Annotated in this window: 120 protein-coding genes and 1 tRNA gene (2 of these 121 running past the window's edge); 71 read left to right on the forward strand and 50 right to left on the reverse strand. The window is 31.8% G+C overall.

The features are described from left to right. The 4 genes from ilvB to acs all read left to right on the forward strand — a co-directional run. Positions 1–622, forward strand: partial view of a biosynthetic-type acetolactate synthase large subunit gene (ilvB, locus tag AC4FQ3_RS02890; RefSeq protein ID WP_042567222.1) — the end only. 1067 nt of this gene lie to the left of the window's left edge; 622 of the gene's 1689 nt are visible here — the last part of the coding sequence; the start codon falls outside the window, past its left edge; it ends in the stop codon at positions 620–622. A gap of 87 nt (positions 623–709) precedes the next feature. Continuing rightward, complete coding sequence (gene ilvN / locus AC4FQ3_RS02895; protein ID WP_042567004.1) at positions 710–1231, forward strand: acetolactate synthase small subunit; 522 nt, start codon at positions 710–712, stop codon at positions 1229–1231. Between the two features lie 40 nt (positions 1232–1271). Continuing rightward, a complete protein-coding gene (ilvC, locus tag AC4FQ3_RS02900; RefSeq protein ID WP_491180792.1) occupies positions 1272–2741 on the forward strand; it encodes a ketol-acid reductoisomerase in 1470 nt (489 codons plus the stop codon). A 492-nt stretch (positions 2742–3233) separates the two neighbouring features. Then, positions 3234–5144 (forward strand): acetate--CoA ligase, encoded by a 1911-nt coding sequence (gene acs, locus AC4FQ3_RS02905; protein ID WP_042567002.1) that lies wholly within the window; start codon positions 3234–3236, stop codon positions 5142–5144. 293 nt (positions 5145–5437) lie between these two features. Here acs and AC4FQ3_RS02910 read toward each other — a convergent pair whose 3' ends face one another. The 4 genes from AC4FQ3_RS02910 to AC4FQ3_RS02925 all read right to left on the reverse strand — a co-directional run bounded on the left by AC4FQ3_RS02910 (position 5438) and on the right by AC4FQ3_RS02925 (position 9278). Further along, on the reverse strand, positions 5438–6034 hold the full coding sequence (locus tag AC4FQ3_RS02910; RefSeq protein ID WP_042567001.1) for a 3'-5' exonuclease: 597 nt from the start codon (positions 6032–6034) through the stop codon (positions 5438–5440). A 3-nt stretch (positions 6035–6037) separates the two neighbouring features. Continuing rightward, positions 6038–7954, reverse strand: a complete 1917-nt coding sequence (locus tag AC4FQ3_RS02915; protein WP_042567000.1) for a DUF294 nucleotidyltransferase-like domain-containing protein — start codon at positions 7952–7954, stop codon at positions 6038–6040. A 431-nt stretch (positions 7955–8385) separates the two neighbouring features. After that, entirely contained in the window at positions 8386–8769 is a 384-nt protein-coding gene (locus AC4FQ3_RS02920) for a hypothetical protein (protein WP_491180793.1), read from the reverse strand. Between the two features lie 89 nt (positions 8770–8858). Then, positions 8859–9278: a hypothetical protein gene (locus AC4FQ3_RS02925; protein ID WP_491180794.1), complete on the reverse strand. Its 420-nt coding sequence runs from the start codon at positions 9276–9278 to the stop codon at positions 8859–8861. A 144-nt stretch (positions 9279–9422) separates the two neighbouring features. Between AC4FQ3_RS02925 and AC4FQ3_RS02930 the strand changes: the two genes are divergently transcribed. Next, positions 9423–10652: a multidrug effflux MFS transporter gene (locus tag AC4FQ3_RS02930; RefSeq protein ID WP_463461048.1), complete on the forward strand. Its 1230-nt coding sequence runs from the start codon at positions 9423–9425 to the stop codon at positions 10650–10652. A gap of 149 nt (positions 10653–10801) precedes the next feature. On the opposite strand, the gene AC4FQ3_RS02935 is transcribed toward AC4FQ3_RS02930, so the two are convergent. The 5 genes from AC4FQ3_RS02935 to AC4FQ3_RS02955 form a co-directional block, all read right to left on the reverse strand. Next, a complete protein-coding gene (locus tag AC4FQ3_RS02935) occupies positions 10802–12061 on the reverse strand; it encodes an NAD(P)/FAD-dependent oxidoreductase (protein ID WP_491180795.1) in 1260 nt (419 codons plus the stop codon). 126 nt (positions 12062–12187) lie between these two features. Then, a complete protein-coding gene (locus tag AC4FQ3_RS02940) occupies positions 12188–12715 on the reverse strand; it encodes a GNAT family N-acetyltransferase (protein WP_491180796.1) in 528 nt (175 codons plus the stop codon). Positions 12716–12796: 81 nt separating this feature from the next. Continuing rightward, the gene (locus AC4FQ3_RS02945) at positions 12797–14131 is read right to left on the reverse strand and encodes a DEAD/DEAH box helicase (RefSeq protein WP_491180797.1); all 1335 of its coding nucleotides are present in this window, start codon (positions 14129–14131) and stop codon (positions 12797–12799) included. A 115-nt stretch (positions 14132–14246) separates the two neighbouring features. Continuing rightward, complete coding sequence (locus tag AC4FQ3_RS02950; RefSeq protein WP_042566993.1) at positions 14247–15785, reverse strand: DEAD/DEAH box helicase; 1539 nt, start codon at positions 15783–15785, stop codon at positions 14247–14249. A 108-nt stretch (positions 15786–15893) separates the two neighbouring features. Further along, positions 15894–16427: a DUF6155 family protein gene (locus AC4FQ3_RS02955; RefSeq protein WP_042566992.1), complete on the reverse strand. Its 534-nt coding sequence runs from the start codon at positions 16425–16427 to the stop codon at positions 15894–15896. A gap of 103 nt (positions 16428–16530) precedes the next feature. On the opposite strand from AC4FQ3_RS02955, the gene AC4FQ3_RS02960 reads away from it, so the two are divergent. Together AC4FQ3_RS02960 and AC4FQ3_RS02965 are read left to right on the forward strand one after the other, a co-directional pair. Then, entirely contained in the window at positions 16531–16818 is a 288-nt protein-coding gene (locus AC4FQ3_RS02960) for a DUF3817 domain-containing protein (RefSeq protein ID WP_042566991.1), read from the forward strand. After that, positions 16811–18067, forward strand: a complete 1257-nt coding sequence (locus tag AC4FQ3_RS02965) for a mechanosensitive ion channel family protein (RefSeq protein WP_491180798.1) — start codon at positions 16811–16813, stop codon at positions 18065–18067. The genes AC4FQ3_RS02960 and AC4FQ3_RS02965 overlap by 8 nt, the downstream gene beginning before the upstream one ends. A 178-nt stretch (positions 18068–18245) precedes the next feature. Here the strand turns inward: AC4FQ3_RS02965 and AC4FQ3_RS02970 are convergent, their stop codons facing one another. Continuing rightward, positions 18246–18671, reverse strand: a complete 426-nt coding sequence (locus tag AC4FQ3_RS02970; RefSeq protein ID WP_491180799.1) for a hypothetical protein — start codon at positions 18669–18671, stop codon at positions 18246–18248. Positions 18672–18806: 135 nt separating this feature from the next. On the opposite strand from AC4FQ3_RS02970, the gene AC4FQ3_RS02975 reads away from it, so the two are divergent. The 4 genes from AC4FQ3_RS02975 (at position 18807) to AC4FQ3_RS02990 (ending at position 21385) form a co-directional block, all read left to right on the forward strand. Beyond that, entirely contained in the window at positions 18807–19214 is a 408-nt protein-coding gene (locus tag AC4FQ3_RS02975) for a hypothetical protein (RefSeq protein ID WP_042566988.1), read from the forward strand. 8 nt (positions 19215–19222) lie between these two features. Further along, positions 19223–19648 (forward strand): hypothetical protein, encoded by a 426-nt coding sequence (locus AC4FQ3_RS02980; protein ID WP_073394200.1) that lies wholly within the window; start codon positions 19223–19225, stop codon positions 19646–19648. Positions 19649–19671: 23 nt separating this feature from the next. After that, positions 19672–20247, forward strand: a complete 576-nt coding sequence (locus AC4FQ3_RS02985) for a Crp/Fnr family transcriptional regulator (protein ID WP_491180800.1) — start codon at positions 19672–19674, stop codon at positions 20245–20247. Between the two features lie 166 nt (positions 20248–20413). Continuing rightward, a complete protein-coding gene (locus AC4FQ3_RS02990) occupies positions 20414–21385 on the forward strand; it encodes a quinone oxidoreductase family protein (protein WP_491180801.1) in 972 nt (323 codons plus the stop codon). A 64-nt stretch (positions 21386–21449) separates the two neighbouring features. Here the strand turns inward: AC4FQ3_RS02990 and AC4FQ3_RS02995 are convergent, their stop codons facing one another. The 4 genes from AC4FQ3_RS02995 to AC4FQ3_RS03010 form a co-directional block, all read right to left on the reverse strand. Then, positions 21450–22235 (reverse strand): toxin-antitoxin system YwqK family antitoxin, encoded by a 786-nt coding sequence (locus AC4FQ3_RS02995; protein ID WP_491180802.1) that lies wholly within the window; start codon positions 22233–22235, stop codon positions 21450–21452. After that, entirely contained in the window at positions 22232–23077 is an 846-nt protein-coding gene (locus AC4FQ3_RS03000) for a hypothetical protein (RefSeq protein ID WP_491180803.1), read from the reverse strand. Before AC4FQ3_RS03000 ends, AC4FQ3_RS02995 begins: the two co-directional genes overlap by 4 nt. Positions 23078–23229: 152 nt before the next feature. Beyond that, entirely contained in the window at positions 23230–25206 is a 1977-nt protein-coding gene (locus AC4FQ3_RS03005; protein WP_491180804.1) for an alpha-ketoacid dehydrogenase subunit alpha/beta, read from the reverse strand. Positions 25207–25358: 152 nt separating this feature from the next. Continuing rightward, positions 25359–26108 (reverse strand): 4-hydroxy-tetrahydrodipicolinate reductase, encoded by a 750-nt coding sequence (locus AC4FQ3_RS03010; protein WP_073394204.1) that lies wholly within the window; start codon positions 26106–26108, stop codon positions 25359–25361. Positions 26109–26363: 255 nt separating this feature from the next. Here AC4FQ3_RS03010 and AC4FQ3_RS03015 point away from each other — a divergent pair, with 255 nt between their 5' ends. From AC4FQ3_RS03015 to AC4FQ3_RS03070, 12 genes are all read left to right on the forward strand, one after another. Beyond that, the gene (locus AC4FQ3_RS03015; RefSeq protein ID WP_491180805.1) at positions 26364–27314 is read left to right on the forward strand and encodes an isopenicillin N synthase family dioxygenase; all 951 of its coding nucleotides are present in this window, start codon (positions 26364–26366) and stop codon (positions 27312–27314) included. A gap of 115 nt (positions 27315–27429) precedes the next feature. Next, on the forward strand, positions 27430–27762 hold the full coding sequence (locus AC4FQ3_RS03020) for a translation initiation factor (RefSeq protein ID WP_042566981.1): 333 nt from the start codon (positions 27430–27432) through the stop codon (positions 27760–27762). A 222-nt stretch (positions 27763–27984) separates the two neighbouring features. Further along, positions 27985–28854: a nucleoside phosphorylase gene (locus AC4FQ3_RS03025; protein WP_491180806.1), complete on the forward strand. Its 870-nt coding sequence runs from the start codon at positions 27985–27987 to the stop codon at positions 28852–28854. 11 nt (positions 28855–28865) lie between these two features. Then, positions 28866–29306 (forward strand): DinB family protein, encoded by a 441-nt coding sequence (locus AC4FQ3_RS03030; protein ID WP_491180807.1) that lies wholly within the window; start codon positions 28866–28868, stop codon positions 29304–29306. A gap of 59 nt (positions 29307–29365) precedes the next feature. Next, positions 29366–29752 (forward strand): VOC family protein, encoded by a 387-nt coding sequence (locus AC4FQ3_RS03035; protein WP_491180808.1) that lies wholly within the window; start codon positions 29366–29368, stop codon positions 29750–29752. A 3-nt stretch (positions 29753–29755) separates the two neighbouring features. Continuing rightward, on the forward strand, positions 29756–30229 hold the full coding sequence (locus AC4FQ3_RS03040; RefSeq protein WP_491180809.1) for a DUF4265 domain-containing protein: 474 nt from the start codon (positions 29756–29758) through the stop codon (positions 30227–30229). Positions 30230–30283: 54 nt separating this feature from the next. Next, positions 30284–31135 (forward strand): substrate-binding domain-containing protein, encoded by an 852-nt coding sequence (locus AC4FQ3_RS03045; protein ID WP_042567220.1) that lies wholly within the window; start codon positions 30284–30286, stop codon positions 31133–31135. An 18-nt stretch (positions 31136–31153) separates the two neighbouring features. Continuing rightward, positions 31154–32086, forward strand: a complete 933-nt coding sequence (locus AC4FQ3_RS03050) for a transglutaminase (RefSeq protein ID WP_491180810.1) — start codon at positions 31154–31156, stop codon at positions 32084–32086. 220 nt (positions 32087–32306) lie between these two features. Beyond that, positions 32307–32672 carry a hypothetical protein gene (locus AC4FQ3_RS03055; protein WP_042566977.1) on the forward strand — a complete coding sequence of 122 codons (366 nt, stop codon included), beginning with the start codon at positions 32307–32309 and terminating at the stop codon, positions 32670–32672. A gap of 223 nt (positions 32673–32895) precedes the next feature. Then, entirely contained in the window at positions 32896–33324 is a 429-nt protein-coding gene (locus AC4FQ3_RS03060; RefSeq protein WP_052483770.1) for a GNAT family N-acetyltransferase, read from the forward strand. Positions 33325–33399: 75 nt separating this feature from the next. Then, positions 33400–34038 carry a YdeI/OmpD-associated family protein gene (locus tag AC4FQ3_RS03065; protein ID WP_491180811.1) on the forward strand — a complete coding sequence of 213 codons (639 nt, stop codon included), beginning with the start codon at positions 33400–33402 and terminating at the stop codon, positions 34036–34038. A 69-nt stretch (positions 34039–34107) separates the two neighbouring features. Beyond that, positions 34108–35256, forward strand: a complete 1149-nt coding sequence (locus AC4FQ3_RS03070) for a Gfo/Idh/MocA family protein (protein WP_491180812.1) — start codon at positions 34108–34110, stop codon at positions 35254–35256. A gap of 141 nt (positions 35257–35397) precedes the next feature. On the opposite strand, the gene AC4FQ3_RS03075 is transcribed toward AC4FQ3_RS03070, so the two are convergent. Together AC4FQ3_RS03075 and AC4FQ3_RS03080 are read right to left on the reverse strand one after the other, a co-directional pair. Next, on the reverse strand, positions 35398–35598 hold the full coding sequence (locus AC4FQ3_RS03075; RefSeq protein ID WP_491180813.1) for a hypothetical protein: 201 nt from the start codon (positions 35596–35598) through the stop codon (positions 35398–35400). A gap of 35 nt (positions 35599–35633) precedes the next feature. Continuing rightward, entirely contained in the window at positions 35634–35828 is a 195-nt protein-coding gene (locus AC4FQ3_RS03080) for a hypothetical protein (RefSeq protein WP_042566974.1), read from the reverse strand. An 87-nt stretch (positions 35829–35915) separates the two neighbouring features. Here AC4FQ3_RS03080 and AC4FQ3_RS03085 point away from each other — a divergent pair, with 87 nt between their 5' ends. The 8 genes from AC4FQ3_RS03085 to AC4FQ3_RS03120 all read left to right on the forward strand — a co-directional run bounded on the left by AC4FQ3_RS03085 (position 35916) and on the right by AC4FQ3_RS03120 (position 40402). Continuing rightward, on the forward strand, positions 35916–36617 hold the full coding sequence (locus AC4FQ3_RS03085) for a S24 family peptidase (RefSeq protein ID WP_491180814.1): 702 nt from the start codon (positions 35916–35918) through the stop codon (positions 36615–36617). Positions 36618–36742: 125 nt separating this feature from the next. Further along, on the forward strand, positions 36743–37066 hold the full coding sequence (locus AC4FQ3_RS03090; RefSeq protein WP_042566972.1) for an ArsR/SmtB family transcription factor: 324 nt from the start codon (positions 36743–36745) through the stop codon (positions 37064–37066). A 6-nt stretch (positions 37067–37072) separates the two neighbouring features. Next, on the forward strand, positions 37073–37540 hold the full coding sequence (locus tag AC4FQ3_RS03095; RefSeq protein ID WP_491180815.1) for an SRPBCC domain-containing protein: 468 nt from the start codon (positions 37073–37075) through the stop codon (positions 37538–37540). Between the two features lie 120 nt (positions 37541–37660). Further along, entirely contained in the window at positions 37661–38038 is a 378-nt protein-coding gene (locus tag AC4FQ3_RS03100; protein WP_491180816.1) for a DoxX family protein, read from the forward strand. Positions 38039–38054: 16 nt separating this feature from the next. Next, complete coding sequence (locus tag AC4FQ3_RS03105; protein WP_491180817.1) at positions 38055–38633, forward strand: YdeI/OmpD-associated family protein; 579 nt, start codon at positions 38055–38057, stop codon at positions 38631–38633. A gap of 29 nt (positions 38634–38662) precedes the next feature. Next, the gene (locus AC4FQ3_RS03110) at positions 38663–39328 is read left to right on the forward strand and encodes a DNA alkylation repair protein (protein WP_491180818.1); all 666 of its coding nucleotides are present in this window, start codon (positions 38663–38665) and stop codon (positions 39326–39328) included. Between the two features lie 46 nt (positions 39329–39374). Beyond that, positions 39375–39833 (forward strand): SRPBCC domain-containing protein, encoded by a 459-nt coding sequence (locus AC4FQ3_RS03115; protein WP_491180819.1) that lies wholly within the window; start codon positions 39375–39377, stop codon positions 39831–39833. Positions 39834–39844: 11 nt separating this feature from the next. Beyond that, entirely contained in the window at positions 39845–40402 is a 558-nt protein-coding gene (locus tag AC4FQ3_RS03120) for a DUF4256 domain-containing protein (protein WP_491180820.1), read from the forward strand. 42 nt (positions 40403–40444) lie between these two features. Here AC4FQ3_RS03120 and AC4FQ3_RS03125 read toward each other — a convergent pair whose 3' ends face one another. Beyond that, entirely contained in the window at positions 40445–40879 is a 435-nt protein-coding gene (locus AC4FQ3_RS03125) for a PepSY-like domain-containing protein (protein ID WP_491180821.1), read from the reverse strand. 274 nt (positions 40880–41153) lie between these two features. Between AC4FQ3_RS03125 and AC4FQ3_RS03130 the strand changes: the two genes are divergently transcribed. The 7 genes from AC4FQ3_RS03130 to AC4FQ3_RS03160 all read left to right on the forward strand — a co-directional run bounded on the left by AC4FQ3_RS03130 (position 41154) and on the right by AC4FQ3_RS03160 (position 47095). Continuing rightward, positions 41154–41723 carry a Crp/Fnr family transcriptional regulator gene (locus tag AC4FQ3_RS03130; protein WP_491180822.1) on the forward strand — a complete coding sequence of 190 codons (570 nt, stop codon included), beginning with the start codon at positions 41154–41156 and terminating at the stop codon, positions 41721–41723. 78 nt (positions 41724–41801) lie between these two features. Further along, complete coding sequence (locus AC4FQ3_RS03135; protein WP_491180823.1) at positions 41802–42539, forward strand: SDR family NAD(P)-dependent oxidoreductase; 738 nt, start codon at positions 41802–41804, stop codon at positions 42537–42539. Between the two features lie 132 nt (positions 42540–42671). Next, a complete protein-coding gene (locus AC4FQ3_RS03140; RefSeq protein WP_491180824.1) occupies positions 42672–43073 on the forward strand; it encodes a VOC family protein in 402 nt (133 codons plus the stop codon). Positions 43074–43284: 211 nt separating this feature from the next. Then, positions 43285–44376 carry an acyltransferase family protein gene (locus AC4FQ3_RS03145; protein ID WP_491180825.1) on the forward strand — a complete coding sequence of 364 codons (1092 nt, stop codon included), beginning with the start codon at positions 43285–43287 and terminating at the stop codon, positions 44374–44376. A 149-nt stretch (positions 44377–44525) separates the two neighbouring features. Continuing rightward, positions 44526–45275: an SDR family oxidoreductase gene (locus tag AC4FQ3_RS03150; protein WP_491180826.1), complete on the forward strand. Its 750-nt coding sequence runs from the start codon at positions 44526–44528 to the stop codon at positions 45273–45275. Between the two features lie 47 nt (positions 45276–45322). Then, positions 45323–46240, forward strand: coding sequence for a helix-turn-helix domain-containing protein (locus AC4FQ3_RS03155; protein ID WP_491180827.1), 918 nt, complete (start codon positions 45323–45325; stop codon positions 46238–46240). A gap of 141 nt (positions 46241–46381) precedes the next feature. After that, positions 46382–47095, forward strand: a complete 714-nt coding sequence (locus AC4FQ3_RS03160; RefSeq protein ID WP_491180828.1) for a hypothetical protein — start codon at positions 46382–46384, stop codon at positions 47093–47095. A 95-nt stretch (positions 47096–47190) separates the two neighbouring features. Here AC4FQ3_RS03160 and AC4FQ3_RS03165 read toward each other — a convergent pair whose 3' ends face one another. The 4 genes from AC4FQ3_RS03165 to AC4FQ3_RS03180 form a co-directional block, all read right to left on the reverse strand. After that, a complete protein-coding gene (locus AC4FQ3_RS03165) occupies positions 47191–48360 on the reverse strand; it encodes an outer membrane protein assembly factor BamB family protein (protein WP_491180829.1) in 1170 nt (389 codons plus the stop codon). A 233-nt stretch (positions 48361–48593) separates the two neighbouring features. Beyond that, a complete protein-coding gene (locus tag AC4FQ3_RS03170) occupies positions 48594–48740 on the reverse strand; it encodes a two-component regulator propeller domain-containing protein (RefSeq protein ID WP_491180830.1) in 147 nt (48 codons plus the stop codon). Positions 48741–48758: 18 nt separating this feature from the next. Continuing rightward, a complete protein-coding gene (locus AC4FQ3_RS03175) occupies positions 48759–49706 on the reverse strand; it encodes a ligand-binding sensor domain-containing protein (protein ID WP_491180831.1) in 948 nt (315 codons plus the stop codon). A 396-nt stretch (positions 49707–50102) separates the two neighbouring features. After that, entirely contained in the window at positions 50103–50459 is a 357-nt protein-coding gene (locus AC4FQ3_RS03180; RefSeq protein WP_310281044.1) for a winged helix-turn-helix transcriptional regulator, read from the reverse strand. Positions 50460–50595: 136 nt separating this feature from the next. Between AC4FQ3_RS03180 and AC4FQ3_RS03185 the strand changes: the two genes are divergently transcribed. Beyond that, a complete protein-coding gene (locus tag AC4FQ3_RS03185; RefSeq protein ID WP_491180832.1) occupies positions 50596–51378 on the forward strand; it encodes an SDR family oxidoreductase in 783 nt (260 codons plus the stop codon). A 21-nt stretch (positions 51379–51399) separates the two neighbouring features. Continuing rightward, on the forward strand, positions 51400–51723 hold the full coding sequence (locus AC4FQ3_RS03190) for a nuclear transport factor 2 family protein (protein WP_491180833.1): 324 nt from the start codon (positions 51400–51402) through the stop codon (positions 51721–51723). A gap of 204 nt (positions 51724–51927) precedes the next feature. On the opposite strand, the gene AC4FQ3_RS03195 is transcribed toward AC4FQ3_RS03190, so the two are convergent. The 6 genes from AC4FQ3_RS03195 to AC4FQ3_RS03220 all read right to left on the reverse strand — a co-directional run bounded on the left by AC4FQ3_RS03195 (position 51928) and on the right by AC4FQ3_RS03220 (position 55984). After that, complete coding sequence (locus AC4FQ3_RS03195; protein ID WP_491180834.1) at positions 51928–52725, reverse strand: S1 family peptidase; 798 nt, start codon at positions 52723–52725, stop codon at positions 51928–51930. 213 nt (positions 52726–52938) lie between these two features. Beyond that, positions 52939–53187, reverse strand: coding sequence for a hypothetical protein (locus AC4FQ3_RS03200; RefSeq protein WP_491180835.1), 249 nt, complete (start codon positions 53185–53187; stop codon positions 52939–52941). Further along, positions 53180–53470, reverse strand: a complete 291-nt coding sequence (locus AC4FQ3_RS03205) for a hypothetical protein (protein WP_491180836.1) — start codon at positions 53468–53470, stop codon at positions 53180–53182. Before AC4FQ3_RS03205 ends, AC4FQ3_RS03200 begins: the two co-directional genes overlap by 8 nt. A gap of 723 nt (positions 53471–54193) precedes the next feature. Then, positions 54194–54352, reverse strand: a complete 159-nt coding sequence (locus AC4FQ3_RS03210) for a hypothetical protein (RefSeq protein WP_491180837.1) — start codon at positions 54350–54352, stop codon at positions 54194–54196. 6 nt (positions 54353–54358) lie between these two features. After that, positions 54359–55630: a hypothetical protein gene (locus AC4FQ3_RS03215; protein ID WP_491180838.1), complete on the reverse strand. Its 1272-nt coding sequence runs from the start codon at positions 55628–55630 to the stop codon at positions 54359–54361. Between the two features lie 279 nt (positions 55631–55909). Next, positions 55910–55984: transfer RNA gene (locus AC4FQ3_RS03220), tRNA-Val, on the reverse strand. Between the two features lie 263 nt (positions 55985–56247). Here AC4FQ3_RS03220 and AC4FQ3_RS03225 point away from each other — a divergent pair. Further along, complete coding sequence (locus tag AC4FQ3_RS03225; protein ID WP_491180839.1) at positions 56248–58038, forward strand: ABC transporter ATP-binding protein; 1791 nt, start codon at positions 56248–56250, stop codon at positions 58036–58038. Positions 58039–58182: 144 nt separating this feature from the next. Here the strand turns inward: AC4FQ3_RS03225 and AC4FQ3_RS03230 are convergent, their stop codons facing one another. Continuing rightward, positions 58183–59352, reverse strand: a complete 1170-nt coding sequence (locus AC4FQ3_RS03230) for a proline dehydrogenase family protein (protein WP_491180840.1) — start codon at positions 59350–59352, stop codon at positions 58183–58185. Between the two features lie 253 nt (positions 59353–59605). Between AC4FQ3_RS03230 and AC4FQ3_RS03235 the strand changes: the two genes are divergently transcribed. From AC4FQ3_RS03235 to recQ, 6 genes are all read left to right on the forward strand, one after another. Continuing rightward, a complete protein-coding gene (locus tag AC4FQ3_RS03235) occupies positions 59606–61915 on the forward strand; it encodes an O-antigen ligase family protein (protein WP_491180841.1) in 2310 nt (769 codons plus the stop codon). A 154-nt stretch (positions 61916–62069) separates the two neighbouring features. After that, positions 62070–63137: a 3-dehydroquinate synthase gene (gene aroB / locus AC4FQ3_RS03240; protein WP_491180842.1), complete on the forward strand. Its 1068-nt coding sequence runs from the start codon at positions 62070–62072 to the stop codon at positions 63135–63137. Positions 63138–63435: 298 nt separating this feature from the next. After that, positions 63436–64839, forward strand: a complete 1404-nt coding sequence (locus AC4FQ3_RS03245; RefSeq protein WP_042566950.1) for a type III PLP-dependent enzyme domain-containing protein — start codon at positions 63436–63438, stop codon at positions 64837–64839. 107 nt (positions 64840–64946) lie between these two features. Then, positions 64947–65915 (forward strand): deoxyhypusine synthase family protein, encoded by a 969-nt coding sequence (locus AC4FQ3_RS03250; RefSeq protein WP_007811609.1) that lies wholly within the window; start codon positions 64947–64949, stop codon positions 65913–65915. Positions 65916–65922: 7 nt separating this feature from the next. Continuing rightward, on the forward strand, positions 65923–66330 hold the full coding sequence (locus tag AC4FQ3_RS03255) for a DNA primase (protein ID WP_463461005.1): 408 nt from the start codon (positions 65923–65925) through the stop codon (positions 66328–66330). Between the two features lie 143 nt (positions 66331–66473). Then, complete coding sequence (gene recQ / locus AC4FQ3_RS03260) at positions 66474–68582, forward strand: DNA helicase RecQ (RefSeq protein WP_491180843.1); 2109 nt, start codon at positions 66474–66476, stop codon at positions 68580–68582. Between the two features lie 69 nt (positions 68583–68651). Here recQ and AC4FQ3_RS03265 read toward each other — a convergent pair whose 3' ends face one another. The 4 genes from AC4FQ3_RS03265 to AC4FQ3_RS03280 form a co-directional block, all read right to left on the reverse strand. Beyond that, the gene (locus AC4FQ3_RS03265) at positions 68652–69167 is read right to left on the reverse strand and encodes a DinB family protein (RefSeq protein ID WP_042566947.1); all 516 of its coding nucleotides are present in this window, start codon (positions 69165–69167) and stop codon (positions 68652–68654) included. A gap of 41 nt (positions 69168–69208) precedes the next feature. After that, positions 69209–71794 (reverse strand): phosphoenolpyruvate carboxylase, encoded by a 2586-nt coding sequence (locus tag AC4FQ3_RS03270; RefSeq protein WP_491180844.1) that lies wholly within the window; start codon positions 71792–71794, stop codon positions 69209–69211. Between the two features lie 90 nt (positions 71795–71884). Further along, a complete protein-coding gene (locus tag AC4FQ3_RS03275) occupies positions 71885–72364 on the reverse strand; it encodes an Lrp/AsnC family transcriptional regulator (protein ID WP_007805990.1) in 480 nt (159 codons plus the stop codon). Between the two features lie 77 nt (positions 72365–72441). Then, positions 72442–73596, reverse strand: a complete 1155-nt coding sequence (locus AC4FQ3_RS03280; protein WP_491180845.1) for a M14 family metallopeptidase — start codon at positions 73594–73596, stop codon at positions 72442–72444. A 312-nt stretch (positions 73597–73908) separates the two neighbouring features. Here AC4FQ3_RS03280 and AC4FQ3_RS03285 point away from each other — a divergent pair, with 312 nt between their 5' ends. After that, a complete protein-coding gene (locus AC4FQ3_RS03285) occupies positions 73909–74382 on the forward strand; it encodes a helix-turn-helix transcriptional regulator (RefSeq protein WP_491180846.1) in 474 nt (157 codons plus the stop codon). Between the two features lie 82 nt (positions 74383–74464). On the opposite strand, the gene AC4FQ3_RS03290 is transcribed toward AC4FQ3_RS03285, so the two are convergent. Continuing rightward, positions 74465–75016 (reverse strand): 1-acyl-sn-glycerol-3-phosphate acyltransferase, encoded by a 552-nt coding sequence (locus AC4FQ3_RS03290; protein ID WP_491180847.1) that lies wholly within the window; start codon positions 75014–75016, stop codon positions 74465–74467. Positions 75017–75081: 65 nt separating this feature from the next. Between AC4FQ3_RS03290 and AC4FQ3_RS03295 the strand changes: the two genes are divergently transcribed. Genes AC4FQ3_RS03295 through AC4FQ3_RS03315 form a run of 5 tightly spaced genes read left to right on the forward strand, consistent with a single transcriptional unit; the run spans position 75082 to position 77972 of the window. Beyond that, on the forward strand, positions 75082–75747 hold the full coding sequence (locus AC4FQ3_RS03295) for a spermidine synthase (RefSeq protein ID WP_491180848.1): 666 nt from the start codon (positions 75082–75084) through the stop codon (positions 75745–75747). An 11-nt stretch (positions 75748–75758) separates the two neighbouring features. Further along, the gene (locus tag AC4FQ3_RS03300; protein WP_491180849.1) at positions 75759–76436 is read left to right on the forward strand and encodes a peptidoglycan DD-metalloendopeptidase family protein; all 678 of its coding nucleotides are present in this window, start codon (positions 75759–75761) and stop codon (positions 76434–76436) included. A gap of 6 nt (positions 76437–76442) precedes the next feature. Beyond that, positions 76443–76916 carry a hypothetical protein gene (locus tag AC4FQ3_RS03305; protein WP_491180850.1) on the forward strand — a complete coding sequence of 158 codons (474 nt, stop codon included), beginning with the start codon at positions 76443–76445 and terminating at the stop codon, positions 76914–76916. A gap of 12 nt (positions 76917–76928) precedes the next feature. Further along, positions 76929–77453, forward strand: coding sequence for a hypothetical protein (locus tag AC4FQ3_RS03310; protein WP_491180851.1), 525 nt, complete (start codon positions 76929–76931; stop codon positions 77451–77453). A 48-nt stretch (positions 77454–77501) separates the two neighbouring features. Beyond that, positions 77502–77972, forward strand: coding sequence for a nuclear transport factor 2 family protein (locus tag AC4FQ3_RS03315; RefSeq protein ID WP_491180852.1), 471 nt, complete (start codon positions 77502–77504; stop codon positions 77970–77972). Positions 77973–78368: 396 nt separating this feature from the next. Here the strand turns inward: AC4FQ3_RS03315 and AC4FQ3_RS03320 are convergent, their stop codons facing one another. Next, positions 78369–79856 (reverse strand): aminotransferase class V-fold PLP-dependent enzyme, encoded by a 1488-nt coding sequence (locus tag AC4FQ3_RS03320; protein WP_491180853.1) that lies wholly within the window; start codon positions 79854–79856, stop codon positions 78369–78371. Between the two features lie 181 nt (positions 79857–80037). On the opposite strand from AC4FQ3_RS03320, the gene msrA reads away from it, so the two are divergent. Together msrA and AC4FQ3_RS03330 are read left to right on the forward strand one after the other, a co-directional pair. Beyond that, positions 80038–80568, forward strand: a complete 531-nt coding sequence (gene msrA / locus AC4FQ3_RS03325; protein ID WP_491180854.1) for a peptide-methionine (S)-S-oxide reductase MsrA — start codon at positions 80038–80040, stop codon at positions 80566–80568. 158 nt (positions 80569–80726) lie between these two features. Continuing rightward, a complete protein-coding gene (locus AC4FQ3_RS03330; RefSeq protein ID WP_491180855.1) occupies positions 80727–82295 on the forward strand; it encodes a protein adenylyltransferase SelO in 1569 nt (522 codons plus the stop codon). A 142-nt stretch (positions 82296–82437) separates the two neighbouring features. On the opposite strand, the gene AC4FQ3_RS03335 is transcribed toward AC4FQ3_RS03330, so the two are convergent. Both AC4FQ3_RS03335 and AC4FQ3_RS03340 read right to left on the reverse strand, forming a co-directional pair. Next, positions 82438–83403: a YpdA family putative bacillithiol disulfide reductase gene (locus AC4FQ3_RS03335; protein WP_491180856.1), complete on the reverse strand. Its 966-nt coding sequence runs from the start codon at positions 83401–83403 to the stop codon at positions 82438–82440. A gap of 7 nt (positions 83404–83410) precedes the next feature. Next, a complete protein-coding gene (locus AC4FQ3_RS03340) occupies positions 83411–83884 on the reverse strand; it encodes a CYTH domain-containing protein (protein WP_491180857.1) in 474 nt (157 codons plus the stop codon). A 195-nt stretch (positions 83885–84079) separates the two neighbouring features. Here AC4FQ3_RS03340 and AC4FQ3_RS03345 point away from each other — a divergent pair, with 195 nt between their 5' ends. Continuing rightward, the gene (locus AC4FQ3_RS03345; protein WP_491180858.1) at positions 84080–84988 is read left to right on the forward strand and encodes an OmpA family protein; all 909 of its coding nucleotides are present in this window, start codon (positions 84080–84082) and stop codon (positions 84986–84988) included. Between the two features lie 19 nt (positions 84989–85007). After that, positions 85008–85559 (forward strand): helix-hairpin-helix domain-containing protein, encoded by a 552-nt coding sequence (locus tag AC4FQ3_RS03350; RefSeq protein ID WP_042566932.1) that lies wholly within the window; start codon positions 85008–85010, stop codon positions 85557–85559. Positions 85560–85607: 48 nt separating this feature from the next. Here the strand turns inward: AC4FQ3_RS03350 and AC4FQ3_RS03355 are convergent, their stop codons facing one another. The 9 genes from AC4FQ3_RS03355 to menD form a co-directional block, all read right to left on the reverse strand. Further along, on the reverse strand, positions 85608–86654 hold the full coding sequence (locus tag AC4FQ3_RS03355; RefSeq protein ID WP_491180859.1) for an o-succinylbenzoate synthase: 1047 nt from the start codon (positions 86652–86654) through the stop codon (positions 85608–85610). Between the two features lie 102 nt (positions 86655–86756). Then, complete coding sequence (locus AC4FQ3_RS03360) at positions 86757–87959, reverse strand: tetratricopeptide repeat protein (RefSeq protein ID WP_042566930.1); 1203 nt, start codon at positions 87957–87959, stop codon at positions 86757–86759. Positions 87960–88000: 41 nt separating this feature from the next. After that, positions 88001–88510: a DUF2199 domain-containing protein gene (locus AC4FQ3_RS03365; RefSeq protein WP_491180860.1), complete on the reverse strand. Its 510-nt coding sequence runs from the start codon at positions 88508–88510 to the stop codon at positions 88001–88003. Between the two features lie 115 nt (positions 88511–88625). Next, complete coding sequence (locus AC4FQ3_RS03370; RefSeq protein ID WP_491180861.1) at positions 88626–89303, reverse strand: metal-dependent hydrolase; 678 nt, start codon at positions 89301–89303, stop codon at positions 88626–88628. 29 nt (positions 89304–89332) lie between these two features. Beyond that, positions 89333–90295, reverse strand: a complete 963-nt coding sequence (gene menA / locus AC4FQ3_RS03375; RefSeq protein ID WP_491180862.1) for a 1,4-dihydroxy-2-naphthoate octaprenyltransferase — start codon at positions 90293–90295, stop codon at positions 89333–89335. Positions 90296–90400: 105 nt separating this feature from the next. After that, a complete protein-coding gene (locus tag AC4FQ3_RS03380) occupies positions 90401–91234 on the reverse strand; it encodes a 1,4-dihydroxy-2-naphthoyl-CoA synthase (RefSeq protein WP_035681238.1) in 834 nt (277 codons plus the stop codon). A gap of 903 nt (positions 91235–92137) precedes the next feature. Beyond that, a complete protein-coding gene (locus tag AC4FQ3_RS03385) occupies positions 92138–92992 on the reverse strand; it encodes a CvfB family protein (RefSeq protein WP_491180863.1) in 855 nt (284 codons plus the stop codon). Positions 92993–93175: 183 nt separating this feature from the next. Next, the gene (locus tag AC4FQ3_RS03390) at positions 93176–93517 is read right to left on the reverse strand and encodes a DUF2853 family protein (RefSeq protein ID WP_491180864.1); all 342 of its coding nucleotides are present in this window, start codon (positions 93515–93517) and stop codon (positions 93176–93178) included. Positions 93518–93616: 99 nt separating this feature from the next. After that, complete coding sequence (gene menD, locus AC4FQ3_RS03395) at positions 93617–95278, reverse strand: 2-succinyl-5-enolpyruvyl-6-hydroxy-3-cyclohexene-1-carboxylic-acid synthase (RefSeq protein WP_491180865.1); 1662 nt, start codon at positions 95276–95278, stop codon at positions 93617–93619. 172 nt (positions 95279–95450) lie between these two features. Between menD and AC4FQ3_RS03400 the strand changes: the two genes are divergently transcribed. Both AC4FQ3_RS03400 and AC4FQ3_RS03405 read left to right on the forward strand, forming a co-directional pair. Next, positions 95451–96626, forward strand: a complete 1176-nt coding sequence (locus AC4FQ3_RS03400) for a thioredoxin family protein (protein WP_491180866.1) — start codon at positions 95451–95453, stop codon at positions 96624–96626. Positions 96627–96666: 40 nt separating this feature from the next. Beyond that, positions 96667–97164 (forward strand): GNAT family N-acetyltransferase, encoded by a 498-nt coding sequence (locus AC4FQ3_RS03405; RefSeq protein ID WP_491180867.1) that lies wholly within the window; start codon positions 96667–96669, stop codon positions 97162–97164. A 424-nt stretch (positions 97165–97588) separates the two neighbouring features. Here AC4FQ3_RS03405 and AC4FQ3_RS03410 read toward each other — a convergent pair whose 3' ends face one another. Continuing rightward, the gene (locus AC4FQ3_RS03410; protein ID WP_042566922.1) at positions 97589–98176 is read right to left on the reverse strand and encodes a glutathione peroxidase; all 588 of its coding nucleotides are present in this window, start codon (positions 98174–98176) and stop codon (positions 97589–97591) included. A gap of 870 nt (positions 98177–99046) precedes the next feature. On the opposite strand from AC4FQ3_RS03410, the gene AC4FQ3_RS03415 reads away from it, so the two are divergent. The 4 genes from AC4FQ3_RS03415 (at position 99047) to AC4FQ3_RS03430 (ending at position 101592) form a co-directional block, all read left to right on the forward strand. Then, entirely contained in the window at positions 99047–99577 is a 531-nt protein-coding gene (locus AC4FQ3_RS03415; protein WP_491180868.1) for an RNA polymerase sigma factor, read from the forward strand. Further along, positions 99577–100365 carry an anti-sigma factor gene (locus AC4FQ3_RS03420; protein ID WP_491180869.1) on the forward strand — a complete coding sequence of 263 codons (789 nt, stop codon included), beginning with the start codon at positions 99577–99579 and terminating at the stop codon, positions 100363–100365. Before AC4FQ3_RS03415 ends, AC4FQ3_RS03420 begins: the two co-directional genes overlap by 1 nt. A 94-nt stretch (positions 100366–100459) precedes the next feature. Further along, positions 100460–100837 carry a DoxX family protein gene (locus AC4FQ3_RS03425; RefSeq protein ID WP_463460982.1) on the forward strand — a complete coding sequence of 126 codons (378 nt, stop codon included), beginning with the start codon at positions 100460–100462 and terminating at the stop codon, positions 100835–100837. 20 nt (positions 100838–100857) lie between these two features. Then, positions 100858–101592 carry a DUF3667 domain-containing protein gene (locus AC4FQ3_RS03430; protein WP_052483767.1) on the forward strand — a complete coding sequence of 245 codons (735 nt, stop codon included), beginning with the start codon at positions 100858–100860 and terminating at the stop codon, positions 101590–101592. Positions 101593–101812: 220 nt separating this feature from the next. Here AC4FQ3_RS03430 and AC4FQ3_RS03435 read toward each other — a convergent pair whose 3' ends face one another. Continuing rightward, positions 101813–105028, reverse strand: coding sequence for a cytochrome c biogenesis protein (locus AC4FQ3_RS03435; protein ID WP_491180870.1), 3216 nt, complete (start codon positions 105026–105028; stop codon positions 101813–101815). 310 nt (positions 105029–105338) lie between these two features. On the opposite strand from AC4FQ3_RS03435, the gene AC4FQ3_RS03440 reads away from it, so the two are divergent. Continuing rightward, positions 105339–107027, forward strand: coding sequence for a glycoside hydrolase family 28 protein (locus AC4FQ3_RS03440; RefSeq protein ID WP_491180871.1), 1689 nt, complete (start codon positions 105339–105341; stop codon positions 107025–107027). Between the two features lie 61 nt (positions 107028–107088). Here the strand turns inward: AC4FQ3_RS03440 and AC4FQ3_RS03445 are convergent, their stop codons facing one another. Genes AC4FQ3_RS03445 through AC4FQ3_RS03455 form a run of 3 tightly spaced genes read right to left on the reverse strand, consistent with a single transcriptional unit; the run spans position 107089 to position 110048 of the window. Continuing rightward, on the reverse strand, positions 107089–108120 hold the full coding sequence (locus AC4FQ3_RS03445) for a hypothetical protein (protein WP_491180872.1): 1032 nt from the start codon (positions 108118–108120) through the stop codon (positions 107089–107091). A gap of 24 nt (positions 108121–108144) precedes the next feature. Continuing rightward, positions 108145–109095 (reverse strand): hypothetical protein, encoded by a 951-nt coding sequence (locus AC4FQ3_RS03450; protein ID WP_491180873.1) that lies wholly within the window; start codon positions 109093–109095, stop codon positions 108145–108147. Further along, entirely contained in the window at positions 109095–110048 is a 954-nt protein-coding gene (locus tag AC4FQ3_RS03455; RefSeq protein ID WP_491180874.1) for a hypothetical protein, read from the reverse strand. The genes AC4FQ3_RS03450 and AC4FQ3_RS03455 overlap by 1 nt, the downstream gene beginning before the upstream one ends. A 171-nt stretch (positions 110049–110219) precedes the next feature. On the opposite strand from AC4FQ3_RS03455, the gene AC4FQ3_RS03460 reads away from it, so the two are divergent. The 7 genes from AC4FQ3_RS03460 to AC4FQ3_RS03490 form a co-directional block, all read left to right on the forward strand. Next, complete coding sequence (locus tag AC4FQ3_RS03460) at positions 110220–110981, forward strand: Rossmann-like and DUF2520 domain-containing protein (protein WP_491180875.1); 762 nt, start codon at positions 110220–110222, stop codon at positions 110979–110981. Further along, complete coding sequence (locus AC4FQ3_RS03465; RefSeq protein WP_042566914.1) at positions 110965–111492, forward strand: KdsC family phosphatase; 528 nt, start codon at positions 110965–110967, stop codon at positions 111490–111492. Before AC4FQ3_RS03460 ends, AC4FQ3_RS03465 begins: the two co-directional genes overlap by 17 nt. 98 nt (positions 111493–111590) lie before the next feature. Continuing rightward, positions 111591–112517 carry a geranylgeranylglycerol-phosphate geranylgeranyltransferase gene (locus AC4FQ3_RS03470; protein ID WP_491180876.1) on the forward strand — a complete coding sequence of 309 codons (927 nt, stop codon included), beginning with the start codon at positions 111591–111593 and terminating at the stop codon, positions 112515–112517. Next, the gene (locus AC4FQ3_RS03475) at positions 112510–113094 is read left to right on the forward strand and encodes a Maf-like protein (protein WP_491180877.1); all 585 of its coding nucleotides are present in this window, start codon (positions 112510–112512) and stop codon (positions 113092–113094) included. Before AC4FQ3_RS03470 ends, AC4FQ3_RS03475 begins: the two co-directional genes overlap by 8 nt. Before the next feature lie 10 nt (positions 113095–113104). Beyond that, positions 113105–113635 carry a mechanosensitive ion channel domain-containing protein gene (locus AC4FQ3_RS03480; protein WP_491180878.1) on the forward strand — a complete coding sequence of 177 codons (531 nt, stop codon included), beginning with the start codon at positions 113105–113107 and terminating at the stop codon, positions 113633–113635. A 116-nt stretch (positions 113636–113751) separates the two neighbouring features. Beyond that, positions 113752–114855 carry an AI-2E family transporter gene (locus AC4FQ3_RS03485; protein WP_491180879.1) on the forward strand — a complete coding sequence of 368 codons (1104 nt, stop codon included), beginning with the start codon at positions 113752–113754 and terminating at the stop codon, positions 114853–114855. A 196-nt stretch (positions 114856–115051) separates the two neighbouring features. Beyond that, positions 115052–115343: the 5' portion of a hypothetical protein gene (locus tag AC4FQ3_RS03490; protein WP_371198254.1), read on the forward strand. It continues 1430 nt past the right edge of the window; only the first 292 of its 1722 coding nucleotides appear in the window; the start codon lies at positions 115052–115054; its stop codon lies beyond the right edge, outside the window.

The following is a 115343-nucleotide window of genomic DNA, read 5'->3' on the forward strand; positions in this document are numbered from 1 at the left end:
TATAAACGAAGAATTAAATCCAACGAATAACAAAGGAATTTCTATGGGAGAAGCCATGGAAATGATCAATAAACACTCAAAAGGTGACGCAATTATCGTTTCAGATGTTGGTCAGCACCAGATGTTTGCCTGTCGTTATGCTAAATTTAATACTACTAAAAGTAATATTACTTCAGGCGGATTAGGTACAATGGGATTTGCACTTCCGGCTGCAATTGGAGCCAAAATGGGAAGACCGGATCGCGAAGTTGTCGCAATTATTGGAGATGGAGGGTTTCAGATGACAATTCAGGAACTAGGAACTATTTTCCAGACAAAAGTTCCGGTAAAAATTGTGGTTCTAAACAACGAGTTTTTAGGAATGGTACGTCAATGGCAGGAATTATTTTTTGATAACCGATATGCATCAACAAATATGATTAATCCAAATTTTGTTGCTATTGCTGAAGGATATTATATCAAATCTAAAAAAGTAACCCAAAGAGAAGATCTTGACGCAGCCGTTGCAGAAATGCTGGCATCAAAAGATTCTTATTTCCTTGAAGTCATGGTGGAAAAAGAAAACAATGTTTTCCCAATGATTCCTACAGGAGCTTGTGTTTCAGAAATTAGATTAAGCTAGGAAAAAGTTTCAGGTTTCAGGTTTTTTTTGTTTCAGGTTGTAGAACTTGAAACCTGAAACCTGAAACAAAAAAAACTAAAAAACAACATGGAAGATAAAACATTTACCATATCGGTATATTCAGAAAATAACGTGGGTTTGTTGAATAGAATATCAGGAATATTCTTAAAGCGTCACATTAACATATTAAGTTTAAACGTTTCAGAATCAGAAATAGAGAATGTTTCACGATTTATCATTGTAGTAAATACAACAGAAAAATGGGTTCAGAATATTGTTGGACAAATTGAAAAACAAATTGAGGTTATAAAAGCATTTTATCATACAGATGAAGAGACTATTTATTTAGAAAATGCTTTATTTAAAATCGCTTCAAGTTTGTTGTTTGATGAAAAACAAATTCAGAATATAATTAAAGACAGTCAGTCTACAATTGTAACAGTTTCACGTGATTTCTTCGTGATTTCAAAATCCGGAAGACGTTCTGAAATTGAAGAATTATACGAAAAATTCAAACCTTACGGCATTATGCAATTTGTGCGTTCGGGAAGAATATCTGTTTCGAAAGAAAAAATGGAAATTTCAACATTATTAGAAGCCCTAAAATAGTATCAATTATAAATTACACTTATTAAATATTTAAAAGAAAATGGCAAATTATTTCAACACACTACCACTTAGATTACAATTAGAACAATTAGGCGTTTGCGAATTTATGGAGCAATCAGAATTTGCAGACGGAATTGCTGCATTAGCCGGAAAAAAAGTTGTTATTGTAGGTTGTGGTGCACAAGGTTTGAACCAGGGATTGAACATGAGAGACTCTGGTTTGGATATTTCATATGCATTACGTGCAGATGCAATTGCTGAAAAAAGAGCATCTTACAAAAACGCTACAGAAAACGGATTTAAAGTAGGTACTTATGAAGAATTAATTCCAACTGCTGATTTAGTTTGTAACTTAACTCCTGATAAACAACATACTGCAGTTGTTACTGCAATTATGCCATTAATGAAAAACGGTTCGACTTTAGCATATTCTCACGGATTTAATATTGTTGAAGAAGGAATGCAGATTCGTAAAGATATTACTGTAATTATGTGTGCTCCTAAATGCCCTGGTTCTGAAGTTCGTGAAGAATACAAAAGAGGATTTGGTGTACCAACTTTAATTGCAGTTCACCCGGAAAATGATCCAAATGGTGCTGGTTTAGATCAGGCAAAAGCGTATGCTGTTGCAACTGGTGGACATAAAGCCGGAGTTTTAAAATCATCTTTCGTAGCAGAAGTAAAATCAGATTTAATGGGTGAGCAAACTATCCTTTGCGGATTGTTGCAAACTGGATCTATTTTATGTTTTGATAAAATGGTAGAAAAAGGAATCGAACCTGGATATGCTTCAAAATTAATTCAATACGGATGGGAAACTATCACAGAAGCTTTGAAACATGGTGGTATTACAAATATGATGGATCGTTTGTCTAATCCTGCAAAAATCGAAGCTTACGAAATTGCTGAGGAATTAAAAGACATCATGCGTCCGTTATTTCAAAAACACCAGGATGATATCATTTCTGGAGAATTCTCAAGAACAATGATGATTGATTGGGCTAATGACGATAAAAATTTATTGACGTGGAGAGCTGCAACAGGAGAAACTAACTTCGAAAAAACACCTCCAACTGATGCTCGAATATCTGAACAAGAATATTTTGATAACGGAGTATTAATGATTGCAATGGTTAAAGCCGGAGTTGAGTTGGCTTTTGAAACAATGACAGAAGCTGGAATTATCGAAGAGTCAGCTTATTATGAATCATTACACGAATTACCTTTGATTGCTAACACAATTGCAAGAAAGAAATTATTTGAAATGAACCGCGTAATTTCGGATACAGCTGAGTACGGATGTTATTTGTTTGATCACGCTTGTAAACCGTTATTGGCTGAATACATGAAAAATGTTGAAACAAACATAATTGGAAAACCATTTTCAACTTCAAACGGAGTAGATAATGCTATTTTAATTGCTGTAAACAAAGAAATCCGTCAACACCCTATTGAAGAAGTAGGAGCATGGTTGAGAGAATCTATGACAGCAATGAAAAAAATTGGATAATAAATTGGGAATTACCACACAGTCGAATGTGATGGGATTTGCACTGTATCATTATTTTATGTAATATTTTGAATTAGTAAGCACTTATTAAGAAAATTAGATATAGATGCATATTGCATTCACTTAACTTCGGTGAGAAAGTTAAGTGAGGCTAATCCCTAAAAAGGGGCATGTTTAAAACTAAATATGCTTGTTGAAATTTCTGTTTTAATTAATAAAGCTGCTGCTATTTTCAAAATGAAGCAGAGTATTGTAATACAGAATTACAAAATTAATTGTTATTGAAATTGTTAAAATCAAAAGGCATGATATTTATTTATCGTGCCTTTTTTGTAAAATGCATTTTTAGTTCAAAACACATATTTTTATATTAAACACATAAAAAAGCTCTATTTTTTTTAATATGTGTTTTTAATTGATAAAATTTATGAATTAAATAATTTTAAGAATACGTCGATATTTAATACATTTATAAAAAAATTCCAAAAACATATGAGTTATTATAAAATTGAAAATTTAGAACAATATTTTAAACATTACAATAAGTCAATAAGGGAACCAAGGAAGTTTTGGGGGAAAATAGCTGAAGAAAATTTTACCTGGTACCAACAATGGGATAAAGTAGTAGATTTTAATATGGCCGAAGCCGAAGTAAAGTGGTTTACTGAAGCTAAAGTTAACATTACCAAAAACTGTATTGACAGACATTTAAGCAAAAGAGGAGAAAAAACGGCAATTATATTTGAACCAAATGATCCCTCAGAAACTGCTTTACATATAACGTATAACGAATTATACGAAAGAGTATCAAGAATGGCGAATGTTTTGCGCGAGCAAGGTGTTCGTAAAGGAGATCGTGTTTGTATTTACTTACCAATGATTCCTGAATTGGCAGTTGCGGTATTGGCTTGTGCCAGAATTGGAGCAATTCACTCTGTTATTTTTGCAGGTTTTTCAGCATCTGCTGTTACAGCAAGAATTAACGATTGTGAATGTAAAATGGTAATTACTTCTGACGGTGGATACAGAGGAAACAAAACAATTGATCTTAAAGGGATTGTAGATGAAGCATTAGATACTTGTCCAACGGTTGAAAAAGTTTTGGTTGTAAAAAGAACCCAGACCGAAGTTAAAATGAAAGACGGTCGTGATGTTTGGTTACAGCCATTATTGGATGCAGCTATTGACAATAGTGTTGCAGAAATTATGGATGCCGAAGATCCTTTATTTATTTTGTATACTTCAGGATCTACAGGAAAACCAAAAGGAATGGTGCATACCACAGCAGGTTATATGGTTTACACGGCATATACCTTTAAAAACGTATTTAGCCACGAAGAAAATGATATTTTCTGGTGTACTGCAGATATCGGATGGATCACAGGTCACTCATACATTTTGTACGGACCTCTATTAAACGGAGGAACAACCGTAATTTTTGAAGGAGTGCCATCTTACCCTGATTTCAGCCGTTTTTGGGATATTATCGAAAAACATAAAATCACACAATTCTATACAGCGCCAACTGCAATCCGTTCATTAGCAAAAGAAAGCTTAGATTATATTCAAAAATATCCTTTAAAATCACTTAAAGTTATTGGATCTGTTGGAGAACCAATTAACGAAGAAGCCTGGCACTGGTTCAATGACCACGTTGGAGATAAAAGATGTCCGGTGGTTGATACCTGGTGGCAAACTGAAACCGGTGGAATCATGATTTCGCCAATTGCTTTTGTAACACCAACAAAACCAACATACGCAACTTTGCCATTACCGGGAATTCAGCCTGTTTTGATGGATGAAAAGCGCAACGAAATTGAAGGAAATCAGGTTGTTGGTAGTTTATGTATTAAATTTCCGTGGCCGGGAATCGCCAGAACAATCTGGGGAGATCACCAGCGATACAAAGACACTTATTTCTCTTCTTTCCCTGGAAAATATTTTACAGGAGACGGAGCATTAAGAGACGAAGTTGGATATTACAGAATTACAGGTAGAGTTGATGATGTAGTAATTGTTTCAGGTCATAATTTAGGAACAGCTCCTATCGAAGATGCAATCAACGAGCATCCTGCAGTTGCCGAATCTGCAATTGTTGGTTTCCCTCACGATATAAAAGGAAATGCGTTGTATGGTTATGTAATTTTGAAAGAAACCGGAGAAGTTAGAAATAAAGAGAATCTGTCTAGAGAAATCAACCAATATATTTCAGACCATATTGGACCAATTGCGAAGCTAGATAAAATTCAGTTTGTTTCTGGTTTACCAAAAACACGTTCAGGAAAAATTATGCGTAGAATTTTACGTAAAATTGCAGAAGGAGATTTCTCTAATTTCGGAGATACTTCAACATTATTGAATCCTGAAATTGTAGAAGAAATTTCAAAAGAAAGAATTTCTTAATTCTGATCTTACTATAAAATAAAAAATGCCTCTTAAATTTAAGAGGCATTTTTTATGTGTATATTTTTTGTTAGACTGAGTAAAGTCGATGTTCAAAACTTTGATAAAGATTAAAGTAAAAAAAGTAAACTATACCTTTTTTGTCAGACTGAGCGGAGTCGAAGTCCCGCAAAGTGATTCTGCATGACAGGCTTCGACTCCGCTCAGGCTGACAATCTTATAAGAGCTAATTTTGTATTTTTAAAACTTAATTTTTCTTATATAAACTTATATTATATGGTTCAAAAAAAAACCTACTTAATTCCCAATCGAGATTTAAGCTTCAAAAACAAAAGTGCAATTCGATAAGCATCTTCAGAAGAAGAATTTCTATCGCTTTTCGGAATTTTAAAAATTTCTCCTAAATCGTCTAAAGAAAATTGTTTGTCATTAATGTCCGTTAATTTACGATACATCATATCAACATCCAGTGCTTCATTTTTTAATCTTCCACAATCCAAACGTTCAAGAGCGCTGTTAAGCATTTCGATATCAAAATTAATATGATGGCCAACTAAAACAGCATTGCCTATAAAATTAATAAAAGCTTCGAGAGCAGCAGGCTCTTCCATTTTTATCATTTTACTGTCAATAATAAACTCATTAGAAAGCCCATTATCATGCAGGAATTTATATTGCAGCAAAACAGATTCAAAACTGTCCTTGATGACAACGCCGTCGTCAACAACCGCAAAAGCTCCCAAAGACAGAATTACATCCTTATTCGGATTTAAGCCTGAGGTTTCAGTAGATAAAACTACAAAACGGTTAGGCTTTGTTTCGAATTTGGTTAAGTAATCCTTCCAAAAATCAGGATATTCTTTATTAATATTTTTAATCCAGTCTAACATACTTTATGAAAATTGCGTAAGTTGAAATTTGCTCTTGATTAATTCTTCAAGATCTTTCATTGGTGTTAGAGCATTTTTTAATTTCTCTCTATCTGTTTTTGACATTTCTTTTATATTAATATATTGCCCGGAATCATCATTTTTTAATCCTTCAACAGTTCTAAATTTTGATAAAGTTAGAAAAGCTTCGGCACAGCTTAAATATATTTCTGCATTTTTAGAATCTGTGATTGCTAATTGCTTGAATCTTAAATAAGTATTCTGAATTCCTTTTATGTTAGAATTTAAAATTAGTAAACGCGCGCCATCAATTAAAGGCATTAGAGCACGGGTTTTAATATCAAATTTTCCTTTTTGTGGACCTTCTTCTTCAACAATAAATTTTTTGAAAAAGCTCAAAGGAGAATTTCTTTTTAAAGCGTCATTTCCTAAGAAATCAAAGAATAAAGTATTGTTAACTGCATTTTTGAAAATTACACCTTCAATGGCTTCTTCAATTTTTGGTTCACCAAAAACGATCTCATAATCAAAGAAAATACTACTTAAATCATTACTATTTTCACCTGGAGTATTCATCCAACTGTTGTATTGTTTTGTCCAGTCAGTCAATGATTTACACCATAACATGTTGCTTCCCATATGTCCATTAGGGCAAAGTTCATAACCTACTTTTTCAAGTATCGCAGTTGTTCTTTTTGCCAGTCTCAAAAAGTAATCTTTTACATCTCTGTATTTCTCCGGCGTAACATCTTCAAAAACTAAAATACTATCCTGGTCTGTCAATAAAAGCTGTTCTTTACGTCCTTGGCTACCAATACTTAACCACGCAAATCGAGCAGGAGGTGAGCCTAAATCTAAAATAGACAATTCTACCGCACGTTTAATTATTGCTAAATTAATTTCGCTGGCAATATTGCTGACATGTGAAAGCGGAATATTTTTTTGAATCGAATTCTGAATCAAATCAGATAAACGATCACGAATTTGTTTTAAATCTTTTGGAAGCTGCGAACGTTTTATTTCTTTAATCAAAACCCCGGGATTACTGGCTTGAGCTACAATTAAATCATGTTCAGAAATAATTCCCTTAACGGCAGATTTACTCGTTCCGTCTTTGGTAACGCATAAATGGGTTACATTATGTTTTAGCATAAGTAATTGTGCCTCAGCAAGAGAGACATTTTCTAAAACGGTTACAACCGGCGACGACATGATTTTGTCGATAGTTTCAGTAATAGGATATCGGCCTGTAGCAATTTTCGAAGACAAATCGGCATCAGTAACAATACCAATTGGGTTATTTTTTTCAGTAACTACAATATTATCTACCATAGATTCGGTCATTAAAATAGCCACATCTTTTACAATGCGGTTTGCTTCTGTTTTTAATGGCGAATTATTATAGGTAAGTGTCTGCAAATATTGCATTTCTGATTGCTGATCAACATAAAATGAAGTTTCAGAAGTCATTTTTCCGTTAGAACCCGAACTTTCTTTTGTATGTCTGGAATTTACAGCAAAATTTTCAAGTAAGAAATTTAGAACATCAGAATTATTAGCCACAAAAGGTCTGAAAACAGCAATAGGAATAGCATAAATAATGCTTTCTTCACGTGCTTTTGCAGTCATCATGTAGTTATTTTTGGCAAAAAACGGACGTAATCCAAAAATATTTCCTTCATGACATTTATTAATAATAGTTTCCTCGGCATCTGCAATTGTAGTCAGATTTATAACGCCCGAAGCCACAACATAAAAACTATCATGCAGAGGATCGTTATTTTCAAACAATACTGCGTGTTTCTCTAAATTGATAACGCGAATATTACTTGCAATATCAGCTAATTCCTGAAAAGTTAAGTTGTTAAATGGCGGGTATTCTTTTAAAAAATCTGCAATATGCTCAGCAATTGTATTCATATGTTTGATAATTTTTTTAAAGTATCGAATGTAAAAATAATAAAATAAAACCTTACAATGAAAGCATCTGGATTAGAATATATTAAATATTAAAAATATGTTAATTTTTATTGATTTAAAGGGTTTTAAACGGTATTTTTTGTTTTTAATCGATAAAATTTAATGAGATTTTTGAGCAGAATTAAAAAGAAAAGAATGCGCCAAAATTTAAATTGTAATTTTTGAAGTTTTAAAACCTTGAAGAGGTTTATGTAATTTCTGATTTGTTTTAAATCTAATTTTAAAAACTTACATTATTGTGAAGTTACAAGAAGCAGAGTTTAATTATGCAAAGAAGTTTCTATAATAATTTGATATAGAGTGGTTCTTGAAAAAGTCTATTTTACATAATATAAATTATAGGTCAAAATGGATTAAAGTAATAATAGCCTTTAATCGTATAATTTGCTTAAAATCAATTCTTTTGGAACTAAGTCAGATCCGCCTCTTTTTTCGAATTGAATACGTTCTTCACTCACAAAAAGAACTGCACTGGCCGATGAACCATTTTTAGTTTTCATACTAATTTGAGCTTTTTCCCCAAGCACATAAACATATCCGGTAACTTCCATAACGCCGCTACTCAAATTTGCATCATCACTAATCACTTCGGCAGTTCCATAAATCTTGTTATTAGATTGCGCCATATTAATTTTAAAAATATATTTTTTGCTGCAGTCTTTGCAATTTTCAGTACTCCAGGTTCCGGTGAATTGATTTGATTGTGAAAATGCTGAAAAAGAAATAAATAATATAAAAAGGATAATTTTTTTCATAAGAATAAAAACTTTTAAATAATCATTTTCAAATATATAAAAAAAGCATCCACGGTTGTGGATGCTTTAGATTGTTGTGAAGAAAAATTTTATTTAAGCTTTTTCAAATAAACTGATTTTCCGTTTAAAGAAACTTCAATTTGATTCGTTTTTTCAGAAAAAGTTGTTCTTAAAGCATTTCCTTTAAAAATTTGAACATCACCATATACTTTTCCGGTTTCATCAGAAACGTATTCAAATAATAATTTTTTATTATCTGGCTCAATTCCTAATCTGTAGCTTGAAAATTTAGATGTTGTTAAATTGAATTCTTGTTGTGTATCAATAATCTTTCCATCAGCATAAAAATTGGTAACTGATTTATTTAAAGTGATATCAGGATAATATTTATTTACTTGTTCAAGTAATGCATACTGCGCTGGATTTGCATCTTCAATTTTTGTTGTAATAGATTGTGCAAATGACATTGTTGTAAAAATTAAAGCAAATAATAAGGAGATTTTTTTCATAATTTTAGTTTTTAATAGTTATTGTTTCAAAACAATTTTGAAACATTACATAATAACCACTTTTTTCATAAAAAGTAATTAATATCTATAACAAGGTAGTAAATATTTATCTTTGCACGAAATTAAAAGCAACATTTTAAGAAAATGACAACAAAAAAATATATTAAGCTCATTCTGATTTTAGGTTCTCTAACTGCACTTGGTCCTTTTTCGATCGATATGTATTTACCTGGATTTTCAGGTATTGCAAAAGACTTACATACAACTGTAGCTAAAGTTTCAATGAGTTTATCCAGTTATTTTATTGGAATTTCAGCCGGACAATTGCTTTACGGACCCTTATTGGATCGTTTTGGGCGTAAAAAGCCTTTATTTATTGGTTTACTCGTTTATATTATAGCTTCTTTAGGATGCGTTTATGTAACAGATATTGATGCTTTTATATTTTTACGTTTTATTCAGGCAATTGGTAGTTGTGCTGCAACTGTGGCTTCAGTTGCTATGGTGCGCGATTTGTTTCCTGTAAAAGACATTCCAAAGGTTTTTTCATTATTAATGTTAGTTCTCGGGCTTTCGCCGATGCTAGCGCCAACAATTGGAGGTTATGTTACCGAAGATTATGGCTGGCATACTGTATTTTTTATCCTAATGTGTATGGGAATTGCTATTTTAATAGCTGCACAAGTTGGTTTACCAAATAGTTTTAAACCAGATACTTCGATTTCATTAAAACCTAAACCAATTATAAATAACTTTTTAAAAGTGCTAAAAGAACCGCAATTTTATACTTACGCATTTACAGGTTCCATCGCTTTTTCGGGCTTATTTACTTATGTAGCGGCCTCTCCTATAATTTTTATGGATATTTATCATGTGGACGCTAAAACATACGGATGGATTTTTGCTTTTATGTCAGTAAGTTTTATTGGTTCAAGTCAATTGAATTCTGTTTTATTAAAGAGATTTTCGAGCGAGCAAATGATTTTTGGAGCTTTAATTGCTCAATCTGTAATAAGTATTGTTTTCCTGATATTGGCATTAAATAATCTTTTAGGTCTTTATGAAACTAGTATAATGTTATTTTTATTCTTGGGTTGTCTGGGAATTTCAAACCCAAATACTGCCGGACTTACAATGGCGCCGTTTGCCAAAAATGCCGGAAGTGCTTCGGCTTTAATGGGCGCAATTCAGTTAGGATTGGGAGCTTTAGCTTCTTTTGCAGTTGGTGTTTTTGTAAAAAATTCTGTTGCACCAATGGTTATTATTATGACTGCAACTACAATTATAGCCTTTATCGTTTTAAATATAGGAAAACGTTTTATAAAAGAAAAAGTAGAAATTTCTGGTGACGATGATATTGTTGTTGGACATTAAATTTTTTAAAATTCCAATTTTAAAATTCCAAATTCCAATTGTAGGTGTGATAAAAACGACAAACTTAAACTAAATAAAAAGGCCAGAATCTTAGATTCTGGCCTTTTTATTGGGATTTGGAATTTCAAAAATTTGGAATTTATTCAATCTTATTGTCTTTTCTCTGGTCTGATAATCATTCTAAGAGATTGATCTCTTGCAAAATAAGCTACCATCCAATTCCAAAATGTATTAATTCTGTTTCTGTAAGTTATCAAAGAAATTAAATGGATAAACAACCAAATAACCCAGGCAAAAAAACCATTGAAATGCCATTTCGGACTTGGTAAATCTACTACGGCTTTGTTTTTTCCAATAATTGCCATTGAGCCTTTATCATTGTAAACAAACGGTTTAAGCGGTTTATTTTTAACTGTTGCTTTAAAATTATTGGCTAAATTTAAACCTTGCTGAATCGCAACCTGAGCCACTTGCGGATGTCCGTCAGGGAAATTTTTATCTCCGGCCAAAATCGCTGTATCGCCAATAGCGTATATATTTTCGAGTCCGTTGACTTTATTATATTGATCTGTTGCCATACGACGACCGCGTCCATAACTTTCTTTCGGAATTCCGTCAAAAATTTTAGCCGAAACTCCCGCAGCCCAAATTAAATTCTTGGTTTTGATGGTATCTCCGTTTTCAAAATGAACGGTATCATCTACATAATCAACAACTCTGGTGTTTAGTTTTACTACAACACCTAGATTTGTAAGTGCTTCTAGCGTATCTTTTTGAGACTCTTTACTCATTGGAGCCAACAACGCATCTCCTCCATCAACTAAATAAACATTACTGGCAGAAGTCTCTAATTCAGGGTATTCCTTAAGCAGGATGTTTTTTCGCATTTCGGCAAACATTCCCGAAACCTCTACTCCTGTTGGTCCTCCTCCGGCAACCACAATTGTCAATAATTTACGACGCTTGCGAATATCTTTGGTAATAGCTGCTTTTTCAAGATTTTTAAGCAGTGCATTTCGCATTTCGATGGCATCGTTTAAGGTTTTCATCGGAATGGCATTTTTCATTACATTTTCCATACCAAAATAACTTGTTTCGGCGCCTGTGGCAAAAACCAGATAATCGTATGTTAATTCGCCATTATTTAAAATTATTTTATTTTCGGCAGGAACTACAGAAAGCAGTTCTCCCAAACGAAATTGTAGATTTTTTTTACCGGCAAAAAACTTTCTGAAAGGATAACTAATACTTGATGGTTCTAAAAAAGCAGTAGCAACCTGATATATTAATGGTGGAAAAAAATTATAGTTATTTTTATCTACAAGCGTTACTTGTATTTCAGGCTGATTAACAAGTTCTTTTGCAAGATTTATCCCTGCAAAACCGCCTCCTATTATGACTATATTCATATGTATTTTTTATTTAAGTAGGATTTATGAGTACAACTGTTTCTGCTTATAGCAGTTCTATAAATTTAACATTATAATTCCAAATACAAAAACCAATTTTGAGTTTTCTGTTAAAAAATTATGGAATTAATTGGTCAATTTAAGTTTCATCATAAGGTCGGTTTGCTCATCATCACCTAATTTAAAAATGTGTTTGTCAAATTCTGTAAAACCATTTTTTTGGTAAAAATTTAGGGCTCTCCCATTTTCCTCCCAAACACCAAGCCACACATATTCAGCATTTTTTTCTTTTGCAATTTCAATGGCTTTGTCGTAAAGTAGTTGTCCGACTTTTTTTCCGTGAAATTCTTTTGAAACATATATTCTCTCAATTTCAAGAGCTTTATTATCTTTCAATTCTGTTTGAGAATCTCCAAAGTTGACTTTTAAATAGCCAATTACTTCATTTTCAAGAATAGCGAAGTAAAATTCAGAATCTTCATTGGTAAGTTCGGCAGTTAGTTTTTCATATGAAAATCCTTCATCCAAATAAGCTTCTAAGTTTTCTTTAGAATTATGTTCAGAAAATGTTTCTTCAAAAGTTTGTCGGCCAATCTTTTGTAAATCATCAACTTCGCTAATCGAAATTTTTTTTATAATAATATTTGCTGCCATTTCCAGTCGTATTTTATAGTTCAAATTGTCATTTGCTCATAAAAATACAACATAAATTGGCTAAATCAAGTTATCGAAATATTACTTTTTGAATTTTTTAACAGGTTTTTCTACGACTTCAACTTTGTTCTGTAAAACGTAATTTGCCATTAGTTTTTCAATTAATTCATCCTTAGTAAGATGGTGAAAAACTGTTTTTACATTCGTTTTCAAATCTGCTGAAAGATCGTGATTTGGTTTGGTTTTGAAGATTTGTTTTGCCCATAAAAGCATATTATTTTCTTCTAAACTTACTGCTGAAGGTTTTTGGAATTTAGTAAATTTAATTCCTAATTCTTTTTCAAATTCCGGAATTTCAACTGTTTCTTCCTCTTGTAAAACGGTTAAAGAAAGTCCCTTTGCTCCTGCCCTTGCGGTTCTTCCACTTCTATGAACGTAATTTTCATAAGTGTCAGGCAAGTGGTAATTTACCACATAAGAGATTTCTTTTACATCTATTCCTCTCGCAGCCAAATCGGTAGCAACCAAAATATTGATATGTCCTTCACGAAATTGTTCCATAATCCTATCACGAATTCCCTGAGATAAACTACCGTGAAGCGCTCCGGATGAAAAACGATTTATAGCCAGATTTTTAGCTAATTTATTTACTGCAGCTTTGGTTTTACAGAAAATGATTCCGCGTTCACCATCTTTTGAGTTTAGAAAATGCATTAAAACATCCAGTTTTTCAATCGGGTCAACCACAATATATTCGTGATCAATTCCTTGGTTACCAACAGTTTCCATGTTGGCGCTAACCTGAACTACATTTTTATTTAAGTAATTCTGAATCAATTGTTTGATTGTTCCCGGCAAAGTTGCTGAAAACAATAAAGTGCGGTGTTTTTTAGGAAGTTCAGCAACAATTTCGTCTAAACTTTCTTTTAAGATTGAAACCATTTCATCGGCTTCATCCAAAACTAAATATTCTGTTTGTTTTAAATCAATTGCTTTACGCTGAATCAAATCGATTAAACGTCCCGGTGTTGCAACAACAATATGTGTTGGCTGTGTAAGGCGTTCAATTTGTGGCTTAATGGGGATTCCACCACAAGTTGAAGCTATAGAGATATTCGGAATATGTTTTCCGAAATCTTCTAAATTTCTAAAAATCTGTTGTCCAAGTTCTCTGGTTGGCACCAAAATAACAGCCTGAACAATTGGTAATTCTGTATTAACTAATTGCAATAAAGGCAATCCGAAAGCGGCTGTTTTTCCCGTTCCGGTTTTGGCTAAACCTACAACATCGTGAATTTCATTTAAAAGAAGCGGAATTGTTTTTTGTTGAATTTCTGTTGGTTCAACAATGTTCAACTCGTTTAGAGCTTTTAAAATTGGTGCTGAAACTCCTAATGATGAGAATTGTTTAGACATTTTTTAGTTTTGTTTTTATTTTTTTTTTTGTTTCAGGTTTCAGGTTGTTTTTCTTTGAGTATAATTTAACCGCAAAGCAAACTTGAAACCTGAAACTTTTTTAATCTTCTTCCTATCAATCCGGTTCGTTCATGATTTTTTCACGGTATTTTTTACCGATTAATAAAGTCATATTCTTTTTGTAATCTTCAACCAACCATTCGCGGTAGTTTTTACTGCATTGGCTTAAGCATTTTGCATAACGTTTGATACGGCATTCAATATCATCATCCAATTCTTTTCCTAAAGATTTTGCTTCTTGTAAAGTTTCGGTATTATCAACACACATTGCTGCATGTTGTTCTAATGACTTGTCTAGTACTACTTTAGAACGTAAATTTTGTTTGATAATAAGTTTATGTTCTTCATCAACATCAAAAGTAACTTCAGCAGTTTTACTGAATTTAGCTCTTAATTCAGGAGGCATTGTATATTTAAAATACAATTCAATTTCTGTATCGTCACGTAAATTCTCCAAATAAAATTCAGGTGATTTAAAGATATGCTGCCAGTTTACAGGCTCGCTCCACAAACCAAAACGCGCTGCATTATTTCCCAGATCAATAACCGTAAATTCATCTTTACCAGGTAATTTACGAGATCCACGACCAATCATCTGGTAGTATAAAGTCAACGATTTTGTTGCTCTGTTTAATATAATAGTTTCTACGGTTGGCTCATCAAAACCAGTTGTTAAAATTCCAACCGAAGTTAAAATTGCATCCGGAGTTTTCTTAAACCAGGCCAAAATATCTTTACGTTCTTCAGAACTGCTTGTATTATCAAGGTGTCTGATGTCGTAGCCCGCTTCTCTAAAAGTTTCATATACATATAATGAAGTATGAATACCATTGTTGAAAATCAGGGTTTTTTTACCTAATGAACGTTCTGTATAAGCATGCAGTAATTTCTCCTGCATGATTGTATTGGTATACAAATCATCAGAAGATTTTACGGTATAATCTCCATTAATACCTACTTTTAATGATGTTAATCCCACATCATAACTATAGGTTGTAGCACGCGCCAAAAATCCTTTATCAATTAATGAGCTAATTGTGTCTCCCACAATAAGTTCATCATAACTCTGGTGCATTGGTAATTTTATATTCGAACTCAAAGGTGTTGCTGTTACTCCAAGAATAAAAGCATTTTTGAATGAGTTTAATAATTTTCTAAATGAATTGTAATGTGCCTCGTCAATAATAACCAAACCAATATTGTCAAGATGTAATTTCTCGTCATTGATACGGTTTTTTAAAGTTTCAACCATCGCCACAAAACATGAATAATCGTTTTGATCAGGCAGTTCTTTTACTTTACTATTGATGATTTTATTAGAAACACCAAAGCCTTTCAACATTTTTGAAGTTTGCTTACAAAGTTCTATACGGTGCGTTAAAACAACTACTTTTTTATCATTATTCGCTAAATAACGACGAACGATTTCAGAAAAAATTACAGTTTTTCCTCCACCTGTTGGTAGTTGATACAATAAATGATGTTGAGCTGGAGCATTGTCTAAACGTTCAAAAATGGCGTCGATATCGCCTTTTTGGTATGCATAAAGTTCTTTTTTCTCTTCTCTTTCTATTTCTAAAGTGTTTTGAGACATTGTTTATTTTTGGATTTTTGCAAAAATACATCTAAAAAACAGTTATCCATCCTATTTTAATTTAAAATAAATGATTTTTTTTAATAAGATTTTTTATGAGAAGTGTTTTTATAAGTCGATTTTGTCTAAAATTATCTCAAAATCGTATTTGTTTTTCCATTTTTGTTGAATAGTTTGCTGTTGGATCGCAATTATTCTCGTTTTAAATTCATTCAAAATTCCATTCGAAATAACAAAATTTAACGCTTGCTCAAAAGAATTAAACATACTTTTGTAAAATAATTCCTGCTTAATAAAATTATTAGATGAGAAAGTTTGCGCTATTTCGATATTATACAACATCAAATCGGCAATAATAAACGAATCAACACCTAATGAAATAAAATGTTTGATAATTTTTTGCGCAACAGATCGCCTCATTTTTGCTTTAGGACGCCATTTTGCATTTGGCTTTTTTACAGGGAAATATTCGTGCGAAATTTTGACTTTGCTTTCCTGCAATAATTTGTCTTCTTTTGGATTAAAAGCAAAATCATAATACACTTTTACCGGACTAAATTTCTCGTACAATTCGATGATTTGTTCCTCAAGTTGTTCTTTATTTAAATCTGCTAAATATTTTTTTAAATCGCGCTTGCTCATTATCAAAGTTTAAGGTTACAAAGTTAAATTACTTTTAGCATTCATACTCTAATAATCAACCATAATACTTAATTTTGCCGGATTAAATTTAAAAACCAAATGTATGCTCAAGATTTTTAAGGTTACCGCAATTTTAGAAGGAATTTCCTATTTAGTTTTATTCGCCAATATGCTTATCATTAAAACAAACAATCCTGAACTTTATCATACATTATTACGTCCTTTAGGAATGACTCACGGCGTATTATTTATCGGATATATAGTGTTGGCTTTTTTACTGAAAAAATCTCAAAACTGGGATTTAAAAACTTTCGGAATTATATTGATTGCTTCACTTATTCCGTTTGGAACTTTCTATATCGAGAAAAAATATTTAGCAAATAATGCATAAACCTTTGGATAAAATATTCAACTTTTTATATCCGCTTTTTCGAGATTGGGGAATGAGCCGCAATTTTGCGTCCTACACTAGTCTTGTTTTTAATATTGCCATTATGGTGGCTTTGGCGTATGCCATATATTATCTTGCCAAGTTCGTTTTGGTTACGCTTACGGCGGTTTTTGCCCAGCGTACCAAAACGAAGTTTGATGATTATTTGGTTCACAATAAAACCACAAAATATACCGCTTATTTAATTCCGTTTTTCTTTATTTATAAAGCTGTTCCGATTATTTTAGATAAATACGATTATTGGGAAGGACTTTTTGGAAAAATAGTTGGCGTTTATATTGTTTTGATCACTTTATGGATCATCAGAACGATTTTTAATTCGTTACGGGATTATTTAAAACAAAAACCGGAATACAGCGATAAACCTATCGACAGTTTTGTACAGGTTATCATGATTGTGCTCTGGATTTTTGGTGTTGCGCTTATTATTTCGACTTTATTCGGAATTAAAAAAGGCGAATTGCTGACTATTTTAGGGACACTTTCGGCAATTATTATCTTGATTTTCAGAGATACTATTTTAGGATTTGTTTCCAGTGTTCAGGTTGCTATAAACGACATGGTTCGTATTGGCGACTGGATTACAATGGATAAATTTGGTGCCGATGGCGATGTTATCGAAATCAATTTAACTACTGTAAAAGTTCGAAATTTTGATAATACCATTACCACGATTCCAACATATGCCTTGAGTTCAGATTCGTTTCAGAATTGGCGAGGCATGCAAAAATCTGACGGAAGGCGTATTAAAAGGCATGTTTTGATAAAAAGCAGCAGCATTCGTTTTCTTCATAATGAAGATTTGAATCAGATGAAAAAAGTACAGCTCATTTCATCTTATATAGAAACCAGACAGGCCGAAATTGAGAAATACAATGCATTGCATGGTGTTGATAAAAGCCTTGCACTAAACGGTAGAAACATGACTAATTTAGGTTTGTTCCGAAAATACATCATGCAATATCTGGTAACACATCCTGGTTTGAATAAAGATATGCATATTATGTGTCGTCAATTACAATCGAGTGAGCATGGAGTTCCGTTAGAGATTTATGCTTTTTCGAGTGACAAACGCTGGGCAAATTACGAATATATTATGGCCGATATTTTTGATCATGTAATGGCTTCGGTTATTTATTTTGATTTAGAAATTTTCGAATTGCCATCGCAGATTGGACCTTTAGATTAAATAAAAGTTTCAGGTTTTCTTTGTTTCAAGTTTCAAGTTTTACTTTGAACATAATTTAACCGCAAAGTCCGCAAAGTTTTTTCGCAAAGCACGCAAGGATTAACTTTGCGCTCCTAGCGTAAACCATTGCGGACTTTGCGGTTAAATACAGCACAGCTCAAACCTAAAACAAAAAATACTACTTTTTCACTTCTTCAAAAACAAATTTTGGATCGTTAAAACTCAGCGTTCCCTGAATAAAGCAAGGAAGATTCATGAAAGTGCCAATGACACCATTTCCAAGTAGTAATTTGTTTTCTTTTTTAAGCAAAGCTAATGGAACTCTTTTCCAGCTTCCTCCGTTAGAAATATAATGAAAATCACCGGTTAAGGTATTTCCTTTTATATCTCCCCTTACATCGCCGGAATCTTTCCCTGTTTTGTAATATGATATTTCATAACGTCCGTAAAAACGTTTATCACTTATATTAACGTCTAAAATTGCCGTATCCTTGTTGTTGACAGCGCGATAAATAAGATGATTGTATTTGTCCTTTTGTTCTTTAGAATTACAGGAAATTAGAAAAGCGAACAATAAGAAAACAATTAAAAGTTTTTGAAACATTTTTGAGTATTTTTTTTCGGTTAAATCCTATAATAAATTAAAGTTAAGCTTAAATAAACTTATGTGTTTTAGTTGGTAAAAAATTAATTATAATGAGTTTCGTGTTTTATTTTTTTCTAAATTTAAAGAAAAAACATGGCAGATAGAGACACTTTTTTAAAAGAATTAAGAGGCGAAACTTTAGGAACTGTAAGTGCTCAATCTTCAGCAGATGAGTTGTTTCAAAATCAAACGATTAGGCCTATTTTAAAACTTCAAAACGATTTGTTTGTAGCCGTTTTTATCAACTACGTAAACAAAAACAAAGCCGATTTTTATTCGTACACAGTCGAAAAGAAATTGCAAACAATTGAAAACTCCATTCAAAAGGATATTAAATTCCGTAATTCTTTAAAAGGAATTGTTATGGCACTTTTTACCATTGAAGAATATGATACTTATATTCAAAATTCATCAAGTTTAAACAAAAGAATGATGAACTTATTAATTGACCGATTGAAAAGTCAGGTGCAGTTGTTTGAATTGGAATCGAATTCGAAGTAACCTATAAAATGATTAAAACAGCTTACCATTACTTATTTTATAGAACTTACGAAGTTATTTTAAAAACCAATCAATCTTCTTCTGAATCATCTTCAGCAAGATTGTTATCTATATTATTTTTTATAAATATTTTCACAGTATACTTCTTTCTTTTTAATAGTTACCGCACAATTTCTTTTTATGTTTTTATCATAATTGGAGTTGGTTTATCGATCTTAAATTTATGGTATTTTAATAATGTTCGGCACAATGATATTATTTCTGAATTTAAAAATTATAAAGTAAAATTAGCATACAAATATTTAGCCGATAGTTATCCTTATCTATCAGGTTTGGTTTTTTTAATTTCTATCAGGGTTAATTTTAGTACAATTCTTTATTATTCCGGAATAATTGTTTTGATAAAACTAATTTCCTATTTCTGGAAAGCTTAATTTTATATGATAAATATATATAAATGTTTACCAAATTCAGAAATAAATTCCCGATAAGCGACGAACGCTGGATCGAATATACAAGCTATTTCAATCGCCTTGAAGTTCCTGCAAAAACAACACTTTTAGAAGAAGGCGAAGTTTCAAAAAAGCTATTTATTATAGAAAAAGGCTGTATTAGAGTTTGGTTTAACAATAACGGAAAAGATCTTACGACGCAATTTTTCTTCGAAAATCAAAGCGTGGCTTCTATTGAAAGTTTTATAAAAAAGTTTCCAAGTCCGGTGTTTATTGAAACCATTGAGCCATCTGTAATTTGGTGGATTTCTAAAAACGATATGGATAAAATTTTGGAAGAAATTAAAGAGATTCCGGAGTTAAGGGATCGTTTCATCGACATGCTTTTTCAGCGTACATTTGATTATATGAGGCATTTTGTTTCATTTATAAAAGACTCCCCTACTCAGCGTTACCTTAATTTAATTGAAGAAAAACCTCAAATCATACAACGTGTTCCTCAACATTATATAGCTTCTTATCTTGGTGTAACTACGGTTCATTTAAGCCGAATAAAAAGCAAATTGGTTCATAAAAAATAGAGAATTTCAACATACCATTTTACCATATAAGTTTATAAGTTCATTTAAGCTTGACTTATAATTACTTATATGGTTTAAAAACATAGCACTTGTATTTATTTGATAACAAATGTTATCGTTGGCGCGTAAACCGCAATCTAACTTTGCATCATAAAATTAAATAATTATGAAAGCAGCAGTAGTTTATAAAAAAGGCGAAATGCCAAAATATGCAGAAATTGCAGAACCAATTGTACAAAATGAAAATCAAATTCTAATGTCGGTTAAAGCCGTTGCAATTACCAATCTTGATAAAGGAAAAGCCAGCGGGGCACATTATTCATCTGAAAAGGAAAATCAAAACGGTTTTGTAGTGGGCAGTGACGCAATTGGTTTACTGGAAGACGGAACAAGAGTTTATGCCCGCGGAATTAGCGGTACAATGGCTGAAAAAGCGATTATCGATAAAAATCTATCTGTTCCTTTACCGGACGGAATTAGTAATGCAATTGCGGCTTCAATGCCTAATGCGGTTGCTGGATCAGCGATGGCTTTAAAATTCAGAGCTCAAATTAAACCAGGAGAAACGGTTTTGATAAACGGCGCAACTGGTTTTACTGGTCAAATGGCAATTCAGATTGCGAAACATTATGGAGCAAAAAAAATTATTGTTACAGGAAGAAATGAAAAAACACTTCAAAGTCTTTTAGAATTAGGCGCTGACGAAGTTATTTCACTTAAACAAAACGATGAAGATTTTATTGCTCAGCTAAAAGCCATTCACTTAAATACGCCTATAGATATCATTCTGGATTATTTGTGGGGACATCCGGCAGAATTAATTCTTTCTATTTTAAAAGGAAATGGAGCATTCACAAACAAAGTAAGATATGTAACTATTGGAGGAATGGCCGGTGATACAATTCAATTGTCATCAGGAATTTTAAGAAGCGTCGATCTACAGTTATCAGGTTCAGGCTTAGGAAGCTGGGCAAAAGAAGAAATCAAATTATTGTTTTCAGAAATTCTTCCGGAAATGTTTCTTCTGGCAGCTCAAAATAAACTTAAAGTAAATATTGAAGAAGTAAGTTTGGTTGATATTGAGAAAATATGGAATGCAGAAAATATTGATGGCCAGCGATTTGTAGTAATCGTCTAAAAGAAAAAGGTTTGATGAAAGTAATTTTATCAAACCTTTTTTAATTAAGTTTTAGAGTATCCCTTTAATTTACATTTACTTCAAAAGAAACTGTATCATTTATTACTGTTTTTCCTTTATCATTAAACTCATATTTAACAATTGCTCTTATATTATTAATTCCTTTTTTAGTTAGAACTTCTTTCACATCAATAGCAGTTGGTGGAATTTCTGTAATTATTCTTTTAATCTTTGCATTGTCAATATCAAGATTTTCTATCTTCAAACTGCGTTTGGCATTGGGTATGTTTGCTACTAAATAATTATGTTTTAGAGTGTCTCCAACTCTTAAAACTTGATTAATTTTTATTTTAAATCGCTCTTTGTGTGCTATTTTATATTGATATGTTTCCATTAATGGATAACCTTCGTAACTTTTTACATTACTTTGCTCATCAAAACGAACAATAAAGGCCGATTTTCCAAAATCATCGTATGATGTATACCGCTCAATTTTTCCATTTCTATAATTAAAAATTGTCTCAATCGATTTGTTATTATTTCTCTTATCTATACTCTCTATATTTCCATTATCAAAATAAAAAATAACAGGGCCTATTGATTTCCCATTTTTATATACGCCGGACTTTATTTTTTCTCCATTATATTTACGAACTATATATTTTCCATCTAAAAGAGTATCTTCATTTTTAATTAAATATTCTGAAAAAACAATTTCTTTATCTTTTGGAAAATATGTTTTCAGTACACCTCTTTTTTCATTTTCTTTTTTACAGGAATAAAGTAAAAATCCAAATAGCACAAATAAAATAAAGAATTTACGAACGTTTTTCTTTTCTATTTTAATCATTTTTTTTCTCTTTTAATAATTATCCCATTAACTGATTTTTCTGTCTTTTGAAGAGTATTATTTGTACCTCCATAATAAAGAGTTGTTGTAGTGTCATTTTTTACTTGTTTAAATTCCTCCTTTTGTTCTTTTACCTCTCCATATATAGTTTTAGTAGCATTTGCACCATTATCAACAGCATTTATTCCATCATCCACTTTATTTTCATAGGTTGGTCTTCCTCCATTGGTTCCTTTTCCTTTTGACGTACTTCTATTTACCTCAAAACCTAGTATTGCAATAAGAGCTTCAAATGCTCCTCCAAAATCAATCCATTGTACATTTCTTCCTCCTGTGCGCAATGAACTTGGGTCTTGATTATTTCCTCCATCAGAAAATGCGATTCCGTTACCTTTGGGAAATGAGTTTCTTTTGCTAAAATCATAACGTATTTCTCCGTTGTAAGTTATTTGTTTAGTATCTCCATCGAGTAATAATCTATCACCATTAGTAAACGTTTTTCCCCAAGTATGTCCTAAATTAGAATAGCCATCAATTTCAGCATGCCCATCAAGCCAAATTATTTGTCCTGTTATTTTATTTCGATACCAGTCAAATGGGCATTCTCCATAAAGATTAGCCAATCGCAATAAATCATTATTACTATATTCCTCTGTATTATAGCTTTCAGTTTCTTTCAATGATCTGTTAGAAAACAAATTTTGATTAAAATCACTAGTTTTTCTGGCATCTAGCATTTTCTCCAACACGCTTTTTGTTTCCCATATATCGTTTTTCAAAAAATCTTCTCTATCAAATGGGTTTCTTTGTTTTTTGCCTCCGGATTTAAAATTTCTAAACATGTATATTTTTGTAAGTTATTACTTAATTTTTTACAAGTTTAGAAATAAAATATTTGATAATACTAATATTAGGTGATTTTATGTATTTTCAAAATTAGAAAGGGTGCACGAAAATTTTTCATACCCCCTAATTTATATAATGATTAATATTTTTAATATTCTAATAATTCTTTTAGAACTACCTCAAAACGATTTTTGGGTAAAAATTGATCTTCAAGTGCTTTTGTAAACGGAATTGGAGAATCTAAACTTGCTACTCTTTTTACCGGAGCGTCAAGATATTCAAAACATTCTTCCATGATTAAGGCCGAAATATCGCTGGCAATTCCACCAAACAAGGTATCTTCCTGATATATAATTACTTTTCCGGTCTTTTTAACCGATGCAAAAATAGTTTCTGTGTCCAAAGGCTGTAAAGTTCTTAAATCAATTAAATCAGCTTCAATTTCAGGATTATTTGCCAGAGTTTCCAAAGCCCAGTGTACAGGTGCTCCAAAAGAGATAATCGTAACTGATTTTCCTTCTTTTAAAAGAGCCGCTTTTCCTAACGGAATTGTATAATAATCTATTGGAACATCTTGATAAACACTTCGGTATAATTGTTTGTGTTCAAAAAATAATACCGGATTCGGATCGTTAATAGAAGTATTTAATAATCCTTTTGCATCATACGGAAAAGCTGGATAAACCACTTTTAACCCCGGAGTTTTTGTAAACCAGGCTTCGTTTGTCTGCGAATGAAAAGGTCCCGCCTGAGTACCGCCGCCGCAAGGCATACGAATTACAACATCGGCTTTTTCGCCCCAGCGATAATGTGATTTTGCCAATAAGTTTACAATTGGATTAAATCCTGTTGAAACGAAATCAGCAAACTGCATCTCGACAACAGCTTTATAGCCATTAATTGACAATCCCATTCCGGCAGAAACTACTGCGCTTTCGCAAATTGGAGTGTTGCGTATTCTGTCTTTTCCAAAAAGATCAACAAAACCTTTTGTTATTTTAAATGCACCACCATATTCTGCAATATCCTGACCCATTAAAATAAGACGATAATGTTGTTGTAATGATTGTTCAAGACTGTTTCTGATGGCATCTATAAAACGAATATTTCTGGTTTCAGATTTTGATTTAACTTCTTCATATTCAAATGGTGCGTAAACATCATTTAATTCTCCGCTGTAAGTAGGCACAATCTCAGGTTCAGCATTTGCAATAGCTAATTGCTCATCAATTTCCTGCTTAATTTCGGCTCTCAATGTGTTATCATATTCTTCCGTTAGAACTCCTTCATCCAATAAAAACATTCTGTAATTATCTACAGGATCTTTTGTAGCCCATTCCTTCATCATTTCTTCAGGCACATATTTAGTTCCGCTTGCCTCTTCATGACCACGCATTCTAAAGGTTTTAAACTCTAATAAAACTGGATGCGGATCTTCCTGCATTTCTTTTTTTAACTGTGTTATTTTATTATAAACTTCAATAATATTATTTCCGTCAATAATATGGCTTTCTATACCATAACCAACACCTTTATCTGCGAGATTTTCGCATAAATACTGCTCATTTGTTGGAGTCGAAAGTCCGTAGCCATTATTTTCGATAACAAACATTACAGGCAATTTCCAGACAGCGGCAATATTCAGCGCTTCGTGAAAATCACCTTCACTTGTTGCGCCTTCACCGGTAAATACAGCTGTTACTTTTTTATTTTTTTGAAGTTTATCTGCAAGGGCAATTCCATCTGCAATTCCTAACTGCGGCCCCAAATGCGAAATCATTCCTATTATATTATATTCCTGGGTTCCAAAATGAAAACTACGATCCCTTCCTTTTGTAAAACCATTTGCTTTTCCCTGCCATTGGGAAAAAAGTCTGTGCAACGGAATATTTCTTGTAGTAAAAACTCCAAGATTCCTGTGCATTGGTAATACATATTCTGTTTCATCCAAAGCTGCAGTAATCCCTACAGAGATTGCTTCCTGCCCTATTCCTGAAAACCATTTGGATACTTTTCCCTGTCGAATTAAGATTAGCATCTTCTCCTCGATTAATCTGGGTTTTAGTATTTTTTTGTATAAATCAAGTAATTGAGGATTGGTGAGATTTTGTCTGTAAAAAATCATTTAGGTTTTGTTTTTGTAGTTGCTTTTGAATTTATAAAAATATAAAAAAATTAACATTATTAGTTAAATAATTAAATGCTATGAAATGTAATTTTTTAACTGGTCAAAAGTAGGAAAATTATTCATAATAATTATTCGCATTAAAATAAAATTTAAAGGGCAAAATAAGGCGCTAATATATCTTCAAAATTAAATAAACCTTCTTTTTTGTCGGTTAGATTTTCGGCAACAAAGACAACCCCGCTTCCAAAAGCTTCGCGTGAAATACTTTCATGAATAAGCCTGACGGTTTGAAAAGGAAATCCAAAAACCACTTCATGTTTACCCACAATTCCGCCGGCTCTTACAGAGTTTATATCTTCTTTTTCCAGATCCAGAGTTTCTGCAATTTTAAGGGCCGTTCCTGAAATTCCGTCTTTGCCTTTAAAATGTTCTTCAATGATTTCAATATCAACCCAGGGAGCAATTTTCTTTAGAAATTTAGAAGCAAATAAGAGATAATTTACGCCAAGGGTAATGTTCGGACTCCAGAATACGGTTGTAAGTTTTGAAAGCGATTTTAAAAAATCCTTCTCTTTATTACTATAATGAGAAATAGCTGAAATTATTTTGATTTTTCGCTCACTTGCCGCTTCTCCGTAAGTATAAATTCCTGATGCAGATGAAAAGTCAATTATGACATCAACAGGCTGATTATCCAAAAGTTCTGGTATTGAAGTTGTAGAACTCGAATATATTTTTCCTGCTTGATCAGAATCAATTCCGAGATATTCAGCTGTATTGCGATTTTCTAAAGTGGCATTTCTTTTTAAAACCCATTCGAGAGAAAATTTTTTGTTTTGCAATAATACTGATGCCACTGCTTTTCCTGTTTTTCCAAATCCTATTAATCCTATTTTCATAATATTATTTTTTATAAAAATAGATTTTTTAATTAGAAAACTCAGGTATTATCTCTATTATTAACATGTTTTTATCGTCTAAAGACGGTTAAAATGCATTATAATCAAAAATAGATTTTACTGTTTAATGGTTAAATTATTACGTTTAAATTCAATTTTATATTAATTTTTAAAATTCAAATCTAAAATATTATCTACCTTTGTTATTGTAAGGAATTACCGTTCCTTATTCTTTTTAAATAAAAAATGTAAAGTATGCAAAACATTCCTAGTGTAGACTTACGTGATTTCCTTTCGGACGACCCGAAACGTAAACAAAAATTTGTAAATGAAATCGGCAGTGCATTTGAAAACATTGGCTTCGTAGCCCTAAAAGGTCATTTCTTAGATGATCAGTTGGTAGACGAACTTTATGGCGAGATTAGAAAATTTTTCGCTTTGCCAATAGAAACTAAGCATAATTATGAAATTCCCGGAATTGGCGGACAAAGAGGTTATGTTTCTTTTGGAAAAGAACATGCTAAAGGACGTAAAGAGGGAGATTTAAAAGAGTTTTGGCATTTTGGTCAGTATGTTGATAAAGACTCAAAATACGCTGCAGAATACCCTGATAATGTTGAAGTTAAAGAATTACCACGTTTTAATGCAGTTGGTAAAGAAGCTTATAAAATGCTTGAAAAAACGGGCGTTTATGTATTAAGAGCCCTTGCCTTGCATTTAGGTTTAGATGAGTTTTATTTTGATCAATATGCAAAAGAAGGAAACTCTATTTTAAGACCAATACATTATCCACCAATTACTTCTGAGCCAGAAAACGCAATTCGTGCGGCAGCTCACGGAGATATTAACCTGATTACGCTTTTAATGGGAGCTCAGGGAAAAGGATTACAGGTTCAAAATCATGATGGCGAATGGATTGATGCCATTGCACAAGATGATGAATTAGTGATTAATGTGGGTGATATGTTGTCAAGACATACCAATAATAAATTAAAATCAACGATACATCAAGTAGTTAATCCGCCAAGAGAATTATGGGGAACTTCTCGTTATTCTATTCCGTTTTTTATGCATCCCGTAAGCGATATGCGTTTAGATTGTTTAGAAAACTGTATTGATGCTGAGAATCCTAAGAAATTTGAGGATATCACTGCAGGAGATTATTTATACGAACGTTTAGTAGACTTAGGTTTAATTAAAAAATAAACGTAAATTAAATCCCAATATTAAAATTCCAAATTCCAAACTTAATTATTGGAATTTGGAATTTAATTTTTAAAAACCAAAACTATTGTAATTTATTTTTTAGAATTAAAAAATTATGGACTTACAAGACCAATTAAAAAATTTATTTCCCGATCACGTACAATCAAATGAGCCTGAAGAAGTTCAGCAGGAAGATCATGTTCTTTACGTTCAGAAAGAACCAATGATTTGTAAATTTGAAAAACGAAAAGGAAAAGCAACTACCATAATTGAAGGCTACGAAGGAAGCGATGAAGATTTTAAAATCCTGGCCAAGGAAATTAAAACAAAGCTTAGCGTAGGCGGAACTTTTAAAGACGATTCAATCATCATTCAAGGCGATTATCGGGATAAAATTATGGCAATTTTAAAAGAAAAAGGATTTAAAACAAAAAGAGTTGGAGGGTAATAAAAATCCCAATTTTTTAAATCCCAAATTCCAATGTTTAACCGTGAAAATTTAACCGCAAAGTTCGCTAGAAATATTTCTAAGCTTTGTAAAAAGGCAAAGATCGCAAAGCTTTGTCATGAATATTTAGATTTTTAAAAATTGGAATTTGGAATTTGAAAATTGGTATTTTAGAAAACCCCTAGAACCTTAGCCACTCAGAACCTTAGTACCTCAAAAAAAATGATAAAATCATCAGAATTAATACTTAATCCAGACGGAAGTGTTTATCACTTAAACCTTCTTCCTGAACATATTGCACACGATATAATATTTGTTGGAGACCAAAACAGAGTAGAAAAAATCACTCAGTTTTTTGATTCGATTGAATATTCAACCCAAAAAAGAGAATTTAAAACCCAAACTGGAATTTATAAAGGAAAAAGAATCTCAGTAATATCAACAGGAATCGGCCCTGACAATATTGATATTGTTTTAAACGAATTGGATGCTTTGGTAAACATCGATTTAAAAACGCGTTTGCCAAAAGAAAATCTAACTTCTTTAAATATCATCAGAATTGGAACTTCGGGTTCGCTGCAGGCTGATATTCCGGTGGATAGTTTTGTAATGTCAAAATTTGCACTTGGATTAGACAACATGCTTCGCTCCTATTTAATTGATGATGTTTCAAACATCGCTCTTGAAGATGCTTTTGTAACGCATACCAATTGGGACATTCGTAAAGGAAAACCATATGCGATTGCCTGTTCAGAAAAACTGGAAAAAGTAATTGAATCTGATGAAATTTTTAAAGGAATTACAGCAACTGCCGGAGGATTTTACGGTCCGCAAGGGCGTGTTTTACGTTTGAATATTCAGGATGAAGAATTAAATAATAAAATGGATAATTTTACTTTTAATGACGAAAGAATCACTAATTTAGAGATGGAAACTGCGGCTATTTACGGGCTTTCGGCTCTTTTAGGTCATAATGCTTTGTCATTGAATGCTATTATTGCCAATCGTGCGTCGGGAACTTTTAGTGAAGATCCGTATAAAGCTGTTGACGAGCTAATTACTTATACATTAAACAAATTAGCTCAGAAATAATTAGATAATTTATGGAAGAAGCTATTTCTAGATTTGAGAAATTATTGGACGAAAATACACCTTATTTTCCAACAATTGATCGGGGTATTTTAGAAGAAAAAAAAACCGGAAAATGGTCTAAAAAAGAAATATTAGGGCATTTGGTTGATTCTGCAATTCATAATTTGGTTCGTTTTACAGAGATTAATTATGTAGAAAAACCTTATCGACACAGACCATATAAGCAGATAGATTTAGTAAATTTAAATCAATATCAAATAATGGATATTCATGATTTAACAGAGCTCTGGCTTTCAATAAATAAACAAATTCTAAGGCTTATGAAATCTGTTGATGAAAAGGCTTTAGATTATAAAATTATTTTAAGTGATGAATCTGTAATTGATCTAAGGTTTTTAATGACAGATTATGTCGATCATTTAGAGCATCATATCAGGCAATTACGATCTTAAAAATTAGATAATCAGAGAATTTGAGAATTAGATAATTCTAGTAAAAACGAAATTTAAATATGGTTTTAAGGGTTGCGCGTCATACAGATGATTTAAAGAAAATTGAAGATTTTTATATCAATATTCTTGGATTTGAGCTATTGGGCAGTTTTGAAAAACATAATAATTACAATGGTGTTTTTATTGGAAAATCTGGTTTAGACTGGCATTTTGAATTCACACAATCTGAAACAAAAGCGAATCATACGTTTGATGAAGACGATGTTATTGTGCTTTATCCGAAGACAATTGAAGAGTACAATATATTGCTAAGTCGATTTTATGATAATAATATTCCTGAGACAATTGCTTTAAATCCGTATTGGAATGAAAATGGACACGTGTTTCAGGATCCTGACGGTTATCGCATTGTAATATCGCCTTTAAAGGCAACAAAATTAAATTAGAGAATGACAGATACACATAAAAAAATCCTATTTAGATATTATAGTGATTTATTAGAAGACACAGTTGTAGAGACTATGTGGGCAGAGATTATTGATTTAGAAAAAGGGTATTACAAATTAGATAATATTCCATTCTTTGGACCTCTAATTGCAACAGATGATATTTTTTATGCCGAATATGATGAAGATGAAGAGCGTTTGGTATATAAAAAGACTATAGAAACTTCTGGAAATTCAATTGTTCAGGTTATAATTCTGGAAAAAGGTTTTGACAAAGAAATAATAAGAGAAAAACTTAAAGTAGTTAATTGTGAATCAGAAGGAATGAATGAAACTCTTTTTGCAGTTGAAGTAATCAGAGAAGTTGATTATTCTGTTGTTAAAAGTATATTGAATGAATATGTAGATCTTTCTATAATAGATTTTGGGGAACCATGTCTTTCTGAAAAACACAGAGCAGATTTAATAAAAAACTAATAAACGACAAACAAACTTATAATACGCATACCAAACAACTTAAACTTAAACCTAATGAAAACTGTAAAAATTGTAGGTGTTCCTGAACACTTCAATTTGCCATGGCGTATATGCATCGAAAATGGCGAATTTGAAGCTGAAAACATTGATTTGCAATGGACAAATATTCCCGAAGGAACCGGTAAAATGTGTCAGATGCTTCGTGACGGAGAAGCTGATATTGCGGTTATTTTAACAGAAGGAATTGTAAAAGACATTATTGCAGGAAACCCAAGCAAAATTGTTCAGATCTATGTGCAATCGCCTTTAATTTGGGGGATTCACGTTGGCGCAAAATCTGATTTCCACACTATAAAAGATCTTGAAAATAAAAAAGTTGCTATTTCCAGAAAAGGTTCCGGATCAGAATTAATGGCGTATGTAAATGCCAATAATCAAGGCTGGGAAACCGATAACTTACAATTTGAAATCGTAAATACTATTGATGGCGCTGTTGAAGCTTTGACAAACGGAACTGCCGATTATTTTATGTGGGAACATTTTATGACAAAACCTCTTGTAGATCAGGGAGTTTTTAGACGTGTTGGTGACTGCCCTACTCCATGGCCTTCTTTTGTAATTACGGTTCGTGACGAATTTTTGAAGAAAAATTCAAAAGCGGTCGAAAAAATTCTGGAAGTAATTAATAAAACTACACACGATTTTGCGCAGATTCCGGATATTGATAAAACTCTGGCCGAACTTTTTAACCAACAACTTGAAGATATTCAGGAATGGTTAAAGCTAACACAATGGTCGCAAAAACATTTAAATGAAAAAGCATTCGATAAAATTCAAAATCAATTATTTGATCTCGGAATTATTGATAAAAAAAGTACTTTTGTTGAAACTGTAAAAGCGCTGTAAATACTGCTTTTGATTCTTATGATAAAATTTCCTAAAATTGACTTTCCGCAATTAAAATCCAAATTACAGGTTAAATCACCCTGGGACAGGATTATTATTAGCGTTTTGAGTCTTTTGATAACGATACCCATTTTTATCATTCTGCATCAAAACCTGATCGATTTAGAATGGGCCTTTAATCTGGATCGTGTTTTTATGTTTGTGTTTGTGTTTGCAGGTATATTTTTTCTTTTGATGTATTTGCGAACAATTATAATTGCCTGTATTGCAATATATTTATTAGTATTGGTTTATGGTTCGATAATAGGAAATTACGGTTTCAATGAGATTTCAGAAGATTATAATTCAATGATTTATACAATGTCAGACAATCCGTATCCTCAGGATATTATTGTCGCAAAGCTACTTCCCTTTCCAAACAAATCATTGATTCTTAGTGCGATCGAATACCAAAATCCGAAAGTTCGAAACTTTGCCATTATGGCTACTACAAAGCATTTTAAAGGCATAAGAGGCTATTCTGATTATAGAACAACGATTCAGTGCTTTGCTGTTTTTAAAGAAATAAACAGCCGCTGGAATTACGTAAACGACCCAAAAGAAGGCGATTATATTGCAACGGCCAGCGAATCGTTAGAATATTTTTCGGGAGATTGTGATGATCATTCTATTTTAATGGCAGCGGCGATTCGGTCAATTGGCGGAACTCCAAGATTAATACATACTAAAGGACATATTTACCCTGAAATACTAATTGGTTCTTCGATCGATTTAGAAAAGGTCAATTATTTGATAAAAAATGTACTTTTCCCCAAAGAAAGTTACAAGCAAAAACTACATTACCATATCGATGAGCGTGGCCAGGTTTGGCTAAATCTTGATTATACTGCCAAATACCCGGGCGGACCATTTATGTATGAGGAAATTTTGGGAGCTTTAACGCTTAATTAAGGCGCTAAGTGGCTAAGTTACTAAGGTTCTGAGCTTTTCTTCTGATTCGAAACTACAAAGGTTTTCATAGAAGCATGTTTCTGTATGTCTTTCTTCTGCTAATATGATTTTATTAATTGTAAGTTTAATCTTTTGATTGTTCTTATAAATATTTGATTTTTAGATTTTTAATTGAAATTATTTTTGTAATTTCATATTATCTAACTTTAATCACAAAATCATGAAAAAATCTAACTTATTTATCTTTGGGATTGCATTATTAACTATTATAATGGTTTCATGCAAAGGGCGAAACAAACTGGTAAATTCCTGGAAAATTACCGCTGTTGAAGCAAAAATGCCTCTTTCTGATTCTCTGAAAAATGTAATTTTAACTAACGGAACTTTAACGTTTACAAAAGACGGACATGTGACGGGGTTTTTACAGGGAGAAATAAATAATGGTACTTACGCACTAACAAATGGGGGTAAAAAACTCGTAATTAAAGACGAAACCGGAACCCCATATCCTTGTGAAAGTATCATTACAGATGATAAATTGATTTTGGATAGTAAGGAAATGAAATTAACACTGGACAAAATTTAAGCAAAAGAAATACTTTACTAGACCATACAAAATCTCCTTAACATCATTGTGTTAAGGAGATTTTTTTTTAAATAGTTTTTAAAAATATTCTTTGTTATCCGCACTAATATAAAATTCGATACTTCAAATTTTTCGATGACGGAATGTAATAATGATTTAATGTATTTGTAAATTATTGAATTGAAAAAAAGAGTAATTTGTTGCCTTAAATAATAAACCACAAATGATTCAAATTTTTGAAAAGAACAAAAATCATATTCCCGATTTAAAAAGGATATTTCTTGAAGTTCGTCAAAAAACATTTTATTGGCTAGAGGATATTATCGAGTACAATCTTGATGATTTTGATCGTGAAACTGCAGGAGAATTTGTTTTAGTTGCTGTATTAAATAATAAAGCCGTTGGATTTATTTCGTTATGGCTTCCCGATAATTTCGTTCATCATTTATATATTGATGAAGAACATCAGCATAAAAATATTGGAACAATTTTACTCAACGAAGCCATTAAAACTATGAATTCGCCTGTTACATTAAAATGCCTGATACAAAATACCAAAGCCGTCGAGTTTTATAAAAAGAAAGGATTTATCGAGAAAGAAAAAGGTTTTTCTAATCATGGCGAATATATTTTGTTTTTGCTTGAAAAATAAAAGCAGGGATCATTTTTACTGTTGACATAGGGTTGTCATTCAGCCCTTTTAGTTTTGTAGTATAAGCTTTTAAAAATGATAAAATCAATCAATTACCAAATTACGATTAATCATAATGCGATAAATAAAAACAAAATGGAACAGAATGATTTAGAAACTTTTTGTCCGGCCAGCCAAAAAGACTGGAGAGAATGGCTGATTGAAAACCATAACTCAAAACAATCTATTTGGCTAGTTTGTTATAAAAAACAAGCCAATAAACCCACGATTAACTGGAGCGATGCCGTAGACGTAGCGCTTTGTTTTGGCTGGATTGACAGCACGAGAAAATCTATTGGAAATGATACTTTTATCCAGTTTTTTACCCGAAGAAAACCCAATAGCGCATGGTCTAAAATAAATAAAGCAAAAGTAGAACGCCTTATTGAAGACGGATTAATGCAAAAAGCAGGTTACGAAAGCATTGAAAGAGCAAAAGAAAATGGTTCGTGGAATATTCTTGATGAAGTTGAAGAATTATTGATTCCTGAAGAACTGGAAATCGCATTTGAAGAAAATCCGGGTTCAAAAGATTTTTTTATGAGTTTAAGTAAATCAGTAAAAAAAATGATTTTACAATGGGTCACTGTCGCTAAAAGACCCGAAACCAAACAAAACAGGATTAATGAAGTTGCAACGCTTGCTGCTAAAAATTTAAAACCAAAACAGTTCTAAAGATTATTATGTAACATTTTATGAAATTAGTTACTAATACTAAAATGTTTCACTAAAACAGTAATCTTTATGGAAAAAATATCAAGACGTTCTTTTGTGAATAAATTTGGCGTTGGCGTTGGAGCTTCGGTTGTATTGACTACGCTTCCCTCCTTTTTAGAATTGCCTGAAAATCAGCAGGAAATTTATACAGGCAAAAAAATCAACATAGCCCTTTGCGGATTAGGAAATTACGCTGGTTTGCTGGCTCAGGGAATTCAGGTTTCTGAATATTGCACTCTTGCAGGAATTGTTACCGGAACGCCTTCGAAAGCTGAAAAATGGAAAAAACAATATAATATTCCTGAAAAGAACATTTACAACTATCAAAATTTTGATGAAATAATTAATAACAAAGACATTGATTTAGTGTATGTTGTTTTACCAAATGGTTTGCATAAAGAATTTGTTATTCGTGCTGCAAAAGCCGGTAAACATGTCATTACCGAAAAACCAATGGCGGTAACGGTAAAAGATTGCGACGAAATGATTAAAGCCTGTAATGATGCAAATGTTCAGCTAGCCATGGGTTATCGCTTGCATTATGAGCCTTATCATTTAGAAATTAAACGATTAGGACAAAATAAGATATTCGGACAAGTTCGTTTTATTGAAGCTTCACTGGGTTATAAAACTTACGATACAACTAGTAAGGCCAAAGTGGATAAAAAAGACCGTAACGAATGGCGATTGACGAAAGCACTTGGCGGCGGCCCATTGATGGATTTGGGAATTTATTGTATTCAAAGTGCGCGTTATGTTCTGGGCGAAGAACCAATTGCTGTAACGGCCCAATTTGGAACTGTAAATGATAAAGACAGATTTTCTGAAACTGAAGAAAGCATCAGCTGGCAAATGGAATTTCCGAGTGGCGCGGTTGCCAATTGTAATACTTCCTGCGGTTTTTATGTAGACAGATTTTACGCTTCTGCAGATGAAGGTTTCTTCGAAATGAGTCCTGCGCTTAGTTATGGTCCGTTTGTAGGGAAAACTTCAGAAAAAGAATTAAAATTTCCTGTAATAAACCAACAAAAAACGCAGTTGGATGGAATCTGTAAGGTATTAGCAGAAAATAAAAAATTACCGGATCATATTACGGGCGAAGAAGGCAAGAAAGACATCAAAGTCATTAATGCGATATATAAAGCTGCCCAGGAAGGAAAGAAAATATTTTTATAATTCGGAAATAGAATAATAAAGAAATAATTGTAGCTAAAAATAAATAACCTCCAGAGTAATCAGTTCTGGAGGTTAAAGAATGGGCGCAAATAAAAATAAATAAGGAAAACACCCATTCGACAAAAATGAACCAACTAAAAATTAATGGATCTTATGAGCTTCACCATTAAACCCTTCCCTATTATTATCTTCCCATGATTTTGCAAACTTTTTAAAAGCTTCTTTTTCTGTTCTTGAAAGTTCGCATTCACATTGCCAATTACCGGATTTATCCTTATAGACTAGTTTTTCGTTAATCTCGTATTTTTCCTGATGTTCTATTTCTTTTATTTCAACAATCATTTTACTGCGATTTATAGTTTTGGCTTATAATAGAATTACATTGTTTTTAAAAGCTCTGTAATAGCAATTTCCATTTTTTTATAATCTTTTCTAATTTTATCAGTCATTTCACTTTTTCGGTCGCCAGAAAGACTCATTGTGATGAATCTTTTTGATATACCATATTTTTCTTTGATACGATTAAGGATTTCTTTATTGTAAGTATTTTTCTTTTTCGTTTCTTTGTCCATTGCTTTGTTTGTTCCCGTTGTAAGAACAAATATATAGACAATTGTTTATTAAAGCAAATAAAAAAGTAAACTATTTCCTATATTTTTATGAAAGCCATTGAAAGATTTTATCAATACCTTGAATATAAAGGTATTAAACCAACCAGATTTGAAAAAGATTGCGGACTCTCTAATGGTTATTTAGGGACGCAATTAAAACGGAACGGCACTTTGGGCGAAGATGTTCTGAATAAAATAATAGACAATTGTCGAGATATTAACCCTGTTTGGCTACTTTCGGGGCAGGAAACTATGCTAAAAAACATACCTTATGAAACAAATTCTGATATAAATTTTGTAAGTGAAGAGCCTGCAGAATACAATAAACAGCTTCTACCTCTTTATGATATAAAAACGTTATCATCTGCAGAAACATTATTTAAAGATAATAACAAGGAAACACCACTTGGACATATAACAATTCCGAACTTACCGAAATGTGATGGCGCAATTTATGCCAGCAGCGACAGTATGTATCCCCTTCTAAAATCGGGCGATATAATTTTGTATAAAAAAATAGCAGCCACAATCGAAAACATTTATTGGGGCGAAATGTATCTTGTTTCTTTAATCAATGATGATCAGGATGAATTTATAATGCTAAAATGGATTCATAAATCTGAAAAAGGAGATGAATTCATTACCCTTTCTTCAGAAAATAAGCATCATCAGCCAAAAGATTTCAACATTAATGCTATTAAAGGCCTCGCATTGGTAAAAGCAAGTATTAGAATAAATGAGGTCTATTGATTTATTTAAACATTTAGTTTTCATGTCCTTAAATAAACGAGTTTAAATATTTTTTTAAACATTTTGAGTAAAATATTTTGCGCAGTTAAATAACTGCATTATATTTGCAGTCAAATAACTGCACAATGGAAATCCGAAGAGATGTATTTCAGGCAATTGCCGATCCCACACGTAGGGCAATATTAAGTCTGGTCGCCATACAAGCGATGACGCCGGGCGCTATTGCCGAGAACTTTGAATCGTCAAGACAAACGATTTCAAAGCACATTCAGATATTAAGTGAATGCGAATTGTTAAGCCAGACTCAAACAGGCCGGGAAATTTATTATCATTTAAATCCTGAAAAAATGAAAGAAATAGACCAATTTATTGAACCATTCCGCAAAATGTGGGACGACCGATTTAATAAACTCGAAGCTATCATGAAAAACTACCAACCTAAAAAGTAGCATAATATGGAACAAAAAACAAAAATTGCAGCAGAAGAAGACAAACAGGAGTTGGTAATTACCAGAGAATTTGATTTGCCATTAGAATTGCTTTTTAAAGCGTATGAAGAACCGAAAATTGTAGCACAATGGATGGGAACAAAAGTAATTAAACTGGAAAATAAAAAACATGGCGGTTATCAGTTTGAAACTTCTGACCCCAACGGAAATGTGGTTTTTAAAGCAAATGGAACCATTCATGAGTTTAGTGTCAACGAAAGAATTATTAGAACTTTTGAAATGGAAAACTCTCCTTTTGCGGTTCAGCTTGAATTTTTGGAATTCGAAAAAATTACGGAGCAAACCAGTAAACTTACCATGCAAATTGTTTACAAAAGTGTAGAATTGAGAAATCAAATGTTGAAATTACCATTTGCACAAGGATTAAATATGGCACATAGCCGTTTGCAGGATGTGGTGAACAAATTAAAATAAAAAGTAAACATTTGATATTTAAAGATTTAAATTATTTTTTAAGCTAATTTAAAACCTCCATTTACATTTGTAAATTTTGATGTTTAAAACAGTAAACTTAACCGATAAAAATAAAATATTATGACAAAAAGAAATAAAATTATCTATTGGATTGCAACAATTTGGCTTGCTCTGGGAATGACATCAACAGGAATTGTACAAATAATAAAACTAAAAGAAGAAGTTGATATGATGACACATTTGGGTTATCCGCTTTATTTTTTGACGCTTCTTGGTGTGTGGAAAATTTTGGGTGTTATTGCAATTCTAATCCCTAAATTTCCGTTATTGAAAGAATGGACTTATGCAGGTTTCTTTTTTGCAATGTCTGGTGCTATTTTTTCTCATTTAGCTGTAGGCGATGATGCTATTGCGCTTTTTGGCCCTACACTATTAATTGTTTTGACAATAATATCCTGGTATTTCAGACCTGCAGACAGAAAAGTTATTTCGGCTTAATTTAAAAACAGTTAAAATGAATCCTAAAGTTGATTTTTATTTTGATCAGGAAAAAAAATGGCAAAAAGAACAAGAACAATTAAGAGAAATTGTTCTTGAATGCGGTCTTGCAGAAGAATTAAAATGGGGCGTTCCCTGTTATATGCATCAAAAAAGCAATATTGTTTTAATTCATTCCTTTAAAGAATATTGTGCGCTTTTGTTTTTTAAAGGAGCGTTATTGAAGGATACCGACGATATTTTAATTCAGCAATCTGCAAATGTTCAGGCAGCACGCCAGATCAGGTTTACAAATCTGCAGGAAATAATTGATTTAAAATCAGTTCTTAAAACTTATATTTTTGAAGCTGTTGAAATTGAAAAAGCAGGTTTGAAAGTGAATTTGAAAAAGACAGCAGAATTTCCGGTTTCTGATGAATTTCAACAGAAATTAGATGAAAACCCAGACTTTAAAAAAGCTTTTGAAGCTTTAACTCCCGGAAGACAAAGAGCTTATTTACTTCATTTTTCACAGCCTAAACAAGCAAAAACCAGAGAATCGAGAGTAGAAAAATACATACCTGCAATTTTTGAAGGAAAAGGATTAAATGATTAATATTTCTTACTTTTAATTAAAAAAAGAATATGAAAATTCAGGAAATACTTGAACAGCTTAAAATGCTGAGCAACGAAAAAATGATTGCTCATAATAAAAAGTTTGGTGCCGGCGATAATCAGTTTGGTGTTAAAATGGGTGATATTCGTGCATTGGCAAAAAAAATAAAAACCAATCATGAACTTGCTCTCCAACTTTGGGATACTGAAAACGTTGATGCCCGATTTTTGGCAACTTTGCTTATTGATCCAAAAAAAATAGCAAAAGGAGAGATAAACAGACTGGTAAAATCTGAAAAATTCCCTCATGTTGCCGATTGGCTCTATACCAATGTAATTAAACCATATCCGGATAATGAAGCTTTAAGAATCGAATGGATGCAGACTAAAGATACCATGCAATCCCGCGCAGGCTGGAGTCTTACGAGTGGAGCTGTGGTTAGAAACCCTGATGTTCTGGACTTGCCTGCCCTTCTTGACCGCATAGAATCTGAAATGCCAAAAGCGGCTCCCGAAGTACAATGGACGATGAACAATACTTTGGCAAATATCGGAATCAATCATCCTCAATATCGGGAACGTGCGCTTAGTATTGGTGAAAAATTAGGTATTTATAAAGATTATCCTGTTTCTAAAGGTTGTACTTCGCCTTTTGCACCTATTTGGATAAACGAAATGGTGAGCAGACAAAAGTAAAAATTGTCCACTCACCTATTTATCATAACTTTTAAGGAAAAGTAAAATGGAAAAAACGAATCATACAGAAAATAAAGAACTCCGAAGTACAAAAATATTTAATGCTCCAGCAGATATAGTTTGGGAAGTCTGGACAAATCCTAAACATATAACAAATTGGTGGGGACCAAATGGTTTTACCAATACGATTCATAAAATGGATTTTGAAGAAAATGGCGAATGGAATTTAACCATGCATGGTCCGGAAGGTACTAATTACCCAAACAGAAGTATTTTTAAAGAAATTATTCCGTTTAAGAAAATCGTTTTTGAGCATTTCAATCCGCATTTTATCACAACCGTTTTATTTGAATCCAAAGGCAAAGAAACCTTATTAGACTGGTCGCTTTTATTTGATTCTGAAGAAATGTATAACATTATCGTAAAAGCGCATAAAGCTGATGAAGGACAAAAACAAAATTTAGAAAAACTCGAAAAATATTTAGCAGAAATGCTTAATAAATAAAATATAACATCATGAAAAACAAACTACCAGAGACAGCAACTGAAGAATTACTTAAAGTACTTAAAAAACGTTTTGAAGATAATATGAACCGCCATCAAGATTTGGTTTGGGATAAAATTCAATTAAAATTAGAAGCAAATCCTGAAAAATTGTGGTCACTTGACGAAATGGAAAGAACTGAAGGTGAACCGGATGTTGTGGGGTATGATAAAAAAACAGACGAATACATTTTTTATGATTGTTCAGCAGAAAGTCCAAAAGGTCGCAGAAGCTTTTGTTACGATCACGAAGCTCTCGAAAAAAGAAAAGAAAACAAGCCCAACGACAGCGCATTAAATATGGCTGAAAACATGGGAATAGAACTTTTGACCGAAGAACAATATCGCGAACTTCAAAAACTGGGAAAGTTTGATACTAAAACATCAAGCTGGATTGTTACGCCTTCAAATATTAGAAAGCTTGGTGGGGCTTTATTTTCAGATTTTCGTTATGATACTGTCTTTGTGTATCATAACGGTGCAGAATCGTATTATGCAGCCAGAGGATTTCGTGGTTCTTTACGAGTTTAAAAAAAACGGCTTCATGTTTAATGAAGCCGTTCTTATAATGATCTAATCTTTTTTATCTTTTAGAATTTTACCATCTTTTGTAAATTCCAAATCAATTTTATTGGTTAAATCGACATCCAGATCTTTGTGGCCGTAATCTATATGGGTAATTTTTTCGTTTGGATGATTTTTTGCCACATAGTCTTTTACAGCTTGCGGAATAAAATCGGTTGGAATTGGTTTATCATCTCCATCAACTTCGCGATACGAACCATCTTTCCAGAACTCTACCTCTGTTCCGTCTTTTAGTTTTACTTCATAGCCTTTTTCGCCGTGTTCAGCATCTTTTTTAGCTATATCAACAGTTGTATTGCTAAAATGCTTTTTTAAAAACTCTTGTGCCGGTTGTGGCAGTTCAGAAACTTCTATTTTCTTTTGGGCGTTTGCCGATATTATAAAGCCAAATAATAATGCGGTCAGTATGATTTTATTTTTCATGATTTGTGTGTTAAAATTATAGTAATCACTAATTTACAATAAGAAAAAATGCATTCAAATCACTTTAAGAAATTTTTAGATTTTTTTTTAACGATTATTTATTCCGATTTCCTGCAAGGTTTTCAAAACCTTGTAGGTATTTGAATTTCGATCATATTATTTTGCAGTTCTAAAATTATACCTACAAGGTTTTGAAAACCTTGCAGGATTAAAAAAGCTTTTATTTTTTGCCAAATGACAAATTCAGAAAAAATAACTTTGATTATCTTGCAGTATGAAAGAATTTATAGATTATATATTGCAGTTTGGTACATTAAATCAACAGCAAATTGATTTAATTTTAAAGAAAATCACAACATTAGAACTTCAAAAAGACGATTATTTTTCTGAAGCCGGAAAAATTTCCAATCAGGTTGGTTTTGTTTTAGATGGAATTGTTCGGGTTTGCTATTACAATAACAAAGGCGAAGAAATTACCAAATATTTCATTGACGAGAATAATCTTGTAGTCGATTTAGAAAGTTTTGAAACCGAAACCCCTTCATCTGCCTACGTTCAGGCTGTAAATGATTGCAAAATCCTTATTTTTTCAAGAAAAGACTGGAGAGAACTTTCGGATACTATTGTGGGCTGGGATGCGATTGTACACAAGCTTATTTCGAAAGCATTGCGACAAAAAGTAGAAAGACGAAGCCCGCTAATTTCTGAAGATGCTACAACGCGTTATTTAATGTTTTTAGAAATTTACCCTAATATCGTAAATCGTGTTCCGCTTTCGTATGTTGCTTCGTATCTTGGAATTACGCAATCTTCTTTAAGCCGAATTAGAAAAAACATACGTTAAATTTGCTTTTTGTCATTTGGCAAATGATTCTATTTTTAAACGATTGAAATTTGCCTTATTAATTTTAAAATAAGAAAAATGAAAACAGCATTAATTACAGGAGCCAATAGAAGCATCGGATTAGAAATGACCAAACAGCTTTCAAAAAAAGGATTATTTGTTTATTTAGGATCCCGCGACCTGGCAAAAGGGAAAGCAGTTGTAGCCGAATTAAATCAAAACGGATTTGAGAACATCAAAGCCATCGAAATTGATGTCACAAAACCGGAATCGATTTTAGCTGCTCAAAAAATAGTTGAAAACGAGAAAGGAAAACTGGACATTTTGATAAACAATGCCGGAATTAGCGGTGAGTTTCCTCAAAGTGCTTTAGATACTTCTATAAATGATATTCAGAAGGTATTTGATACCAACTTTTTTGGTGTAATAAGTGTTACGCAGGCATTTTTAGAATTGTTGAAAAAATCAGAAAGTCCAAGAATCAGCAATATCACTTCGGGGCTTGGATCCTTGACTTTACATAGCGATCCGAATTGGAAATATTACAATTTTAAAGCCACGAGTTATATTACTTCAAAAGCCGCTTTAAACGCTTACACGATTACATTGGCTTACGAACTAAAGGATTTACCGTTTAAAGTTAATGCAATTGATCCGGGTTATACGGCCACAGATTTTAACCACCATTCTGGTCCCGGAACTGTAGAAAGTGCAGCAACTTTTATCATCAAACACACTTTGACAGACGAAAATGCGCCAACAGGGAAATTTTTCAGCAATGATATTGAGGATAGTTCAGAAATGAGTCCGTGGTAAAAAATAGCTCTATTGTTTTAAATAAGAAAAACTTCATTATTTTTAATGGAGTTTTTTTGTGGGCTGATGTCTGCGAATTAATTTTATGTTTTATAAGTTTTACATTTTCAATGGAATATAAAATCAGATAATATGGAAGATAAAAATAATCAAACAGACACTACTCCAAAAGTAACCGGGATTGGCGGTATTTTCTTTTTTACAGAAAACCCAAAAGAAACCAGAGAATGGTATGCGCAAAATTTAGGACTTGACGTTAATGATTGGGGTTCGACCTTTGAATCCAGAAATTTTAATAATCCTGACGTGATAGATTCTCTGCAGTGGAGTCCTTTCAAAAAAGATGATGCATATTTTTCTCCATCAAAAAAAGAATTTATGATCAATTATCGTGTTCAGAATATTGAAGGTCTTGTCGCTAAACTTAAACAAAATGGTGTCACTGTTTTGGATGATATTGCAAGTTATGACTACGGAAAATTTGTTCATATTATGGACACCGAAGGCAACAAAATAGAGCTTTGGGAACCTTAAATTACAAAAATTAAAGCTCCATTAGAAATAATGGAGCTTTTTTTATTCTTTAAACCAGCTTTTTAATGACTTTTTTTAGAATTGGAAATCATACATTTAATTGAATTATCTATTCGAATTTTGATATGATTATTAATTTATATAATTTGCGATGGCTTGAAATCAGGCACTATCGCCGTATTTCACTTAATCTGAAAGGATATATAAAAGAATGAATTCCAACAATACTTTCGCAGTAATTCTGCCAACAAAACAACATTTTGAAATTCTTGACGGATTAAGAGGTATTGCCGCTTTTGCTGTTGTACTATTTCATTTTATGGAATGGATTTACACTGATCCTACTAAAAACTTTATCGGACATGGTTTTCTGGCTGTGGATTTTTTCTTTTGTCTTTCCGGTTTTGTAATTGGATATGCTTATGACGATCGTATAGCACAAATGGGACTTCGTAAGTTCTTTATTTCAAGAATAATCAGACTGCATCCGTTGGTTGTAGCAGGATCAATTTTAGGATTGCTGGCTTTTTTGTTTGATCCTTTTGGAGGTCATTCTGAATTGTACAGCAACGGAAAAATTATTTTGACATTTATTTGCTCATTATTCATGATTCCATTACCGATAATAGCCGATCGTGGTTTTAATCTTTTTAGTTTTAATGCGCCTGCATGGTCATTATTTTGGGAATATATTGCCAATATTGTTTACGCATTTGTGCTTTATCGAATAAGCCGTAATTATTTGCTGTTGCTAACAATAATAGCTGCTATTGCCATTTGTTATGTAAGTTATAGTTCCGGCAATTTGTTAGGCGGCTGGAGCGGCCCTACTTTTTGGGACGGCTGTGCCAGAATATCTTATTCTTTTTTAGCAGGATTACTTATTTATCGTTCTAATTGGATCATCAAAAATAAACTTGGATTTACGGGTTTGTCAATATTATTATTGCTGGCTTTTATAATTCCATTTTCAAACTGGAACTGGTTATCTGAGACTATAGTTGTCCTGTTTTATTTTCCTTTATTGATAGCTTTGGGCGCAGGAGCAACATTATCGCCTCAATTCAAAAAGGTTTGTGTATTTTCAGGAAATATCTCCTACCCTTTGTACATGACGCATTATGCCGCTTTATGGATGTTTGGTAATTATTACACAAATTATAAACCTAATCATACGCAACTTACACTAATAGTTATTTCCGGACTTATTTTGTTAGTTGGATTTGCTTATTTGGTAATGACAATTTATGACATTTCCGTAAGGAAATATTTAAATGAAAGGTTTGTGAAACGAAAAATTTAAAATATTTAAAAATACATTTTGCTAACAACTCCATTAGAAATAGTGGAGTTTTTTTGTTTCTTACCAATTCAACTACAAGATTCTCCAATCTAACTACATAAGACAATAAAGGGCAACCGAATTTTGTAATTCATTATAAAAAGAAAAAAATGAATAGTACAGAAAAAAATCTTAACGGAAAAGTTGTCGTTATTACCGGAGCAAGCAGTGGAATTGGTAAAGCGATTGCATTGAAACTTGCAGAAAATGGTGCCAATGTTGTATTGGGCGCCCGAAGAAATGAAAAGCTTTCAGCATTAGCAAATCAAATAAAAAAGGCAAATGGAAAAGTAGAATATGCTGTAACTGATGTTAAGAAAAAAGAAGATTTGATTAATCTGGTTCAAACCGCAATCAAAGCCTATGGTAAATTGGATGTAATAATAAATAATGCCGGTATTAGCGAACTTAGCCGAATTGATGATTTGGATATTGAAGGCTGGGATGAAATGATTGATGTAAATATTAAAGGTGTTTTATATGGAATTGCTGCTGCCATCCCATTTTTTAAACAGCAAAAATCCGGACATATTATCAATATAATCTCTACTTCGGGAATAAAAATTGTACCAATGCAAGGTGTTTATGCAGGAACTAAAAATGCAATACGCACTATTGCAGAAGCATTTAGACAAGAGTCGAATGGAGAAATACGCATTACAGGAATTTCTCCCGGAGTCGTGAATACAGAATTTGTAGATAATATTAAAAACAATACAATGAAATCTGTAGTAAAAGAAAACATGAAAAAAATGGCAATTAGCCCCGATGCGATTGCAAGTGCTGTTTTATACGCTATTGAACAGCCTTTGGACGTTGAAATTGGAGATATTGTTATTCGTCCTTCGGTACAAAATTAGCTTTCGCTAGTGTATATTAAAGTATTATTGTAAATTTATTTTTTAAGATGAAACAAGATAATTCAAACATACAGACTTTTAAAAGTATCTCTCAGTTGCTGTCTTATCTTCAACTGCCGGGACCAATGCACCCTCTTATTGCTCTGGTCAATTATGATGATGTAGTGTTGAGTTCGTTTGAAAAAAATCAAAAGATTTGTCTGGATTTTTATAAAATTTCATTCAAAACCAATTTTAAAGGACAAATAAAGTACGGACACGGATATTATGATTTTGAAGAAGGAGGTTTAGCATTTTTAAAACCAAACCAAATTGTAGTTTCTTCAGAAAATTTAGAAAGCTACGAAGGATATTCATTATACTTTCACCCCGATTTTATTAGAAATTACCCTTTAGGAACGGCTATAAATCAATATGGTTTTTTTTCGTATGCAGTTTCAGAAGGATTGTTTTTATCTGTAAAAGAAAAGAAAATCATTCGAAATTTATTCAATACAATAGCAGACGAATTAGAGAATAGTATTGATCAATTCAGTCAGGATGTTCTGGTTTCTCAAATAGAATTATTATTAAATTACAGTAATCGTTTTTACAATCGGCAATTCATTACCCGAAAAACAGTAAATCACGAAATTGTAATTGCTTTGGATAACCTTTTGCAGGATTATTTTATAAAAGAAAGCAGTTTAGAAAAAGGTTTGCCATCTGTACAATTTGTTAGTAATCATCTCAATTTATCGCCTCGTTATTTAAGCGACATGCTGCGCTCGCTCACAGGTCAAAACACGCAACAATACATTCAAAATAAGTTAATCGAGCAATCTAAAGATTTACTAAGTTCAACTTCATTGTCTGTAACAGAGATTGCCTACAAACTGGGTTTTGAACATCCACAATCATTCAGCAAACTTTTCAAGATAAAAACAAACCAATCTCCTTTGCAATTTAGGCAGTCCTTTAACTGAAATATTTTAAATATAAAACTTTTACCAAATAAGTAAACACCAAAAAACAAGACGATACTCCAGATGAAACTAACCTTTGTAATAGTAATAACTTTTCTTTTTAATTGCAGTAATATTATTTACTCACAAAGAAAACATGTAATGGAAAGAAAAGAGAATGATGTCATTATTAGCGAATATATAAAAACAGGAAAATATATTTTAAAAGATAAGAATGGACAAGTTTTATTACAAGATTTAAGAGGGATGCAAAACTTAGGTGGCGGATATCAGGCGATTAACTCAAATAACGAATTAATTTATTTTTCTATAAATAAAGGCACTATAGAGTTAAAATCAGGTGTTAATGAAATTAAATATATTGATTTCACTTGTGGCACAGTTCCTAATTATCAAGTCTCTGTAAAAGAAACTTTAAATCACTTTGAAATTATATTAAAGACTGATAATGCTATGGTTAACCAAGAAGATACAGTGGACATAATAGGTCAAATATCAAAAAATGATGCAGATGATTGTTTCTTTATAAATTATGAAAAAGTATCTTCTTACGAGAATTATCCGGAAACAAATAGACTTTTAAATATTAAAAATGAGAATGCGAATTCTGTTATATTCAAGAAAAATAATCTTTATGGAATTTTTCAAAAAACAGAAGCAATATACAGTGAAATAAAAATTGTTAATCTTATTACTAAAATCAAGAAAGACAATTTATATTCCTATTACGAAATAAATAACACTCCAAAATACAAGGAATTAGGTAATTTTGTGGGTGTATATGCGCGATTTGAATTGCCTAATGGCAAAAAAGGATACTTGACAGGATCCGGTTATGAGTATATGGATGAATAATACTGTCCTAAATTTGTAATTCACAGTTTCTTAAGTCTGTGAAAACAACCAAAATATAAAAAAATAAGCCGTCTAATGGACAGCTTATTTGTATGTTATCGAATTATTTTTAGATAGGCACTATAAGGGTCATCTTTAATAGTAGTTCGCAGATAAACTTCGTTTTCGTCCTTTGTTTTTAAGTCAAATTGAATTAAAGCTGCATCCGAATAATAAAACAGGGAATCATCAACAGGAAATTCAAAGTTTGAAATAGGATTGGTTGTTAATTTTGCTTCGGATGCAATTTCCCCGTTTGATAAATCTATCTGAAAAAGTTTTTTCTTGCGGGTATATCCCCAAAGATTATCACTTTCCTCAGTGATGTATTCAACATTGTCACCTTTAAAATCAGTTTTCCATAACTGCGTTCCTGTTTTTGAATCAACAGCATATATAGAAGAAACCTCCTCGCCTTGTGCTGCCAAATATATTTTTTTGTCTTTGCAAACTATACGTTCTTTGACACTGTGTTGATTTTCATCTAATTTAAATTCCCATAAAATATCAAGTTTATCAGGACTTAAGGCAAAAAGGATATTTTTTTCGTTTGTTATAAATATATTTTCACCATCTGTTACAGGTTTTCCGTAAATAGCTTCCTGAAAGGTTTTTTGATTAAGAAGTTTTCCTGTATTTGCATCAAAACTGTAGAAACTAGTTCCGCTTTGTGTAAAAATTTTATTGTCAAAAAACAGAACCGGAATATCATTATTAGGAGAATCTAACTTGTAGCTCCATAGTAAACTGCCATTTTTTATATTAAGAGCATAAATATTATTATTTTGAGCCGTTATATAAAGCTTTCCATTATTTATAGTTGGAATTTGATTTTTTAGTACAATTTGATCTGTAATAGTACCTATTCTTGATTTCCAAAAAACATCACCGCTTTGGTTATCCACTGCAAAAATCTCACCGTTAATAAACGGAATATAAACAACTCCATCTTGCAGTGTTATTTTATTAGCGCACATTTCAGTATAAGCATCTGTAGCTTTTACAGTCCAGTTGATACGTTCGGCTTCTAAATCAAATGATATAAGAGAGCCGTCGTAATCATAAATTAGGATTGATGTTTCGTCTAATGGAACTTTTGCAAGCGGATTTATGACTTTATTAGTAACCACATCATTAGGTTTTTCAGGTGCTGAGATGGTTGGCGTTTGCCCAAATATATTTATAAGACTAAATACAAATAAAAGAGTTATTAGTGTTTTTTTCATTTTAAAATTTGGCGTTTATGATTTGATTTCTTTCTCAGCAATAAATTTGCCAAATAAATAATATCTCTGTCAAATGTAGTAAAAAAATATTATAGCATTTTAGAAGATATATGCCTTTGAATTGTGCGTTGTAGTTAAAAATCTACGATCTAAACGTGTGATACGGATCGTAAAAGAATATTTGTTTCAAAAGTATAAAATGAAATATTGATAAAATTGAGTTTGTGATTGATCTAAAACTTTCTTTCGAAAGAAATACCATTGAATACATATACACCACTTGGACTTGCTCCTCCAAACCACAATTCTCCTTGTTTACTTCTGTATATAGTCCAAATATGTTTACTGTCAAGTCCGTCATCTTTGGCAAAATTTTTCACGGAAGTGCCATTATATTTTCATACACCAGATCCTACAGTCCCAAACCAAATATTTCCTGAAATATCTTCTCCAATGGAGAAAACTCTCTCAAGAGAATTGCCTTTGGTGCCCTCCTTTTTTAATTTTTGTTGTGCTGTAAAATTGATTGTTTCTTTTCCATCATACTTAAGAACGCCAATTCCATTATTAGCAATCCAAAGATTCCCTTTACTGTCTTCCATTATACTACGTATATGCAAAGAACCAATTTGTCCGTTTAGTCCCAGATATTGATTGTCAATTATTTTAAAATTGGAGCGATTATAACCAATTACGGCACCGTACATTCCAAACCAAATTGTTCCATTTTTACCTTTCACGAAAGGCGTTGACATGTAATATTTAAAGCCATCCCCAGGTTTGGGCTTCACAGGAAACAAGCGATAGGAAAGCTTTTGTCCTTCATATTGATACACCCCGGGATTCTTTTCGAGTTTATTGTAGCTCTCAATTTCATCCCCTTTAAACCAAAGGTCACTTTCATTTAATTGCCATTCGTTTTTTGAATTGTAATTTCGTTGTTTGTATATAGTTAATTTTTTTCCATTATAAGTACTCAACCCTCTACCACATTCAAACCAAATTATGCCATTTTTATCTTCATAAATATTCCTGACCTGATTGTGACTTAATCCGTTTTCTGTCGTGAAATATTGGAGCTTGCCATTTTTAAGTAAACATACTCCTTCGTTGTAACTGCCAAACCAAATATTTCCTTTGCTATCTTCTAATATTGAACGGACTCCCGAGGTATATTTCAATCTTATATCACTGATTTTACTTTCAATTGGTTGAGTGTTATTTTTAGCCTTATTTGATTGACTTTGATTATTACAAGAAATTGTTACAATAATCAAAAATGTATAGTAAATGTTAAGTATGTATTTCCTGTTTAATTTTACTTTCATCTTAGGGATATTTTTCATAATTCACAATTTGTATATACCAGATAAGGCATATCATACTTATTATATTCAGTATGCAATGTACCATAAAGTTTTAAAAAAGAATATTTGGGATTTATATATTTTTTGAGCTAACAAAAATATAATCTAATGAGGTTTGGAAGAGATATAAATAAAAAACGCCACTGTCTTCCAATGGCGTTGCTTGTCTTTATGTGGGTTTTCAGGGATTACATTCGAACACTTAATTGTAATTCTGACGTTTTTTAAAGGCTTAAAGTGATTAGCAGATTACGTTTTTGCCACAAATTTAAATATTCATAAATTGCTGATCTAAAGAATGATAAGCTCTGTGCAGATCGAAAAAGTGAACTGAGGGTAAAACAAAATGAGTATCAGTTTTTCTACATCTTAATTTTAACCTAAACGTTTTAAAATAAGTGATCGCAAACGTTCTTCATGCTCCTCTCCCCAATTCCCAATAGCTGCAATTACAGGAATTAGTGTTTTTCCAAAATCTGTCAGGCTATATTCGACTTTAGGAGGCACAACAGGGTAAATAATTTTTGAAACAAGTTCATGTTCCTCTAACTCCTTCAGCTGAATATTTAAAACTCTGCGTGAAGCATCTGGTATTTTACGCTGCAATTCACTTGGCCTTTTATGGCCTTCATTAATAAACCAAAGCAAACGTATCTTCCATTTACCGTAAAGTACTTCACCTATTAGGTCAAGCCCGCAGTTTAAGTTCGGTATTATTTTTCTTTCATACATATTACAAAAGTAATCCTATGTTCCTATATGTGCAATAGGGGAATAATTTATCCCTATATGAATCGTAACTCCTTACTTGTGAGGAAGTAACATACTTCCGAGATTTGTACAATAGAAATTTAAAATACAAAATAATATGGATTATCAAAATGAATTATCAGGGAAGATTGCCTTAGTAACAGGTGGCACAAAAGGAGCTGGAAGAGCAATTGCGGAAAGACTGCTACAAGCTGGGGCAACGGTTATTATCACTGCAAGAAACGCACCGGAAAAAGAAAACAGCAAGCTGCATTTCATTCCGTCCGACTTGAGTAAAGCAGAAGGAACACAAAAAGTTGTCAGCGAAGTGCTGTCGGCTTACGGAAGGCTTGACATTTTGGTGAACAATCTTGGTTCTTCAACAACACCTGCCGGCGGCTTTACTGCATTAACTGATGAAGATTGGGAATCAACCCTACAGGCTAATTTGCTTGCTCCGGTTCGACTGGACAGAGGGTTTTTACCTCAAATGATAAATCGAAAAAATGGAGTTATTATTCATATAGCTTCTATTCAAGGAATACTACCGCTATATGACTCCACTTTGCCTTATGCAGCTGCAAAAGCAGGATTGAGAAACTATAGTAAAAGTTTATCGAATGAAGTTTCACCTAAAGGTGTTCGGGTGCTGACTGTTTCTCCTGGATGGATTAATACAGGAGCATCGAAAGCTTGGTTGGCTGAGATTGCAAGAAACGCCAATAGCACTGTAGAAGAAGCACAGCAAGGCGTAATGGATGCATTGGGAGGAATACCATACGGCAGACCTGCTGAGCCGGAAGAAGTAGCTGAATTGGTTGGCTTTCTTGTCTCTCCGAGAGCCAGTTATTTATCAGGAACTGAATATGTAATCGATGGTGGAACTGTACCAACAATTTAATAATCTTTAAAAATAATAACAATGAACTTACCAAAAGTATTAACTGACTTGATTAAAGCACAGAACGAATTTGACGCCGTGACTTATGCCAATTTGTTTTCAGAAACTGCCGTAGTGTTTGACGAAGGTAAAACGCATAACGGAAGACTTGAAATAGAGCGTTGGATCGATCACTCAAACAAGAACTACCAAGCAGTGATGAAACCACTGGAATATACCGAAAACGGTACAACAAGCATCATAACTGCAACATGTTCAGGAACATTTCCAGGAAGTCCTATCACGCTAAAATTTCACTTTGATATTGTTGATGGGCAAATTCAGCATCTAAAAGTAACAGATTAAACATAGAAGAGAGTGAGACTGTTTACTATAAGTTATTTAAACGACAAATCCATTGGAATCCAATGGATTTGTTTGTCTTTCTGTGGTCCTTAAGAACCTGTTTACGAACCATTTTTTGCAGGATTTGAAGAAAATTTCAATTATATGATAATGAAAAAAAAATCAGATACTTAAAGACGAAAACAATGGTTAAGGCTTGAACTTCTAATCTAGTTCTTTCATAGTCTTATCAAATGCTAATTCAAGTAGTTCCTTAACAGCTGTAGCTTTTATTACTAACCCTAATCCTAAAAATTGTTGAACTCCTAATGTTGTAAATTGATTAGATGGAATTGATTGCAATTTTCCATGCTTGATCATGCTTTCAGTAATTACACCTATTAGTTTATATTTACTATTTAAAATAGTATAAACAGGACTTCCACTTGAGCCTTGGAAAACTTGAGCATCAATTACAAACTTCCTATCTCCATTAAAATCAATTTTCGGCAAACTACTTATATGACCTCTTCTTAGTAGAGGTAGATTGTTTTTGGTATCAAATCTGTTTTCGGGATAACCTATAAACCACACTTCCATACCAGGAACTAAATCATCTTCTTGAAAATCTGCAATCATTTCAATATTAAGATTAGTAAAAGAAGTATTGTAAACATCTGATTTAATTATTGAAACATCAATACAGGCTAAATCAATTTTTTGATCTGGATGCTCACTGTATAAGTTTGTAAAATCAGAAACGCTAAATTTTTGTAAATTACCAAAATCAGGAATAATTCGACTAGTAGTTCCTTTATTAAAACTTAATTCAATTTCATTTTTAGGATTCATGAAAACATGCTTATTAGAAATTAAATATAATGCAGATCTATTGGTATTATCATTAAAGGGAATGTTAAGCAAAAATCCTGTGCCAATTGAAGATCCACCATTGTTTGAAGATTTGATAGAAATACGAGTAGAGGCTAAAAATACTTGTTCTGAAAATTTATTTAAAGTCATGTTTTATATTGTTGATTATGAATTTTATCTGTTAATCACGTAGCTAATTATATATGTATTTTGGTAGATATTACGCTGTTATTTTTTTGTATAGTATTTTCTTTAAGTTTTTACAATTATATTTATAAAAGAAGATTCTAAGATTTTTTCATGAATTTCGATTACTAGAATACTTCCCCATTGTTTTTAAAAACGACAATGAAATTTTATTTATTATGATGCGTGAATTCCATTTTCTGTAAAACATTTAGCAATTTCAGTTCTTAATTTTGAGCAATGGGTTTCGATATTTAGATTCCTATCAATTGTAAATAATTTATCGCCAATATCATTTGTAATTGTAAGTCTTTCCAAAACTCCGTTTACATTAGTTACTATTACATTAAAGTTATCTTGATTTTGATATAAACAATAATAAACTCTATTTAAGATATCCCATTCAATCAGATTTAATTTATTCATTTAAAATTTCTTTTATTGTTTCACTTCGATTTAATTCATCATTCATTTTCATGAATCTACTTAATGTTTTTTTGTAATCATTACTATGGGTATCGTTAATTATTAATTTCTTATTTAAAGAATCGACAAGTTCCAGTAATTTAATTAAAGTATTTTCGTTTAGGTAAGCTTCTTTAATTTCAATGTATTTATCTATAATTTCATCTAAATCTTTTTTGGGAGGTTTAAATTTATAAATATTTAATAAAAATTTTTCTATTCTTTGTATTAGTTCATTTTTCATATTCATCTTTATAGTAAACCGAAAGCAGAAGTTATTTAATTATGTTTCTGAATAGTCTATATGTCATTATATCGCAAATAGATTTAAAATTTAGTTTTATTTTGCGATTTACTATAAATTGGATAAAAAATAATTTTTAAATTATAATTTTGATATAATTGCGAGAGTTTTTTAACATGATATTCTTTTCAAACTATCTTATAACAATTGGTATATCGAAACTAGACTTACTTGCCCTAATTAAAATGTATAAATCTGAAAAACGTTAGGTTATTTCTTAACTAATATAGAAACAATTTTTTATAATCAATTAAAGAGTTTTTTAATTTGCATGACACTCTTGGTATTTCTATAAATTATGAATGTTTGATGACAGTAATATTGATATAATCCTTAAGAACTAAGAATCATTTATTTCAATAATAATAGTACTTCGCAAACGAACGCAGAAAAATATACTTTTCTTGACCCCAAAAAAACCTCTAAAATCAAAAGACTATAGAGGTTGTTTAAAAATGGTGGGCTGTCAGGGACAGCAGTCGAACACTTAATCCCTATTTTGACTTTTTTTGAAAATATAAAATGAAGCGCTTTGTAAACGTCTTGGCGTTTGCCGAGGTTGGGTACTTTTGAAACCGAGTATTTTCGGCTTAACATAAATGTAGTGAAAAAACGATAATTCCACTAAATCCCCAATCTTGATAAACGGCCGTTAGTAGACGTTTATTTATTCAAAACAATTTTAATTTTATTAGCCAAAATTTGGCTTATTCGTTCAACAGCTTCAGTTTGATTTTTGGTGTCATTATTTTTTTGGCTTAACATTTTTGAGTTATCCATATTTCGCGATTCTTGTTTTATTATTTTAATTGCTGTTTTCATTTTTAATTATTTAAAATAATTACGCATAAAATGCTTATTTAACTCTTCTTGAAAATAATGTTTTCTCTTTTTCCATATGAATCCATCTCCTTTTGAAATTATTGCAACATCAATTGGTCCTCCAACACTTTCATCATCAGAAGATATTCTTCTTTTTAAATATGTTAAATATACCAAACTTTCTGCCATTTCTGCAAGATCCTCTTTTGACAGAATTGATATTGTATCTATTGTTGGGTTTATTTGTTTTTCTCGTTTTATATCGTTCATTTCATCTCGGAAATTTGAAACCAATTCTTCAATATTTATATCCCGAATTTGTTGTGCCAAATCTGGAGAATCTTTATCCAAAATATCTGTGAGAATAGTGTTGTATTTTTCAATAAATTTTTGATAGATATTCATATATGCATAATCAATATCAGGGCTTACTCCTGTTAAAAACATATCGATTACATCCGTTTGAGCAAAAGGTAAAATTTGCCCATCATTTGTATCACTCACTGAACGAGTTTTTATTTCAAAATATCGTAAATGATTATCGAATGCTTCGGCAATTTGGATTGAGGTAACAGAAGGATAAATTTCTTTATCGCCAAAACCTGCAAAGACTAACCCTGTGCTCTCAAATAAAAAGGTATCGCTTTTTATGTGTAAATAAAATTGGTTAATTAACAACGAAATTATCTGTTCACTGACAACTCTTTCTTCAAAAATCATTTTGACTAATTTTCTTAACTCTTTATCAGCAAAAGCTGTAAATTGTTCTAAAGTATAATCAGCAAAATCATCTGTTATTATATTACTATCAACTAATGCTTGAATATTAGTATTTAAAGTTTCTTCAATATAGTTAAAAAACAAAATGTCTTGTTGATCAGCAGGAGTTGCATCAGGTATATTTTTTAAAGCCTCATTTTTTAAAAGATTTAGATTCCAATAAATAAACTTCCCTAGTTCAAACTCTTGACTTTCTAATGATGTATAATAATTTTGATCTTTTAAAAATTTGAGGAAGTCATTTTTATAATCTACCAAAAAATCAAAACTGTTCTCATTTATATTTTTTCTATAAAGCTTAATTATCGTTTCCCAAGGAATTGACATAAAACTTGCGCTACTGAATATCATTATTCCTACAGGATGATATTTAGATAAAGTAAAAATCTTGTTGGCGGTATTATATATTTTTTTTTGATTATTTCCTGTTACGGTAACTGCACTGTCAGCTGCAAGTGCAATTCCTGTTTTATTCATTAATCCAATTACTGCTGTCATATATTAAATTTGTTTTGTTTCTCCGATTTTGTGCGTAAATATCTGCTAACTTATATATTCACGCTACTTTATGTCGCATATATAACTCATTCGGGATGTATATACACTAAATAATTAATCAAAAGTTTTTACAATAGTACATAAAAACAAAATACTGAGGTTGATAATTTTTAATAAACAGGAATTTAATTTGCTACGAGAAAATTAAACGGGGTAATTTATGAATATTACAACAAAAAACAACGCCATTGGAATCCAATGGCGTTGTTTGTCTTTGTGTGGGCGATGAGGGGTTCGAACCCCCGACCCCCTCGGTGTAAACGAGGTGCTCTGAACCAGCTGAGCTAATCGCCCTATTTTACTAGGCTGCTATCATTTCGTGATTGCGAGTGCAAATATACAGCTAGAATTTGTATTTGCAAGCATATTTATAAAAAAAATGAAATATTTTTTCACATTAGTGTTTATCAATCTGTTATTCAGTTTTTTAAAAAGTAAAGAGAATTTATCTTTTTCTTGTTTATTTAGTTAAAAAACAAAATCTTAAACGGAATCGATAATATTCTTTTGTATTCATTTGCCAGAGTCATACATTTGCATACCTTAATTGTATTCAAATGGCAAGATTTCAAGAAAATGATTTACCGAAAGCTAAATTAGACTCTAATTCAATTCAAAAAGCACTTAAAATTTTTAAATACGGTAAAAATCACAAATGGAAATTTTTTCTGGGTTTGATTTTTTTATTATTAACCAGCGCCACTGCCCTAGCCTTTCCAAAATTAATGGGAATGTTAGTCGATTGTGTTACCAATAAAAACCTTGCGAGAGCTAATGAAATAGCTGTTGGTCTTATGGGGATTTTGGTTTTGCAAGCTGTTTTTTCTTTTTTCAGAATTTCTCTTTTTGTAAATTTTACTGAAAACTCATTATCCAATATTCGTTTTGCATTGTATGAGAATCTGGTAAAACTTCCAATGTCTTTTTATTCTCAAAAACGCGTTGGAGAACTTAATAGCAGAATCAGTGCTGATATCTCTCAGTTACAAGACACTTTTACAACTACAATTGCCGAGTTTTTGCGTCAGTTAATTTTAATTATTGGAGGTTTTGTGATTTTAGGAAACATTAGTCCAAAATTAACCTTAATGATGTTGGCTATTGTGCCGATTGTGGCTGTTGCTGCAGTAGTTTTTGGAAGATTTATTCGTAAATACGGAAAAAAAACACAAGATAAAGTAGCCGAAAGCCAGGTAATTGTTGAAGAAACATTACAAGGAATCAGTAATGTAAAAGCTTTTGCCAATGAATGGTACGAAATTCAGCGTTATAAAAATAAGATTAAGGAAATAGTAAAAATTGCAATTAAAGGCGGTCAATACCGTGGTTATTTTGCTTCGTTTATTATTCTTTGTCTTTTTGGATGTGTTGTAGCCGTTGTTTGGTACGGAATTACCCTTACGATTAAAGGTGAAGTTGAAGGCGTTGGAGATTTAATTTCTTTTGTTCTCTATACTACTTTTATTGGGGCTTCTTTTGGAGGAATCGCCGAAATGTATGCTCAAATTCAAAAAGCGGTTGGAGCAACAGAACGTGTTTTTGAATTATTGGAAGAAACTCCGGAAGATATTAAAGCAAGTCCCAAAGCTTCTTCTTTAGAAAAAATAAAAGGAAATGTAAGCTTCAACAATGTAGCTTTCAGTTATCCTTCCCGTAAGGAAGTTCAGGTATTGAAAGAGGTAAATTTTAAAGCCGAATTTGGTCAAAAGATCGCAATCGTTGGCCCTAGTGGAGCAGGAAAATCAACTATATCTTCTCTTTTACTTCGCTTTTACGATATTACATCGGGAGAAATCCTTGTAGACGGAAAAAATATCTACGATTATGATTTGGAGAACCTTAGAGGTAATATGAGTATTGTTCCGCAAGATGTAATTTTATTTGGTGGAACCATTAGAGAAAATATTGCCTACGGAAAACCGGATGCAACAAATGAAGAAATCATGCTGGCAGCAAAACAAGCCAATGCCTTAAATTTTGTGGAAGGTTTTCCTGAAAAATTCGAAACTTTAGTGGGAGAACGTGGCGTAAAATTATCTGGAGGTCAACGTCAGCGTATTGCAATTGCACGTGCGCTGCTTAAAAACCCAAGTATTTTGATTCTGGACGAAGCGACGTCATCATTAGACAGTGAGAGCGAAAAACTAGTTCAGGAAGCTTTAGAAGTTTTAATGGAAGGAAGAACAAGTATTATTATTGCGCATCGTCTTTCGACCATTAGAAATGCGGATAAAATTTTAGTTCTCGATAACGGAAAAATTACGGAAGAAGGAACGCACCAGGAATTAATAAATCTTGAAAACGGAATCTACAAAAACTTAAGCAATCTTCAGTTTAGTAATTCTTAAAAAGGAAATTCCAATTTTTTATCCCGAAGCTTCGGGACCAAATTCCAATACAAAAAAAATCCATTTGCAAAGCAAATGGATTTTTTTTGTAAAATCTAAAATCTATCCCGAAGCTTCGGGACTAAAATCTAAAATTCAGAAATATTATTTTCCTTTTCTTCTATTACGTTCTGCTTTAATCATAGATAATTCGCGGCTTGTTTGCCCAGCAACTGAAGTGTTTTCTTCAGCACGACGAATTAAATAGGGCATAACATCTTTTACAGGTCCAAACGGAAGATATTTTGCTACGTTATAACCATTTTCGGCCAAATTATAGCTGATATTATCACTCATTCCGTACAATTGCCCAAACCAGATTCTGTTATCGTTTTTGGCAACACCTTTTTCCTGCATCATTTCCATCAATTTATAAGAACTCAATTCGTTGTGAGTTCCTGCAAAAATTGACATTGTTTCTAAATGGTCTAACATATAATGCACAGCAGCATCATAATTAACATCTGTTGCTTCTTTCGAAATACAAATTGGAGAAACATAATTTTTCTCTTCAGCTCTTTTGTTTTCTTTTTCCATGTAAGCACCGCGAACCAATTTCATTCCAATAAAAAATCCTTCGTTTTTGGCAACTTCATGTAATTTTTTCAAATAATCCAAACGATCCCAACGGTACATTTGTAAGGTATTAAAAACGATTGCTTTGTCTTTATTATATTTACGCATCATATCGGTAACCAAATCATCGGCAGCATCCTGCATCCAGCTTTCTTCACCATCAATCAATAAAGCAACATCTTTTTTATGTGCTTCGCTGCAAACATGATCAAAACGCGCTACTACTCTATCCCATTCCGCTTGTTCTGCAGTAGTTAGTGTTTGTTTTTCTCCTAATTTTTCATACAATTCAAAACGACCAAAACCTGTTGGTTTAAAAACTGCAAACGGAATTGCTAAACGTTCTTTAGCAAATTCAATAGTTTTTAAAGTCATTTGCAAAGCAGCATCAAATTGCTCTTCTTCTTCTTTTCCTTCAACTGAATAATCTAAAACAGACGAAACGCCTTTTGTAAACATTTTGTCTACCACTGTAATACAATCGTTTTCGTTTACACCACCACAAAAATGGTCAAAAACAGTTGCACGGATTAATCCTTCTACCGGAAGATTTGCTTTTATAGCAAAATTGGTAACAGCAGTTCCTATCCTAACTAAAGGCTGACTGTCAATCATTTTAAAAAGAAAATAAGCTCTATCGAGTTCTGTATCACTTTTCAACGAAAATGCAACTTGGGTGTTGTCGAATATTTTTTCCATTAAGTTTATTTTTTGTGCAAATATAGATAGAGTTTTGATTATTGTTCAGTTATAGAGGTGTTTTTTTGGTTTTAGTTATGTTAAAACTCAATTAAAACTTAGATAATTAATTTAATGCAAATTTTCAATGCATTGAGCATGATTAATAAATTGATTACTTCAAATTATTATTATTTTATTGTTGTAAGATATTTTTTAGAAAATAAAATGTAAGTTTTTATTTATAAATGTATCTTTGTGAAAATTTATTACGATGGAAAAAAGTATCAATCTAAAATCAATTCTAAACAAAGGTTCATTAGTTCCAAATTATATTGTGTTACTCTTTATAGGAGCAATTTTATTAATTGATTTTTTACCCCATTCTAAAACTATAGATATACTTTATCCTCAATTTTTATATCTGTCGATATTAAATTTCGTAATGTCTGTTTATTTGTATTTCAATGTAAAAGAAATAACAACAGATGTTATTTCTTCCATTAAAAGATCTTATTTGTTTTGGGCCTATTTTACATTTATAATTCTTTGCGGATTATCAGTTCTTGCAGCAAAAAACACGACTTTGGTAATAGAAAAATTCATAGAATTGATAATTGCCTTTTGTCTCCTTATAAATTTGACAATCCTTTTAAAAAATAAACGAGAACTACTCCCTAAAATCATCCTCATAATTGGCATTGCCGCTTTTTTTCAATCTGTTTTAGAGCTTTATTACTTAAAGCAAAAAGCAAATCAAACCACGATAGTAACTGCACTTGGCTTAATGGCTGAAAGAGCAGGAAATATCAATATTTTGGCAGCAAGTTTAATGATTAAGCTACCCTTCTTGCTAATTGGGATAACACATTTTTTGGGGCTTAAAAGAATCTTTTTAGTAATTACCCTTTTATTTGCAACAACTACTATATTTTTAACGGGCGCAAGAACAGCACTTCTTAGTATTATTTTAATTTATATTCTGTATGTCATTTATTATTTTAAAACATATTCTTTTAATAAATCATCATTTTACAGTTGTCTTACATTTATAATTCCGGTTATATTCTCTATCGGAATAACAAATGCTATTTTTAAAAAATCTGAAAATAATGATCGTTATACTTCTATAAATAACAGAATAAAACAAATTAATACTTCAGATGCTTCAGCAAACCTTAGGCTATTGTTTTGGAATAATACGCTGCAATTAATTGAAAAACACCCAATAAACGGCGTTGGTTTAGGAAATTATAAAGTAGAATCTATTCCTTATGAGAAAACTCAAATGGATGATTCGTCTATCTCCCTTCATTCTCATAATGATTTTTTAGAAATCACTTCTGAAACAGGAATTATTAATGGGTTGCTTTATATTTCCATTTTTGCATTTATTTTTTTTGTAAACGCAAAACGAATTTTAAAAGCAGAGGATATCGAGACAAAAACAATTGCCATTTTAGTATTGATGCTAACCGTAGTGTATGTAATGGACTCGCTTTTGAATTTTCCAATGTTTAGACCTACAATGCTGATTTTTCTATGCTTATTATTGGTTTTAACACTAGTAAACACACCAGAAATAAAGAACTTCGAATATCATTCAGGCAAAAATAAAATTTATTTGGCTTTGCTTCTGATTAGTGTTGTTACAACTTATTTCACATTTTTAGGATATAAAGCGTCAAACTTAGAATATGTAATACAAAAGGACAATAAAAATTCTTTTATAAATAGTGATCTTACCGGAGATGAATTAATTAAAGAATTACCTAAATTCAAAACAACACTTAGTACTGCTGAATCATTTTATGAATATGCCGGGATTTATTATATGAATGAAAAAAAATATGACGAGGCTTTGAAGTATCTCTCTAAAGCAGATAAAATAAACCCGCATTTTGGGCGTATAGATTTTTATAAAATGCTTATTTCTAATGCAAAAGAAAACAGAGACAGCGCCTATATTTATGCCAAAGAAGCATTTTATTTGCGTCCAAGAAATTTAAACTTCTTTAAAATGTCAGCACAATTTGCCCGTTCAAAAAAGGATACACAGGAAATATTAAAAGAGCATAAATTGATTACTCAATACAGAAAAATTCCTCAAGCCTGGCAAATAGCGGCAGAAGAGCTTCAAAAAGCAAATTATGACAGTAATAAAATACTAAATTTTATAGACCTTGGACTAAAAGAATTTCCTGGAGATAGTATTTTGACAAAGCAAAAAAATGGCATTTTGGTTAGTAATTATATTAAAGAAGGACGAGCTCTTGTAGATAAAGATAATTCGGATAAAGAATTAAGTTTTTATATGAAAGCTCTTAAGCTAGATCCTCAAAATGCTGAAGTAATGCAAAATATGGCTTTCTATTATTATAATAAAGCAAATTATAAACAATCACTATCTTATTTTCTGAATGCATTAAAACACAAAAAATTTAATTCAGGAAGAACAGAATTTTTTATAGGGAATTGTTACTTAAAGCTTAATGACAAAGAAAATGCCTGTCAGTATTTTAATTTGTCCAATTCTAAAAACTTTCCCGATGCAAAACAGCTAATAGTTCAAAATTGTAAATGATAAACTTAATCTGTACTAATACACGTGCAAATTCAAGTTTTATGCTATCTATATTGATTCTTTTTAGAGATTATTTTGTTTAAATTATAGAAAAAGTTTGGACATTATTTAGTTAAAAATGCCTTATTTTGTGGTTTCAATTAACCAAAGAAATATGCAATCTATTCAAGCCAATAATTATTTAGTGCATTTCAACCAAAATGCATATAAAGCTTTAAATACACATTTAAAAGACAATAAATATTCAAATTTGTTTATTATAGTTGATAATGAGACAAATGAACATTGTTTGCCGAAATTTTTGCCTTTACTTGAAACCGATTTAACGATCGAAATAATTGAATTTGAATCTGGCGAGGTTAATAAAAATATTGAAACTTGTATTGAAATCTGGAACGTTTTAACTGAGCTTGGTGCTGATAGAAAATCTCTTGTAATTAATCTTGGCGGCGGCGTTGTCACAGATTTAGGCGGATTTGTAGCTTCGACTTTTAAACGCGGAGTTGATTTTATTAATATCCCTACTACCTTATTATCAATGGTTGATGCTTCTGTTGGAGGAAAAACAGGCGTTGACTTAGGAAATCTTAAAAACCAAATTGGAGTTATTAATGTACCTCAAATGGTTTTGATTGATACAAATTACCTTGAAACTTTATCGCAAAGTGAAATGCGCTCTGGTTTGGCAGAAATGCTCAAACACGGTTTAATCTACGATGCACCATACTGGAAACAATTTTTAGATTTAAAATCTATTGATTATGCTGATTTTGATGAATTAATTTATCGTTCTGTAGAAATCAAAAATGAAATTGTAATACAGGATCCAACAGAAAAAAACATCCGTAAAGCCTTAAATTTTGGGCATACTTTAGGTCATGCCATAGAAAGTTATTTTCTGGAAAGTGAAACTAAAAAAACATTATTACACGGTGAAGCAATTGCTGTTGGAATGATTCTGGAAAGTTATATTTCATGGCAGAAAAATTTAATTACAGAAGCAGAATATACTGAAATCAAAAACGCAATTAAAAACATTTATGATCATGTAGTGTTTGAAGAAAATGACATCGATCCTATCTTAGAATTACTTATTCATGATAAAAAAAATGAGTACGGATTGATTCAATTTGCACTTATTGAAGGAATCGGAAAAATAAAAATTAACCAATCCGTTGAAAATAAATTGATTCTGAATGCGTTTCAAGATTATAAATCTTAAACTTTTTTTAATTAAAACCATTGCATTAGGTATATATTATTTTTTACATTTGCCACGATGAAAACAAACAATAAACAGAGAAATTTTAGTTCTTATAGAAACCGACTCAATAGTTCTTTACTAAGGATGTTGAACCGTTTTTATAATAGTAAAAGTCCGTTTTGTTTTGATGTTTTCTCATGCTCAAAAGCAGAACACGAAAAACTGCAAATTATATTTGCCAATATCAGGGTTTGAATTTAAGATTATTATCGTATCTTAAATTAAAAAATTACAATCCTAAAATATTGAAAAATAAATGAATACAAAATATTCTGACCTAATAAATCAAACTTACTATTTTCCACAAGAGGAATTCAAACTAAACAAAGACAACTTACAATTTCACAATATCGATTTGATGAAATTAGTTGAGCAGTATGGTACGCCATTAAAGTTTACTTATTTACCTCAAATTTCTGAAAATATCAATAAGGCAAAAGCCTGGTTCAGAAAATCAATGGAAAAAAATAAGTACGAAGCAAAATATTACTATTGTTATTGTACAAAAAGCTCTCATTTTGAATACATTATGAATGAAGCTTTTAAAAACAATATTCATATTGAAACATCATCAGCATTTGATGTTAATATTGTTGAGAATTTGTTAGAAAATGGTAAAATCAACAAAAGTACTTATGTTATTTGCAATGGTTTTAAAAGAGATGAATATATCAGTAATATTGCAAGATTAATCAATAACGGACATAAAAATACTATTCCGATCATTGACAACTATGAAGAACTTGATTTGCTTCAGGGAGAAATCAAAGGAAAATTCAAAATTGGAATTCGTATTGCAGCTGAAGAAGAGCCTAAATTTGAGTTTTATACTTCAAGATTAGGAATTGGATATAAAAACATTGTCTCATTTTACAAGAAACAAATTCAGGAAAATGAAAAGTTAGAGCTTAAAATGCTTCACTTTTTTATTAATACCGGAATAAATGATACAGCATATTACTGGAATGAGTTAGTAAAATGTATTAAAGTATACATTGCGCTTAAAAAGGAATGCCCTACTCTGGACGGATTAAACATTGGAGGCGGTTTCCCAATTAAAAATTCACTTGCATTTGAATATGATTATCAATATATGATTGATGAAATTATCAATCAAATTAAAATCGCTTGTGATGAAGCTGAAGTTGATGTTCCAAATATTTTTACAGAATTTGGTTCGTTTACTGTAGGTGAAAGCGGTGGTGCTATCTATCAGATTTTGTATCAAAAACAACAAAATGATAGAGAAAAATGGAATATGATTGATTCGTCATTCATTACTACTTTGCCGGATACTTGGGCTATAAACAAACGTTTTATCATGCTGGCGGTTAATCGTTGGAATGATACTTACGAGCGGGTTTTATTAGGAGGATTGACTTGTGATAGTGACGATTATTACAATTCAGAACAAAATATGAACGCTATTTATTTGCCTAAATACAACAAAGAAAAACCATTATATATTGGTTTCTTTAATACTGGTGCGTATCAGGAAACTATTGGAGGATATGGAGGTTTACACCACTGTTTGATTCCGCAGCCTAAACATATTTTAATAGATCGTGACGAAAACGGAATTTTAGCTACCGAAGTTTTCTCAGAACAACAAACTTCTGACGATGTATTGAAAATTTTAGGATACACAAAAAAAATATAAAAAAAAACCTGCAAATTAAATGTTAATATGTATAAAATTGTTAATTTGCAGTATCATGTAAAAGGTCAAACTTTTAATTCAAAAAAAAAACAAAAAAACAAAAAAAAATGAAAGGACCTATCAGTCAGTTTATTGAAAAACATTATTTACACTTTAACTCTGCTTCTCTTGTGGATGCTGCAAAAGCATACGAACAACAATTAGCAAACGGTGCTAAAATGATGGTAAGTATGGCTGGCGCTATGAGTACAGCAGAAATTGGTAAAATTTTTGCCGAAATAATTAGACAAGATAAAGTACAGATTATTTCTTGTACCGGAGCCAATCTAGAAGAAGACATCATGAATTTGGTGGCACACTCTCATTACGAAAGAGTGCCTAACTATCGTGATTTGACACCAGAAGACGAATGGGCTTTGCTTGAAAGAGGATTAAATCGTGTTACAGACACTTGTATCCCTGAGCATGAAGCGTTTCGTCGTTTGCAAAAACACATTTATAAAATCTGGAAAGATGCTGATGATAAAGGTGAACGCTATTTTCCGCATGAATTCATGTATAAAATGCTATTATCAGGTGTTTTAGAAGAATATTACGAAATAGATTTAAAAGATAGCTGGATGTACGCAGCGGCTGAGAAAAATTTACCTATTATTGTTCCGGGTTGGGAAGATAGTACAATGGGAAATATCTTCGCTTCTTACGTAATCAAAGGAGATTTGAAAGCTTCTACCATGAAATCCGGAATTGAATATATGACATTCCTTGCTGATTGGTATCCAAAAAATAGTACTAACGGAATTGGATTTTTTCAAATTGGTGGTGGTATTGCAGGAGATTTTCCTATTTGTGTTGTTCCAATGTTGTACCAGGATATGGAAATGCATGATATACCGTTTTGGTCTTATTTCTGCCAAATTTCAGATTCAACAACTAGTTACGGATCTTATTCCGGAGCAGTTCCAAACGAGAAAATCACTTGGGGTAAATTAGATATTAAAACCCCTAAATTTATTATTGAGTCGGATGCTACAATTGTTGCTCCATTAATTTTTGCTTACTTATTAGATTTATAGGATATTTATGAAAAGAGTTATAGTAGACTACGCTAAACTTACCAATGAAATTTTAAACCTTTTGGTAGAAAAATTTCCTGATGGTTATGATGATTCGGATGTTATCCGTTTTAGAAATGCTAAAAACGAATTGATCGAAGCTGTTGAAGTACGTACTGAAGACACTATTTATTTAGTAAAAATTAGTACTAAACTTGCTGACAGAATTGAGAATTACGATGAAGACGATGATATTGACGTTGATGTTGATACAATCGAACCAGTAAAAGGTCTTGATCTTGACGATGATATTGATGACGACGATGATGACGATGCAGTAGACAAACCAGATACAGATGGCGGAGATGACGACGACGACGATGACAGAGACCCAGATGATATCGCTGATGACGATGATGAAGACGACGAAGATTAATTTATCTCCTTCAAAATAAAGTAAAGGAACTCTATACGGAGTTCCTTTTTTATTTTGAATACTAAAATCATGTATTTTTTTTATAAGTAAAATCTTATATTTATAATTTCTTTAATATATTTACTTTCGCAAATAAAAGCCCAATGAATTCAGATATATTACACGCCAAACTAAAAGAAAATTTTGGTTTTGAAAAATTCAGACCTAATCAGGAAACCATAATCAACACTATTCTTTCGGGTCAGGATACTTTGGCTATTATGCCAACAGGTGGCGGAAAATCGATTTGTTTTCAATTACCGGCTTTGGTTTTACCAGGAATTACAATTGTAATTTCTCCTTTAATTGCCTTAATGAAGGACCAGGTAGATAGTTTAAAGACCAACGGAATTTCAGCTTGTTATATAAATAGCAGCCAATCCAGCGAAGAGCAACAATTTTATATAGAGAATTTAAAATCGAATACTTTTAAGCTTGTTTATATTGCTCCGGAAAGTTTATCCTATTTAGATGTTGTTTTTAACGAATTGACAATCAGTTTAATTGCTATAGATGAAGCGCATTGTATTTCATCCTGGGGACATGATTTTAGACCGGCATATACTAATTTAGGATATTTAAAAAGCCGCTTCCCTTCTACTCCAGTGTTGGCTTTGACAGCTACTGCAGATAAAGCGACGCGTACTGATATTACAAAACAACTAAAATTAAGAAATCCGAAAACTTTTGTCGCATCCTTTGACAGAAAAAACTTAAGCCTTGAAGTTCGTCCTGCATTAGATCGTGTTAAACAAATTATTGATTTTGTAGAAAGCAAACCCAATGAATGCGGAATTATTTATTGTCTGAGCCGAAAAACTACAGAAGAACTTGCCGAGAAACTGCGAAATAAAGGAATTACGGCAAAAGCATATCATGCGGGTCTGGATAATAAAGTTCGTGCACAAACACAAGATGAGTTTATTAATGATGATTGTCAGGTTGTTTGCGCAACGATTGCTTTTGGAATGGGAATTGATAAATCGAATGTGCGCTGGGTTATTCATTATAATTTGCCTAAAAATATTGAAGGCTATTATCAGGAAATTGGCCGTGCCGGTCGTGACGGACTGCCGGCAGAAACAGTTTTATTTGAAAGTTATGCCGATGTAATCCAACTTCAGAAATTTGCTTCAGAAGGATTAAATTCTGATGTTCAGCTGGCAAAACTGGAGAGAATGAAACAATATGCAGATGCTTTAAGCTGCAGAAGAAAAATTTTACTTTCCTATTTTGGTGAATTGGTTAATGAAAATTGTGGTAATTGTGACATTTGTAAAAAACCACCCGTATTTTTTGACGGGACTATTTTGGCTCAAAAAGCATTATCGGCCATTACTCGTTTGCAGGAATCTGAGCCTTTGGCAGTAATTGTAGACTTTTTAAGAGGCTCGAAAAACGCATATATCTACGAAAAAAATTATCAGAGCTTAAAAACGTACGGAATTGGCGCTGACATTTCGTGGTATGACTGGAATCAGTACCTTATTCAGTTGATTAATCTGGGATACCTTGAAATTGCCTTTCATCAGCACAATAAAATTTTGCTTACTCCTTTTGCCAAAAAAGTTTTATTTGAAGGTGAAAAAGTAAAATTGACGACGGTTGTTAAAAAAGTAATTGATAAAAACGAAATCAAAGAAACAAAAGCTAAAACTGCTAAAAATTCACTTTTTGAAATACTTCGAAAATTACGCTACGAAATTGCAAAGGACGAAGAAGTTCCTGCTTATGTAATTTTTAGTGATGCTGTATTAAGACAAATGGAAATTTTGCGCCCAATGAGCGATGAAGAATTTCTTGCCATTGATGGTGTTGGTAAGGCTAAACTTGAAAAATATGGCTCAGAATTTATAGATGCAATTGTTTATTATGAAAAAGTAAAAAAAGCAAACACTAAAGCTAAAAAAGAAGGCAACACTTATAAAACAACTTTAGAACTTTTCAAAAACGGAAACAGCGTTGAAGAAATTGCAGGAAAACGAAATTTAGGGCAAACAACGATTGTGTCGCATTTGGCAAAACTATATGTAGATGGAGAAGATATAGATTTAAGTTCATTTGTTACAGATAGCGAAGTTCAGCAATTACACAAGGCACAAGTTGAACTTGAATATCCAACAGCATTAAAGCCATATTATGATCACTTTGAAGAAAAATTATCTTATGATAAAATTCGTTTTGGTCTCGCTATTGTGGAGAGAAATAAATAGTCTTTTATAAAACAAAAAATCCTGTGAAATATAATTTCATAGGATTTTTTTTATGCTAAATATTTAATACTATAAATACCTTTCTTCGAAAACTTTTTGATGATGTTTTTGATGACCAATAATTACAAAACCTAAAGCACGAACAGAAATCTGAATATTAGAAGCAGTTCCGATTCGTTTAAGTTGTTCTTCAGATAAACTCTTGTAAAACAATAAATTTGAATGTCTTAACGCAGATAATTCTGTTAGTAAATCCTGAATACTTCTCCCATTTGCATTGGTATTGTTTGCATAATCATCTTCTTCAAAACTTGCCAAAGCAGTTTTGTCGTTTCTTGAAAAACGTAAAGCACGATAAGCAAAAATACGCTCGCAATCTATTAGATGCTGAATAATATCTTTAATTGTCCATTTTCCTTCTGCGTAACGATAATCAAATTTATCCATCGGGATATTTTGAACAAACCGGATAAAATCATGCAAAGAAATCTCTAATTCTTCTATTAGGTTTACATCTCCGGCTTCACGAATATACGTTGCAAAACCACCTGAATATTCATTTTCTAATAATTGGTTTGAATTCATTTCTATTACTTTTTGTTATAAAATAAATTAAAATTCTAGTCTTAGGCTGAGTTTCTACTCGCATTTGTATTTCCGAAAAGAGATCTTGTTACGATTTTTTCATAAACTTTAATCAACTCTTCATTATTGCCATTTTCTTTGTTTAGCTCATTAATTCTCAACAAAGCATATTGCTGTATTGTCAACAATGGCATAACGATACGTTCTCTTATTTGAATAGAAGCTATACCATCAGGATAATTTTCCATCAATGTTTTATGACCTGCAATTTTAAGCAAAAGACGTTTTGTTTCTAGAAACTCGTCGTAAATAATTTGCCAGAATTCACCAAATTCAGGGTCTTTTTTCATGTAAGCTGTTAGAGGAAAAAATGATTTTGCCAATGACATCATACTATTTTCAAGCAATGTTCTAAAGAATAATGAATTATGATACAAATCACTTACTTTATCCCATTGATTATTGTCTTCAAAATATTTCAACGCAGTTCCTACTCCAAAAAATCCCGGTACATTTTGTTTCAATTGACTCCAAGAACCTACAAAAGGAATTGCTCTTAAATCAGCAAAATCCAATTGTTCAGATTTACTTCTTTTAGAAGGACGGCTTCCAATATTTGTTTTAGAATAATATTTTAACGTACTCATCTTTTCTAAATACGGAATAAACTTTGGATGATTTTTAAAACTTAGGTATTTATCATATCCTAAACCAGCCAATTGTGTTAAAATCTCAGTTTCTGTAGCAGTTAACTCGTTTTTCTCTTTGCTGAAAACCTGATTCGTCACACCGGCACTCAATAAGTTTTCGATGTTATAACGGCAAGAATCCAGAGTTCCGAAATTTGAACTAATCGTTTGTCCCTGAACTGTAATCTGAATTTCGTTATTTTCAATTTTTGGTCCTAAAGACGCATAAAATTTATGTGTTTTTCCACCACCACGAGCAGGAGGTCCGCCACGGCCATCAAAGAAAATAGCCTTAATACCATATTTTCTTGAAATTTCCGTCAATGCAATTTTAGCCTGGTAAATACTCCAGTTTGCCATTAAATAACCACCATCTTTAGTTCCGTCAGAGAAACCAAGCATAATAGTTTGTTTATTGCCTCTCGCTTGCAGATGTTTAGAATATTCAGGATTTGTATACAACTGCTCCATTATTTCATGTGCATTCTGTAAATCATCAACTGATTCAAAAAGCGGAATAATATCAACGGTAGGATCTTCCCAATTGTTCAAACGAATCATGGCAAAAGTTTCCATAACATTCAGCGCACTTTCGTTATTACTAATAATATAACGGTTAGCACCAAATTCTCCATTATTTTGCTGAATCGTTTTTATAGCCTGAACAGATTCTAAAGTAGATCTGGTAATTTCATCTTCAAAATGTTCAGGATTCAATTCTCCTTTTACTTTTGATAAAACAACCAGTTTTTCTTCTTCGGATAATTCATAATAGTTTTCAGGGAAAATTTTCGAACCAGAATTCAAATAATAATTTACAACATCTTTGAATACGGCGTTGTGAATCTTACTATTCTGACGAATATCCAAAGTCGCAAAATGGAAGCCGAATAAATTGATTTTTACTAAAAATGCATCCAATTCATCTAAATACAATGATTGGTGTTTTTCAATAATAATGTTTCGAATTGCATTAAGCTGAGATAATAATTCGTCTAAAGTAATGTAGATTTCTCCTTTTGAATAAAAAACAGAACGATAAAGCTTTTGTTCAAGATCTGACACTAAAGTATCTACCCCTGAGAAAGTTAGCTTTCTTTTTAAACTTCTCATTTCAACATAATAACACTTCAAAATCGAAGTACGCAAACGTTCAGCAACTTTCAAAGTAATTTCGGTTGTCACAAAAGGATTTCCGTCGCGGTCTCCTCCCGGCCAAAAACCAAGTTTGATTAATTGGTTTTGAATAGCATTTCCGTGAAGGATATTTTTCTGTAAATAATGTACAATTTCTCCAGATGTAGCATAGAAAACATTCTCCAGATACCAAATCAAACTCACCGCTTCATCGTAAGGATTTGGTTTTTCATTCTGAATAAATGGAGTTTTTCCTAGCTGAGCCAGTAATTGTTTAATTTGCAATAGATTATTCAATCGAATTGCTTCGGTTAAATCATTTATAATTCCAAGTACCGGACCTGGATAAAATTGCGTAGGATGCGCCGTTAATACCGTTCTTACATTGAAATTTTCAAGAAATTCAATAAGATCGTCATCTTTTTCCTTTGCATCTGATTTTTCTTTGATATCACGAAGAGAACCACGCCCTTCCATATTGTTTACAACCGGAAAAGCAGCATCTTCAATGGCATCAAATAACACAATCTGACGTTCTATATATTGAATAAATCGAAACATTAAATCGATTTTTTCAGTCTCAGTTGCGTTATTTAAAAATTTATTAGAAAAGAAATCAAAAATCTCTTTTGGTGTTTCCTGTTTTTTAAAGCCCGTTTCGCAAGTTTCTGTAAATAAAGGAAGTAAAACTCCCGTATTATCTATAGAATCAAAAGGTAATGTTATAAAAACACTATTATAAATGTGGTATTTTGAGAGAACATCTTGATTAAAGCGCTCAATTTTGGGTAACGTATACATAATCGTGTTATAGTTGGTTGGTTAATTGGTCATAAAAAAACCCCAAGAATAAACTTGAGGTTATATTTTAATATAGCATTCAAGAAAATATTACATATTTTTAAATATAGTATGCATCAAACGCTTCTTATCGTTTATACTTTCTTCTAATGAAATCATTGTTTCTGTTCTGTAAACGCCTTCGATATCGTCGATCATGAAAATAACTTCCTTCGCGTGTTTCGTATCTTTCGCTCTGATTTTACAGAAAATATTGAATTTTCCGGTAGTTACAGAAGCCACAGTTACGAAAGGAATTTGGTTTATTCGCTCTAATACAAATTTAGTTTGAGAGGTATTATTAAGAAACACACCTACATAAGCAATAAATGAATACCCTAATTTATCGTAATCTAAGGCTAATGAAGATCCCATTATAATTCCTGCGTCTTCCATTTTTTTTACTCTAACATGTACTGTTCCAGCAGATATCAATAATTTTTTTGCAATGTCAGTAAACGGAACTCTCGTATTGTCTATTAACATATCTAAAATCTGGTGATCTACTTCATCTAAACGAAATTTACTCATAATTCTTTAATTAATATTACTAATTGCTATAACAAAGTATAAAAATATGTATAAAAAATAACAAATTCACATAAAAATTAACTTTTTGTCAATCCGTTAACAAATTTAACATTTTTATTTAAATAAAAATTTGCTTTTTGATTCAATTTCGGAATGTTATTAAAGTCATCTGTATAATCTGCACCTTGAGCATCATATTCATAATGACCAAAATAATTTTCCAAGTCGCCTACTTCAACTATGTAAGCGTTAAACTGAATCTTATTTTCAATCAATTCTTCTTTGTATTGTGCGACAAAATTCGTAATAATTTCGATACCATCATAATTTATTTTGATGTTTTTATACATAAAATCATAAAAAACGACTTTATTTTGTGAAATATTCAAATAATCATTAATTCGATTGTCAACTAAATCGTTTTCGGAAAGGAGTTTAAAACTCGAAATTAGTGAGAAAAATATTAGTTTTCGGGTAATTTCTCTTTGATAATCGTTCGGAAAATGACCAGCTTCAAATAAAATAGTTGGAACTCCTAAGAACTGAAAGGTATCTCCAATACAATTAATATTGAATGAATCATCAAAACGTCCCACCTGCCCCGGAATATACTCCTGTAATACATCATTAAGGCCTGCAATAAGGTTTATGGCTTTTAATCTGTTATCATTTATATCACGAGCTTCGTTATAAGATGGTGCCAAAAAAGAAACAGTTGCCGGTTTACCACTATCTCCTGCGCCAAAAATTGTGCGCTGATCATGAAGATTAAAACAATAATGAGGTTTAAAATCTTCGAATACTTTTCTTAAAATAATACTCTCCGGCTGAGTCAGATTCTGTGAATCTCGGTTTAAGTCAATTTTATTGGCATTTTCACGAGTATAAAGCGCCGCACCGTCAGGATTTAGAATTGGAATAGTGTAAAAAGTAAATGTTTTTAACATTTTGTCGGCAAAATCCGATTTGCTGTTTAATACATTTATAAAGTCAAAAAGCGCTTTGGTTGTCGTGTTTTCATTTCCATGCATTTGAGACCATAAATAAATACGAGTTTCTCCACTACCAATTTCATAACTATATATAGGTTTATTTAAAACCGAATGTCCAATAATTTTGACCTGATTATTAGTATTTAGTTTATCTAATAATGGTTGGATATGATCTAAAGTTAGATAACGACCCGCAATAGACTGCTCTTTGTATTGATTAAATAATTCTTCTAAATTCATTGTAATTTGATTAGTTTACAAAAGTAAACATCTTTATTTTTACAATTGTAAACATGAAGAATTTGTAATTATTTAGAAATGTAAACAGTTTTTAATCCTTTTAAATTGATATTTAAGATTTTGAAGTTAACATTTGTTACTTCTGATAATATAACACACTATTAGGTTGTATTTCAATTAGTTATGCATGGTTACTTATAGTAAATTTGAGTGTTTTTTGATCTTAATTATCCGATTTACTATTGTAAAATTGCTTATTCAATTTATTATAGTTACATTTGTAAACATCATTTTTTAAATATGTAATTTACAATGGTAAACATCGATGATTTTGTAAAAAGGCTTGAAATAATACTCGATTATTACGCACTAAACGCCTCTTCTTTTGCTGATAAAATTGGCGTGCAGCGATCTAGTATGTCTCACCTACTTTCTGGTAGAAACAAACCAAGTCTTGATTTTGTTCTTAAAATTTTGGATGTTTTTCCGGATGTTGATTTGTATTGGATTTTAAATGGCAAAGGAAGTTTTCCTAAAAATGAGGAAGAAACTGTAAATTCTAAAGCTGAAAATGCCGTTGAAACTGAAAAGCCTTCTGCCCCTATTCCATATAATGAAAATGAAGTTTCGAAAGATTTATTTTCAGGAATGAATAAAAAAGAGGAAAGTCAGGAAAAAAGATATTTTTCAGAATCTAAAAACTCAAATCTAAATTCTGAAGAAGGGGAAATCGAAAAAATTGTATTTTTTTATAAAAACGGAACATTTAAGGTATATAACCCATAATCTGAATTTTTCGCGTATTTAAAAATTTTTAAAAATATTTTTCATTTAAGCGATTCTCACGGAGGTGAAAAAATAACTGAAATTAGATCTGAACGCCATTTTCAGGAATTTTTCCTAAGACTCCTGTAAAATGTAATTTCAAAATTTCCAGATCAGCTTCATAATTTCCTGTTGGCTGAAAAGGCTTTCCAAAATTCACTTCTTTCTTCCCCCAGTTAAAAGTTACCGGAACAATGGGAACATTTGCTTTAAGAGCAATATAGTAAAATCCTGTTTTAATTTCCTTCACTCCTTTGCGGGTTCCTTCCGGAGCAACGGCAAGACGAAAAACTTCTTTTCTGTAAAAAATAGCAGCGATAGAATCTACCTTATTTAAACCACCGGTGCGATCTAAAGGTTCTCCGCCCATATACTTAAAATAATAGCCAAACGGAAAAGTAAACAATTCCTTCTTTCCTACCCAGTTCATTTGCAGTCCTGAGATTCCGCGGGTTAAAACTCCCAAATAAAAATCATGATTACTTGTATGAGGCATAACCATCAAGACACATTTTTTTACTTCAGCATTTTCGATACCCACTATTTTCCAGCCCATTAGCTTAAAAAAAAGGAACTTGTATAATTTTTTCTTCATTAAAGTCAATTATTTCGTGCAAATTAAAAGATTTTAATGGTAAATTTGAGTTAAAGCGCAATAAAATGATTCAAAAAATATTCAGTTATCTGATTCCAATAAAAATATTCAAAAAAAAATCAGCCAGAAGCAAAGTGATCGAAGTTACCTGGGCAAATGGCGAATTAGTTTTAGATTCTGAAAACACCAATTATTCTTATGGAAGTCTGCAGCGTATATTAAGGTACGGATTACGAAATATTGGTTATGAAACCATTCTTAAGATGGAACATATCTTGTTGTTGGGCGTTGCCGGCGGAAGTGTTATAAAAACTCTCGTGGACGAAATTGAATATAAAGGTAAAATTACCGGAGTCGAAATTGACCCTGATATGATTCAGATCGCCAATGAATACTTTAACCTTGACCAAATCAAACAACTCGAAATTATTATCGACGATGCTTTTGAATTTGTTTTAAAAACCAAAGACAAATATGACTTGATTATTATTGATGTTTTTGAAGATATAAAAATGCCCAATTTTTTATTTGAAAGTTTTTTTGCAAACCGTGTTTTTTCATTATTAAAAAACAAAGGAGTTGTCCTTTTTAACACCATGATTTTGGATGAAGCACATAATGTTAGAAATAGAAAGTATATTTCAGAAATAAATAGTAAATTGTTTTCCTCAAAAATGTTGCCTCGTGTGGAGGTTCATAACGAATTAATTATCATCGAAAAAGTCGCCTAATTTGCTATTTTATGAAGACCTTAGTTTCTATTTTAAAATCCTTGCCGCCTACTAAAGTTATTGATTCAAGTATAGATTTCTCAAAATATGTAGCATTAGATTTATCAGTTACCAACAAAGGACTAGTTGAAAGTAAACCTTTGACTGCTGCTGATTTTGAAAATTTTATAGCCAATTATTTAAAAAAGAATAATGCCGAAATAGCTTTTGGCGGTTATATAGAAGGACGGAACTTATATCAAAGAAGTACTATTTTTAAAAATGAAAATCTTCCCGAACGTAATATTCATATTGGTTTGGACTTATGGGGGAAAGTTGGAACATCCATTTTGGCTCCCCTTGATGGTAAAATTCACAGTTTTAAAAATAATGAGGGTTTTGGTGATTATGGTCCTACTATTATTTTGGAACATGAAGTTGAAAATGAAAAATTTTATACTTTATATGGACATTTATCGTTAGAAAGTATAGAAAACATTACCGTTGGGACAGTTTTTAAAAAAGGAGATCGTTTGGCAACCTTTGGAAATTCTACAATTAATGGAGATTATGCGCCTCATTTGCATTTTCAGATTATAAATAATATTGAAAATTATTACGGTGATTATCCAGGAGTTTGTAACATAAACGACTTAAACTTTTATATAGAAAACTGTCCCGACCCTAACTTATTATTAAAAATAACATAAATAGTTATGAAGAAAGCAGGATTGATTATATGTTTGTTATTGCTAATTGGTTGTAAATCGAAAACCATAAGCAGAGACACCGAAGATTTAAAAATTAAAAAAGTTGTTTCGACCGAAATTAGTTCGGCGCAACAACAAAAAGCGTATGATTTAGGTAAACGGGTTTTAGAAACCTGTAATACATCTAAATTTAAACCTTTTAACGAAACCGAAGTCACACAATCTGTAATGGAAAACACGACAGAAGAGCGTTTGACAAAAACCTGCCAAAAGTTTCGACAATATTATGGCAGTTTTATTGATTTGAAATTGGATGGTGTTTACAAAACAAAACAAGAAACAATTTATCGCTATCATGCATTATACACCAAAAAAGTGGCAAACAAAGAATTGCGTGTTTTTGTAAATGAAGATAATTTAGTTTCTGCTATAAAATCAATGGATTGGGATGAAAAATTCGAATCTCAAATAACAGACTAATAAAATTAACTTATGAATTTAAAATTCCCTCTTTTTGTGTTATTGTTTCTTTCGACTTTGGTCAATGCTCAGGAAACCATGATTGTAAATGGCTCTAAACCTTTTTCGGCAACACAAAATTATACTTTTATCTGCGAAAAATACGCCTACACAGGAGAAGCTAATGTTCAGATTGCAAAAACAGAAAAAGGGGGGATTTTAAAATTAACAATTGCTACAGCAAACGACAAGGCCCGAATTGCCGGAGGAGTTTATGTAGATTTGGCAAACGCCGATGTAATAGCCTGTGTTGACAAAAATGTAAAAGAATATGCAGATGGCAAAACAACTTCCTACTATTATTTTACACCGGCAGAAATGAACAAACTTAAAAATACTGATATAAAAGGAATTAGGTTTATCATTACCGGAAACTCAAACACCTTTGGCAATCAAACAGGATATTTTACAGCGGTAAACAAAACCAATTATTTTTCTACAGCTTTCGACCAATCAAAAAAAACATTTAATACAGCAAAAGAAATTAGCGTTTTATAAAGATTTTTTCTTCTAATAAATCTTATATTTATGCCCTAAATGTATTTTATGAACCCAAACGAAAACTTAATCACCAAATTCTACACAGCTTTTGCCAATGCCGACTATAAAACAATGAGTGAATGCTATCATCCAAAAATTCATTTCATTGACCCCGCTTTTGGCTTACTAAAAGAAGAGCAGGTTTCTGCCATGTGGCAAATGTTACTTTTAAAAAGTAAAGGCAATTTAAAAATTGAGTTCTCAAATGTTAAGGCTGATGATTTTACAGGATCGGCAAATTGGGTTGCAACTTACAATTTTAGTAAAACCAACAGAAATGTTATTAATAAAATTTCTGCCGAATTTATTTTTCAGGATGGTTTGATTATTAAACACACAGATAATTTTGATGTTTGGAAATGGTCAAAACAAGCTTTCGGAATTAAAGGGCTTTTACTGGGCTGGACAGGCTTTTTTCAGGATAAAGTAAAAGAGCAGGCCTTATTATCACTCAAAAAATTTCAGCAGGCAAAATAATTTTGATAATATTATTTAATATAAAAACCCGACTTGTTTTGAAAAACTTGTCGGGTTTGTTTTTTTAGAAGCAGAAATATTAAATTTTCAAGAAAACCTGTCCCGCTTTCGCCTATATCTTTGTTCGTTCCTCTCAAAGGATACCGGCTCTATCGGGGCTAGATTAGAAATTTTGTAATTCATTAGAAATTTATTTTAAAAAAAATCCCTACACATTATTTTATTTATAAATCTTCACAACATTTATCGAAATATTTACCGCAATATTTTATTGGCAACGTATATCGTAGAGACGCACAGCAGTGCGTCTAACACATTGTTCTGGTCAATTAAATATAGTAAATTGGAACGTACACGCACTACTGTGCGTCTCTATGGTAAATCTTTGCAAAAAAATTATGATTTAAACCACTTTTCTACCAATTCATCTTCAAATGAATTTGCATTTTTATGGATAAATTCGTTTGTATTTTTTTCATAAGAATAATCTAAAGCCCAGGTTTCATGTTTTTCAGCCAATTCTTTTATGCTATCACAAACAAATTTAATTTCTTCATCAGTAGTAGTTGGGTGAATAGACATTCTGATCCATCCCGGTTTTTTGATCAAATCACCAATCGTAATTTCGTTCACCAATTTATTTGAAGTTTCCTGATCTACGTGAAGTAAAAAGTGACCGTAAGTTCCGGCGCAGCTACATCCTCCTCTGGTTTGAATTCCGAATTTGTCATTCAATAATTTTACACCTAAATTAAAATGCAAATTTTCAATAAAAAAAGAAACAACACCCAAACGATTTTTATGTTGTCCGGCCAGAATTTTGATATTTTCAACAGATCCTAATTCGCTAAAAACATAATCAACAATTTCGTGTTCACGCTGCAAAATGTTTTCAATTCCCATTTCTTCCTTTAGCTCAATTGCCAAAGCAGTTTTTATAACCTGCAGGAAACCTGGAGTTCCGCCATCTTCGCGATCCTCAATATTGTCAACATACTTATGTTCACCCCATGGGTTAGTCCAGCTTACAGTTCCTCCACCCGGACAATCGGGAATCATATTATGGTATAATTTTTTATTAAAAATCAAAACACCCGAAGTTCCAGGCCCGCCTAAAAATTTATGTGGTGAAAAGAAAATCGCGTCCAGATAAGCTTCAGGATCAGCAGGGTGCATATCAATTTCTACATAAGGTCCTGAACAGGCAAAATCTACAAAACAAACGCCATTATGTTTGTGCATCAATTTTGCAGCTTCATGAAAAGGAGTTTTCAATCCCGTAACATTTGAGCACGAAGTAATCGAAGCGATTTTAATTGTTCTATCCGTATATTTTTCTAATAATTGTTCAAGATTATCCAGGCAAAAAAGTCCTTTTTCGCAAGAAGGAATAATTTCAACATCTGCAATTGTCTCCAACCATGATGTTTGATTAGAATGATGCTCCATGTGTGAAATAAAAACAACAGGTTTTTTTTCGGCAGGAACCGTAATAAAATCCTTTAAGTTTTCTGGAATTTTTAAACCCAGAATACGCTGGAATTTATTGATAACGCCTGTCATTCCAGTTCCATCCGTAATCAAAACATCATCCTGATTTGCATTAGTATGACGCTTGATAATATGTCTGGCATGATGATACGCTTTTGTCATGGCAGTACCTGACACAGTAGTTTCTGTATGTGTGTTCGCCACAAAAGGCCCGAATTCATTAAGAAGTTTCTCTTCAATTGGGCGATATAATCTTCCACTTGCAGTCCAATCGGTGTAAATAATCTGTTTTTTACCGTATGGAGACATAAATTCCTGATTTATTCCAACAATATTTTTTCTAAAATCCTGAAAATATGTTTCTAAGCTGATGGTATTATTTTTGCTATTCATTATTGTGCCTGAGTTTGATTGCAAATATATTGCTTTTTTATAGAATTGTGAATTTATCAATTATAAACTTCAAACATTAAATAACCTTTTAGTATCTTTAATTAAATAGTCTTTTTTTGAATAAATTATCATAATATTCTATCGGATTAATAGGGCATATAAAACTTTAACTATAACATTTATGGGAAATTTATCAGTAGCCACTTTTGGTGGAGGATGTTTTTGGTGTATAGAAGCTGTGATTCAGCGTTTAAAAGGAATAGAATCTTTAAAATCGGGATATTCAGGAGGTTTTATCAAAAATCCTCCATATCGTGAAGTTTGTACTGGCAGAACCGGTCATGCCGAAGTCATACAAGTTACATTTGATCCTGACATAATTTCATATCATGATTTGATTTTTATATTTATGACAAGTCATGATCCAACAACATTAAACCGTCAGGGAGCAGATGTTGGAACACAATACCGTTCTGTAATTTTATATCATGATGCAGAACAAAAAGCAATTGCAGAAAAGGTTTTTGAAGAAGTAAAAGACTTTTATGATGATCCAATTGTAACGCAATTAGTTGAATTTGAAGTTTTTTACGAAGCCGAAGAAGATCATCAAAATTATTACAATAACAATCAAGATGCACGTTACTGCCAAATAGTAATTGATCCAAAAGTGCAGAAATTAAAAAAAATGTACGCAGATAAACTTGTTTAAATAGAAGTTTTTTGTCTTAGATTTTATTGTAACAATCTAAAAATAACCACGAATTCACGAATTTATTTTAAAAAGTTATGCGTAATCATTCGTGAATTCGTGGCTATTTTTCTAGACATTATAATTATTTAATTTGTGGCAAAAAAAATAAAATTACAATGAAAAATTTAAAAATAAATAATCGGTTTACAGCTGAATTACCCGCAGATCCGGATGAAACAAATGAAATTCGCCAGGTTAAAAATGCATTATTTTCATACGTAAATCCAACAAAACCTACTGAACCAAAACTAATTCATGCCTCTGAAGAAGTTGCTGAATTGGTTGGAATTTCTGTAGATGAAATTCAGTCAGAAGCCTTTTTGAATGCATTTTCAGGAAAAGAAATTTTGCCGGAAACAAAACCTTACGCCATGTGTTATGCCGGACATCAATTCGGGAACTGGGCTGGACAATTGGGTGATGGACGTGCAATTAATCTAACTGAAGTTGAACATAATAATGAGTTTTTTACCCTTCAGCTAAAAGGTGCAGGAAAAACTCCATATTCCAGAACTGCTGATGGTTTGGCCGTTTTGCGCTCTTCGATAAGAGAATATTTATGTGCCGAAGCCATGCATTATTTAGGAGTTCCCACTACCCGATCACTTTCGCTAATGTTGTCTGGAGATCAGGTTTTACGAGATATCTTATACAACGGAAACCCTGCTTACGAAAAAGGTGCCATCGTTTGTCGTGTTGCTCCGTCTTTTATTCGTTTTGGGAGTTTTGAAATGCTTACAGCCCGAAATGAACTTAAAAATTTAAAGCAATTTGTTGAATATAATATCAAACATTATTTTCCTGAAATTACAGGCGAGCCAAAAGAACAATATATACAATTTTTCAAAAAAGTTGCAGATACCACCCGCGAAATGATTTTGCATTGGCAGCGTGTTGGTTTTGTGCATGGTGTAATGAATACCGATAATATGTCAATTCATGGAATCACAATTGATTATGGTCCGTATGGCTGGCTAGAGAATTATGATCCAAACTGGACACCAAATACAACTGATAGTCAAAACAGAAGATATCGTTTTGGCAATCAGCCCCAGGTTGCTCAATGGAATTTGTTTCAATTGGCCAATGCACTTTATCCTTTAATAAATGAAGCTGAACCTTTAGAAAAGATTTTAGAATCATTTATAAATGATTTTCAATCTGATTATAAAGTAATGTTTTTAAGTAAATTAGGTATTTTTACTTCAACTGAAACTGACGATAAATTAGTTACCGCTTTAGAAACTGTTTTGCAATTATCTGAAACTGATATGACGATCTTTTTCAGAAATTTAAGTAAAATTAAAAAAGAAGATTCTATAGAAGACGCTATTGAAAAAATTCAGGATGCCTTTTATATTCGTGAAGAAATTTCAGGAGACATTTTAGAATCCTGGAAAAAATGGTTTTCAGTTTACCTCGAAAGATTAAACAATGAAACATTATCGGATGAAGATCGTGCACAAAAAATGAATACAATTAATCCAAAATATGTATTACGAAATTATATGGCACAATTGGCCATCGATGCTGCAGATCAGGAAGATTATTCGTTGATAAATGAATTGTACTTGCTATTGCAAAAGCCATATGACGAGCAGCCGGAATTAGAAAAATGGTTCGCAAAACGACCAGATTGGGCACGTTCAAAAGTGGGTTGTTCTATGCTTTCTTGTAGTTCTTAAAAGTTTTTTGCCACGGATTAAAAAGATTTAGATTTAAAAAATAGCCACGAATTCACGAATGATTGCGTTTAATATTTCAAACAAATTTGTGAGTTCGTGGCAAAAATAATCAATAGAATCTTTTAATCTGTGGCAACTTTTTTTATTTCGAAATAATAGAATCTACAATCATATTCGCATGAATGCGTGAGTTTTCAATAAACCATTTATGTGTCTGCATTCCACCGCAAACTACTCCTGCCAAAAATAAACCTTCGACATTAGTTTCCATAGTTTCAGGATTATAAGTTGGTATTTTTAGCTCATCATTAGAAAGCTGAATACCCATTTTTTCAAGAAAAGTCAAATCAGGTTTATATCCCGTTAAAGCAAGAACAAAATCATTTTCAATAGTAACTTTACCGTTTGGAGTTTCTATTTCAACTTCATTTTCCCTGATTTCAGTAATATTCGATTGAAAATAGGCTTTTATACTTCCTTCTTCAATTCGATTTTCGATATCTGGTTTTACCCAATATTTTACGCGATTATTGATTTCGTTTTTGCGAATCACCATCGTTACATTAGCTCCTTTTCGCCAACATTCTAAAGCAGCATCAACAGATGAATTATTGGCGCCAACAACTAAAATATTTCTAAAAGCATATTCATGAGCTTCCTTATAATAATGTCTAACTTTGGGCAATTCCTCTCCCTTCACATTCATTTCTATCGGAATATCGTAAAAACCTGTAGCGATAACAACATTCTTGGCTTCATAAGATTTTTTGTCAGAAGTTATTTTGAAAACCGAATTCTCTTGTTTTTCCACACTAATTACTTCTTCAAACAAATTAATGGAAAAATTAAAATAGCGATGAATGTTTCGATAATATTCTAAAGCTTCCTGACGACCGGGTTTTGGTGCAAGGCAATTAAATGGGATATTTCCAATTTCAAGTCTTTCGGCCGTTGAAAAAAAAGTCATGTACAACGGATAATTGAAAATACTATTTACAATTGCACCTTTTTCAATAATTAAATAGCGTAAGTTTTTCTTTTGAGCTTCAATTGCGCAGGCTAATCCAATTGGGCCGCCTCCAACAATTATCAAATCGTATTCTGTCATAAATCTATTATTTTTCCCAGTCTTTAAAGGGATTTTTGCTCAAATAAGCGTTGTAATATCTTTTATCATTAGTAACTTCTTCTCCAAGCCACTCCGGTTTTTCAAAAGATTCTGTTTCTGATTCCAATTCAATTTCAGCCATTACCAAACCTTCATTTTCTCCATAAAATTCATCTACTTCAAAAACATGCTTTCCGGCTTTTATTTCAAAACGAGTCTTTTCGATTTTACCTTTTTCGCATAATTTTAGCAGTTCCTGCGCTTCATCAAGCGGAATTTCATTTTCCCACTCAAAGCGCGACATTCCACCGTGATGCCCAATTCCTTTTATTGTAATAAATCCCTTAGCTCCCTTTATTCGCACGCGCACCGTTCTTTCGGGAAGTGAACTCAAATAACCTTGTGAAATTTTATTTTGAGTAAAAGCCTGTTCTTTAAAATCATTTGATTTTACAAGAAACTTTCTTTCTATTTCAATCATTTTAACTCCAAATTAAATTTTTACTGCAAGTTACTCATTTTAATTCAGTTTGAAATTGCATTTTATCAATACATTCTAATCAATTTAATCTTGTAATCATCTCAAAAATAGAATGTTATATTTTAAATAACTGATTATTAAAGCATTTTGTATTTATTTTTTTGTTAATTTTGATAGGATCTAAACTTCATTACCATGTCTAAAAAAGCACTTTATCTATTAGGCATTGCTATAACAATTATTTTAGGCACTTTTTTATACCTCAAATTTTGTTGCAATTGCAGTATGAAAACGCCAGCTGTTGCCACCGAAAAAACACCCGTAGCTACCAGTGATACTACTATGGTTCGTTTTATTCTTAATGGTTCCGGAATTGATTTTCGCACTGGTGATAACCTTAAATTCCTCAAAAACAGTGCGGCATTAATTAATCCTGTTAGTGATTCTATAGGAATTGGGATTGAAAATCTTAAAACATTTTTAGCTTCAAATTCAAAACAAAAAGTAATAATTACAGGTTATGCTATTTCTGATGAAACCAACAACTCGACTTTTGAAAATCTCGGGCTTGCAAGAGCAAATGAGGTTAAAAAATATTTTGTTTCTAAAGGTTTAACGGCAAGCCAGTTTGATACAAAAGGGGAAATTATTAAGAATTGGAAAATGATTTCTGATACTCTTATTGGTCCTGTAGAATATAATTTTCCGGCTTTAGATACCACTACGGTTGTTAATAATGAATGGAATACTTTAAAAGAAAAAATCAATTCTGATCCTTTGATTCTATATTTCAACACCAATAAAGCAAGTGATAATTTAAACGCGGTTGAAAAACAAAAAGTAACTGATATTTTGAAATACCTGAAAAATGTTAAAGACGCTGCAGTTTTAATTGTGGGACATTCTGATAATGTTGGAAACCGTGATGCAAATGTAATTTTGGGACAAAAACGGGCTGAATTTTCTAAAGATTATCTGGTGAAAAATGGAATCGATGCCGAACGCATTAGAACCGAATCGAAAGGCCCTGATGAGCCAATTGGAGAAAATACAACCGCTGAAGGAAAAGCAAATAACAGAAGAACTGTTATAACGATCAAATAATAATCAAAAATATACTATTATGAATATACCTTGTATTTTAATACCTGTGCTAGTGGGATTAATCTGTGGAATTTTAGGTTACTTACTAGGGAAAATGAATTCAAAAGGAGATGGTTCTCTTGCAGCTGATTTACAAGCCGATTTGGATGCATGCAAAGCACATACAAAAAGCCTGAATACACGAATTTCTGCTCTGGAAGCCGATTTAGCGGTAAAACTATCCACATCAAAAACAACTCAGTCATTTGCAGCCAGTACAACTCCGGTTTTTCTTTTTGATCAGGATTTGGCAGCATCAGTTTGCAATAAAAAAATAGAAGAGAATGATTTGAAAATTGTAGAAGGAATAGGACCAAAAATTGAAACTCTAATGAATGCTGCCGGAATCAGTACGTGGAAGGAATTATCAGAAGCATCTACCGAAAAACTACAGGCAATTCTAGATGCAGGAGGAGAAAATTATGCGATTCACAATCCTAGTACGTGGGCAAAACAAGCTTTACTTGCCTATGAAGGGAAATGGCAGGATCTGAAAGATTTACAGGAAAACCTAATGGGAGGAAAAGAATAAAAACCAAATATTGATTAAACCTTAAAAACTGGTCAAAAGCCAGTTTTTTTATGCTTTCTCAAGAAAACCAGAATCCCAGTTTTTAGCCTTATTATACCATAATTTACCATTAGAAACTTCAAGCGGGCAATCAATATTATTATTGTAGAGTGCGCCTGTTCCTAAACCTTGCGGCATTTTTGAATTTTGCAGAAAAGTCCATTGTGCAATGGCGTTTAACCCAATGTTACTTTCTAATGCTGATGTAATCCACCAGCCAATATTATATTTATCTGCTAATGTTATCCATTCTTGTGTTCCTCTAAAACCTCCAACAAAACTTGGTTTTAGAATGATATATTGCGGTTTAATTTCCTGCAGTAATTTTTCTTTTTCTTCGAATGAAAAAACGCCTATTAATTCTTCGTCTAATGCAATTGGAAAAGGTGTTGTTTCACACAAGTCTTTCATCGCTTTAATATTACCTTTTTTTATAGGCTGTTCAATACTATGAAGCTGAAATTGATTTAGTTGATTTAATTTATTTAAAGCTTCATTTAAAGCAAAAGCTCCATTGGCATCCACACGAATTTCTATTTGTTCTGCAGAAAAATGGCTTCTTATAAACTGTAGCAATTCCAATTCTTTCTGAAAATCGATTGCTCCAATTTTCAATTTTATACAATTAAAACCATCTGCTAATTTCTCTTCAATTTGCTGTTTCATGAATGAAGCCTCTCCCATCCAAACCAATCCGTTTATGGTAATTGATTTAGTAGTATTGGTAAAATCTGAAGGTAATAATAAATACGGATTTTCACTTTTTAAGGATAAAAAAGCCATTTCAATTCCAAATTGTATAGACGGAAATTCTAATAAAGCTTCCCAAAGTGCCGTTTCTCCTAAATGAACATTCTGGCATGCCCAATTTAGTTTTTCTTCATAATCGTCACGATCATCAGCGCTTAAACCGCGCAAAATACCACACTCGCCTATTCCTTTTTTACCGTCTTTTTCAAGAACAATAAACCAGGTTTCTTTTTCTGTCATAATGCCACGCGACGTTCCCGACGGGCGTTTGAATTCGAGCATGTATTTGTGGTAAGTTGCTTTCAAGTTGGTATGTTTTTTAAACCATATAAGTTATATAAGTTCATTTAAATATTGCGTAGTGACTAACTTAAATTTACTTATATAACTTATATGATGGAAAAATTTTTAATTATAAAGTTTTAAAACTTTTTCAAAATCTTTTGATGGTAAACCTGCTTTTTGGAAAGCGGCAAAATCCAATTTTGTTTTTTCTGTCCAGCTTAAACTGTCAGTAACATTTTGAGTCTGATATTTTTTATAAATCGCTTTTGCTTCGCTATAATCATCACTAACCAAATAAACATGCGCCAGGTTTAATTTGACTAATAGTTCTGTATCGTCTAATTTCTCACCTTCTTTTAATGATTTTATGGCTTTTGCATATTGCTTAGTCAAAATATAACAATAGCCTATAGAACTGTAGTCCAGTGCAGTTGCTTTTCCGTCATTAATTATGGTATTTAATTTAGGAATTGCTTCATTGTATTTTTGTTGCTTTATTAAAACCGAAGCCTGAGTTCTCAAATCATTATAAACATTTTTTGAAATGTCAGCATCTTTGTAGCAAGCGTTACCAAAATCTTTATAAACTTTGTTTTTTTCGATTGGCAATAATTTTTGAAACTCTGAATAACGATATTGTTTTGTTATTTTATCCATAATGCAAACACAAAAATCATCAGAATTGGCCATTTTTTGTGCCATTGTAGATGTTTTGCATAAGCTGATAATTTCATTTTTATTGTCCTGATTCCAGCCTCGATTCAGTTTTGTATCAACCCACGGCACAACTTCCAAAACTATTTTTTGATTTAAAACCCAGTTTTTACTGTGAAAACCAAACCATATTGTATTTACGTTTTGTCCTAAACAAGAAGATTTATCCAGCGATAATCGTTTGGCGTCTTTGCTTACGGCATCAACCTGAGCGTAACAAGCCTTGTCTGTTTTACCGTCTTCAATATACTTTTTTGCATTTTCACCCGAAGTAAATAATGCGTAAGTACAAGTATCGTCCCCGGAAATTTTTGACATTAAAAAAACTGCTCCGGCAGAACCCTGACTTATTCCTGTAGGATCCGGAATTGCTTTTAATACTGAAACTAAACTATTTGCCATTTGTTGGTTTTCGTCCAGAAGAGTAATTCTGTACACGATTTCGGTTGTTCCAACGGGTAAATCTTCAGTTGTCAGCGTGATTCGGTCACGTGCATAAACAATAATTTCTTTTGTCGTGGCGCGTTCTTTGTCCCAATAACCATCTTTTTGTGCAAAAGAGTTATAAGAAACTGTTATTAAAAGAAATAGGGCTATTTGTTTTAAATTCATTTTAGAAAATTTAGTTTAAATATTTCATGCAAATTTCAAGCCTAATTTTTTAGCATTCCCTGAATTCTTTTTTCAGCTTCTTCTTTTGTAATTCCTTCATAATAATCTTTTACAAAAGGATGGTCAAAATCCTGATGAGGAAAAATTTCCGGTCTGTCATTACCACTTTTGGTTACAACGGTTGTAGGAACGCTATTTGAAAATTTATATTGTGGAATATAATTGCAAAGCCACCCAAAATATTGTGTTTCATGATTTTCATTATCAAAATTTTCAAGATAATCTTTAAAACTTTTTTCGCTTAAGGAAACCCAAAAACCATATTCAAGATCTTCACAATGGTCATTAACTTTCTGAATAAGAACACATCTGACAAATCGATCTACATGATCCGGATACTTAATTACACAAAAATCCTGATCGATTACAGCTATTTCTTCCTGTTCCTGAGGTGAAAGATTGTAATAACTGCTTGGGGAATTATAGATTAGTGCAGGCCAACTCTCATGTTCTTTACCACAGCAATCACAAATAAACTTAATATTATCCATATTTGATTAACGCAAAAAATCTTTTTTAAACTTTGATAAAACATGTTCTTTTGTGGTGCCGGATATTTCGAGAACCACAAAAAAACATAGCTAATAGTTTGGAATCAGTTATTAATTACAATTCAATAGATTCTCCGATTCCTAAAAGCATTAAATCTTTTCCTTTATCGAAAAATTTACGGATAGATTCTTCTTTATTGATTTCGATATAACCAAAAGTATCAAAATGATAACCCAAAATTTTATCACATTCTACAAAATCAGAAGCAATTATAGCATCTTCAACATCCATTGTAAAATTATTTCCAATTGGAAGAATTGCTAAATCTAATTTTGTTCTTAAAGGAATCAGTTTCATATCCATTGTAAGAGCTGTATCTCCGGCAATGTATATGTTTTTATGTTCACTTTCTATTACGAAACCACCAGGATTTCCTCCGTAACTGCCGTCAGGAAAAGAACTTGAGTGAATTGCATTTACATATTTTACCTTTCCGAAATCAAAATTCCAGCTTCCGCCGTGATTCATCGGGTGAGCATTAAGTCCTTGTTTTGCATAATAACTTGTGATTTCTGCATTAGAAACAATTACTGCATTGGTACGATTTGCAATAGCTTCAACGTCAAGAACGTGATCGCCATGTGCATGCGTTAATAAAATATAATCCGCTTTTAATGTGTTTATATCGATTGCTGCCGCTTGTGGATTTCCTGTAATAAAAGGATCAACAATTATGTGTTTTCCTCCCACTTCGATACCTAAAGAAGCATGTCCGTAAAATGTAATTTTCATTTGATGAGTTTTTAAAATTGAACTTTATTTTATCTTCCGCCTAAGAAGAGATTAACGATGATGTCTGAAATCAGCGAAATCATACATACCGTTAATAATATAGAAAGTAAGAATGTACTAAGTGCGAGTTTTTTTAATTCCGGATCTAATAACTTAGGATTCTGGTTTTTATAAACGGTAATTAAATGTTTGGTTAAAGGTATGTAAGCCAATAAAAATAAATACTGATCAAAACGATAATCACTCAATATTGCAAAAACAACAACCAAAAGCATCGCTGTTATAATCAATGCAAAATGGTAAATTTTTGCTTTTGCTCCGCCCATTTGAACTACAATAGTATTTTTTCCTGATTTTTTGTCTGATTCTTCATCACGCATATTATTAAGGTTTAAAACCCCAACGCTTAATAAACCAATTGAAACTGCAGGTAAAATTAAAATAGGATCTACTTCTTTCGAATACAAAAAGTTTACTCCCAAAGTGCTTACAAGTCCGAAGAATACAAAAACAAAAACATCTCCAAAACCTTTATATCCGTAAGCAGAATTACCAACTGTGTAACGAATTGCAGAAGCAATTGCAGCAATTCCTAATAGTAGAAAAAATATGGAATATCCGAAATTACTTTCTCCAAAAGCAAAATATATTAAAATAATTGCCGATAAAAGGGTCAATATCGAAGTAATTATAATAGCTTTTTTCATTGCCTGTGGAGTAATGACTCCACTTTGTATGGCGCGTTGCGGACCAACTCTGTCGGCATTATCAGTACCTTTTACACCATCTCCATAATCATTTGCAAAATTGGATAAAACCTGCAAACCAAGTGTCGTTAAAAGTGAAAAACCAAAAATTTTCCAGCTAAAAACTTCAGTTGGTGTATTGATAGTTTCGGTTGGGTTTGATAGGGCGTATATGCTTCCTACTATTATTCCGGAAACTGATAAAGGCAATGTGCGCAGTCTGGCGGCTTCAATCCAATGTTTCATTTATTTTAATTTTAGATTTTAGAGTTTTGATTTTAGATTGTTAGATTCTGAATTAAGATCACAGATTTCAAATCTAAAATCTGCAATCTAAAATCTAAAATATTTCTATGGCAACCATTTATTTTCTCCGAAATTTGGTTTTCTTTTTTCTAAAAACGCATTTCTACCTTCTTTTGCTTCTTCGGTCATATAGGCCAAACGTGTTGCTTCTCCTGCAAATACCTGCTGACCAACCATTCCGTCATCGGTTAAATTCATTGCAAATTTTAGCATTTTTATAGAAGTTGGTGATTTTTGGAGAATCTCCTGAGCCCACTCATAAGCAGTATCTTCAAGCTCATCATGCGGAATTACGGCATTTACCATTCCCATATCCATTGCTTCCTGAGCAGAATAGTTTCTTCCTAAAAAGAAAATCTCACGTGCTTTTTTCTGTCCCACCATTTTGGCCAGATAGGCAGATCCGTAACCACCATCAAAACTAGTCACATCGGCATCAGTTTGTTTAAAAATAGCATGTTCTTTACTAGCCAAAGTCATGTCGCAAACCACATGTAAACTATGTCCGCCGCCAACTGCCCAACCAGGAACAACGGCAATAACCACTTTAGGCATAAAACGAATTAAACGCTGCACTTCGAGGATATTTAAACGGTGTTGGCCATCTTCGCCAACATACCCCTGATGTCCACGTGCATTTTGATCTCCTCCGCTGCAAAAAGAATAAACGCCATCTTTTGTTGATGGTCCTTCTGCAGAAAGCAAAACTACCCCAATCGAAGTATCTTCTTGTGCGTCGTAAAAGGCCTGGTATAATTCTGAAGTTGTTTTTGGGCGAAAAGCATTTCTAACATTGGGTCTGTTAAAAGCAATTCTTGCAACTCCATTACATTTTTTATAAGTTATATCTTCAAATTCTCTGGCAGTAATCCAATCCATTTCTATTTGTATCTTTTAAATAATTATAGTGTAAAAATAAACCATTTTTACATTTTTACCTACTCAATTTACTTTAAGTCTTTACTAAATTGTGGCTGAATGTTAACAAATAGTATTTACTTACAAAAAATAACATTATTTAACATTCGTTTTAAAAAAAAAGAAGTAATTTTACGCCCTAGAAATCAATTAGATACATTTATTTCATTGATTTCAGATTGATTTTCTTTCACTGATTTATTAACCTAAAAAATGATTTTTTTGAGAAAATTTAAAAAATTTGTCGCTCATTTTTTTGGGGTTTTGAATACTAAGACTTTAATTGATGGGCAAATGGTTTATGCATTTGTAAAAACTCAAAGGAGAGATAGTAACACCTAAGGTTAAAAAATAGAATTGTTTACTCAATTTGTCTAACAAGGATTACGATAATGGGGACTTAATTAAAATTGAAGAACTTTCTATAAATATAAATATCAAACAAACCAAATGGTTCTGCCGTGAAATTGATTTTTTGCTTTTGATGCGAATGTTATAAGCTATTTAAAGACATACCAATCACGAAGATGATTTCTAAAATTTTTAAAGTCATTATCTTAATGATTGATTCGAATAATTTTATTTCTGTTTTTTTTTAATTACAATTTTTTTTAAAACTAGAATAAAAAGGGAAAGGCTACTTGTAATGAGTAGCCTTTCCTGTTATAAATGGTTTAAATTCCAAAAAATAAATTCCAAATTCCAGTAAAAAAATAAATTCCAAAACTTAAATTCCAAATTCCAATTTTTGAATTCTGATAAAATAAAAAATCCAAATTCCAATACTTAGGTCAGAATTGGAATTTGGATTTTTTATATTGGAATTTCATCTGTTTGGAATTTGGAATTTAGAAAATTGGAATTTTATTCATTTATAAGATAAATCCCGTCATCTTTTATTTCGATGAGTTTTTCTTTATATAAAGCTCCAACAGCCTTTTTAAAGGTTTTTTTGCTCATTTTTAAGACTGTCTTAATGTCTTCGGGATGAGAATTATCATTTAAGCGTAAAAAGCCTCTGTTGGCACGCAATTCATCTAAAATTTTCTCGGCATTTGGCTCAATACTTTGATATCCCTGCACTTGCAAAGCAACATCTATTTTATTATCAGGACGAATGTTTTTAATATATCCGCGCATTCTGTCGCCGGTTCTAATCGCGTCGTCATACACTTCATCTTTGTATAACAAACCTTTATGTTGCTCATTGATGATTACATTTATTCCTAATTCGGTAATATGTGAAACAATCAAATCAACTTCTTCTCCTTTTTCAACTGTAAGCTGGTCGTTCGATAAAAATTGGTTCAATTTACTTGAAGCCACCAAACGATTTGTTTTTTCGTCCATATAAAGGTAAACCAGGTAACGTTTTCCTTTTTCCATTGGGCGCGCCTGCTCTTTAAACGGAACCAGAATGTCTTTTTCCATTCCCCAATCCATAAAAGCACCAACCTGATTGATGTAATTTACCCGCAAAAGAGCAAATTCATTCAATAATATATAAGGTTCAAGAGTTGTTGCAACCGGACGTTGTTCGTGATCTAAATAAACAAAAACGATAAGTTCTTCGCCTATTTCAAATTCATTTGGAACGTATTTATTAGGTAATAATATGTCGTGAATTCCTTCGGGATCTTTTTCTGGATTCCCCAAAAATAAACCAACCTTGGTATCACGTAATATAGTTAGTGTATTGTATTTTCCTATTTCAATCATTATAATGAGGTTCTGAGTCTCTAAGCGACTAAGTTTCTAAGGTGCAAATGTACGAAGTTTGAAAATGGTTCGCAGAAAAATATTCCAGATAAAAAGTAAAAAGCGCTATTTGCTTCATAATTTTTGTTTTATAAAAAGAAAAAGCACCAAATTAATGGTGCTTTTGTATTTGATAGTTTCAATTTATTTGTAAACACTTTCTTTTTTAAAGTGTACTGTCAGTAAATAGTAAACTACTGCTCTGTATTTGTGTTTATTGGCTTTACCATACTTTTCTAGCACAGCATGAATTGCAGTATCTAATTCAGGACCATTTGGCAAACCTAATTTTTTGATCAGGAAATTTTTCTTAACCGTGTCTAATTCTGATTGTTGGCTTCCTGCAACTGTAGATGCGTCTGTATTGTATATAGATGGTCCGCAGCCTATTGTTACTTTAGTCAATAAATCCATATTTGGCGTTACTCCGCATTTTTCCTTTAAATCTTCTGCATACTTTTTAATTAATTCTTCTCTTGCACTCATAATAAACAGTTTATTTGATTGTTATTTTAAAAAACCAAACTTACATATTTATTTTACAATGACAACAATTTTAACCCAATTTAACTTACAATTTAAAAATTAGATTAATTCCTTAAAAAATTGATTCAAAATGACATTGTTTTCAAAAGTGGGTGTAAAAATCTCCAAAATCCCCGCAGCATTATTTTGGCTATATAATAAATCAATGCTCTCCTTTAAAGAGTTCAAATCATTTGCCGTTAAATAGTTCATTTTATACATCTTAGCCAAATGTTCAGCCGTTAATTGATGTGATGTTTCAAAATATGTATTAAAAACAGGTTTTTCTTCATGACCCGGCAAAATCCTGAAGATCCCTCCTCCTCCATTATTTATCAATATAATTTTGAAGTTATTTGGAATATAAGAATTCCACAAAGCATTACTGTCGTACAAAAAGCTAATATCACCTGTAATAAAAACATTTTGCTTTTTACTCCCTACCGAAGCCCCAATTGCAGTTGATGTACTTCCATCAATTCCGCTTGTGCCACGATTGCAAAATACCTCTATAGAACTATCAATATCAATTAATTGGGCGTATCGAATTGCAGAACTATTGCTTATTTGCAATTGACTGTTTTTGGGTAAAGTTTCAATTATTTTTTCAAAAACCTGAAAATCAGAAAATGGTATTTTACTTAGATATTCTTGTTTTCTTACCTTTCGTAAATCGTAAATCTTGTCGATTTTGGAAAAATAATCACTTTCAACAAATGTTGTTTTAGAAAGTAAATCGGTAAAAAAATCATTTGGCTGCATTACAATATGTTTTGTTTTTGCATCAAATGTATCGTAGGCACGCAAAGTATCTATGTGCCAATGTTGTTGTGGTTTGAATTTTCGTAAAAATGCCTTAATTCTTTTCGAAACTATCATTCCTCCAAAAGTTATTAAAATTTCTGGCTGAAAGTCTTCAAAATCACCATTTTCAAATGGAGTAATTAAAGTATCGATACTATTAATAAAACTTGGATGATGAAGATTAGAAGTCGTTTCTGTCAGCACTACGACCGATGGATCATTTGCCAAATTTTGAATAATTTTATCATCAATAGAATTGGCTTCGTTAACGCCAACCATAATTAATTTACGTTTGGCAGAGTTCCAGACTGAAACTAATTCTTCGCTGTTTTCTATTGTTTTTGTTCCGATAATTTCTTCGGAAACGGTAATTTTTGGATGGATCGAAAGTGTATCTACGGTTTGATAAAGCGGTTCTTCAAACGGAGCATTGATATGAACAGGACCTTTTTGAAGAATCGCCGTTTCAATCGCTTTATTGATTTTTAAATCATTTTCTTCTGAAGCTTCTTCAGTTAAATTAGCATTAAAAACAGAATGATTCTGAAAAACATTTTCCTGACGAATCGTTTGTCCGTCACCAATATCAATTTTAATTTGCGGGCGATCTGCTGAAATAACGATTAAAGGAATCTGGCTGTAAAATGCTTCGGCAAAAGCGGGATAATAATTTAATAATGCTGATCCTGAAGTACATATAACAGCTGTTGGCTGTTTAATTTGCTGGGCAATTCCCAATGCAAAAAAAGCGGCACTACGCTCGTCTGCAATACTGTAACAGGTAAAATTAGGATTTTGGGCAAAACCTATAGTTAAAGGTGCGTTTCTTGATCCCGGAGAAATTATAATATTGGTGATTCCTTTTGCTAAACAAATTTCGATAATGCTTTGTGCAAGCGGTATTTTGGGGTAAATCATTCTTATAATGTATTATTTTATAAAGAAAATCTTTAAGAGTAAGATTCACTTTTGATAGTACAAAGTTACAAACTTCGTACTGGATTTAACTTATAAATTAGGAAGATATTAAGACAGCTTTTGTAAAAAGAGGATATATTTGTGAAACGAAATTCCTAGTAAAAATTACAACATGCGTTTCTTATATATACTTTTTATATTCATTTCAATTCAAACAGTAAAATCTCAAAATCAGTTTATTCCTGATGATGTTCCTTATAAAACAGCTTTGGAAACTGCAAAAAATACAGGAAAACCACTTTTTATAATGCTTTATGCCGATTGGTGTCCGCATTGCAATCAAATGAAAAATGAAGTTTTTAGCGATGCAGCCGTAATGGATTTCCTGAAGAAAAATTATATCTGCGTTTGGAAAAATATTGAAAAGGAAGAAGGTATTACGCTAAAAGACAAATTCAATACCAAATCATTGCCTACTTTTTTATTTTTGGATGATAATCAAACACTTTTATATGCTTTAAAAGGCGAAATGAAAAAAGCTGATTTTATGAGCGAGGCCAATTTTGCTTTGAATCCTAAAATGCAATTGCCTTATCTGGAGAAAGAGTTTTTAGCCGATAAAAGCAATTCAACTAAGTTTTTTGCTTATTTAAACACTTTAAAAAAAGGAAAAGACCGAACAGAATTATCCATTCCAACACATATTTATCTTGAAACGCAATCAGATGTTCAACTAGTTAGCGAAACAAACTGGCGCATTATTGCCAATGGAGTGACGGATATTAATTCGAGGGAATTTCAATATGTTTTAAAACACCAAAAAGAGTTTGCCGCCGTAGCTTCGCAAAATCGTGTTGATCGAAAAATAGAAAGTATTGTAACAGAATTATTGCGCCCTTATGTAGATAATTTAGATACGATAAACTATTATAAACAAAGAGAAATTGCAAAGTCAATTCGTTTGCAAAAAACAGATTCACTCGTTTTTAAATTTGATTTAACTCTGGCCGAAAGAACCGAAAAATGGCAGTTTTATAAAAAAGTTACACTTGAAGATACTCAAAAATTAGTTTGGAATGATGCCAGTTTCCTAAAAGATATTGGACAAACTTATCTGAAACATATTACTGACGAGGAAAGCCTTAAAAAATCAATTTTGTGGGTAAAACATTCTTTAGAATTAAATGATTCTTACGATGGTAATTTGCTTACAGCAAGGTTGTATAATAAAATAAAAGATAAAAAATCAGCTTTAAAATACGCCAAAGATGCCAAAACAATTGCAAAGGAAATGAATTGGAATTCTAAAGATGTTGATGTTTTACTGGCAGAATTAAATAACAAATAAAATTCCAAGATATAAATTCCAAATTCCAATTATAAACATCATGAACATAATACTCAGATCCGCAACTACAGACGACTTAGATAAAATTCTTGAAATTGTAAATCATTCTATTTTACATACAACGGCAAATTATAGTTATGATATTCAGACTCTTGAAGTGCAAACAAAATGGTTTGAGGATAAAAAAACTAAAAACCTGCCTGTTGTTGTAGCCGATTTAGATGGCGAAGTAGTTGGTTTTGGCAGTTACGGACAGTTTCGCGAAAAAATTGGTTATCAATATACTGTTGAACATTCTGTTTATGTTGTAGATCATGTGATAGGAAAAGGCATTGGTTCTAAATTACTGACAGAATTAATTCGTTTAGCAAAAGAACAAGGATATCATGTAATGATTGGCGCCATCGATGCTGATAATGCCGGAAGTATTGCTTTTCATGAAAAATTTGGTTTTGTAGCTACAGGAACGATTCGTGAAGTCGGATTTAAGTTTGATCACTGGCTTGACTTGGTATTTATGCAGTTGATATTAGTTTAAACCGCAAAGCTTTTTACTAATGTAATTTTGAACGCGGATGACGCGGATTCGCAAGCGAAGACGCAGATGTTCGCGGATTTTTCTCATAGTTAGTCAAATTTCTACGAAAGAGAATCACATCCAGAGAATGACATACTTTATGTTCATTTATATGATTTCTCTTTTGTCAAAATAGCGCGCTTTTGAAAACATTTTTCAACATACTATTGTTATTATTTACCCTACCAGAAAAAAATCCGCAATAATCCGTGTCTTCGCTTGCGAATCCGTGTCATCCGCGTTCAATATCTCTCCAATATAAACTTTTGTCGATGTCGCACGTGAGATTGCTTCGTTCCTCTCAAAGACGTACTTTTGTCGTAAAAAAAATCCACAAACTTGAAAAATTCAAATTTGCGGACTTTTAGGTTTGATAGTTTTCTAATTAACTCTTTATCCAGTTGATAACTTCAGGATCAGTTGGTAAAGTTCTAGGTTTGATAACTTTAACCAATTCACCTTTTTCGTTGATTAAATATTTTTGAAAATTCCATTCTACTTCAGAATCCTGTAAGCCATTTTTAGATTTCTGAGTAAGGAATTTATATACTTCGCACATATCATCTCCTTTTACAGAAACTTTGTCCATCATCGGAAAAGTTACTCCATAATTTTGTTGGCAAAAAGCACCAATTTCTTCATTTGTACCTGGTTCCTGAGATGCAAAATTATTTGCCGGAAAACCTACAATTACAAAACCTTTGTCTTTATATTCTTTGTAAATTGCTTCAAGATCTTTGTATTGAGGCGTTAATCCGCACTTTGAAGCGGTATTTACAATCATTACTTTTTTACCTTTTAAAGAAGCAAAATCAAATGAATTTCCTGATAAATCTTCTACTTTAAATTGATAAATAGTTTCTTTTGTCATGACTTTATCCGTTTTAGGCGTTTTTGTTTTATTAGTTTGCGCTTGGTTTTGGCAACTAAATAAAAGTAGTGCGCCATACGCCATTATTATAATTTTTTTCATGTTTATATTTTTTATAAAATTAATCAAAATCAGTTTCTTAAAGAGATTTTGGCTGCTTATTTTTTCTTAATCATAAGTTAAATAAAAAAATGAAGCCTAACGTTAATCACTCGTTAGGCTTCTCCCCATACAAACAAATCAAACCATGAAATTAATTTTATATATCTTTTTATTTAAATTATAGCTGATGCACTGCGGTTATGATGAAAATTCTTTGTTCCTGAATTGTTAAACTTCCAAATACTTTCTGATTGGTGTTTACAATTTTTACATGGCTTATTTTCCTGGTCGTTTTGTAATTCAGGAAAATTTTCAGTCTGGAAGTCCGAGTAGCATCAACTATAAAATTTTATAAATCTTGATTTACAACTTTCTAATAAGAACTGTTATTTTCTAAATTTTCTATTTGATGTATTGTTGAAGAACTATGTCTAACAATACCTTTGCGAAGAATAGTATCTGTGGAATTTGAATACTGCAAAACACTAGTTAAGGCAATGATCAATATTTTTAATTTATTTATGTTACTCATGATGTTTTTTTTTGATTATTAAATTTCTTTTTTAATACTCTTAAAAGGCTCATACTAATCTTATATAAATCAAATTTTTAATCGGCTTTTATCTTTATTTTTTCAATATGTATTATTTCACTTACTTTTATAATGATATATACGAAAGAGATTAAATTTTGGTTTTAAAAAAAGTAAAAAAAAGTAAAAAAAATCATTATTTTTCGTAAACCCCTTATTTTTAAAGACCTGACAACAATTTAAAAAAAATGTTTTTTCATAAAAAAAATAAATTATCTTTATCTGATTGTAATAAAATATTTCCTAAAATTTTTGTTTAAGCTTAAAAACCAAAATGTATGAGTCAAGAAGAATTATTAGTTTTAATTTACAAAAAAGACGAAAGAGCTTTTACCCATTTGTATGATATGTATTCTAAGAGTTTGTTTTCGGTCATCAATGTTCTCATAAAAAACCGTGAAGAAGCTGAAGATGTTTTGCAGGAAGTTTTTGTAAAAATCTGGAAAAATATAGATTCGTATAACGAAAGTAAAGGTCGTTTTTATACCTGGATCCTTAATATAGCTCGTAATACGAGTATAGATAAGTTAAGATCTAAAAATTTTAATAATAGCCAAAAAAACCTTTCTTCGGATAATTTCGTAAATCTGTTAGATGACAGTAATAAACTCACTAATAAAATTGACTCCATTGGAATTCAGGAATTTGTAAAAAAATTGAAACCAAAGTGTATTGAAATTATTGACTTATTATTTTTCAAAGGATATACTCAACAAGAGGCGTCAGAAGAACTGGCAATTCCGTTGGGGACTATCAAAACACAAAACAGAAACTGTATTAACGATTTACGTAATTATTTAAAAATATAATGGAAGCACAAGAGTATATAGAATCAGGAATTTTAGAACTTTATGTTTACGGTTTATTAACCGAAACAGAAAATCTGGAGATAGCCGAAATGGCAAAGAAAAATCCCGAGGTTGAACAGGAGATCCTTGCTATAGAGAAAGCTATTATAGCTTTATCATCAAGTTTTTCACCTTTTCATTCTGTAGCTAATTTCGAAAAGATAAAAGCACGCCTCGAGCTGAAACATGGCAAAGTAGTCGATATGAAACCCGCATCAAACTGGTCTCAATATGTGGGCTGGGCTGCTGCAGTTTTAATGCTTTTGGGACTTGGATATCAAACTTTAGAATTAACAAAAACCAAAGAAGCTATTGCAACTGTTGGTAACGAAAAGAATAAAATTCAAAGAGAATTTGCTTATTTAGATCAGCAAAATAAAGAAACAGAGAAAAACCTAACTATTGTAAGAGATATCAAAAACACTGGTGTAACACTTGGTGGTCAGGCGGTTTCTCCAACTTCTTTTGCCAAAGTATACTGGAACAAAGACACCAAAACGACTTATATTGATGCTGCAGGTTTACCAAAACCTCCAAAGGGCATGGTTTATCAGGTATGGTCTTTAAAATTAAGTCCGGTTCTTACGCCTACAAGTATTGGTTTACTGGATAATTTTGAAGAAAATGATCAAAAAATCTTTGCTGTAGAGCAAACAGATTCTGCAGAAGCATTTGGAATTACACTTGAACCTGCCGGAGGAAGCGCAACGCCTACAATGGAACAATTGTATACTTTAGGAAAAGTATAAGATATAATTTTAAACAAAATTTAAAACGCATATTAATTTATTTTAATGTGCGTTTTTTTATTATTTTTAATTCAAAACACTAACAATCAAACATATGAACGGAAATTTACTTTTAAGAATCGCAACTGCAATCATACTTCTCTCCCACTCTGTTTTTGGAATTTTCAATAATGGTATAAACGATTTTGGAAATCTATATCTTAATCAGATTGGCTTTGCGCCGTTTGGTATTTTTCTGGCATGGTCAATAAAAATTTCGCACATCATTGCTGCTATATTGTTATTAATAAACAAATATGTTAAGCCTGCAGGTTTTGTAACTATTTTTATTTTGATAATGGGGATAATTTTAGTTCATTTTAAGGAAGGCTGGTTTGTTGTTGGTGGAGGAAGAAATGGTGTAGAATATAACTTTTTGCTGATTTTCGTTTTATTAGCCATTATGTATCCAAATGGTTTTAAGAAATCTTAATAATTTAAAAGTTTTAGAGTATGGAAATAACCTGTAAAAATTGTAATCAGACTTTTAAAGGACATTACTGCAACAATTGCGGACAACCTGCTGATACGCACAGAATAAATGCACATTTTTTATGGCATGATATTCAACACGGATTATTGCATTTTGATAATGGAATTCCTTATTCAATTAAACAATTGTTTATAAGACCAGGGCATTCAATTCGGGAGTTTATCGAGGGAAAACGAGTTAAACATTTCAAACCATTGTCTTTAGTTGCAGTTTTGGGAGCGCTTTATGGTTTTTTGTATCATTATTTTCATATCAATTTATTTCAGGCTTCTACAGATTTAGAGATTGATTTTAATGATTATAATGAGTGGATGGCAACTCATTTTGCCTGGGTTACGATTGCTACAATTCCTATTTATACTATTGGAACTTATATTGTTTTTAGAAAACAAGGCTATAATTTTGTCGAATTATTTGTATTGAACACTTTTAAGGCTTCACAAAGACTTTCTGTGCAAATTTTGACATTTCCAATACTTTTATATTTAAATAGTATACATCATGCTGAGAGGTTTTCATCTTTGACTTATCTTCTTGGTATTATATTGATATTTTGGACAAACATTCAGTTTTTTAATAAAATGTCAAGAACAAGAGCTTTCTTTTTAACGATTTTAAGTCACTTGATTTTTTTAGTTACTTTTTTTATCCTAATTATTATAGTGCTTGCTATTATTGGGAAATTGCCGAAATAAGAAATTATAAATGATTACTATTTGAATGTTCTAATGAAACCAAGTGCCCTAGCCCTGATGGTAACGGCATCCTTTTATGGTGGTCCCGATAGCTATCGGGAACCATAAAAGATACAGTGGACAGCAGGAAACAGCTTCTAATTCTGCTAATGATCAAAAAAAAGGTTCAACTTTACGCTGAACCTTTTAGGAGAATTAATAATTTGCTTTCTGAAATTATTTATTTTTTTGCTTTTACAGCTTTTTTGTTTTTATAATACTTATTGTATTTTGGATATGTTATAAGTGCAATTAAGGAAATAGTCCCTAGGGAATAATAAACCCAGCTTAATGAATGCGCTTCTCCACTTGCGTAAGAGTGCAGACCAACCAAATGGAAATTCACTCCATAATATGTAAATAAAATAGATACAAAGGCGTACATACTCATTACGTTGAAAAACCATTTACTACGAAGTGATGGTACAAAACGAGCGTGAATTACGAATGCATAAATCATGATTGAAATTAATGCCCAGGTTTCTTTTGGATCCCATCCCCAGTAACGTCCCCAGCTTTCGTTGGCCCATTGTCCTCCAAGAAAGTTTCCTATTGTTAACATAATCAAACCAATAGTCAAAGCCATTTCGTTGATATAAGTTATTTCTTTGATGTTTAATTCCATTTTGGCTTTGTTTTTCTCATTGGTAAAGAAAATCAATATCAGGGCTACAAAACCTAAAATCATTCCAAGTGCGGTTGGTCCGTAACTTGCCACAATAACAGCAACGTGAATCATTAACCAATATGAATTCAGAACAGGTTGTAAATTGGCAATTTCCGGATCAATCCAGTTGGCGTTTGATGCCATGAAAATCATCGCCGTCACAAACGCTGCAGATGCCACAGTAAGTTTTGATTTTCTGTCAAAAGCCAATCCGAAGAACATTGTTGACCAGGCCACATATACAATTGCCTCATAAGCATTACTCCACGGTGCGTGACCCGAAATATACCAACGGGCAATTAATGCGACTGTGTGAAGCGCAAAGATTAACCCAATTAATATATGAAAACCATTTACAGTGATTCGTAACCATTTTTTATCGAAAAAGATACTGAAAAGTGTAAAAATCAACATGAAGATTCCTGAAAGAGAATACCAGTAAAACATTTTTGGCAAAATATTATAAGTATTGTACGCGATTTCAAGATCAATTTTTTGTTCGCTTGGGCGTACTTTACTTCCAAATTTCTTCTGAAAACCATTAATACTTTCAACCAACTGATCTGCAGTACCAAAATTTTTAGAAATAGAACCGTTGTTTAATGCACTAAAATACATTGGCAGAATTTGTTTTACATACGTAGAATCCATTCCTTTTAAGCCTGCATTATTCAATTCTAAATAAGAGATCCATTTATTGTTTGGGTCATTCGGAATAGGAAATATTCTTAAAATACTTCCACTTAATGCTGACTCCATTAAATTTACTTTTTTATCAGCTTCGATAAAATCTTTCTCAAAACTATTTGGATTTCCTGCTTTGTAAGCGGCATCTAAATAAGGTGCAAGCTTATAATTTCCGTTTTCGTCAAAAAACTTTACAAACGGAGCTAATTTTGCTTTTCTGTCAACACCAATAATTTTACGAATACTATCATCTTTGGTATTCAGGTAAATAATAGGAACCTGAATCCAAACCTGAGCGTATTGCGTCATAGACAAAAATACCTGATCAGAATTCATTCCATTATAGGTATCGCTCTGGCTCACTTTTCTCAATAATTCAGATGAAAAAGTATTGATAGGTTTCATTCTACCGCCAGCATCCTGAATAATCAAACGCCCAAATTTTGCAGCGTGCTCTTTAGGAGCCTTATAGATTGTCAATAAAGAGTCAATTTGTTTTTGACTTGGCGGAGCTGTAACGTGATTGGCGTGATCGTTTGGATCTTCGTTATGCGAATGATTATGTTCATGAACATGAGGCGCTTGCGCAAAACCATTTAAACTGAATAATAAAACAAAAATGGTAATTAGTTTTTCTTTTTTCTTTTTCACTGCTTCTAATTTGCGTTTCAAATCTGCAAAACGAGAATGTTTGGTAAACATAATAGCCATTAAACCGAAGAACAACATAAAATATCCTAAATAAGTAATTGAAGTTCCCCAGAAATCGTGGTTTACAGACAATACAGTTCCTTTTTCGTCGGGATCAAATGATGATTGAAAAAATCTGTATCCTTTATAATCTAAAACGTGGTTCATATAAATATCAGCATCAAAAGTTTCTGTAGAATCCTGAACGGTTACTTTACTTTCAAAAGAAGAATAACTTTTCTCAGTTCCAGGATATTTTGTTGCTATAAAGTCGTTTAATTTTACTTTAAATGGCAAAACATAGGCTTTACTTCCGTAGAATAAAGTGTATTCAATTTTTCCTATTTTAACTGTTTGCGGTTCACCAATACTACCTTTAGAACCTAAAAGTCTTACTTGTTTTTCTTCACCATCAGCTTTAACTTTTACAATTAAAGCATCGTTATGAGATTTTGCTTTATAGTCATTATTTGATTCATAATCAACGATTCCTCTAACAGCAGGATCTGGAAAAACGATTCTAATATCACCAATACTATATAAAGATCGCATCATTAACGGCTGCACATTATCTTTAGTAACATCACCTTCAAGCTTATCAGCCATTCTCATGAAACGTCCTTCAAAAGGAGTTTGAATGGTGTATTTTTCGCCAGTTGTATTGATATTTATGGCACCATCTGTTGGTTTATTTAAAGCAAATAAAACATTATGAATGTTTTGAACTTCACCTTCTTTTAGGAAATGTTCTTCACGTCCGCCTGCTCCTGCTTCTACCAATTTAAGGTATAAAGTTCCGTTTGCACTTGGTTTTATAGTTTCTTTAGCGCCCATGATATATTTGTCAAAAGTCACTTCAAAAGGAGTTTCGTCAAATTTTCCTGAAATACTAAAATCATTATTGGTAACGGGCGATAACAAAAGGCTTTTTTCAAAAACCCTGCGTTTCATTTCACCTTTATATTCACCATCAGCAAGAATGGTTATAAATGTCTTATCAGAATAGATTTGGTTTTCGGCTGCGCCTTCGCGAATTGGCATCATACCTTCGTAACTAATATAACGTGTAATAAAAGCTCCTAAAAGAATAAAAATAAAGGCAATGTGAAGTAATAAAGTTGCCCACTTTTCTTTTTTTAATAATTGATAACGTTTGATGTTTCCGAAGAAATTGATCAGGAAGAAAACCATTATGGCTTCAAACCACCAGGTATTGTAAATTAAAATTCTGGCTGTATCGGTATTGTATTTACTTTCGATAAAAGTTCCAACACCCATTGCTATTGCAAATGTTAAAAAAAGAACGGCCATTAATCGTGTAGAAAACAAAAAAGAGAATATTTTTTTATCCATTTTTGAGGAATTACATTGTATAAAAGTGCCACAAAAGTACTTAAAAATGTTGAGTATCGATATTTGCCATTTGTTAATTAAAACCAAAAATAGGCTTAATTTAATTTGATGTTTTCATGTTAAACAAGTTAAATACTACAATTAATCTGTTTTATAATTCGTTTGAAAATGAAAAATTTTCATTAGATTTGTGTAATCGATTACATTTTTAATTTATATTTGAAAAACAGGAATTATTTCAGAATTGATAAAAATCGAGATTCAAAATAAGAATTACAGCTATTAATAACCACACTCATCTAATTTCGAAATGAAAACTAACTCAACTAACTTATTGTGCATTCTCGCAGCTTTTTTAGCGACTTGCTTTTCAGGAAGTATTCAGGCTCAAAAATCCAAAACAACTGATGTTTATCCCGGTATTGAATTTAAAATGGCAAAAGTTCAGGAGCCTAAAATTCCTAATAACTCCGTAAATATAAAAGATTTTGGAGCTGCAAACGGAGGTTACACTCTTAATACTAAGGCTTTCGCCGATGCTATAGAAGCTGTTTCAAAAAAAGGAGGCGGAAAAGTTGTTATTCCGCCCGGAATATGGCTTACGGGACCAATTATTCTGAAAAGTAATATTGAATTGCATGCAGAAACCGGAGCATTAATCAAATTTTCGACCGATAAAAGTCTATATCCTATTATAGAAACCAGTTTTGAAGGTTTAAATACATGGCGATGCATCTCTCCTATTTATGGTAAAAATCTCGAAAACGTTGCTTTTACAGGAAATGGTGTTTGGGATGGTTCAGGTGAAGTTTGGAGACAAGTTAAAAAAAGCAAACTAACAGAAAGCCAATGGAAAAAAGTGATAGCTTCTGGAGGAGTTTTAAATGAGAAAAAAGAAAGCTGGTATCCATCTGAAACTTTTATGAAAGCTTCTATTGGTGCCGATCAAAATGTGCGCCTTGATTTAAAAACAAAAGAAGAATTTGAAGCCATTCATGATTTTCTTCGTCCGGTAATGGTAAGTATTCAAAACAGTAAAAGAGTTCTTTTTGACGGACCGGTTTTTCAAAATTCCCCGGCATGGAATATTCATCCTTTAATGGTTGAAGATTTGATTGTGAGAAATGTAACGGTTAGAAATCCGTGGTATTCTCAAAACGGAGACGGTCTTGATGTTGAATCCTGTAAAAATGTATTGATTGAAAATTCCAGTTTTGATGTTGGTGATGATGCTATTTGTATTAAATCAGGAAAAGATAAAGACGGTCGCGATCGTGGCGTTCCCTGCGAAAATATCATTGTACGAAATAATATCGTATATCACGGACACGGCGGCGTAACAGTTGGAAGTGAAATGTCCGGAGGTGTAAAAAACCTTCACGTATCTAATTGTACTTTTATGGGAACGGATGTTGGATTGCGTTTTAAAAGTACACGCGGTCGTGGCGGAATTGTGGAGAATATCTATATTTCGGATATTTTTATGACCGATATTCCATCGCAAGCCATTTCTTTTGACCTTTATTATGGAGGAAAATCTATCGCAGAAACTTTGGCCGAAGGCGGAAATAAAATCAATACAAAAGCAATTCCCGTAAATGAAGAAACGCCGCAATTCAAAAATATTTCGATTAAAAACATCACAATTTCAGGAGCTTATCAGGCTGTATTTTTGCAGGGTTTGCCTGAAATGAATCTTGAAAATATTGAGATTTCAAATTTAATTGCAAAAGCAGAAAAAGGCTTTTCAATCATCGATGCAAACGGAATTAAAATAACAAATGCCAAATTAGATATCAAAAGTCCAACCATTTTTGAAATCTATAACGGAAAAAATATGTCTTTAAAAAATGTTGAATTCAACTCAACTTCTGCAAAAGCCGTTACTATTGATGGTGCCGCAAGTGAGAAAATTGAATTGGTTTCTTCTAAAGATGTAAATTATTCTAAAACAACGACTATTGGTGAAACTGTTGCTAAAGGAGCGGTGAAAATGTAAAAGAATAAAAAAATATAACCCAGCTTATTGATACTAATTACGCTGGGTTATATCTTTAAAATTATTTAGATAATGTGTTTTTCTTCAAAGCTATTATTTCTTCATTTTGCTTTTTATTTTCTTCTATCAAACTTTGAATATTCTTGTTTTGATCAATCATATAAAGTGTCAATTCCTCTATTTTCTGCAAAAGCCTGGCATTCATTTCTCCCAAATTAATTCCATTTTTAAGAACTTCTTCTTCATTAGGAATATTTTCTAAATGTCCTTTTTCATTAATATGTTTTTCAACTTCTGCAAGCGTTGGCAAATTATACTCTTTTTTAAAAACAAAGTCAGACCAGTCTTTCATATCAACTTTTACTTCCTGAGAATGTATTGTGCCTTTTACATCTAATTTATTATTTGGGTTTGTAATTCCAATACCTATATTTCCTTTATCTATTGTTAAATAAGTATCCACTCCATTGCCCCACGATTGGATATTATCATTTGGATCTCTTTCCCACCATGTTCTTGTATCAACATGGGGTGTCTTAAATGATACATCTATTGAAATACCATCATGTAGTCGAGTTGTCCACCAATTATCTGATGTAGCGTCTCTATATAACCATACTCTATTATAAACTGTATTTGAAATTACAGATCCACTACTTTCATTTATTAATTGATAAGAACCCGTTCCAGAATTTAATGGCACTTCTACATAATTTTCTAATGTACCTTTAATTATTTGATTTCCAACAAATGTATTTGTTCCCCGAGTTGCAAGTTCTATCCAGATAGGGTTTTTAGGAGTTAAATCACCAACAATTTTCCTGAAAAATAATCTATCATTTTCTGCAAATGAAGAAGCAATTTGCAATTGATGATTATTATTTGAATTTTCGTGTCTTACTACAAATAGATGTTGGTGTCCATAATAAGATAAATCAGGAACTCCTCCAGTATGATTTACACCTCCAAATACACCTGATTTTAACAGACCACCAAAGTCATTTGTCATTGGTGCATATCCATCCCCAATTTGTTGAGCCGATGCTGTAACTGTCAAAAATAATACAATGACTAGTGTTGTAATTTTTTTCATTAATATGCTTTTATATAATTAATTTTATTTCAGTTTTTGTTCCAATTTATCAAGTCTTTCAGATAACAATTTAAAAGATTTATTCTCTTCTTTTAAATTTTGAATTTCTTTTGATTGCTGAATTGTATATAATGTCAATTCCTCTATTTTCTGCAAAAGCTTAGCATTCATTTCTCCCAAATTAATACCATTTTTAAGCACTTCTTCTTCGCTTGGAATATTTTCGAGATGTCCTTTCTCATTGATATGTTTTTCAACTTCTGCAAGCGTTGGTAAATTATATTCTTTTTTAAAAACAAAATCGGACCAGCCAAGCAAATCTACTTTTACTTCTTTGGAATGAATTGTTCCGTTTACTGCTAATCTTGAATCTGGATTTACTGTTCCTATGCCAACTCTAGCTGCATCCAGAATTAATGGTTGGTTTCCTCCCCCTGTAGCCAAAATAATAGGATAAAGGTTATTTATGAAATCTGGATTACTAAAGGAATGGTTGATTAAAAACTGTCTTGCATCACCTGCTCCTATTCTTCGTGGATAAAAACTAGAAATTCCATAAACGGTAAGTGGGGATTCGGGTGATGATGTCCCAATCCCTAAATTACCATTTACAGTTTGATTTCCAATAAAAGTATTTGTTCCACGTGTTGCAAATTCAGACCATGCAGTATTTGTAGGTGTTAAATCCAAATTATTGGCAATCTTTCTAAAAAAAATCCTATCATTCTCTGTGTACAATGAGGCGATTTGTAATTGATAATTATTTGTTTGATTTACATGTCTAATAACAAACAAATGACTCCAGTCATGACTTACATCCGGAATCGTACCACGCGTAATCAAACCACTATATACTCCCGACTTTAAAGGTGTTGCAAAATCATTTATAACCGGTGAGAATCCATCCCCTATTTGTTGAGAAAAAGAAAATGAGGTAATAAATATAAAAGCAATTATTACGGTTGTTTTTTTCATTAGTTAATTCTATTTTTAAGTTGTGTAATTGTATTTTCCAATTCAGATTGTTTATTTTTCATTTGAATATTTTCTTTTTTAATTTCAATCATGTAAAGTGTCAATTCCTCTATTTTCTGCAAAAGCTTAGCATTCATTTCTCCCAAATTAATACCATTTTTAAGCACTTCTTCTTCGCTTGGAATATTTTCGAGATGCCCTTTCTCATTAATATGTTTTTCAACTTCTGCAAGAGTTGGCAAATTATATTCTTTTTTGAAAACAAAATCTGGCCAAGTCCACCCTAGCATATCTACTTTTACTTCTTTGGAGTGGATTGTACCGTTCACGTCTAGTTTATTGGTTGGGTTTGCTTTCCCTATACCTACGTTGCCATCTGTAAGAAAAAGTTCATCCATATATCCTTTTGAATAAGAACTTAATACTAGTCCCATTCGTGAATCATTAGCAGAAGCAAAAGTTAAATAACTTCTTATTTGAGGTCCTTGTAAGTCATTCCCGTAAGCAGTAAAAATAATTTTATTACCCTTTCCTGCAATGTTTTCATAATTTTTTAAGATTAAATCTTTATTAATCCCTAAATTACCATTAATACTTTGATCTCCAATAAAAGTATTATTACTTCTTGTTGCAAACTCAATCCACGTAGAATTTGTTGATGTTAAATCATGTGCGATTTTTCTAAAAAATAACCTGTCATTTTCATTGTATGATGAAGCTATTTGCAATTGGAAATTATTATTTGAATCAATATGTCTTATCGCAAATAAATGTTGCCATCCAGTACCTGCATCGGGAGTTTGTCCTATAGCATTTTGACCACTATAAACACCGGATAAAAGAGGAATGTTAAAATTATTTATTATAGGAGCATAACCATTCTCTCCAATAGATTGAGAAAATGATATTTGTATAACACAGAATATTGCCAAAAATGTAATTGTACTTTTCATTTATATTTTTTTTAATTATTAAAGCCAAAAATAAGTAAAGAAAATATTTATTTAAGCTTATTAAAAATATTTTTCTTACTATTTTTAAGATAATAAAGAGGTTGATTTTAATTTTATTTGTGTTGATTAAATAGGTTATATCCATTCAAAAAATAATGCTAATTTTGCGTTATGATTAAAATAACGTTAATTGGTTCCGGAAATGTTGCGCAGCATTTGATAAAAGCTTTCGCTAAAAGTGAGCTTGTTGAAATTGCACAGGTTTTTTCCAGAAAAAAAGAAACTCTGGCTTCTTTGATTGAATTTGATAAAATTGTAGACGATTTTCAGGATTTAAAAGAAGCAGATTTATATATTATTGCTGTTACAGATAATGCAATTTCCGAAGTTTCAGCACAATTACCTTTTAACAATCAACTTGTTGTTCATACTTCAGGAACTGCGTCAATTGATACTTTAGACGCTAAAAATCGTAAAGGCGTTTTTTATCCCTTACAAACTTTTTCTAAAAATAAAGAAGTTGATTTTTCAGTGATTCCGATTTGTCTGGAAGCTGAAAACACATTTGATTTTCGTGTTTTAGATACCGTAGCAAAAAGTATTTCAAAAGCTGTTTTCCCTATAAATTCAGAGCAGCGTAAGGCACTTCATGTTGCTGCCGTTTTTGTGAATAATTTCACCAATCAATTGTATCAGATTGGTCAGGAAATTTGTGAAGAAAATAAGGTTCCTTTTGAAATATTGAAGCCTTTAATTCAGGAAACAGCTGATAAAATCAATACTTTAAATCCAACCGAGGCTCAAACCGGACCTGCAAAACGCAATGATTCGACTACAATTGAGGCACATTTGGAATATTTAACCAATGAAAATCAAAAGAATATTTATAAAATACTAACACAATCTATACAAAATAATGGCAAAGAGTTATAAAGAAATAATGAACGATATTACAACATTTGTTTTTGATGTTGATGGCGTACTTACAGACAGTTCTGTTTTTGTAACCAGCGAAGGTGAAATTCTTCGCACGATGAATATTCGTGATGGTTTTGCCATGAAAGCAGCTGTAGAAAGTGGCTATCATGTTTGTGTTATTTCTGGCGGAAGTAATGAAGGTGTTCGTGTTAGACTTCAAAATTTAGGCATTAAAGACATTCATTTGGGAACTCCAAACAAAGTTGAAACCTTTAAGGAATACACTGATACTTATAACATTAAACCGGAACAAGTTTTATATATGGGCGATGATATTCCAGATTTTCATGTTATGAAATTAGTAGGATTACCAACTTGTCCGCAAGATGCAAGTCCTGAAATCAAAAATATTTCCCGTTATATCTCTCACGTAAAAGGCGGACGAGGTGCTGCACGCGATGTAATCGAGCAAGTGATGAAAGTACAGGGAAAATGGATGGAGTATTTTAATGGTCAACACGACTAATAATTATGAATTATTAATTATAAATTATTAATGATTTTCGTTGTGGTGAAAAGCCTTTGAACCTTTGTCCCTCAGAACCTTAGAACCTTCAAAAAAAAATGAAATACCTTAAACTCATTCGTTACCAAAACCTGTTAATGCTGGCTTTTATGCAGCTTTTATTTCGTTATGCTTTTTTAAAACAGCAGGACATTCCTTTGGCTTTGGCCGACTGGCAATATGGATTATTGGTTTTAAGCACCGTTCTATTGGCAGCAGCGGGATATGTAATTAACAATATTCTTGACGTTGCGACGGATAGAATTAATAAACCAAATGACGTAGTAATTGGCAAAAACATTTCTGAAACCCGAGGTTACAATATTTACATTGGGTTAAATATTACAGGTGTTGCCATAGGTTGTTATCTATCAAATGTGATCATGAGACCAACTTTTGCCGTGATTTTTATATTGATTGCTTCTGTGCTTTATTTCTATTCTACAAGCTTAAAACAAATTATGGTTTTAGGAAATTTTGTAGTAGCTGGTGTATTGTCATTTAGCGTTATAATTATTGGTGTTTTTGATCTTTTTCCGGCTACAAATGCTGAAAATCAAGCGCAAATGGCGAGTATGTTTTCTATATTAATTGATTATGCCTTGTTTGCATTTATGATTAATTTTATTCGCGAAATAGTAAAAGATATTGAAGATGTAAATGGTGATTATAATCAGGGAATGAACACTTTACCAATTGCAATTGGAAATAGCAGAGCTGCAAAAATAGCCTTAGGATTTGCTATTATTCCTTTCATATTGTGTTTACTTTACATTAATAAATACTTTTTAGAAAACAATTTATATATCGTTACTCTATATGCTTTTGCTTTTGTTTTAGCACCGCTTTTATACTTTATAGTAAAAACATTTGGTGCAAAATCACAAAAAGAATTCCATCATTTAAGTAATGTTTTAAAACTGATTTTGCTTTTCGGAATTTTATCAATTTTGGTTATTACCTTAAATATCAAGTACAATGCTTAAAGAAAAATTAAAAAAATATACTTTAATCCTGGCCTCGGGATCACCACGCAGACAGCAGTTTTTTAAAGATTTGGACCTTGATTTCGAAATCAGGTTAAAAGATATCAAAGAGATTTATCCTCTAGAATTAAAAGCTGTTGAAATAACCGATTATTTGGCTGAATTAAAAGCCAGCGCATTTGAAGGTGAACTACAACCAAACGAAATTTTAGTGACCAGCGACACCATTGTCTGGCATCAAAATAAAGCATTAGGAAAACCTAAAAGTGCCGAAGAAGCTTTTGAAATGATCAAATCAATGTCGAATACTACACACGAAGTATTTACATCGGTTTGTTTTAAAACCAACTCTGCTTCTACCCTAATTAATGATGTAACAAAAGTAACCTTCAAAGATTTGTCTGACGAAGCTATTTTATATTACATCGAAAACTACAAACCTTATGATAAAGCCGGTGCTTATGGTATTCAGGAATGGTTTGGTTTTATGGCAGTTGCAAAAGTAGAAGGTTCTTATACCAATGTTATGGGCTTGCCAACAGCTAAAGTTTACGAATATTTGAGTACTTTAGTGTAAAAATTTATTTATGTTTTCTTTCAAAGAATATAGTCAGGAGATCTTAACAACCATCATTCTTCTTTTAACTTTAATGGCATTACGCGTTATAATTGCAAAATTAATTCGTCGTTATGCACATTCAAGTCAATTATTAGAACATCGGACTAATTTGGTTATAAAGTATATTCACATATTAATGAATATATTGGTTACCATTAGTTTAATTGTCATTTGGGGAGTTGATACCAAAGATATTTTTATTACCGTTTCTTCAATCGCTACCGTTATTGGTGTAGCTATGTTTGCGCAATGGTCTATTTTGAGTAATATAACTTCCGGTATGATTTTGTTTTTTTCATTTCCCTTCAGAATTGGCGATACTATTAAAATTCATGACAAAGATTTTCCCATCGAGGCAGAAATAGAAGACATTAGTGCTTTTCATGTTAATCTTCGAACAAGAGACGGCGAAAGAATCATTTTTCCGAACAATCTACTGCTTCAAAAAGGGATTTCAATCATGCCAAGCCATTATGAAGATAAAGAGTTTTTTGACTAAAATTTATAATGGGAATCTTGTAAAGTAATATAAAAAACGTACAACACAATTTTGTGAGAAATTAAGGAATTTTGTTTAGATCAATTTTCGATCCATGTAACTTAATTTCTATACCAATGATTCGAACAATAAAATTGCCATTTTACGCTAAACTTTCCTTCATTCTTATAACTTTAATTTGTTTTGCATTTATATTTTGTGTCGGAAAAGATATCATTACACCCGTATTGATGGCCTTTTTATTTGCCGTTTTATTATTGCCTATTTTTACTCTTTTAAACGTCAGACTTAAATTTCCCAGACATCTTGCCGCTATACTTTGTGTTTTAATATTTGCTGCATTTATTGTGGGCATATTAGTCTTTATATCTTATCAGGTCAAAGATATCGCCAACGATTTTGATGCTATAAAGAAAAACGTTAATGTCTTTATAATTGAGGTACATAAGTTTGTAAAAGACAATTTTCATATCAGTATTGGTGAACAAAAAAAATACCTTGATACAGTCACCAAAGATTCCGTTAAAAACGGAGGTGTCGTTACTTTGGGTTCTGCAATACTATCTATCACCGATCTCTTAATAGATTGTACTATTATTCCAATTTATACGTTTTTGTTCTTGCTGTACAAAGATCATTTTATTCTTTTTCTGGCAAAATTAGTCAACAAAGAAGACCATTCTGCTTTAAAAGATATATTAGGACAAATACGGGTTTCTATAAATAATTATATTGTTAGTTTATTGTTAGAAATGATTGTAGTTTCAATTTTGACCGGTTTAGGACTTTGGATTGTAGGCGTCAAATATTTTATTCTATTAGGATTAATAACCGGAATTTTAAACCTAATTCCTTATATAGGTATTACAATTGCGGGTATAATAACTCTTTTGGCATCTTTATCCGGAACGCCCGAAACATCTGTGTTTTTAAGTATTCTGTTAGTAAATCTCGTTGTTCAGTTAATCGATAATAATTTACTTGTGCCTTTAATTATTAATTCTAAAGTAGAAATTAATGCTTTTGTATCTATTTTGGGAATCATTGTTGGAGGAGCCGGTGCCGGAATTTCGGGAATGTTTTTAGCGATTCCGCTTTTAGCTATTTTGAAAATTATTTTTGAAAGAATAGAATCGTTAGAACCATGGGGATATTTAATGGGAAATCATATGCCGAGAAAATTTACGTGGAGAATCAGAAAACTCAAAATTGAAAATTAAATAATAAATGGTTCTTTTAAAAAATATGAGTTTTATTTATCTTATATTCATGTAAAAATTATCTGTAAAAAGCCCACTATACTTAATGTTCCGAAACTTTAAAATAATACTATCTATTTCACTATGCTTTTTTTTGCAGAGCATTTGTGCGCAGGTAGATAAGCCAAAACCGGAAACAAAAAAAGATAGTGCGGCGATGTATAAAAAAATCCAAAACTATTCTAAAAAACACAAGTTTACCAAAACTTTGCACAAATTACTTTTTAGAGCCAATAAACCTAAAAAGAAAGAAGCTGAAATTATAGAAAAAGATACGGCTAATTACGATGGTAAAATCATTAGAAATATAACTGTAGTAACCTTAGATCCGTTTGGTCATTCGATAGCAGATACTACCGCAAGGCCTCGAAATTGGGGAGAACGAACCGGTAATAAACTTCATCTTAAAACAAAAAAAATAGCCATTTACAATTTATTGCTATTTAAAA

The sequence above is a fragment of the Flavobacterium sp. AK-345 genome (assembly GCF_058310175.1).

Coding starts and splice junctions, on each gene's coding strand:
- ilvN (WP_042567004.1), top strand. CDS start 710: ATGGAAGATAAAACATTTACCATATCGGTATATTCAGAAAATAACGTG.
- ilvC (WP_491180792.1), top strand. CDS start 1,272: ATGGCAAATTATTTCAACACACTACCACTTAGATTACAATTAGAACAA.
- acs (WP_042567002.1), top strand. CDS start 3,234: ATGAGTTATTATAAAATTGAAAATTTAGAACAATATTTTAAACATTAC.
- AC4FQ3_RS02910 (WP_042567001.1), bottom strand. CDS start 6,034: ATGTTAGACTGGATTAAAAATATTAATAAAGAATATCCTGATTTTTGG.
- AC4FQ3_RS02915 (WP_042567000.1), bottom strand. CDS start 7,954: ATGAATACAATTGCTGAGCATATTGCAGATTTTTTAAAAGAATACCCG.
- AC4FQ3_RS02920 (WP_491180793.1), bottom strand. CDS start 8,769: ATGAAAAAAATTATCCTTTTTATATTATTTATTTCTTTTTCAGCATTT.
- AC4FQ3_RS02925 (WP_491180794.1), bottom strand. CDS start 9,278: ATGAAAAAAATCTCCTTATTATTTGCTTTAATTTTTACAACAATGTCA.
- AC4FQ3_RS02930 (WP_463461048.1), top strand. CDS start 9,423: ATGACAACAAAAAAATATATTAAGCTCATTCTGATTTTAGGTTCTCTA.
- AC4FQ3_RS02935 (WP_491180795.1), bottom strand. CDS start 12,061: ATGAATATAGTCATAATAGGAGGCGGTTTTGCAGGGATAAATCTTGCA.
- AC4FQ3_RS02940 (WP_491180796.1), bottom strand. CDS start 12,715: ATGGCAGCAAATATTATTATAAAAAAAATTTCGATTAGCGAAGTTGAT.
- AC4FQ3_RS02945 (WP_491180797.1), bottom strand. CDS start 14,131: ATGTCTAAACAATTCTCATCATTAGGAGTTTCAGCACCAATTTTAAAA.
- AC4FQ3_RS02950 (WP_042566993.1), bottom strand. CDS start 15,785: ATGTCTCAAAACACTTTAGAAATAGAAAGAGAAGAGAAAAAAGAACTT.
- AC4FQ3_RS02955 (WP_042566992.1), bottom strand. CDS start 16,427: ATGAGCAAGCGCGATTTAAAAAAATATTTAGCAGATTTAAATAAAGAA.
- AC4FQ3_RS02960 (WP_042566991.1), top strand. CDS start 16,531: ATGCTCAAGATTTTTAAGGTTACCGCAATTTTAGAAGGAATTTCCTAT.
- AC4FQ3_RS02965 (WP_491180798.1), top strand. CDS start 16,811: ATGCATAAACCTTTGGATAAAATATTCAACTTTTTATATCCGCTTTTT.
- AC4FQ3_RS02970 (WP_491180799.1), bottom strand. CDS start 18,671: ATGTTTCAAAAACTTTTAATTGTTTTCTTATTGTTCGCTTTTCTAATT.
- AC4FQ3_RS02975 (WP_042566988.1), top strand. CDS start 18,807: ATGGCAGATAGAGACACTTTTTTAAAAGAATTAAGAGGCGAAACTTTA.
- AC4FQ3_RS02980 (WP_073394200.1), top strand. CDS start 19,223: ATGATTAAAACAGCTTACCATTACTTATTTTATAGAACTTACGAAGTT.
- AC4FQ3_RS02985 (WP_491180800.1), top strand. CDS start 19,672: ATGTTTACCAAATTCAGAAATAAATTCCCGATAAGCGACGAACGCTGG.
- AC4FQ3_RS02990 (WP_491180801.1), top strand. CDS start 20,414: ATGAAAGCAGCAGTAGTTTATAAAAAAGGCGAAATGCCAAAATATGCA.
- AC4FQ3_RS02995 (WP_491180802.1), bottom strand. CDS start 22,235: ATGATTAAAATAGAAAAGAAAAACGTTCGTAAATTCTTTATTTTATTT.
- AC4FQ3_RS03000 (WP_491180803.1), bottom strand. CDS start 23,077: ATGTTTAGAAATTTTAAATCCGGAGGCAAAAAACAAAGAAACCCATTT.
- AC4FQ3_RS03005 (WP_491180804.1), bottom strand. CDS start 25,206: ATGATTTTTTACAGACAAAATCTCACCAATCCTCAATTACTTGATTTA.
- AC4FQ3_RS03010 (WP_073394204.1), bottom strand. CDS start 26,108: ATGAAAATAGGATTAATAGGATTTGGAAAAACAGGAAAAGCAGTGGCA.
- AC4FQ3_RS03015 (WP_491180805.1), top strand. CDS start 26,364: ATGCAAAACATTCCTAGTGTAGACTTACGTGATTTCCTTTCGGACGAC.
- AC4FQ3_RS03020 (WP_042566981.1), top strand. CDS start 27,430: ATGGACTTACAAGACCAATTAAAAAATTTATTTCCCGATCACGTACAA.
- AC4FQ3_RS03025 (WP_491180806.1), top strand. CDS start 27,985: ATGATAAAATCATCAGAATTAATACTTAATCCAGACGGAAGTGTTTAT.
- AC4FQ3_RS03030 (WP_491180807.1), top strand. CDS start 28,866: ATGGAAGAAGCTATTTCTAGATTTGAGAAATTATTGGACGAAAATACA.
- AC4FQ3_RS03035 (WP_491180808.1), top strand. CDS start 29,366: ATGGTTTTAAGGGTTGCGCGTCATACAGATGATTTAAAGAAAATTGAA.
- AC4FQ3_RS03040 (WP_491180809.1), top strand. CDS start 29,756: ATGACAGATACACATAAAAAAATCCTATTTAGATATTATAGTGATTTA.
- AC4FQ3_RS03045 (WP_042567220.1), top strand. CDS start 30,284: ATGAAAACTGTAAAAATTGTAGGTGTTCCTGAACACTTCAATTTGCCA.
- AC4FQ3_RS03050 (WP_491180810.1), top strand. CDS start 31,154: ATGATAAAATTTCCTAAAATTGACTTTCCGCAATTAAAATCCAAATTA.
- AC4FQ3_RS03055 (WP_042566977.1), top strand. CDS start 32,307: ATGAAAAAATCTAACTTATTTATCTTTGGGATTGCATTATTAACTATT.
- AC4FQ3_RS03060 (WP_052483770.1), top strand. CDS start 32,896: ATGATTCAAATTTTTGAAAAGAACAAAAATCATATTCCCGATTTAAAA.
- AC4FQ3_RS03065 (WP_491180811.1), top strand. CDS start 33,400: ATGATAAAATCAATCAATTACCAAATTACGATTAATCATAATGCGATA.
- AC4FQ3_RS03070 (WP_491180812.1), top strand. CDS start 34,108: ATGGAAAAAATATCAAGACGTTCTTTTGTGAATAAATTTGGCGTTGGC.
- AC4FQ3_RS03075 (WP_491180813.1), bottom strand. CDS start 35,598: ATGATTGTTGAAATAAAAGAAATAGAACATCAGGAAAAATACGAGATT.
- AC4FQ3_RS03080 (WP_042566974.1), bottom strand. CDS start 35,828: ATGGACAAAGAAACGAAAAAGAAAAATACTTACAATAAAGAAATCCTT.
- AC4FQ3_RS03085 (WP_491180814.1), top strand. CDS start 35,916: ATGAAAGCCATTGAAAGATTTTATCAATACCTTGAATATAAAGGTATT.
- AC4FQ3_RS03090 (WP_042566972.1), top strand. CDS start 36,743: ATGGAAATCCGAAGAGATGTATTTCAGGCAATTGCCGATCCCACACGT.
- AC4FQ3_RS03095 (WP_491180815.1), top strand. CDS start 37,073: ATGGAACAAAAAACAAAAATTGCAGCAGAAGAAGACAAACAGGAGTTG.
- AC4FQ3_RS03100 (WP_491180816.1), top strand. CDS start 37,661: ATGACAAAAAGAAATAAAATTATCTATTGGATTGCAACAATTTGGCTT.
- AC4FQ3_RS03105 (WP_491180817.1), top strand. CDS start 38,055: ATGAATCCTAAAGTTGATTTTTATTTTGATCAGGAAAAAAAATGGCAA.
- AC4FQ3_RS03110 (WP_491180818.1), top strand. CDS start 38,663: ATGAAAATTCAGGAAATACTTGAACAGCTTAAAATGCTGAGCAACGAA.
- AC4FQ3_RS03115 (WP_491180819.1), top strand. CDS start 39,375: ATGGAAAAAACGAATCATACAGAAAATAAAGAACTCCGAAGTACAAAA.
- AC4FQ3_RS03120 (WP_491180820.1), top strand. CDS start 39,845: ATGAAAAACAAACTACCAGAGACAGCAACTGAAGAATTACTTAAAGTA.
- AC4FQ3_RS03125 (WP_491180821.1), bottom strand. CDS start 40,879: ATGAAAAATAAAATCATACTGACCGCATTATTATTTGGCTTTATAATA.
- AC4FQ3_RS03130 (WP_491180822.1), top strand. CDS start 41,154: ATGAAAGAATTTATAGATTATATATTGCAGTTTGGTACATTAAATCAA.
- AC4FQ3_RS03135 (WP_491180823.1), top strand. CDS start 41,802: ATGAAAACAGCATTAATTACAGGAGCCAATAGAAGCATCGGATTAGAA.
- AC4FQ3_RS03140 (WP_491180824.1), top strand. CDS start 42,672: ATGGAAGATAAAAATAATCAAACAGACACTACTCCAAAAGTAACCGGG.
- AC4FQ3_RS03145 (WP_491180825.1), top strand. CDS start 43,285: ATGAATTCCAACAATACTTTCGCAGTAATTCTGCCAACAAAACAACAT.
- AC4FQ3_RS03150 (WP_491180826.1), top strand. CDS start 44,526: ATGAATAGTACAGAAAAAAATCTTAACGGAAAAGTTGTCGTTATTACC.
- AC4FQ3_RS03155 (WP_491180827.1), top strand. CDS start 45,323: ATGAAACAAGATAATTCAAACATACAGACTTTTAAAAGTATCTCTCAG.
- AC4FQ3_RS03160 (WP_491180828.1), top strand. CDS start 46,382: ATGGAAAGAAAAGAGAATGATGTCATTATTAGCGAATATATAAAAACA.
- AC4FQ3_RS03165 (WP_491180829.1), bottom strand. CDS start 48,360: ATGAAAAAAACACTAATAACTCTTTTATTTGTATTTAGTCTTATAAAT.
- AC4FQ3_RS03175 (WP_491180831.1), bottom strand. CDS start 49,706: ATGAAAAATATCCCTAAGATGAAAGTAAAATTAAACAGGAAATACATA.
- AC4FQ3_RS03180 (WP_310281044.1), bottom strand. CDS start 50,459: ATGTATGAAAGAAAAATAATACCGAACTTAAACTGCGGGCTTGACCTA.
- AC4FQ3_RS03185 (WP_491180832.1), top strand. CDS start 50,596: ATGGATTATCAAAATGAATTATCAGGGAAGATTGCCTTAGTAACAGGT.
- AC4FQ3_RS03190 (WP_491180833.1), top strand. CDS start 51,400: ATGAACTTACCAAAAGTATTAACTGACTTGATTAAAGCACAGAACGAA.
- AC4FQ3_RS03195 (WP_491180834.1), bottom strand. CDS start 52,725: ATGACTTTAAATAAATTTTCAGAACAAGTATTTTTAGCCTCTACTCGT.
- AC4FQ3_RS03200 (WP_491180835.1), bottom strand. CDS start 53,187: ATGAATAAATTAAATCTGATTGAATGGGATATCTTAAATAGAGTTTAT.
- AC4FQ3_RS03205 (WP_491180836.1), bottom strand. CDS start 53,470: ATGAAAAATGAACTAATACAAAGAATAGAAAAATTTTTATTAAATATT.
- AC4FQ3_RS03210 (WP_491180837.1), bottom strand. CDS start 54,352: ATGAAAACAGCAATTAAAATAATAAAACAAGAATCGCGAAATATGGAT.
- AC4FQ3_RS03215 (WP_491180838.1), bottom strand. CDS start 55,630: ATGACAGCAGTAATTGGATTAATGAATAAAACAGGAATTGCACTTGCA.
- AC4FQ3_RS03225 (WP_491180839.1), top strand. CDS start 56,248: ATGGCAAGATTTCAAGAAAATGATTTACCGAAAGCTAAATTAGACTCT.
- AC4FQ3_RS03230 (WP_491180840.1), bottom strand. CDS start 59,352: ATGGAAAAAATATTCGACAACACCCAAGTTGCATTTTCGTTGAAAAGT.
- AC4FQ3_RS03235 (WP_491180841.1), top strand. CDS start 59,606: ATGGAAAAAAGTATCAATCTAAAATCAATTCTAAACAAAGGTTCATTA.
- aroB (WP_491180842.1), top strand. CDS start 62,070: ATGCAATCTATTCAAGCCAATAATTATTTAGTGCATTTCAACCAAAAT.
- AC4FQ3_RS03245 (WP_042566950.1), top strand. CDS start 63,436: ATGAATACAAAATATTCTGACCTAATAAATCAAACTTACTATTTTCCA.
- AC4FQ3_RS03250 (WP_007811609.1), top strand. CDS start 64,947: ATGAAAGGACCTATCAGTCAGTTTATTGAAAAACATTATTTACACTTT.
- AC4FQ3_RS03255 (WP_463461005.1), top strand. CDS start 65,923: ATGAAAAGAGTTATAGTAGACTACGCTAAACTTACCAATGAAATTTTA.
- recQ (WP_491180843.1), top strand. CDS start 66,474: ATGAATTCAGATATATTACACGCCAAACTAAAAGAAAATTTTGGTTTT.
- AC4FQ3_RS03265 (WP_042566947.1), bottom strand. CDS start 69,167: ATGAATTCAAACCAATTATTAGAAAATGAATATTCAGGTGGTTTTGCA.
- AC4FQ3_RS03270 (WP_491180844.1), bottom strand. CDS start 71,794: ATGTATACGTTACCCAAAATTGAGCGCTTTAATCAAGATGTTCTCTCA.
- AC4FQ3_RS03275 (WP_007805990.1), bottom strand. CDS start 72,364: ATGAGTAAATTTCGTTTAGATGAAGTAGATCACCAGATTTTAGATATG.
- AC4FQ3_RS03280 (WP_491180845.1), bottom strand. CDS start 73,596: ATGAATTTAGAAGAATTATTTAATCAATACAAAGAGCAGTCTATTGCG.
- AC4FQ3_RS03285 (WP_491180846.1), top strand. CDS start 73,909: ATGGTAAACATCGATGATTTTGTAAAAAGGCTTGAAATAATACTCGAT.
- AC4FQ3_RS03290 (WP_491180847.1), bottom strand. CDS start 75,016: ATGAAGAAAAAATTATACAAGTTCCTTTTTTTTAAGCTAATGGGCTGG.
- AC4FQ3_RS03295 (WP_491180848.1), top strand. CDS start 75,082: ATGATTCAAAAAATATTCAGTTATCTGATTCCAATAAAAATATTCAAA.
- AC4FQ3_RS03300 (WP_491180849.1), top strand. CDS start 75,759: ATGAAGACCTTAGTTTCTATTTTAAAATCCTTGCCGCCTACTAAAGTT.
- AC4FQ3_RS03305 (WP_491180850.1), top strand. CDS start 76,443: ATGAAGAAAGCAGGATTGATTATATGTTTGTTATTGCTAATTGGTTGT.
- AC4FQ3_RS03310 (WP_491180851.1), top strand. CDS start 76,929: ATGAATTTAAAATTCCCTCTTTTTGTGTTATTGTTTCTTTCGACTTTG.
- AC4FQ3_RS03315 (WP_491180852.1), top strand. CDS start 77,502: ATGAACCCAAACGAAAACTTAATCACCAAATTCTACACAGCTTTTGCC.
- AC4FQ3_RS03320 (WP_491180853.1), bottom strand. CDS start 79,856: ATGAATAGCAAAAATAATACCATCAGCTTAGAAACATATTTTCAGGAT.
- msrA (WP_491180854.1), top strand. CDS start 80,038: ATGGGAAATTTATCAGTAGCCACTTTTGGTGGAGGATGTTTTTGGTGT.
- AC4FQ3_RS03330 (WP_491180855.1), top strand. CDS start 80,727: ATGAAAAATTTAAAAATAAATAATCGGTTTACAGCTGAATTACCCGCA.
- AC4FQ3_RS03335 (WP_491180856.1), bottom strand. CDS start 83,403: ATGACAGAATACGATTTGATAATTGTTGGAGGCGGCCCAATTGGATTA.
- AC4FQ3_RS03340 (WP_491180857.1), bottom strand. CDS start 83,884: ATGATTGAAATAGAAAGAAAGTTTCTTGTAAAATCAAATGATTTTAAA.
- AC4FQ3_RS03345 (WP_491180858.1), top strand. CDS start 84,080: ATGTCTAAAAAAGCACTTTATCTATTAGGCATTGCTATAACAATTATT.
- AC4FQ3_RS03350 (WP_042566932.1), top strand. CDS start 85,008: ATGAATATACCTTGTATTTTAATACCTGTGCTAGTGGGATTAATCTGT.
- AC4FQ3_RS03360 (WP_042566930.1), bottom strand. CDS start 87,959: ATGAATTTAAAACAAATAGCCCTATTTCTTTTAATAACAGTTTCTTAT.
- AC4FQ3_RS03365 (WP_491180860.1), bottom strand. CDS start 88,510: ATGGATAATATTAAGTTTATTTGTGATTGCTGTGGTAAAGAACATGAG.
- AC4FQ3_RS03370 (WP_491180861.1), bottom strand. CDS start 89,303: ATGAAAATTACATTTTACGGACATGCTTCTTTAGGTATCGAAGTGGGA.
- menA (WP_491180862.1), bottom strand. CDS start 90,295: ATGAAACATTGGATTGAAGCCGCCAGACTGCGCACATTGCCTTTATCA.
- AC4FQ3_RS03380 (WP_035681238.1), bottom strand. CDS start 91,234: ATGGATTGGATTACTGCCAGAGAATTTGAAGATATAACTTATAAAAAA.
- AC4FQ3_RS03385 (WP_491180863.1), bottom strand. CDS start 92,992: ATGATTGAAATAGGAAAATACAATACACTAACTATATTACGTGATACC.
- AC4FQ3_RS03390 (WP_491180864.1), bottom strand. CDS start 93,517: ATGAGTGCAAGAGAAGAATTAATTAAAAAGTATGCAGAAGATTTAAAG.
- menD (WP_491180865.1), bottom strand. CDS start 95,278: ATGATTTACCCCAAAATACCGCTTGCACAAAGCATTATCGAAATTTGT.
- AC4FQ3_RS03400 (WP_491180866.1), top strand. CDS start 95,451: ATGCGTTTCTTATATATACTTTTTATATTCATTTCAATTCAAACAGTA.
- AC4FQ3_RS03405 (WP_491180867.1), top strand. CDS start 96,667: ATGAACATAATACTCAGATCCGCAACTACAGACGACTTAGATAAAATT.
- AC4FQ3_RS03410 (WP_042566922.1), bottom strand. CDS start 98,176: ATGAAAAAAATTATAATAATGGCGTATGGCGCACTACTTTTATTTAGT.
- AC4FQ3_RS03415 (WP_491180868.1), top strand. CDS start 99,047: ATGAGTCAAGAAGAATTATTAGTTTTAATTTACAAAAAAGACGAAAGA.
- AC4FQ3_RS03420 (WP_491180869.1), top strand. CDS start 99,577: ATGGAAGCACAAGAGTATATAGAATCAGGAATTTTAGAACTTTATGTT.
- AC4FQ3_RS03425 (WP_463460982.1), top strand. CDS start 100,460: ATGAACGGAAATTTACTTTTAAGAATCGCAACTGCAATCATACTTCTC.
- AC4FQ3_RS03430 (WP_052483767.1), top strand. CDS start 100,858: ATGGAAATAACCTGTAAAAATTGTAATCAGACTTTTAAAGGACATTAC.
- AC4FQ3_RS03435 (WP_491180870.1), bottom strand. CDS start 105,028: ATGGATAAAAAAATATTCTCTTTTTTGTTTTCTACACGATTAATGGCC.
- AC4FQ3_RS03440 (WP_491180871.1), top strand. CDS start 105,339: ATGAAAACTAACTCAACTAACTTATTGTGCATTCTCGCAGCTTTTTTA.
- AC4FQ3_RS03445 (WP_491180872.1), bottom strand. CDS start 108,120: ATGAAAAAAATTACAACACTAGTCATTGTATTATTTTTGACAGTTACA.
- AC4FQ3_RS03450 (WP_491180873.1), bottom strand. CDS start 109,095: ATGAAAAAAACAACCGTAATAATTGCTTTTATATTTATTACCTCATTT.
- AC4FQ3_RS03455 (WP_491180874.1), bottom strand. CDS start 110,048: ATGAAAAGTACAATTACATTTTTGGCAATATTCTGTGTTATACAAATA.
- AC4FQ3_RS03460 (WP_491180875.1), top strand. CDS start 110,220: ATGATTAAAATAACGTTAATTGGTTCCGGAAATGTTGCGCAGCATTTG.
- AC4FQ3_RS03465 (WP_042566914.1), top strand. CDS start 110,965: ATGGCAAAGAGTTATAAAGAAATAATGAACGATATTACAACATTTGTT.
- AC4FQ3_RS03470 (WP_491180876.1), top strand. CDS start 111,591: ATGAAATACCTTAAACTCATTCGTTACCAAAACCTGTTAATGCTGGCT.
- AC4FQ3_RS03475 (WP_491180877.1), top strand. CDS start 112,510: ATGCTTAAAGAAAAATTAAAAAAATATACTTTAATCCTGGCCTCGGGA.
- AC4FQ3_RS03480 (WP_491180878.1), top strand. CDS start 113,105: ATGTTTTCTTTCAAAGAATATAGTCAGGAGATCTTAACAACCATCATT.
- AC4FQ3_RS03485 (WP_491180879.1), top strand. CDS start 113,752: ATGATTCGAACAATAAAATTGCCATTTTACGCTAAACTTTCCTTCATT.